At 68.7% G+C, this 112,218-nt stretch carries 105 protein-coding genes, 1 tRNA gene and 7 pseudogenes (2 of these 113 cut by a window edge); 76 read left to right on the plus strand and 37 right to left on the minus strand.

What is annotated here, in order from left to right; translation table 11 throughout:
* Positions 1-936, plus strand: partial view of a single-stranded-DNA-specific exonuclease RecJ gene (recJ, locus tag ACOFKX_RS00515; protein ID WP_419825144.1) — the 3' portion only. Its footprint begins 840 nt before the window's first position; 936 of the gene's 1,776 nt are visible here — the last part of the coding sequence; its start codon lies off the left edge, out of view; it ends in the stop codon at positions 934-936.
* 43 nt (positions 937-979) lie between these two features.
* Positions 980-1,055, plus strand: a tRNA-Glu gene (locus ACOFKX_RS00520).
* Positions 1,056-1,066: 11 nt separating this feature from the next.
* Here ACOFKX_RS00520 and ACOFKX_RS00525 read toward each other — a convergent pair.
* The 8 genes from ACOFKX_RS00525 to ACOFKX_RS00560 all read right to left on the minus strand — a co-directional run bounded on the left by ACOFKX_RS00525 (position 1,067) and on the right by ACOFKX_RS00560 (position 6,832).
* Positions 1,067-2,188 (minus strand): tyrosine-type recombinase/integrase, encoded by a 1,122-nt coding sequence (locus tag ACOFKX_RS00525; protein WP_419825145.1) that lies wholly within the window; start codon positions 2,186-2,188, stop codon positions 1,067-1,069.
* A complete protein-coding gene (locus ACOFKX_RS00530) occupies positions 2,185-2,364 on the minus strand; it encodes a hypothetical protein (protein WP_419825146.1) in 180 nt (59 codons plus the stop codon). Before ACOFKX_RS00530 ends, ACOFKX_RS00525 begins: the two co-directional genes overlap by 4 nt.
* Complete coding sequence (locus ACOFKX_RS00535; protein WP_419825147.1) at positions 2,361-3,536, minus strand: phage portal protein; 1,176 nt, start codon at positions 3,534-3,536, stop codon at positions 2,361-2,363. The genes ACOFKX_RS00530 and ACOFKX_RS00535 overlap by 4 nt, the downstream gene beginning before the upstream one ends.
* Positions 3,533-4,045: an HK97 family phage prohead protease gene (locus ACOFKX_RS00540; RefSeq protein WP_419825148.1), complete on the minus strand. Its 513-nt coding sequence runs from the start codon at positions 4,043-4,045 to the stop codon at positions 3,533-3,535. Before ACOFKX_RS00540 ends, ACOFKX_RS00535 begins: the two co-directional genes overlap by 4 nt.
* Positions 4,042-5,355 (minus strand): phage major capsid protein, encoded by a 1,314-nt coding sequence (locus ACOFKX_RS00545; RefSeq protein ID WP_419825149.1) that lies wholly within the window; start codon positions 5,353-5,355, stop codon positions 4,042-4,044. The genes ACOFKX_RS00540 and ACOFKX_RS00545 overlap by 4 nt, the downstream gene beginning before the upstream one ends.
* 2 nt (positions 5,356-5,357) lie before the next feature.
* Positions 5,358-5,999 (minus strand): hypothetical protein, encoded by a 642-nt coding sequence (locus ACOFKX_RS00550; protein ID WP_419825150.1) that lies wholly within the window; start codon positions 5,997-5,999, stop codon positions 5,358-5,360.
* Between the two features lie 64 nt (positions 6,000-6,063).
* Positions 6,064-6,399 carry a hypothetical protein gene (locus tag ACOFKX_RS00555; RefSeq protein ID WP_419825151.1) on the minus strand — a complete coding sequence of 112 codons (336 nt, stop codon included), beginning with the start codon at positions 6,397-6,399 and terminating at the stop codon, positions 6,064-6,066.
* A gap of 1 nt (position 6,400) precedes the next feature.
* Positions 6,401-6,832, minus strand: a complete 432-nt coding sequence (locus ACOFKX_RS00560; RefSeq protein ID WP_419825152.1) for a hypothetical protein — start codon at positions 6,830-6,832, stop codon at positions 6,401-6,403.
* 200 nt (positions 6,833-7,032) lie between these two features.
* Between ACOFKX_RS00560 and ACOFKX_RS00565 the strand changes: the two genes are divergently transcribed.
* Both ACOFKX_RS00565 and ACOFKX_RS00570 read left to right on the plus strand, forming a co-directional pair.
* On the plus strand, positions 7,033-7,518 hold the full coding sequence (locus ACOFKX_RS00565) for a hypothetical protein (protein WP_419825153.1): 486 nt from the start codon (positions 7,033-7,035) through the stop codon (positions 7,516-7,518).
* A gap of 20 nt (positions 7,519-7,538) precedes the next feature.
* Entirely contained in the window at positions 7,539-7,769 is a 231-nt protein-coding gene (locus ACOFKX_RS00570) for a hypothetical protein (RefSeq protein WP_419825154.1), read from the plus strand.
* Here the strand turns inward: ACOFKX_RS00570 and ACOFKX_RS00575 are convergent.
* The 5 genes from ACOFKX_RS00575 to ACOFKX_RS00595 are packed head-to-tail and all read right to left on the minus strand — an operon-like array spanning position 7,766 to position 11,538.
* Complete coding sequence (locus ACOFKX_RS00575) at positions 7,766-9,352, minus strand: terminase large subunit (RefSeq protein ID WP_419825155.1); 1,587 nt, start codon at positions 9,350-9,352, stop codon at positions 7,766-7,768. The genes ACOFKX_RS00570 and ACOFKX_RS00575 overlap by 4 nt on opposite strands.
* Positions 9,345-9,974 carry a hypothetical protein gene (locus tag ACOFKX_RS00580; RefSeq protein ID WP_419825156.1) on the minus strand — a complete coding sequence of 210 codons (630 nt, stop codon included), beginning with the start codon at positions 9,972-9,974 and terminating at the stop codon, positions 9,345-9,347. The genes ACOFKX_RS00575 and ACOFKX_RS00580 overlap by 8 nt, the downstream gene beginning before the upstream one ends.
* Positions 9,967-10,119, minus strand: coding sequence for a hypothetical protein (locus ACOFKX_RS00585; RefSeq protein ID WP_419825157.1), 153 nt, complete (start codon positions 10,117-10,119; stop codon positions 9,967-9,969). Before ACOFKX_RS00585 ends, ACOFKX_RS00580 begins: the two co-directional genes overlap by 8 nt.
* Complete coding sequence (locus ACOFKX_RS00590) at positions 10,119-10,778, minus strand: hypothetical protein (RefSeq protein WP_419825158.1); 660 nt, start codon at positions 10,776-10,778, stop codon at positions 10,119-10,121. The genes ACOFKX_RS00585 and ACOFKX_RS00590 overlap by 1 nt, the downstream gene beginning before the upstream one ends.
* Positions 10,738-11,538 (minus strand): helix-turn-helix domain-containing protein, encoded by an 801-nt coding sequence (locus tag ACOFKX_RS00595; protein ID WP_419825159.1) that lies wholly within the window; start codon positions 11,536-11,538, stop codon positions 10,738-10,740. The genes ACOFKX_RS00590 and ACOFKX_RS00595 overlap by 41 nt, the downstream gene beginning before the upstream one ends.
* 394 nt (positions 11,539-11,932) lie before the next feature.
* On the opposite strand from ACOFKX_RS00595, the gene ACOFKX_RS00600 reads away from it, so the two are divergent.
* Positions 11,933-12,121 carry a DUF6538 domain-containing protein gene (locus ACOFKX_RS00600; RefSeq protein WP_419825265.1) on the plus strand — a complete coding sequence of 63 codons (189 nt, stop codon included), beginning with the start codon at positions 11,933-11,935 and terminating at the stop codon, positions 12,119-12,121.
* A gap of 629 nt (positions 12,122-12,750) precedes the next feature.
* Here ACOFKX_RS00600 and ACOFKX_RS00605 read toward each other — a convergent pair.
* Positions 12,751-13,683, minus strand: coding sequence for a LysR family transcriptional regulator (locus tag ACOFKX_RS00605; protein ID WP_419825160.1), 933 nt, complete (start codon positions 13,681-13,683; stop codon positions 12,751-12,753).
* Positions 13,684-13,781: 98 nt separating this feature from the next.
* Here ACOFKX_RS00605 and ACOFKX_RS00610 point away from each other — a divergent pair, with 98 nt between their 5' ends.
* From ACOFKX_RS00610 to ACOFKX_RS00630, 5 genes and pseudogenes are all read left to right on the plus strand, one after another.
* Complete coding sequence (locus tag ACOFKX_RS00610) at positions 13,782-14,438, plus strand: DsbA family protein (protein ID WP_419825161.1); 657 nt, start codon at positions 13,782-13,784, stop codon at positions 14,436-14,438.
* Positions 14,439-14,511: 73 nt separating this feature from the next.
* Positions 14,512-15,057: an NAD(P)-dependent oxidoreductase gene (locus tag ACOFKX_RS00615; protein WP_419825162.1), complete on the plus strand. Its 546-nt coding sequence runs from the start codon at positions 14,512-14,514 to the stop codon at positions 15,055-15,057.
* Positions 15,058-15,068: 11 nt separating this feature from the next.
* Positions 15,069-15,269: pseudogene (locus ACOFKX_RS00620) on the plus strand (MFS transporter); the annotation flags it as partial.
* 259 nt (positions 15,270-15,528) lie between these two features.
* A protein-coding gene (locus ACOFKX_RS00625) for an IS630 family transposase (protein WP_419825163.1) occupies positions 15,529-16,474 on the plus strand; the annotation gives its coding sequence in 2 pieces (ribosomal slippage) (positions 15,529-15,866 and positions 15,865-16,474; 948 coding nt in all).
* Positions 16,475-16,580: 106 nt separating this feature from the next.
* Positions 16,581-17,527 (plus strand): IS630 family transposase gene (locus tag ACOFKX_RS00630; RefSeq protein ID WP_419825164.1). Its coding sequence is split into 2 segments (ribosomal slippage): positions 16,581-16,917 and positions 16,917-17,527, totalling 948 coding nucleotides; the frame shifts between segments, so codons are not numbered across the junction.
* A 142-nt stretch (positions 17,528-17,669) separates the two neighbouring features.
* Here the strand turns inward: ACOFKX_RS00630 and ACOFKX_RS00635 are convergent.
* The gene (locus ACOFKX_RS00635) at positions 17,670-18,311 is read right to left on the minus strand and encodes a DUF1109 domain-containing protein (protein WP_419825165.1); all 642 of its coding nucleotides are present in this window, start codon (positions 18,309-18,311) and stop codon (positions 17,670-17,672) included.
* On the minus strand, positions 18,308-18,844 hold the full coding sequence (locus tag ACOFKX_RS00640) for a sigma-70 family RNA polymerase sigma factor (RefSeq protein ID WP_419825166.1): 537 nt from the start codon (positions 18,842-18,844) through the stop codon (positions 18,308-18,310). The genes ACOFKX_RS00635 and ACOFKX_RS00640 overlap by 4 nt, the downstream gene beginning before the upstream one ends.
* Positions 18,845-18,939: 95 nt before the next feature.
* Here ACOFKX_RS00640 and ACOFKX_RS00645 point away from each other — a divergent pair, with 95 nt between their 5' ends.
* From ACOFKX_RS00645 to ACOFKX_RS00685, 9 genes are all read left to right on the plus strand, one after another.
* Positions 18,940-19,662 (plus strand): DUF1223 domain-containing protein, encoded by a 723-nt coding sequence (locus ACOFKX_RS00645; RefSeq protein ID WP_419825167.1) that lies wholly within the window; start codon positions 18,940-18,942, stop codon positions 19,660-19,662.
* Between the two features lie 71 nt (positions 19,663-19,733).
* Positions 19,734-20,009: a hypothetical protein gene (locus tag ACOFKX_RS00650; protein ID WP_419825168.1), complete on the plus strand. Its 276-nt coding sequence runs from the start codon at positions 19,734-19,736 to the stop codon at positions 20,007-20,009.
* Between the two features lie 61 nt (positions 20,010-20,070).
* The gene (locus tag ACOFKX_RS00655; protein ID WP_419825169.1) at positions 20,071-20,892 is read left to right on the plus strand and encodes a cytochrome b/b6 domain-containing protein; all 822 of its coding nucleotides are present in this window, start codon (positions 20,071-20,073) and stop codon (positions 20,890-20,892) included.
* On the plus strand, positions 20,889-21,650 hold the full coding sequence (locus tag ACOFKX_RS00660; protein WP_419825170.1) for a molybdopterin-dependent oxidoreductase: 762 nt from the start codon (positions 20,889-20,891) through the stop codon (positions 21,648-21,650). The genes ACOFKX_RS00655 and ACOFKX_RS00660 overlap by 4 nt, the downstream gene beginning before the upstream one ends.
* Before the next feature lie 388 nt (positions 21,651-22,038).
* Positions 22,039-22,437 carry a DoxX family protein gene (locus ACOFKX_RS00665; RefSeq protein WP_419825171.1) on the plus strand — a complete coding sequence of 133 codons (399 nt, stop codon included), beginning with the start codon at positions 22,039-22,041 and terminating at the stop codon, positions 22,435-22,437.
* 45 nt (positions 22,438-22,482) lie between these two features.
* Positions 22,483-23,376, plus strand: coding sequence for a hemolysin family protein (locus tag ACOFKX_RS00670; protein ID WP_419825172.1), 894 nt, complete (start codon positions 22,483-22,485; stop codon positions 23,374-23,376).
* A 52-nt stretch (positions 23,377-23,428) separates the two neighbouring features.
* Positions 23,429-24,766, plus strand: coding sequence for a PQQ-dependent sugar dehydrogenase (locus ACOFKX_RS00675; RefSeq protein ID WP_419825173.1), 1,338 nt, complete (start codon positions 23,429-23,431; stop codon positions 24,764-24,766).
* Positions 24,767-24,838: 72 nt separating this feature from the next.
* Positions 24,839-25,168 (plus strand): hypothetical protein, encoded by a 330-nt coding sequence (locus tag ACOFKX_RS00680; RefSeq protein ID WP_419825174.1) that lies wholly within the window; start codon positions 24,839-24,841, stop codon positions 25,166-25,168.
* 108 nt (positions 25,169-25,276) lie between these two features.
* Positions 25,277-25,531, plus strand: a complete 255-nt coding sequence (locus ACOFKX_RS00685; protein ID WP_419825175.1) for a hypothetical protein — start codon at positions 25,277-25,279, stop codon at positions 25,529-25,531.
* Between the two features lie 19 nt (positions 25,532-25,550).
* Here the strand turns inward: ACOFKX_RS00685 and ACOFKX_RS00690 are convergent, their stop codons facing one another.
* From ACOFKX_RS00690 to ACOFKX_RS00700, 3 genes are all read right to left on the minus strand, one after another.
* The gene (locus ACOFKX_RS00690; RefSeq protein WP_419825266.1) at positions 25,551-26,858 is read right to left on the minus strand and encodes an ATP-binding protein; all 1,308 of its coding nucleotides are present in this window, start codon (positions 26,856-26,858) and stop codon (positions 25,551-25,553) included.
* A gap of 133 nt (positions 26,859-26,991) precedes the next feature.
* Positions 26,992-27,660: a response regulator transcription factor gene (locus ACOFKX_RS00695; protein WP_419825177.1), complete on the minus strand. Its 669-nt coding sequence runs from the start codon at positions 27,658-27,660 to the stop codon at positions 26,992-26,994.
* Between the two features lie 92 nt (positions 27,661-27,752).
* Positions 27,753-28,064, minus strand: coding sequence for a hypothetical protein (locus tag ACOFKX_RS00700; protein WP_419825178.1), 312 nt, complete (start codon positions 28,062-28,064; stop codon positions 27,753-27,755).
* A 91-nt stretch (positions 28,065-28,155) separates the two neighbouring features.
* Here ACOFKX_RS00700 and ACOFKX_RS00705 point away from each other — a divergent pair, with 91 nt between their 5' ends.
* The 6 genes and pseudogenes from ACOFKX_RS00705 (at position 28,156) to ACOFKX_RS00730 (ending at position 33,290) form a co-directional block, all read left to right on the plus strand.
* Positions 28,156-29,934 (plus strand): ABC-F family ATP-binding cassette domain-containing protein, encoded by a 1,779-nt coding sequence (locus tag ACOFKX_RS00705; RefSeq protein WP_419825179.1) that lies wholly within the window; start codon positions 28,156-28,158, stop codon positions 29,932-29,934.
* Positions 29,935-30,286: 352 nt separating this feature from the next.
* Positions 30,287-31,315: pseudogene (locus ACOFKX_RS00710) on the plus strand (IS110 family transposase).
* Between the two features lie 63 nt (positions 31,316-31,378).
* Positions 31,379-31,903, plus strand: a complete 525-nt coding sequence (locus ACOFKX_RS00715; protein ID WP_419825180.1) for a hypothetical protein — start codon at positions 31,379-31,381, stop codon at positions 31,901-31,903.
* A complete protein-coding gene (locus ACOFKX_RS00720) occupies positions 31,794-32,234 on the plus strand; it encodes a TonB-dependent receptor domain-containing protein (protein WP_419825181.1) in 441 nt (146 codons plus the stop codon). The genes ACOFKX_RS00715 and ACOFKX_RS00720 overlap by 110 nt, the downstream gene beginning before the upstream one ends.
* A 44-nt stretch (positions 32,235-32,278) precedes the next feature.
* Positions 32,279-32,536 (plus strand): hypothetical protein, encoded by a 258-nt coding sequence (locus tag ACOFKX_RS00725; RefSeq protein WP_419825183.1) that lies wholly within the window; start codon positions 32,279-32,281, stop codon positions 32,534-32,536.
* Between the two features lie 133 nt (positions 32,537-32,669).
* Positions 32,670-33,290 (plus strand): PepSY-associated TM helix domain-containing protein, encoded by a 621-nt coding sequence (locus ACOFKX_RS00730; protein WP_419825184.1) that lies wholly within the window; start codon positions 32,670-32,672, stop codon positions 33,288-33,290.
* A 234-nt stretch (positions 33,291-33,524) separates the two neighbouring features.
* Here ACOFKX_RS00730 and ACOFKX_RS00735 read toward each other — a convergent pair whose 3' ends face one another.
* Positions 33,525-34,439 carry a LysR substrate-binding domain-containing protein gene (locus ACOFKX_RS00735; RefSeq protein ID WP_419825185.1) on the minus strand — a complete coding sequence of 305 codons (915 nt, stop codon included), beginning with the start codon at positions 34,437-34,439 and terminating at the stop codon, positions 33,525-33,527.
* Positions 34,440-34,539: 100 nt separating this feature from the next.
* Between ACOFKX_RS00735 and ACOFKX_RS00740 the strand changes: the two genes are divergently transcribed.
* The 14 genes and pseudogenes from ACOFKX_RS00740 (at position 34,540) to ACOFKX_RS00805 (ending at position 45,158) form a co-directional block, all read left to right on the plus strand.
* Positions 34,540-35,238, plus strand: a complete 699-nt coding sequence (locus ACOFKX_RS00740; RefSeq protein WP_419825186.1) for a pirin family protein — start codon at positions 34,540-34,542, stop codon at positions 35,236-35,238.
* Positions 35,239-35,286: 48 nt separating this feature from the next.
* A complete protein-coding gene (locus ACOFKX_RS00745; RefSeq protein WP_419825187.1) occupies positions 35,287-36,114 on the plus strand; it encodes an alpha/beta fold hydrolase in 828 nt (275 codons plus the stop codon).
* Between the two features lie 75 nt (positions 36,115-36,189).
* Positions 36,190-36,780 (plus strand): NADPH-dependent FMN reductase, encoded by a 591-nt coding sequence (locus tag ACOFKX_RS00750; protein ID WP_419825188.1) that lies wholly within the window; start codon positions 36,190-36,192, stop codon positions 36,778-36,780.
* 14 nt (positions 36,781-36,794) lie between these two features.
* Complete coding sequence (locus ACOFKX_RS00755; protein WP_419825189.1) at positions 36,795-37,385, plus strand: TMEM175 family protein; 591 nt, start codon at positions 36,795-36,797, stop codon at positions 37,383-37,385.
* Positions 37,375-38,040: pseudogene (locus ACOFKX_RS00760) on the plus strand (SDR family NAD(P)-dependent oxidoreductase); the annotation flags it as partial. The gene ACOFKX_RS00755 and the pseudogene ACOFKX_RS00760, both read left to right, overlap by 11 nt.
* 85 nt (positions 38,041-38,125) lie before the next feature.
* Complete coding sequence (locus ACOFKX_RS00765; RefSeq protein WP_419825267.1) at positions 38,126-38,233, plus strand: hypothetical protein; 108 nt, start codon at positions 38,126-38,128, stop codon at positions 38,231-38,233.
* 556 nt (positions 38,234-38,789) lie between these two features.
* A complete protein-coding gene (locus ACOFKX_RS00770) occupies positions 38,790-38,978 on the plus strand; it encodes a UPF0149 family protein (RefSeq protein WP_419825190.1) in 189 nt (62 codons plus the stop codon).
* 151 nt (positions 38,979-39,129) lie between these two features.
* Positions 39,130-39,219, plus strand: a complete 90-nt coding sequence (locus tag ACOFKX_RS00775; protein ID WP_419825268.1) for an SEC-C metal-binding domain-containing protein — start codon at positions 39,130-39,132, stop codon at positions 39,217-39,219.
* 180 nt (positions 39,220-39,399) lie between these two features.
* Complete coding sequence (locus tag ACOFKX_RS00780) at positions 39,400-40,332, plus strand: glycosyltransferase family 2 protein (RefSeq protein ID WP_419825191.1); 933 nt, start codon at positions 39,400-39,402, stop codon at positions 40,330-40,332.
* Positions 40,329-41,150: a hypothetical protein gene (locus tag ACOFKX_RS00785; protein WP_419825193.1), complete on the plus strand. Its 822-nt coding sequence runs from the start codon at positions 40,329-40,331 to the stop codon at positions 41,148-41,150. Before ACOFKX_RS00780 ends, ACOFKX_RS00785 begins: the two co-directional genes overlap by 4 nt.
* 185 nt (positions 41,151-41,335) lie before the next feature.
* Positions 41,336-42,028 carry an MFS transporter gene (locus tag ACOFKX_RS00790; RefSeq protein ID WP_419825194.1) on the plus strand — a complete coding sequence of 231 codons (693 nt, stop codon included), beginning with the start codon at positions 41,336-41,338 and terminating at the stop codon, positions 42,026-42,028.
* A gap of 69 nt (positions 42,029-42,097) precedes the next feature.
* Positions 42,098-42,565 carry a hypothetical protein gene (locus ACOFKX_RS00795; protein WP_419825196.1) on the plus strand — a complete coding sequence of 156 codons (468 nt, stop codon included), beginning with the start codon at positions 42,098-42,100 and terminating at the stop codon, positions 42,563-42,565.
* A gap of 355 nt (positions 42,566-42,920) precedes the next feature.
* Positions 42,921-43,962 (plus strand): annotated as a pseudogene (locus ACOFKX_RS00800) (IS630 family transposase).
* A 320-nt stretch (positions 43,963-44,282) separates the two neighbouring features.
* A pseudogene (locus ACOFKX_RS00805) lies at positions 44,283-45,158 on the plus strand (SDR family NAD(P)-dependent oxidoreductase).
* 42 nt (positions 45,159-45,200) lie between these two features.
* On the opposite strand, the pseudogene ACOFKX_RS00810 reads toward ACOFKX_RS00805, so the two are convergent.
* Positions 45,201-45,314 (minus strand): annotated as a pseudogene (locus ACOFKX_RS00810) (IS5/IS1182 family transposase); the annotation flags it as partial.
* A gap of 627 nt (positions 45,315-45,941) precedes the next feature.
* Between ACOFKX_RS00810 and ACOFKX_RS00815 the strand changes: the two are divergent.
* The 5 genes and pseudogenes from ACOFKX_RS00815 (at position 45,942) to ACOFKX_RS00835 (ending at position 49,558) form a co-directional block, all read left to right on the plus strand.
* Complete coding sequence (locus ACOFKX_RS00815) at positions 45,942-46,604, plus strand: NADPH-dependent F420 reductase (protein WP_419825197.1); 663 nt, start codon at positions 45,942-45,944, stop codon at positions 46,602-46,604.
* Positions 46,605-46,699: 95 nt separating this feature from the next.
* The gene (locus tag ACOFKX_RS00820) at positions 46,700-47,041 is read left to right on the plus strand and encodes a hypothetical protein (protein ID WP_419825198.1); all 342 of its coding nucleotides are present in this window, start codon (positions 46,700-46,702) and stop codon (positions 47,039-47,041) included.
* Between the two features lie 440 nt (positions 47,042-47,481).
* Positions 47,482-48,211 (plus strand): annotated as a pseudogene (locus ACOFKX_RS00825) (Mu transposase domain-containing protein); the annotation flags it as partial.
* Between the two features lie 430 nt (positions 48,212-48,641).
* Positions 48,642-49,403 (plus strand): cation:proton antiporter, encoded by a 762-nt coding sequence (locus ACOFKX_RS00830; RefSeq protein WP_419825199.1) that lies wholly within the window; start codon positions 48,642-48,644, stop codon positions 49,401-49,403.
* Positions 49,367-49,558, plus strand: a complete 192-nt coding sequence (locus tag ACOFKX_RS00835; protein ID WP_419825200.1) for a hypothetical protein — start codon at positions 49,367-49,369, stop codon at positions 49,556-49,558. The genes ACOFKX_RS00830 and ACOFKX_RS00835 overlap by 37 nt, the downstream gene beginning before the upstream one ends.
* 76 nt (positions 49,559-49,634) lie before the next feature.
* On the opposite strand, the gene ACOFKX_RS00840 is transcribed toward ACOFKX_RS00835, so the two are convergent.
* On the minus strand, positions 49,635-51,284 hold the full coding sequence (locus ACOFKX_RS00840; RefSeq protein WP_419825202.1) for a ShlB/FhaC/HecB family hemolysin secretion/activation protein: 1,650 nt from the start codon (positions 51,282-51,284) through the stop codon (positions 49,635-49,637).
* Between the two features lie 259 nt (positions 51,285-51,543).
* On the opposite strand from ACOFKX_RS00840, the gene ACOFKX_RS00845 reads away from it, so the two are divergent.
* Positions 51,544-53,304: a FecR domain-containing protein gene (locus ACOFKX_RS00845; protein WP_419825204.1), complete on the plus strand. Its 1,761-nt coding sequence runs from the start codon at positions 51,544-51,546 to the stop codon at positions 53,302-53,304.
* Positions 53,305-53,322: 18 nt separating this feature from the next.
* Complete coding sequence (locus tag ACOFKX_RS00850) at positions 53,323-55,623, plus strand: EAL domain-containing protein (protein ID WP_419825205.1); 2,301 nt, start codon at positions 53,323-53,325, stop codon at positions 55,621-55,623.
* A gap of 372 nt (positions 55,624-55,995) precedes the next feature.
* Here the strand turns inward: ACOFKX_RS00850 and ACOFKX_RS00855 are convergent, their stop codons facing one another.
* Positions 55,996-56,190, minus strand: a complete 195-nt coding sequence (locus tag ACOFKX_RS00855) for an EAL domain-containing protein (protein WP_419825206.1) — start codon at positions 56,188-56,190, stop codon at positions 55,996-55,998.
* Positions 56,191-56,460: 270 nt separating this feature from the next.
* On the opposite strand from ACOFKX_RS00855, the gene ACOFKX_RS00860 reads away from it, so the two are divergent.
* The 8 genes from ACOFKX_RS00860 (at position 56,461) to ACOFKX_RS00895 (ending at position 66,043) form a co-directional block, all read left to right on the plus strand.
* Entirely contained in the window at positions 56,461-57,243 is a 783-nt protein-coding gene (locus ACOFKX_RS00860; protein WP_419825207.1) for a spermidine synthase, read from the plus strand.
* 510 nt (positions 57,244-57,753) lie between these two features.
* Positions 57,754-58,479 carry a tryptophan 2,3-dioxygenase gene (locus ACOFKX_RS00865; protein WP_419825269.1) on the plus strand — a complete coding sequence of 242 codons (726 nt, stop codon included), beginning with the start codon at positions 57,754-57,756 and terminating at the stop codon, positions 58,477-58,479.
* 8 nt (positions 58,480-58,487) lie between these two features.
* Positions 58,488-59,120 carry an arylformamidase gene (gene kynB / locus ACOFKX_RS00870; RefSeq protein ID WP_419825208.1) on the plus strand — a complete coding sequence of 211 codons (633 nt, stop codon included), beginning with the start codon at positions 58,488-58,490 and terminating at the stop codon, positions 59,118-59,120.
* Positions 59,117-60,355, plus strand: a complete 1,239-nt coding sequence (kynU, locus tag ACOFKX_RS00875) for a kynureninase (RefSeq protein WP_419825209.1) — start codon at positions 59,117-59,119, stop codon at positions 60,353-60,355. Before kynB ends, kynU begins: the two co-directional genes overlap by 4 nt.
* A 353-nt stretch (positions 60,356-60,708) precedes the next feature.
* A complete protein-coding gene (locus ACOFKX_RS00880; protein WP_419825210.1) occupies positions 60,709-61,893 on the plus strand; it encodes a phosphoserine transaminase in 1,185 nt (394 codons plus the stop codon).
* A gap of 114 nt (positions 61,894-62,007) precedes the next feature.
* Positions 62,008-63,582, plus strand: a complete 1,575-nt coding sequence (gene serA, locus ACOFKX_RS00885; protein ID WP_419825211.1) for a phosphoglycerate dehydrogenase — start codon at positions 62,008-62,010, stop codon at positions 63,580-63,582.
* Between the two features lie 40 nt (positions 63,583-63,622).
* Positions 63,623-64,738 carry an ATP phosphoribosyltransferase regulatory subunit gene (locus ACOFKX_RS00890; RefSeq protein ID WP_419825212.1) on the plus strand — a complete coding sequence of 372 codons (1,116 nt, stop codon included), beginning with the start codon at positions 63,623-63,625 and terminating at the stop codon, positions 64,736-64,738.
* 15 nt (positions 64,739-64,753) lie between these two features.
* Positions 64,754-66,043, plus strand: coding sequence for an adenylosuccinate synthase (locus ACOFKX_RS00895; protein WP_419825213.1), 1,290 nt, complete (start codon positions 64,754-64,756; stop codon positions 66,041-66,043).
* A gap of 795 nt (positions 66,044-66,838) precedes the next feature.
* Here the strand turns inward: ACOFKX_RS00895 and aroC are convergent.
* From aroC to ACOFKX_RS00915, 4 genes are read right to left on the minus strand one after another with little or no spacing between them, the layout of a single operon-like run.
* Positions 66,839-67,909 carry a chorismate synthase gene (aroC, locus tag ACOFKX_RS00900; protein WP_419825214.1) on the minus strand — a complete coding sequence of 357 codons (1,071 nt, stop codon included), beginning with the start codon at positions 67,907-67,909 and terminating at the stop codon, positions 66,839-66,841.
* 10 nt (positions 67,910-67,919) lie between these two features.
* Positions 67,920-68,723 carry an enoyl-ACP reductase FabI gene (gene fabI, locus ACOFKX_RS00905; protein ID WP_419825215.1) on the minus strand — a complete coding sequence of 268 codons (804 nt, stop codon included), beginning with the start codon at positions 68,721-68,723 and terminating at the stop codon, positions 67,920-67,922.
* 16 nt (positions 68,724-68,739) lie between these two features.
* Positions 68,740-69,621 carry a YihY/virulence factor BrkB family protein gene (locus tag ACOFKX_RS00910; protein WP_419825216.1) on the minus strand — a complete coding sequence of 294 codons (882 nt, stop codon included), beginning with the start codon at positions 69,619-69,621 and terminating at the stop codon, positions 68,740-68,742.
* Positions 69,614-70,606: a DnaJ C-terminal domain-containing protein gene (locus ACOFKX_RS00915; RefSeq protein WP_419825217.1), complete on the minus strand. Its 993-nt coding sequence runs from the start codon at positions 70,604-70,606 to the stop codon at positions 69,614-69,616. The genes ACOFKX_RS00910 and ACOFKX_RS00915 overlap by 8 nt, the downstream gene beginning before the upstream one ends.
* Positions 70,607-70,651: 45 nt before the next feature.
* Here ACOFKX_RS00915 and pdxH point away from each other — a divergent pair, with 45 nt between their 5' ends.
* Genes pdxH through ACOFKX_RS00930 form a run of 3 tightly spaced genes read left to right on the plus strand, consistent with a single transcriptional unit; the run spans position 70,652 to position 72,301 of the window.
* On the plus strand, positions 70,652-71,290 hold the full coding sequence (pdxH, locus tag ACOFKX_RS00920; protein WP_419825218.1) for a pyridoxamine 5'-phosphate oxidase: 639 nt from the start codon (positions 70,652-70,654) through the stop codon (positions 71,288-71,290).
* A gap of 7 nt (positions 71,291-71,297) precedes the next feature.
* Complete coding sequence (locus ACOFKX_RS00925) at positions 71,298-72,098, plus strand: PhzF family phenazine biosynthesis protein (protein WP_419825219.1); 801 nt, start codon at positions 71,298-71,300, stop codon at positions 72,096-72,098.
* Positions 72,099-72,142: 44 nt separating this feature from the next.
* A complete protein-coding gene (locus ACOFKX_RS00930) occupies positions 72,143-72,301 on the plus strand; it encodes a hypothetical protein (RefSeq protein WP_419825220.1) in 159 nt (52 codons plus the stop codon).
* Positions 72,302-72,305: 4 nt separating this feature from the next.
* Here the strand turns inward: ACOFKX_RS00930 and mnmA are convergent, their stop codons facing one another.
* Positions 72,306-73,460: a tRNA 2-thiouridine(34) synthase MnmA gene (gene mnmA / locus ACOFKX_RS00935; RefSeq protein ID WP_419825221.1), complete on the minus strand. Its 1,155-nt coding sequence runs from the start codon at positions 73,458-73,460 to the stop codon at positions 72,306-72,308.
* Positions 73,461-73,525: 65 nt separating this feature from the next.
* On the opposite strand from mnmA, the gene ACOFKX_RS00940 reads away from it, so the two are divergent.
* The 3 genes from ACOFKX_RS00940 (at position 73,526) to ACOFKX_RS00950 (ending at position 74,542) form a co-directional block, all read left to right on the plus strand.
* Positions 73,526-73,759, plus strand: coding sequence for a hypothetical protein (locus ACOFKX_RS00940; protein WP_419825222.1), 234 nt, complete (start codon positions 73,526-73,528; stop codon positions 73,757-73,759).
* Between the two features lie 105 nt (positions 73,760-73,864).
* Positions 73,865-74,164, plus strand: coding sequence for a DUF1153 domain-containing protein (locus ACOFKX_RS00945; protein ID WP_419825223.1), 300 nt, complete (start codon positions 73,865-73,867; stop codon positions 74,162-74,164).
* Positions 74,165-74,284: 120 nt separating this feature from the next.
* Positions 74,285-74,542, plus strand: coding sequence for a GlsB/YeaQ/YmgE family stress response membrane protein (locus ACOFKX_RS00950; RefSeq protein WP_419825224.1), 258 nt, complete (start codon positions 74,285-74,287; stop codon positions 74,540-74,542).
* A gap of 61 nt (positions 74,543-74,603) precedes the next feature.
* Here ACOFKX_RS00950 and ACOFKX_RS00955 read toward each other — a convergent pair whose 3' ends face one another.
* Positions 74,604-75,314, minus strand: coding sequence for an SIMPL domain-containing protein (locus ACOFKX_RS00955; protein WP_419825225.1), 711 nt, complete (start codon positions 75,312-75,314; stop codon positions 74,604-74,606).
* Positions 75,315-75,467: 153 nt separating this feature from the next.
* On the opposite strand from ACOFKX_RS00955, the gene ACOFKX_RS00960 reads away from it, so the two are divergent.
* From ACOFKX_RS00960 to ACOFKX_RS00970, 3 genes are all read left to right on the plus strand, one after another.
* Positions 75,468-76,637, plus strand: a complete 1,170-nt coding sequence (locus ACOFKX_RS00960; protein ID WP_419825226.1) for an efflux RND transporter periplasmic adaptor subunit — start codon at positions 75,468-75,470, stop codon at positions 76,635-76,637.
* A gap of 11 nt (positions 76,638-76,648) precedes the next feature.
* Entirely contained in the window at positions 76,649-79,732 is a 3,084-nt protein-coding gene (locus tag ACOFKX_RS00965) for an efflux RND transporter permease subunit (RefSeq protein ID WP_419825227.1), read from the plus strand.
* Between the two features lie 76 nt (positions 79,733-79,808).
* On the plus strand, positions 79,809-81,026 hold the full coding sequence (locus ACOFKX_RS00970; protein ID WP_419825228.1) for a DUF445 domain-containing protein: 1,218 nt from the start codon (positions 79,809-79,811) through the stop codon (positions 81,024-81,026).
* A gap of 2 nt (positions 81,027-81,028) precedes the next feature.
* On the opposite strand, the gene ACOFKX_RS00975 is transcribed toward ACOFKX_RS00970, so the two are convergent.
* From ACOFKX_RS00975 to groES, 3 genes are all read right to left on the minus strand, one after another.
* On the minus strand, positions 81,029-82,051 hold the full coding sequence (locus ACOFKX_RS00975; RefSeq protein ID WP_419825229.1) for a glycosyltransferase family 61 protein: 1,023 nt from the start codon (positions 82,049-82,051) through the stop codon (positions 81,029-81,031).
* A gap of 104 nt (positions 82,052-82,155) precedes the next feature.
* Positions 82,156-83,802, minus strand: coding sequence for a chaperonin GroEL (groL, locus tag ACOFKX_RS00980; RefSeq protein WP_419825230.1), 1,647 nt, complete (start codon positions 83,800-83,802; stop codon positions 82,156-82,158).
* A 44-nt stretch (positions 83,803-83,846) separates the two neighbouring features.
* Positions 83,847-84,134: a co-chaperone GroES gene (gene groES / locus ACOFKX_RS00985; RefSeq protein ID WP_419825231.1), complete on the minus strand. Its 288-nt coding sequence runs from the start codon at positions 84,132-84,134 to the stop codon at positions 83,847-83,849.
* A gap of 237 nt (positions 84,135-84,371) precedes the next feature.
* Here groES and sppA point away from each other — a divergent pair, with 237 nt between their 5' ends.
* Both sppA and ACOFKX_RS00995 read left to right on the plus strand, forming a co-directional pair.
* Positions 84,372-86,243 carry a signal peptide peptidase SppA gene (gene sppA / locus ACOFKX_RS00990; protein ID WP_419825232.1) on the plus strand — a complete coding sequence of 624 codons (1,872 nt, stop codon included), beginning with the start codon at positions 84,372-84,374 and terminating at the stop codon, positions 86,241-86,243.
* A gap of 119 nt (positions 86,244-86,362) precedes the next feature.
* Positions 86,363-87,787, plus strand: coding sequence for a dihydrolipoyl dehydrogenase (locus ACOFKX_RS00995; RefSeq protein WP_419825233.1), 1,425 nt, complete (start codon positions 86,363-86,365; stop codon positions 87,785-87,787).
* On the opposite strand, the gene ACOFKX_RS01000 is transcribed toward ACOFKX_RS00995, so the two are convergent.
* Positions 87,688-89,580, minus strand: coding sequence for a hypothetical protein (locus ACOFKX_RS01000; RefSeq protein ID WP_419825234.1), 1,893 nt, complete (start codon positions 89,578-89,580; stop codon positions 87,688-87,690). The genes ACOFKX_RS00995 and ACOFKX_RS01000 overlap by 100 nt on opposite strands.
* Before the next feature lie 2 nt (positions 89,581-89,582).
* The gene (locus tag ACOFKX_RS01005; protein ID WP_419825235.1) at positions 89,583-91,142 is read right to left on the minus strand and encodes an NAD(P)/FAD-dependent oxidoreductase; all 1,560 of its coding nucleotides are present in this window, start codon (positions 91,140-91,142) and stop codon (positions 89,583-89,585) included.
* A 152-nt stretch (positions 91,143-91,294) separates the two neighbouring features.
* On the opposite strand from ACOFKX_RS01005, the gene ACOFKX_RS01010 reads away from it, so the two are divergent.
* Entirely contained in the window at positions 91,295-91,636 is a 342-nt protein-coding gene (locus tag ACOFKX_RS01010) for a hypothetical protein (RefSeq protein WP_419825236.1), read from the plus strand.
* Here the strand turns inward: ACOFKX_RS01010 and treF are convergent.
* Positions 91,621-93,210 (minus strand): alpha,alpha-trehalase TreF, encoded by a 1,590-nt coding sequence (gene treF, locus ACOFKX_RS01015; protein WP_419825237.1) that lies wholly within the window; start codon positions 93,208-93,210, stop codon positions 91,621-91,623. The two genes, ACOFKX_RS01010 and treF, sit on opposite strands and share 16 nt — an antisense overlap.
* Positions 93,211-93,290: 80 nt before the next feature.
* Here treF and ACOFKX_RS01020 point away from each other — a divergent pair, with 80 nt between their 5' ends.
* From ACOFKX_RS01020 to ACOFKX_RS01035, 4 genes are all read left to right on the plus strand, one after another.
* Positions 93,291-94,673, plus strand: coding sequence for an MATE family efflux transporter (locus tag ACOFKX_RS01020; protein ID WP_419825238.1), 1,383 nt, complete (start codon positions 93,291-93,293; stop codon positions 94,671-94,673).
* A gap of 77 nt (positions 94,674-94,750) precedes the next feature.
* Positions 94,751-96,256, plus strand: a complete 1,506-nt coding sequence (locus ACOFKX_RS01025) for a glycosyltransferase family 9 protein (protein WP_419825239.1) — start codon at positions 94,751-94,753, stop codon at positions 96,254-96,256.
* Entirely contained in the window at positions 96,253-96,777 is a 525-nt protein-coding gene (locus ACOFKX_RS01030; RefSeq protein WP_419825240.1) for a glycosyltransferase family 9 protein, read from the plus strand. Before ACOFKX_RS01025 ends, ACOFKX_RS01030 begins: the two co-directional genes overlap by 4 nt.
* Positions 96,774-97,127, plus strand: coding sequence for a hypothetical protein (locus ACOFKX_RS01035; protein ID WP_419825241.1), 354 nt, complete (start codon positions 96,774-96,776; stop codon positions 97,125-97,127). Before ACOFKX_RS01030 ends, ACOFKX_RS01035 begins: the two co-directional genes overlap by 4 nt.
* Before the next feature lie 15 nt (positions 97,128-97,142).
* On the opposite strand, the gene ACOFKX_RS01040 is transcribed toward ACOFKX_RS01035, so the two are convergent.
* Entirely contained in the window at positions 97,143-101,351 is a 4,209-nt protein-coding gene (locus ACOFKX_RS01040) for a glycosyltransferase (protein ID WP_419825242.1), read from the minus strand.
* Positions 101,352-101,449: 98 nt separating this feature from the next.
* Here ACOFKX_RS01040 and ACOFKX_RS01045 point away from each other — a divergent pair, with 98 nt between their 5' ends.
* The 6 genes from ACOFKX_RS01045 (at position 101,450) to ACOFKX_RS01070 (ending at position 111,389) form a co-directional block, all read left to right on the plus strand.
* On the plus strand, positions 101,450-104,032 hold the full coding sequence (locus ACOFKX_RS01045) for a hypothetical protein (protein WP_419825243.1): 2,583 nt from the start codon (positions 101,450-101,452) through the stop codon (positions 104,030-104,032).
* A 123-nt stretch (positions 104,033-104,155) separates the two neighbouring features.
* Positions 104,156-105,796 (plus strand): TolC family outer membrane protein, encoded by a 1,641-nt coding sequence (locus tag ACOFKX_RS01050; protein WP_419825244.1) that lies wholly within the window; start codon positions 104,156-104,158, stop codon positions 105,794-105,796.
* A gap of 34 nt (positions 105,797-105,830) precedes the next feature.
* Complete coding sequence (locus tag ACOFKX_RS01055; protein WP_419825245.1) at positions 105,831-107,555, plus strand: type I secretion system permease/ATPase; 1,725 nt, start codon at positions 105,831-105,833, stop codon at positions 107,553-107,555.
* Entirely contained in the window at positions 107,552-108,955 is a 1,404-nt protein-coding gene (locus ACOFKX_RS01060; protein ID WP_419825246.1) for an HlyD family type I secretion periplasmic adaptor subunit, read from the plus strand. Before ACOFKX_RS01055 ends, ACOFKX_RS01060 begins: the two co-directional genes overlap by 4 nt.
* 4 nt (positions 108,956-108,959) lie before the next feature.
* On the plus strand, positions 108,960-109,733 hold the full coding sequence (locus ACOFKX_RS01065) for a sulfotransferase domain-containing protein (protein WP_419825247.1): 774 nt from the start codon (positions 108,960-108,962) through the stop codon (positions 109,731-109,733).
* Positions 109,734-109,982: 249 nt separating this feature from the next.
* Positions 109,983-111,389, plus strand: coding sequence for a beta strand repeat-containing protein (locus tag ACOFKX_RS01070; RefSeq protein WP_419825248.1), 1,407 nt, complete (start codon positions 109,983-109,985; stop codon positions 111,387-111,389).
* A 101-nt stretch (positions 111,390-111,490) separates the two neighbouring features.
* Here ACOFKX_RS01070 and ACOFKX_RS01075 read toward each other — a convergent pair whose 3' ends face one another.
* Positions 111,491-112,218, minus strand: the 3' portion of a protein-coding gene (locus ACOFKX_RS01075; protein WP_419825249.1) for a glycosyltransferase. It continues 514 nt past the right edge of the window; the window shows 728 of its 1,242 coding nt (coding positions 515-1,242); its start codon lies beyond the right edge, outside the window; the stop codon is at positions 111,491-111,493.

Here is a 112,218-nt window from a genome sequence, read left to right on the forward strand (position 1 = left end):
GCGGCGCTCGTCGCCGCCTCGCGGCTCAAGCGCGCGCCGAGCTGCACCGATCTCGGCTTTGCGCTCGGCCCGCGCATCAACGCCGGCGGCCGCGTCGGCCGCGCCGATCTCGGCGTGCGGTTGCTCACCACCGACGATCCCGGCGAGGCCGCCGCCATCGCCGGCGAACTCGATCGCCTCAACGAGGAGCGTCGCACCATCGAGCAAGCGGTGCGCGACGAGGCGATCGCCGCCGCCGGCGCCCAGGCCAGCCGCGCGGTGGCGGTCGTGGCGGGCGCCGGCTGGCACGCCGGTGTCATCGGCATCGTCGCGAGCCGGCTCAAGGAGGCGCTCGGCCGGCCCGCGATCGTCATCGCGATCGGAGACGACGGCACCGCCAAGGGCTCCGGCCGCTCTGTACCGGGTGTGGACCTCGGCGCCGCCGTGCTCGCCGCACGCGAGGCGGGGTTTCTGATAGCGGGCGGTGGCCACGCGATGGCGGCGGGGCTGACGGTCGCGGCGGACGGGATCGACGCGCTCGCCGACTTCCTGCACGATCGCCTCGGCAGCGACGTCGCGCGAGCCGGCGAGGGCCGCGCGCTGCTCGTCGACGCGGTGGTCGGCCCGGCCGGCGTCACGCCGTCGCTCGTCGACGCGCTGGAGGCGGGCGGACCCTATGGCGCGGGTTGGCCGAGCCCGCGCGTCGCGGCCGGGCGTGTCCGCATCATCCGCGCCGACATCGTCGGCCAGGGCCATGTTCGCGTGATCGTCGCCGGTGAGGACGGCCGATCGCTGAAGGCGATGGCATTCGGACATGGCGACACTCCGCTCGGCCACGCGCTGCTCGGCGCCCCGCCGCACCGCCGCCTGTGGCTCGCCGGCCGTGCGCGTCGCGACGATTGGGGCCAGCGCCCCGCCGCCGAACTCCACCTCGACGACGCCGCCTGGGCGGACTGACGCGCTTGCCAAGCCGCCTCCGCTCCCCTAGCGCGAGACCGCCGGCCCCTTCGTCTAGCGGTCTAGGACGTCGCCCTTTCACGGCGAAAACACGGGTTCGATTCCCGTAGGGGTCACCACCTGCATCGGATTAGCTCTCCTTTTCCGGTGTTTGCGCCGGACGATTGGCTAACTCGTCTGCACGGTTAGCCAAATCCGCATTGGACAGGCGGCCGATGGCCGCGCTGGCGAGCCGCCTCTGATCGGCGCCGGCCGTGTAGGTTGTTACCTCCGCGTCTGCCTTCCAGCCGCCCACGGACTTGATCGATTGTTGGCTTTCGCCGCTCTCCGCCAGGCGGCGCGCCATGGCTTTGCGGAGGCCGTGCGCCGTGCACTGCGGCAGGCCGGCCTCATCGCACCATTCGCGCATCTTGTTGCCGAAGCCCGCGCGGCTGAATGGCTTCCCGTACTCGGTCACGAGGAACGTCTTGAAGCCCACGCGCTGCATGGCGCCGATCGCCTCCAGGAGCTGCGGCGCCGCCGGTAGCCAGAGGTCTGTCCCGGTCTTACCCTGCCGGTAGTTGATCTGCCCGTTCTTTAGCTGCTCCGGGCCGAGCAGCCGAGCGTCTCCGCGTCGCTGTCCCGTCCACAGCATGATCTCCAGCGCGAGGCGAGCGCGCGTGCCGAGCGGGTGCCGCGCCTGATACTTGGCAATGTCTTCTTCGGACCACGAGTAGAAGCCGGTCGTCTTCGGTGCGTGAACGCGCTCCGCATCGTCCACCGGATTGTCGGCGATCCAGTCGAGCCGCTTAGCGTAGGAGAACAGGCGGCGAAGCTGCTTGCGCAAGCTCTGCGCGGCAAAAGGGCCTCCCACGGCCCGGCCGTCCTTCACAGTCTTCTTCGCCCGCTCGGCCAGGATCGCTTCGATATGATCCCACCGGAAGTTGGTCACGAGGTCGTCGGCAAACGGGTGCCGGAAGCTCTCGATCAGGAGCCGGCGGCGGCGCTGATCGTCCAAGCCGCCGCGATTGAAATTGGTCGAGCCGTAATACCGCGACACGAGGTCCGCGACCGATCGCGGAATGCAGCGCCCCTCCCCGGCCCGGATCGGTGCGCCAGCCTCGCACGCGGCCAGCTCTTCCTTGAAGCCGGCCGTGTCGGGAGGATTGCGGAAGTAGTAGGTCGCAAAGCCAGTTTTCCGCCAGCGCCAGCGCAGCTTGCCGTGGCGATCGGTGAAGCTGGAGACGTTCGGGTGGCGGCGCTTGCGCGTCATCGCGTCAACAGCCTGTCAAGCGGGTTTGCCGTACCGGCCACCGGCGCGTCGCCGAACACGAGGCGGATAGCACCGTCTGGGCCGATCACGCACTCGCTCGGCTTCAAGCCGGCCTTCACCGCTGCGCGAAGCGCGCGGGTGGCATCGGCCTGCTTGAAGCGAGCAGCTTGCGTCACGCGGACGGCACCTCCGGCTCGCCGGTGCCGCGCGGGTTGTAGCCCTCGATCTCGCGCACCTCGTCGGTGTCGAGCACGCCCGTGTCGATCGCGATCTTATGGCTGGCCCAGCGCGTCTCCGGGTCGGATCGGAGCAGCGACGACATGTCGAACTCCACCTCGTACCGGCTGCCGTAGCCGAACAAGCCGCGGTTCAGCTCGGCCTCCAGCCGGCGGACGCGGGGCGTCAGGGTGAACTGCCCGAACCAGCGGGCGGCCTCTCGGCTGTTCGTGAAGGTGCCGTGCGACAGGTCGCCGATCATGGGCGGCGGCACGCCGTAGACGCGGGCGATCTCCTCCACCGCGAAGCGACGGCTGTTCAGCAGCTCGGCATCCTCCGGGCTCACCTGCATGGCCGTCCACGTCAGCCCGCCGTCGAGGATCAGCGCCTTGCCGGCATTGGCCGCGCCCCGGTGCCGCTCCTCGAAGCTCTGGCGGAGACTGCCGCGCTGTTGCTCCGTCATGTTGCCGGGATGGCTGATGACGCCGCTCGGCTGCGCACCGCGATCGAGGAAGGATCGGGCGAAGGTCTGTTGCGAGGTCGCGGTGCGGAGTACGTCTCGCGCGCGGGACAGGCGCGAGCGCCCGATCAGCCCGTCGTCGCTCCGGTCCTTCAGGTGGATCACGTCGTCGCCGAGCAGGCGGCGCTTGATCGTGCCAGCGCCGGGCAAGGTCGGCTGGTACACGTCGAAGGCGACGCGGCCGCTCGGGAGGAGCTGCATCGCCACCCACGGCCACGGGATGAACCGCAAGCCGGTGATAGTGGCGCCGTCGTCTCGGACGATCTCCAACAGCGCGTTGCCGTGAAGCTCGACGCTTGCGACGGCGCTCTCGATCAGCGCCCCCCATACCTGATCGGGGTTCGGGCCGTAGCGGACGAGGCGCGAAAGCCAGTGGCCGGCCACCTCGATCCGCTCGGCGCCCTGCCGGCGGTAGACCAGCACCGGGAAGGCCGCGATGTTGGACGAGATGACGTTCACGCACGCGAGCGCCACCGCCAGGTTCTCGGCTTCCACGAGGCTGACGGCGGCGCTCTCAGGCGCGGCGCCGATCGACGCCATGGTGACGGGGTGCGCGGAGCCGGACCAGCTATTCGGCTCGGCGGAGCGGCGGAAGATGGTCGGGAGCCTCACCGGTAGGTCTCCAGGCGAAGGCGCAGCATGTCGAGCGATGCTGCGGCCGCGATCCGCGCCTCCACCGTCGTCGAGGTGTAGGCCGGGTGCGAGGTGATGACGCTGATCTCGTGGAGATGGATCGCCCGCAGCTCGCGGTGCGTGCCGCGCCACTCGTCCCCGCCCTTGGGCGTCGTGAAGCCGAAGCTCATTCCGCCGGCGTCGCCCCTCTCCACCAGCGCCAGCACGTCGCGGGCGGCGGTGGTGTCGGGAAGGTCGATCTCGAAGCTGACGCCTCGCGCTTCCTCCACCAGGCGCAGCGTGCCCGAGCGGGTACGGCCGAGCACCTTGCCGGCGTCGTGATCGACCAGCGCGAGAATGTCGCGGCCGGCGAGTGAGGCGGTGACGGCACCGGCCCGGATGGACTCGGTGCCGCCGTTGATCCGCGTCTCCACGTCATAGGGGATCGCCAGCCCGCGAAGCGTGCGCCCCTCGGCCTGGACGCCCCCCATGGCGCGCCGCTCGATCACGGCTTGATGCCCACGATCTTCGCGAGCGCCGCCGGGCGGGGCACCGCGACGTCGGCTCGCAACCAGCCGACGAAGCCCACCTGCCCGTATTCGGCGAAGCGCTCGTTCAGCACCGTGATCTGCAACTCGGTGCGGATGCCGACCAGCACCTGCGAGAAGTCGCCCATGAAGGCGCTCGTCGCGTTGGTCGCGGTGCCCTGCGTCTGGTTCACCGGCACGCCATTGGTGGCGAGGATCGGCACGTCCTTCAGCAGCGGCGGCGGTTGGAGCGGCTGCCCGGTGCTGTCCACCAGGCCCGCGATCACGCGGTTGGAGCGCGGGTTCAGCACGATCGCGGTGATCGCATCCTCGTTCGCCGACTGGAGCGCCAGCGCCGCGTCGAGGAAGGGCGAGTAGCCGGTGAGCTGGCCGCCGTTCGCTCCCATGTTGACGACCTGGAGGCCGGGCGTGTTCGCCAGCCCCAACGGCTGATTGTTCGCGCCGGAGCCGAAGAAGATGGCATCGTCGAGGCCGCGAGCGAAGCCCCGCGCCATGGCGTTGCGCAGGCCGGCATCCATGTTCGGCGCATCTTCCAGCAGCTCGCGGGAGATGACGAACCGCACCGCCAGGCTCTTGGCGGTGAGCGACATGCTGCCGAACACGGGCTCGCTCTCGGCGATCAGCGCATTTTCCGCGCGCCACGACGGCACCGGATCGGACAGGCTCTTGGCGTAGAGGAGCTGCGGCGCCGGCATCGGCACGGTGAGCGCGCCTGCCGCGAACGCGGTGTTCTTGATGCGGGCGAAGTCGATCACCTCCGCCGCGAGCCGCGCGGGAACCATGGCGCCGCCCGTCGAGATGCTGCCCTCTGCCAAGGCCCGGCGCTCCAAGTCCGTCTTTGGGCCGTTCAGCAGGGCGCGCATGAAGCCGCCCAGCCCGATCTCGCTACCGGCGGTGCGCTCGTTCGGCAGGAAGTCGGCGATCCGCTGCTCGCGGGTCAGGACGGGCACCACCTCGCCAGTCGGGGTGCGCCAGCCTTCGATGCCCTCGGCGGAGGTGTGCGAGGTCGCGTGCGCGAACACGCGATACTCGATCCCGTCTTCGGTCTCGCGATCGTTCAGCGTCCGGCCGCGTGCCTCGCTGTCCTCGCGGGCCTGCCGCTCCAGGATCGTCTCGTTGGCTTGGAGCCGGTCCAGCTCGGCGAAGCCCTCGTTCACGGTGGTGCGCTGCTCGTCCGTCAGCAGGCCGTCCGCGCCGCCGGGCGCGGCGATGATCGCCGACGTGGCGGAGCGGAGCTCGGCCTTGCGCTGGCGCAACTGGTGCAGGTTCATGCTCAATCGTCCTCATGCTGGCCGGGGGCCGAAGCCCCCGGCGCGGTGACAGTCGACGGCCTCTCGGCGTTGACAGGGGCATCCTCGTCCTGGTGGTCGGCCATGAGCCGGTCAGCGCAGGCGAGGAAAATGCGGCGCGCGAGCTGCGACGTGGGGATGCAGACGCATGGGAAATGGGGCGGGCCGCCCGGCTCCTCGTCGGAGAACAGGCCGGGGTGGTAGGTGTAGAACGCGCCGGTCGTTGGCTCCTGCCACACACCCTGCGTGCGCCAGCGGCGCTCGCCGCCCAAATGGTCGGGCGCTCGGTGCGCCCAATGCCACACCTCGAAGAACGTCCCGTCCTCGTCGGTAATTTCGCGCTTCTCGCCGGCGAAATACTCGTTGACGCCAGTGGCAGCGACGGCCGCCGCTTCCGGGCTCAACTCAAGGTGCTCGGTGCAGAACCGCATGACATGCAGGCGCGAAATGCCGGCGATGCTGAAAAAGCGACGGCGCCGCTCTTGGTCGCCGTCGTCTCCCTCCAGCTTGAAGGCGCCGCGCTTCAGCCAGTTGTTGATTGCGGTCATAGGCACGCCGGCGATCTCCGCCGCCTCGCGCTGCGAGAATTGCGGCTCAAAGACATTGATCGGGTTGTCGCCGTTCATGCTTCCTTCCTACGCCACATTCCGGCGAATGCAAGTGAAAGCATTCACTGGAATGCGGAAGGTGCTACGGCCACCGCCACCCGGTCGCCGTCCGCACCAGTCCCATCTCCCCCGCGCGTCGATCGCGCTCGGCCTTGCGGTCGATCATCGGCCCGGTCGTCTGATCGACGCCGTAGAGCGGCACCGGGAGCTGGCGCCCATGCTCCTCTCGCGAGCCCCAGCCGCTCCGGCCGCCAAGCCGGACGAAGCCGCAGCCGTCGTCGCCGGCCTCGCATTGGTCGTGCTCCGGCTCCAGGTCGGTGAGCGGCGCGTCGTCGGCGTCCAGCATCTCGATCAGCAGGTCGATACGGTCCGCGATTGCGGCGCGGATTGCGGGCGCCAGCCGTGCGTGCGTGCCCATGTCAGCAGCCCTCCGCGCGAAGGCGGTCGAGCGCCAAGCCCAGGTAATGCGCCTCGCCAACGGTCGGCTTGCTCGTCTTGAACAGCGCGAACGCCTGCAAAGCGGCGGGCCGCTCGCCGATGACGGCCGGGGCCAGCGCTGCCGCTACCTTCTGCCGAGCGCCGTCGTCGAGCGCCGCGAGAATCGCCTGCAACAGCCGCGTCGCGACCGTATCCTCGATCGACAGCAGCAACTTGGCCTGCTCGTCCATTCGACGGTCGTGAGGATGGAGATACTTGCCCGGCCACTCGCCGGACTGGCGCGCGGCTATCGCGGAGCGCCGCTGCTCGGCGAAGCGGGCATTGTCGACCTTGCGACGTGCCGCAGTGGGTAGGCGAACGATGTTGGTAGGTGTGCGCGCCGGCGCGCCCGTGATAACGGGTGCAGTAGCCATGATCGTCTCCACGTAAGACGGTTGCGGTCAGAGCCGGGGCAGGGCAGCAACCTTGCCTCGGCTCGTTATTCCGGGTATCCCATTAACCATGTCAGCGTCAATAGCGGATACCCCGAAAGGTAGGCGTGGCCGCCCCTCGACCGGCGGCAGGCGCGAGGGCGTGATGGTCCGGTTTGAGGCCGATCAGCTCGCGACACTCGATGCTTGGATCGCGCGGCAAGAACCGTCTCCATCAAGGCCAGAAGCTATCCGGACGCTTATCGCTGGGGCACTGGTTTGAACCTTCAGACGCGGGCACGCCAATGTTGATCCTGCTCGGCGCAGCCGCACTTTCGGCCGTCGTACCCACTGGTTCGCCAACGCTTCAGACCTATGAACGCGCCGTAGCACCGTTCTATCAAAAGCAAGCAGTCGCAGGTTTTCTGGTCACGTGCGGTATCAGGTCAGATGCTTGGTATGGGACAGTGGTCAACACCTTGAACACTGCGCTGCTAAATGACGTAAAACTGCAATCAATTAAGAGTCGCCTTAGCAGGGAAGAACATGCCCAAGCGCTACACTACTTTGCCGAAGTAGGCGCTGCGGAGTACCGCTTTCAAGGCGGACTAAATCAACAGGCTTGTCAGCAGGCGGCAAACGCTTCGTTTTTGCCTTACTATGATCGACTAGCGGCTGGTGTCATGTAATCCGTTCTTGGAGATGGCTGATGAAGGTCATTCTTGAGTTTCCGACAGTTGATGGAATACCGACTGACTTCGAGGCGCTGCCGGAAGTCGGCGAGACAATCATCTCCGGCGGGGTATTAGGAGAAGCCAAATCCTATAAAGTCGTGGCTCGTCTTTACGCCTATAGCCAGCTTTCACAGACAATGTGCCCAGTCTTGAAGTTGGTTGAAGAGCAAAGCACAGACGAATGGATTGCAAGCTTTACGGGCTAAACCCACTCCAGCCCCGCCCCCCGGTACATCTTCGGCCCCTCATCCGTCGCCGCCATCCCGCACGCCATGATGGCGGCGACGATGCCGTCGATCCGGTCGATCGACTTGGCCTTGCTCGGCTTGCGGTTGCCCGCCGCGTCCGCCTCGATGATGACGTTGCCCGCCTGCCATTTCAGGATCGGCGAGCCGTTGTGCAGCATCCGCCGCTCCAGCACCGCGCGTTCGAAGGCGTCCACTGCCGCCGCGTAGGTCCGGAAGCCGGGCACGAACTCCACCAGCGGCAGCTCGATCCCCTCGTCCGCGAGCAGCTTCGCTAGATCCTCGAACCGCCAGCGATCGAAGGCGATCGTCTGCACGTCGTAGAGCTGGCGAATGTCCGCCAGGCGCCGCGCGATTGAGACGCGATCGGTGGCCCGGCCATTGGTCTTCTCGATCCAGCCGGCGTCCGCCCAGCGGTCATAGGGCACCCGGTCCCGCTCCACGCGCTCGCCGATCGTGTCCGCCGGCACGAAGTGCCAGACGAGCAGCTTACCGCTATCCGGGAACCACAGCGCCAGCGCGGTGAGGTCGCGCGTGCTCGACAGGTCCAGCCCGCCGTAGCACCGCTCCCCCTCCAGCTCGGCCACGTCGAATGGCTCGGCGTTCGCCTCCCAGTCCGCCGGGTTGAGGAACCGCCCCTCCGCCGCGACGCGCTGGTTGAGGTTGAGCAGCCGGAACGCGGGCTCGAACGATGGCGAGCGCGCCGCCATCGCCGCCGCGTCCACGAAGTCCGTCTCGTTCAGGAAGGCGCCCAGCGCTGGGTTGGCAGCCGCCCAGGCATCGCGATCGTCGAGCGCGCAGTCCGCCGGCGCGCTGTGGAGCTGCGTGTAGACCGTGGGCGACGGCTCTGCGTCCAGCATCTCGGACCAGAAATGGAAGTCGTCGGCGGCTTGCGTGCTGATCGTCACGCCAAGCGCGTGCGCCCGCTTCGCCATGCCGGTCCGCAGGTTGTCCCACAGCTCGCGCGAGCGCCATTGCGCCACCTCGTCCGCGATCCAGAATGACGGCGCCAGGCCGTGCGCCTTCCGGGCGTCGCTGGTGAGCGCCGTCCAGGTCGAGCGATCCGCCTCCACCTCGATCGATTTGTGCCAGTCGCGCACGTTCACGGCCGCCGCCATCCACGGCGTCGCCTCCACGTAGTTGCGGACCATCCGGTACAGCACGCCCGCCTGCTCGCGATCGAGCGCGGCCGCGTAGCACTCCCCGTGGGGCTCCCGCATTGGCCCGAGCAGGTGCGCCAGCGACAGGCCCGCGAGCAGCGCCGACTTGCCGTTGCCGCGTGCCACCGACAGCGCCGCGAGGCGCACCATGCGCTCCCCCTCCGTCTCCGCGTACACGCCGCGCACGAAGCGCTCTTGGAACTCCAGCAGCTCCATCTTCTCGCCGGCGCGCAGCCCCGAGACAATCGGCAGCGTGCCGAGGAAGGCGAGCACCTGATCGGCCGCCGGCATCCCGCGCTTCGCCCACGGGTGGTGGACCTTGTTCGAGCCGGGGCGCCGCCCGGCCGCGCGCATCCGGCCCGCGCCGGGGCCGCGCTTACCCATTGCGACGGGTCCGATCCGCACGGCCGTTTGTTGAATGAAGCAACCTATGTGTATCGCATCCGGAGATCGGCCCATGAACGCTCGTGATCGTGCCAGCGCTACTCCGATCATCAGGTCCGACTGTGAAGTCGCTGGCCACCGGCTCAGGATGCTCTTTCCGGTTTCCGCGACTGAAGATTTCAGCGTCCTTCTGGCTCAGATCGACCTCGCCGACGACAGGCTGCACGAGCGTCGCACCGCGCCTGTCGTCGGCAACTAATTGAGCGTTTGGGTACGGGGTCGGTCCTACGCCGCCAGCCCTGAGCGATTTCTCGTGCCACGGATGCTCCGGATCGAGCGGGTTGCCGTCCGCGTCGCACCCCCGACGGGGCTTGCTGGATCGCACCGCGCCCGCTTCCACGCCCCGCGCCGTCTTCGCGCCGTGGCATGGCGCGCACATGCTGGTCAGCTCGTGCAGGCCCGGGAAGGCCGCGCCGCCCGCGCTGATCGGCGTGTCATGGTCGACGGTGTTGGCGAGCGTCAGCAACCCGGCCGCGTCGCACGGCTCGCACATGGGGTTTGCCGCCAGCTTCGCCTTGCGGAGGCGCTGCCATGTCGCGGTGTTGTAGGGCCAGTCAGCCATGATCGCGCTCCAGGCGCTTGGCGAGCTGGCGCAAGCCGCGCTCGATCTCGCTGCGGTTCTCGAAGAACCGCTCCGGGTTGCCCCAATCGGGGCGGAGCGCGCCGACGCGATGCGTCAGCCGCTCAAGCTGCTCTGCGGCGCCCATCACGGTTCCTCCACCGCAGGGCGCGCCTGCCAAGCATCATAGGCATCGCGGCCCATCATCTCGCGATAGTCGGATTCGGTCGGCTTGCGCGGGGTGCCGTAGTGGCGCGCTTTCATGTCAGGCGGCATCGGAGCATCGCCGGGTTCGGCGGCGCCGGCGGGATCGGGTTCGCCCTTGGCGAGCTGGAAGGCGCTGCCGTCTAGGTGGTAGCGCGTCAGCAAGCCGAGCTTGCGCATGAGCCGATTGGCGTCGCGCACGTCGGTTCGGGCGAGGCGATCGTCTGGGCGCGGCGGAGGCGGCGCGCACGGCCGAAGCTGGAGCGAGCCGTCTAGCACAACCCAAGCGACACCCTGCCGGGCGTGTGGGTCCGCCGCCATCTCGGCGTTCCGCTTCGCCGCGACGTGCTCCATCCAGTTGAAGCCCGCTGGTGCAGCGGTGCGCGGCCCGCCGTCGCGAGCTTCCAGCGCCTCGCGCATCAGGCGGATGAGGTCGGCTGCGGTCGGCAGGAACGGCGAGGTGCGGACCCACTCGACGACGGCGCGGCGGAGGATCAGCGGAGGCGCGTCGGCCAAGTCTTCCGCCAGCAGCCCCACCCGAGCCTTGAAGCCTTCGGGATCGTCACCGCAGGTATGCTGGAAGCGGACCTTCAGCTCCGCCACAATCTCGTGGATCGCCCTCGGAACCGTCTTCCGGGCGCGCGTGGGCGGCGGCGAGCATGTCGGCCGCGTATCCGCGCCGAGGTCTTGCCATGCGGTCAGGTCGCGACTGCCCCCCGGCCGAAGCGTGGTGGTCTCGTGGTGATAGTCCATTGCGGTGATCCTTGATCGGGAAGAGGCCTGTCCAGCCCTTGAGGGTCGACTGATCGAGCACCTCCCCAGGCGGATGGCCGTCGTCCGCGAGCTTCTTCAGCCCCTCGATCGCGAGTTGCAGGGCACGGGCCGTCGTCTTCGTGCCCTTGGTGCGGCGCATCTCCAGCCAGCCGTTCCAAGCGTCGGCAGGAACCCACTCGGGAACGTCGATCGCTACCGGCGTCCGCGCGCGTTTCTTCGGAGAAGACGAAGTCTTCGTAGAAGTGGTGGTTCTTGGTAGTTTGCTTGACACTGTGTCAGGGGTCGACCGACACTGTGTCAGGCCTGACGCCTTGTCAGGGGTGACACCATGGCAAGGGTGAACGGTGTAGACCGTACCGACGCCGGGCTTGATCTTGCGCGTGATGTGGCCGGCGCTCTCCAACGCGACCAGCGCACGATGGACGTGGCGCTCGCTCAAGCCGGTATCGCCGGCGATGCGCGGGATGCCGGGGTTGCACGAGGCAGTCGCGCTGTCGGCGCGCAGCGCCAGCACGAGAAGCACATGCTTCTCGGCCGGGGTCGCGAGCTGGAGCGCCATCGCCGCGTGTTGGAGGCCGAAGGTCGTCATGCGCGGAACCGCAGCGACAGGATCGGGCGGCGGTTGCCCGCCATGCCGTTTGTGCTATCCTCGATCTGCCCGCCTGCCCGGTGAGCAATGTTGGCGCTCGATCCGGTTGCAGCCGGATCGAGCGCTTTGCATTTCAGCCCAGGCGGAGCGCCAGAAAGGTTAGCCAACGCATTCGGGTCGCCTCGCGAAGTTGAGGCGGGAAGCGGGCTGGTTCGCCAATCTAAGTCGTTGATCGAGCCAGCTTGTTGCGAGCCCGTAGGGGTCACCAGGCACGCCCAAGTGACGGAATAGGCGGGTTTTCACGTCTCTCCACCCGCGATGTGTACAGAACATGGGTAGGGGGAAGCGTTAAGAAGACCAGCATGACGACGCCGTTCAGAACCCGCGCGACGGGATCCTTCTCTTCCGGCGCGAGGTGCCCGAGAAACTGTGCGCCGCCTTCGGCGGCAAGCCCCAGGTCAAGGTCTCGCTCGGCACCCGCGACCCTGTCGAGGCCAAGGCTGCGTTCGCGCGCGAGAACGCGGCGTTGGGAGGAGCGGCTGGCGGGCGCCAAGCTGCGCTGAGCCCGTCATTGGGCTTCTAAGAATATACAGCTTCTTGGCCCCATCGAGCGGAAGAACTATTTTGCGACCTCAGTAAGTCAATGATCGCGCACCTAAGGCAGGGTCGCGTGACAGCAACCAGTCGTCTGCGTCATCGGAATTTGTAAATATTCACGTTCGTGCTAATCTATGCAGGCAATCCATCTGCCGCTTCAGCAGCTGGGATCCGACGATGATCGTCAGCCTGTCAGTTGGCTTATAAACGCAGCCAACGGTTTTGGCGATCTCATCGGTTGGCGCAAGCGTTTTCACCGATGCGTTACGATTGTCCACCGAAACGAACGCTTCGCTCGTGCAAGCGAACCTTGCCAATCGCATCTGTCGATTAGTCTAAGTAGCCTCTCGCCTCGTCCAGAGACTAGGATACAGAACATCTCGCTCGAACGACTCTGGTGAGCGGCTCGGCATAAAGCTCGACCTTTGTGTCCTGAAGGAAGTAACCTACACCGAACCATATAATGGGCAGTAATGTCAGGAGCCGATCAGGTGTTGACGTGAAGCTGCGTTAATGCCGATCCAACACGCGTATCCCTGCAAGGGCTCGACGTTGCGCGATGCTGGGGCGTGCGCACTCCTCTATCGTGCGACTGCTTCCGAACGCCTTCGATATTCAATCTGCCGTCGTCAGCGCCGCGAAATAGCGCAGCAGTGCATCGGCGGCGACGCGGGCCTTGGCCACCCCGCCCCCGCTTCTGGGCATGACCATCGTCACGGGCACCGAGGGAGGTCGCCAGTCGGGCAACAGGCGGACGAGCCTGCCCTGTTCAAGCGCCGGGCGGGCATCGGGGTAGAAAAGCGACGCCAACCCCATTCCTTCCTCGCAGAGCTGGTGGAGGGCGACCTGGCTCGTGGTGCCGATGCGGATCGCCAACGGCACGCGCTCCTGCCGTCCCTTGCCATTTGTGAGGTGGAGCATTGTCCCGGGGCCGCGCTCGCCGTCCTCACTGACCGCCTCGTCGTCCTCCCCCTCCATCGCCAGCCAGTCATGCTCCGGCAGGTCAGCCGGCGTCGCTGGAGCGCCGCGCCGGCCAAGATAGGCGGGCGATGCGCAGAGAATGCCCTCGAAATCGCAGAGCTTGCGACCGATCCAATTCGTGTCCGGAAGCCCGCCGACCCGCACCGCCAGATCGACCCGGGCGTCGATCAGGTCGACCAGCTTGTCGTCAAGGATCAGCTTCAGCCGCAGGCAAGGCCAGTCGGCGAGCACCGGCGCGAGCGCGGGGGAGATGTGCGCCGCGAACCCGATCGGCGCCGCGACCCGGAGTTCGCCGGTCGGGGCATCGCGCGCCTGCTCCAGCGAGGCGGCCGCCCCGTTGCGCGCCTCAAGCAGGCGCTTGCAATAGGGCAGGCAACGTTCACCCGCCTCCGTCAGCGTCAGCTTGCGCGTCGAGCGATGCAACAGCACGACGCCGGTCCGCGCCTCCAGCGCGCGGATGGTCTGGCTGACCGCGGACGGCGTCATCCGGAGCCGCCGGGCGGCGGCGCTCATCGAGCCGGCCGAGACGGTCTCGGCGAAGACCGCATAGTGGCGAAGATCCTCCATCGATAAACTCCGCTTCAGGGAGTTAGCTGGAATGGCCCGCTAATCCGCCGAGCGTGAAGCCCCTATCTCCGATCCTGTCCAGGAATAAGGAGGCAGCGATGCCCGGCCCCTTGTTGCACTACATCTACGACCCGCTCTGCGGCTGGTGCTACGCGGCGACGCCGATGGTGGACGCGGCCGCGGCGGCCGGCATCGTCCTGTCGCTTCACGGCGGCGGGCTGTGGGATGCCCCGACCAGGCTTGCTCGCGACAAGCTGGCCTACATCCGCCAGAGCGACGCGCGTATCGGCGCGCTCACCGGCCAGTGGTTTGGCGACGAGTATCTGAACGGCCTGCTCGGTGACGACGCCACCGTGTTCTGGTCGCAGCCGACGATCGCGGCGGTGCTGGCGGCGGGCGAGGTCGAGCCGGGCGCGGAGCGCCGGATGCTGCACGCGATCCAAAAGGCGCATTACCTCGCGGGCCTGCGCGTGGTCGAACCGGACGTTCTCGTCGGCGTCGCCGCCGATATCGGCTTGGACCGAGCGGCGTTCCCGGCAGCATTCGCGCCCGACGCCGCGGCGGAACATATCAACCACACTCGCGGCTTCATGACGCGATCGGGCCTGCGCGGCTTCCCCGGCTTCGTGCTGGAGAACGGAGCCGAGTTGGTCCGGGTGCCGCACGAAGATTTCTACGCCCGGCCCGACGCGTTCGTCCAGGCGCTCGCCGGCCTGTCATCCACCCTGTCCCCCCAAGAGGAGTTCATCGCATGAGGATCGCCCTGATCGGCGCCACCGGCTTTGTCGGCGCCAAGCTGCTCGCGGAAACCCTGGCCGCGGCCATGAGGTGACCGCCATTGTCACTGACCCGTCCGGGCTGCCGTCGGCCGCGACGCTGCGCGCCTCGCAGGCCGATGCGACGGACGCCGACGCGCTCGCGCAGGCGGTAACCGGCCATGACCTTGTCATCAGCGCCTTCAACCCCGGCCGCGACCCCGACGGCACGGGCACGCAGGCTATCATCGACGGGGTCAGGCGGTCGGGCGTCGATCGCCTGCTGACGGTCGGCGGTGCCGGCACGTTGGAGATCGCGCCCGGCAAACGAGTGATCGACCAGCCCGATTTTCCGGCCGAGTGGAAGGCGGGCGCGCTCAGGACCGCGGCCTTCCTTGACCAGTTGCGCGCCGAGACCGAGCTCGACTGGGTGTTCATCAGCCCGGCCGCGCATCTGGAGCCGGGTGAGCGCACCGGGCGCTACCGCGTCGGCGGCGACCGACTGATGATCGACGAGTCAGGCGACAGCCGCATCTCGCTGCAGGACTATGCCGTCGCGATGCTCGACGAGGCCGAGCGTCCCGCGCACCATCGCGCGCGCTTCTCGGTCGCCTACTGAAGCGCCGGCTCGTGACGTCTCCCGCCAGAAGCCCGCGTCGCAGCGACATCGTTCACGCAGGCCTGGCGCTCGGCGGCTTCGCGATCGGCACGACCGAGTTCGCGACGATGAGCATTCTGCCGCTGTTCGCCCGCGACCTCCACGTTGACCTGCCGACCGGCGGGCGGGCGATCAGCGCTTATGCGATCGGGGTGGTCGTCGGCGCGCCGCTCTCGCCGATGGCGGCGCTTTACGTTGGCTTCCCTAATGGTGCGGTTCATCGCTCAACCTGTCCGTGGTCAGGGGATCCTTCGGCTCGGTGAGCCGGTGTTTGATGCCGTTCTTTCGCAGAGCATGGCGAACATGTACGTGTGGGATCGTGCGATCGGTCCGTCGGCTTAGAGCGGTTTTCGGGCGAGCTGGATCGGCAGGGATTCACACGGCGGCGGTTTTCTGATTCACGATCCCTGCTGGCGCAGGAGGCCGGCATGGATGGGCCGAGCCTTGTCGCCTGATCTTAGGGACCGGGTGGTTGCTGCCGTTGAGGGCGGAGTGTCGTGCCGGCAGGCGGCCGAGCGGTTCGGCGTCAGCGCGGCGAGCGCGATCCGCTGGCGGCAGCTTGCGCTCCAGCACGGCACGCCGGCCGCCAAGCCGCAGGGTGGAGATCGCCGCACGGCGAAAATCGAGGACCATGCAGCCTTCATTCTGAACGCAACTGGCCAGCAACCTAATGCGACGCTGGCGGCGTTGCGGATCATGCTGGCGGAGCGCGGCGTGAGCACCAGCATCGCCACGCTGAGGCGCTTCTTCGCCCAGCACGGGATCACGCGCAAAAAAGACCGGTCATGCGACGGAGCAGGACCGTCCCGACGTCCTGAAGCGCTGCGAGGAATGGTTCGAGGGTCAGCTCGAACTCAATCCCGAGCGGCTGGTGTTCATCGACGAAACCTGGGCATCCACAAACATGGCACGCCGCTATGGACGCTGTCGCCGTGGCGAGCGCCTGCGCGCTGGCGTCCCGTTCGGTCACTGGAAGACGACCACCTTCACAGCCGGCCTGCGCCGCACCGGCATGGTTGCGCCCTGGGTGCTGGACAGGCCCATGAACGCCGACGCGTTCCTCACGTACGTCACTCGCGTCCTTGTACCCGAACTTGCCCGTGGCGACGTGGTCATCATGGACAACCTGTCAAGCCACAAGGCGCCAGCCGTGCGCGCCGCCATTGAGAGCGTCGGTGCCAGGCTCCTGTTCCTCCCGCCTTACAGCCCCGACTTCAACCCCATCGAGCAGGCGTTCTCCAAGCTGAAGGCACATCTGCGCAAGGTCGCCGAGCGAACCATCCACGGCCTGTGGGACGCCATCGGCCGCATCCTCGTTCTCTATCCGTCCCAGGAATGCGCCAACTACTTCGCTGCCTGCAACTACGATGCAGACTGATCGAAAACCGCTCTACAGCGGTTTTCGAGCGGGCTGAATCGGCTGGGATTCACACGGCTAGGATTTTCTCATTCATGATCCATGCTGGCGGAGGAGGCTGGCATGGATGGGTCGAGCCTTATCGCGTGATCTTCGGGATCGTGTCGTTGCTGCCGTTGAAGGTGGGATGTCGTGCCGGCGAGCGGCCGAGCGGTTCGGCGTCAGCGCGGCGAGCGCGATACGGTGGCGGCAGCTGGCGGTGCGTCATGGCGTGCCGGCGGCCAAGCCGCAGGGCGGAGATCGTCGAACGGCGAAGATCGAGGAGCATGCGTCCTTCATCCTGGACGCAATCGAGCAGCAGCCCGATCCGACCTTGGCGGAGTTGCGCGAGATGCTGGTGGCGCGTGGCGTGAGCGTCAGCATCGCCACGCTGTGGCGCTTCTTCGCCCGGCACGGGATCACGCGCAAAAAAAGACCGGCCACGCGAGCGAGCAGGACCGTCCCGAAATCCTGAAGCAGCGCGGGAAATGGTTCGACGGCCAACTCGACCTGGACCCCGAGCGGCTGGTGTTCATCGACGAGACCTGGGCCAGCACCAACATGGCGCGGCGCCATGGCCGCTGCCAGCGGGGCGAGCGCCTGCGCGCCGACATCCCGTTCGGTCACTGGAAGACAACCACCTTCGTCGCCGGCCTGCGCCGCACGGGCATGGTTGCGCCCTGGGTACTCGACGCACCCATGAACGCCGACGCTTTCCTCACCTACGTCACCCGTGTCCTCGTGCCTGAACTCGGACCCGGCGACGTGGTCATCATGGATAACCTGTCGAGCCACAAGGCGCCGGCCGTGCGCGACGCCATCGAGAGCGTCGGCGCCAGGCTGCTCTTCCTCCCGCCCTACAGCCCCGACTTTAATCCGATCGAGCAGGCCTTCTCCAAGCTGAAGGCGCACCTGCGAAAGGCAGCCGAGCGCACCATCCACGGCCTCTGGAACGCCATCGGCCGCATCCTCGACCTCTACTCGCCACAGGAACGCGCCAACTACTTCGCTGCCTGCAACTACGATGCAGACTGATCGAAAACCGCTCTAGCGCGGCGGGAATCTGAACTGAATGCCATTTTCTCGCCAGATATCGGCCGATGCCGTAAAGACGGAAGGTCGCCGGAGAACATCGTCCGCAGCAAGCCAGCGGCAGCGTCCGCCCGAAGTGCCTAGTCTACCAGCGCAGCAACCGAGGCCCGAGCAGCGCCCCCACGCTCGCGGCGAGGCCGATGCCGAGCGTATACCAGGTCAGCACGAATATGGCCGACACCTCCGGGCAGTGCAAGCAGTAGAGCGTCGCTGCCCATGCGCCCGCAGCGAAACCGGCGGCGGCGCCGGCCGCGCGGAGCCGGGTAGGTGCCAGTCGGCGGAAGGACCATAACAGGCCGACGAAGATTGGTGCTGCCAGCAGCAGCACCAGCCAAGGGCAGATCCTCCACGTATGTCCGAGCCACATCGCCAGCCAGTCGCCGGCGGGAACATGCGCCATCTCGATCGCCCCCACGATCGCTAGCAGCGCGAACGGGAGGGCGACTGGCCAGAAGCGGGCGAGCCGCACCGGCTCGGGCCGCGCCAGCCGCAAAGTCATCGCCACCGCGCCGATCCCGAGCGAGATCGTGTAGGCCCACTTCATCCAGAAGGCGAAGCCGCGCATGGCGACGCCGAGATCGGATCGGACGCCGAGCCCGAGTGCGACGAGGATCATTGTCACCGCGCCGCCGGCGAGGATGCCGACGCCGAGACGACGGGCAGGCCCGTGACGCGGCACCGGCGGGACGTCGGCGGCAAGCCGCTCGATAAGAGTGTCCGTCTTCATCGGCGCTCGCCCATGATTCGTGCAGCCAGCGTTTTCAGCCCACGGTGAACGGAGACCTTGACGTCGGACTCGCCGATGCCGGCGGCCTCCGCCGCCTCGAAGGTGCTGAACCCGTTGAGGCGGGTGCGGCGGATCGCGGCGGCCTGCTTGTGCGGCAGCCCGTCGAGCAGCCTCTCGACGTCGATGCTCGCGTTGCTCGCCTCTTCGAAGCTCTCGACGGACGGCACCTCGCCGGAGTCCTCGACGGCGTAGTGGCGACGGGTGCGACGCAGATGATCGATCATCTTATAGCGCGCGATCGAGAACAGCCACGCCGTGAACGGCCGGTCGCGGTCGTAGCTGGCGCGGCGGGTGTGAACGGCGATCAATGTTTCCTGCACCAAATCCTCTAGTTCCGCGCCATCGCCCAGGCGGCGACGGTAGAACCCGCGCAGCAGCGGTACGAGCGATCTCAGCAACGCGGCATGCGACGCCGCGTCCCCGTCGAGGCCGCCCGCCATCCAAGTCCTGAGCTGATCCTCGCTTGTCGGCATCCGAACTCCGGACCTACCTTCGTCGCCGGTCGAATAATGAGACGACACCTGCGACCGACTTGTAACCGAAACAAGAGCCGGTACGAATAGCCAGTATGACCAAACTGATCCTCCTGGCTGCGGCCGCAGCGTTCCCGCTCTTTGGTGCCTATGCGCTGACGGCCAATGCGACCGTCGCCGGCTCAACCCCAGCGAACGTTCACCCGACCGTCGTCGAGCTTTTCCAGAGCCAGGGCTGCTCGTCCTGCCCGCCGGCCAACGCGAATCTCAACGCGATCGCCGATCGGCCCGACGTGCTCGCGCTGTCGTTCGCGGTCACCTACTGGGACCAGCTCGGCTGGAAGGACACGTTCGGCTCGCCGCGCTGGACCGCGCGTCAGTGGGACTATGCCCGTCGCGCGGGCCGGCCGCAGGTCGCTACGCCGCAGGTGATCGTCAACGGCGATACGACGATCGTGGGCAGCAACCGGGCGCAGCTCGATGCCGTGATCGCTCGGGCCGGCTCGCCACGTGGCGGGCCTGATCTCACCGTCGATCACGGCGCGCTGAAGCTCGCCGCCGGCGCGCATGCCGCGCCCTCGACCGTGTGGCTGGTCCGCTACGACCCTCGCGTTCGCAATGTGCCGATCCGCGCCGGCGAGAACGGCGGCAGGACGCTGCCTCATCGCAACATCGTCCGCGATCTGACGAGGCTGGGGACCTGGAACGGCGCCGCGGCCACCTTCCGTCTCACGCCGCACGCTGAGCAGGGGCTCGCATCGGCTGTTCTCGTGCAGCAAGGCTCCGGCGGCCCGATCATCGCCGCGCGCCGCATCTGACCGCACCCGCCGCCGGGCGCCGCGGCGGACCGTTTCATTCAGGCGCCAGCATCATTCAAGGAGACTATATCATGCGTGCAGTCACAATGCTCGGCCTCTGCGCCCTGTCGCTTTCCGCCGCCGCGCCTGCGTTCGCGCAGGATGCGATGGCATCGCACGACCAGATGTCAGCCCACGATCACATGGCGTCGGGCGGCATGAAGATGTCGGCCGCGGACACGCGCAAGATGAAGAGCTGCAACGCCATGTCGCACGATACCATGATGAAGAATGCCGGCTGTGCGAAGATCATGAAGGTGCACCCGGAGATGATGAAGCACGACGAGATGATGAAGTCTGGGCACTAAGCAAGGCCGGAGGCGCGCGCCATGCGCGTGCCTCCAAACTCTCGATGATAGGGGTCGATCGATGTCGTCCGCGTCCACGGATCATGCGCCGGCAAGCGGCGAGCTGATCTACCGTCAACGTCGCCCGGTGCGGATCTGGCACTGGATCAATGCACTGGCGATGATCGTCATGCTGATGAGCGGGCTGATGATCTTCAACGCCCACCCGCAGCTCTACTGGGGCCAGTACGGCGCCAACCACGAGGTACCCTGGCTGGAGATCGGGGCCGCCAACAACAACGGCTTCCTCCGGCTTGGCCCGGTGACCCTGCCGACCACAGGCTTGCTGGGTCTCGTACACGGGCAAGCGCGTGCGTTTCCCCCGCTCGTGACGATCCCGTCGAGCTACGATCTCGCAGGCGCGCGGCAGTGGCATTTCTTCTTCGCCTGGCTCCTCGTCGTGCCGGGCCTACTGTTCTGGCTGTGGAGCTTCGCCACGCGCCACGCTCAGCGCGACCTCGCGCCGACGCCCGACGAGCTCCGGCCGCGCAACCTGTGGCAGGACATCAAAAATCATGCCCTGTTGCGCTTCCACACCGGTGAGGCGGCGCGGCGCTACAACGTGCTCCAGAAGCTGAGCTATGTCGGCGTCATCTTCGGATTAATCCCGGCTATGGTGCTCACCGGATTGACGATGTCGCCGGGCATCGATGCGGCATGGCCATGGCTGCTCGACCTGTTCGGCGGCCGCCAGTCGGCGCGCTCGATCCACTTCATCTGCGCAGCGCTGCTGTTTGGGTTCATCCTCGTCCACCTCCTGATGGTGGTGCTCGCGGGCCCGCTCAACGAACTGCGCTCGATCGTCACCGGCTGGTACCGGCTGCCCGAGGAGCGCGCGAAATGAGCGCGCTCACGCGGCGCGGCCTGATCGGCTCGCTTGGCGTCGGCGCGGGCGGCCTGCTGCTCTCGGGCTGCGACCGGATCGCGGCCGCACCCAAGGTGCAGGAGGTGCTCGGCCTCGGCGAGGGACTGACGATGCGCGCGCAGCGGCTGGTGACCGACCGCACCGCGCTCGCGCGCGAGTACAAGGCGTCCGACATGTCGCCCGTGTTCCGCACCAACGGCAACACGATGCCGGCCAGCGACGCCTATCAGGCGCATGTCAGGAACGGCTTCGCCGACTGGCGGCTGGCGGTCGACGGCCTCGTGCGGCGGCCCCAGGCGCTCTCGCTCGCGCAGATCAGGGCGATGCCCGCGCGGACCCAGATCACCCGGCACGACTGCGTCGAGGGCTGGAGCGCGATCGGCAAGTGGCATGGCCTGCCGCTGAAGCTGGCGCTGGACGCGGCGGGCGTTCTGCCCTCGGCGCGCTACGTTGTGTTCCACTGCGCCGACGACTTCGGTGGCGATCCCTATTATGAGAGCGTCGATCTCGTCGACGCCTATCATCCGCAGACAATCCTCGCCTGGGGCATGAACGACCAGCCGCTCGGTGTCGGCCACGGCGCGCCGCTCAGACTCCGGCTGGAGCGCCAGCTCGGCTACAAGCAGGCCAAGTACGTCATGCGGGTGGAGGCGGTCGACAGCCTCGGCCGGATCGGCGGCGGCAAGGGCGGCTATTGGGAAGACTCGGCCAATTACCAATGGTATGCGGGAATCTGATGCCCGACGCCGCTCGTCCCGGCGCGCTCATTGTCCCGACTCAAGTCGCTCGATCACCATTCGCATCTTCAGCGAGGGCGTGCGGCGGCTCGGATACCGAAACCGCCGCCGGTGACGGCTACGACCCACCGCCGCCCGAGCATCTGCTTGACCGACAGAATAAGGTTTATCTCAGGAGCGGTGGCAGGCTCGCCCACGAGATCGGCCACCGGAGTTCCGCCGGCTAACCGAGCGGCAAGGCTCCTCTGCAACCGTTCGACCGCCGCCGTCGGGTCGATCGACCGACGCCCACCGGTCACGTCGCGGCGAGACGTACTCGCCTCCCGCGGCCCGCAGAAGCAACGTCGCGCGCGCTTGTCGGCGAGAGCCCGGCGTGGCAGGCGGGAGCATGGACGCGAGCCGAAGCGCCGTCGCGCGCTGGACGATCATCCCCTTCTATCTCTTTGCGGGGGCCGTCCACCTGACGAACCCCGGCTTCTTCGTCCCCGTCGTGCCCGGCTGGGTACCCTCCCCGCGCACCGTCGTGCTCGCCACCGGCGCGTGCGAGGTCGCCGGCGCGATCGGCCTTGCGGTGCCGCGCATCCGCGCCTTTGCGGGCATCATGCTCGCGCTTTATGCCGTGGGCGTCTATCCCGCGAACATCCAGCATGCGGTGCGCGACCTCTCGACTGGCTCCGGGCTCGGCTGGTGGTACCATGCTCCGCGCCTGTTCGCGCAGCCGCTGATCGTCTGGTGGGCGCTGCTTGCCGGCCGCGTCGTCGGGCGCCCTCGACTCCGCGCCGCCTAGGCCGTTACATTCGGTCGACGGTTAGAAGGACGATGTCGCGAACCCATGCCCGAGGATTCCAGTAGAAGCCCCCATGCCGGCGGGGGGATGTGGTCCGGCCTGAGGCACCTGCTGTTCGGCGATGATGCCGAGCCGACGTTGCGCGATCAGATTTTCGACGCGATCGAGGAGCACGCCGGCGAGCCCACCGACGCGCGCGATCTCTCGCCGGCCGAGCGCGTCATGCTCTCCAACCTGCTCGAGTTCGGCGAGCGCACGGTCCGCGACGTGGCGGTGCCGCGCGGCGACATCGTTGCGGTCGACGAGGCGGCGCCGTTCGAGGCGCTGGTTGCGCTGTTCGCCGAGGCCGGCCACTCGCGCCTGCCCGTCTTCCGAGAGACGCTCGACACCGTTGTCGGCATGATCCACATCAAGGACGTGTTCGCCATCCTCGCCGGCACCGCGCCGCGCCCGGACGCGATCGCGGCGCTCGTTCGCGAGCCGCGCTACGTACCGACGGCGATGGGGGTGATCGACCTGCTGGCCGAGATGCGCGCGACGCAGACGCACCTTGCCATCGTCGTCGACGAATATTCGGGCACCGAGGGGCTCGTCACGATCGAGGATCTCGTCGAGGAGATCGTCGGCGACATCGAGGACGAGCATGACGAGGCGCCCGCCGAGCTGCTCGTGCCGCTGGACGACGGCTTGTGGGACGCCGACGCGCGCGCCGAACTGGACGACGTCGCTGAGACGATCGATCCGCGCCTCGCCGAGACTCAGGAGCCGGTCGATACGCTCGGCGGGCTGGCGGCGCTGATCGCCGAGCGTATCCCGCGCGTGGGCGACGTGCTCGTCCACGACAGCGGCTGGCGGCTGGAGGTGACGGACGGGGACCAGCGCCGCGTCACCCGGCTGCGCCTGCACCCCCCCGTCGCGGAACCCGTCGACGGTGGCTGAGGTTCTCCGGATGCCTGGGTCGGGGCACGCGACCCGCCACGAGGATCGTCCGATGCGCCATGTCCACCGTCCGCTCGCGGCGGCGCTCCTGCTGAGCGCGACCGCCTGCGGCAGCCACGCCAAGCTGGACGTTGCGGCGGGCCAGGGACTCAACCCGGTGCTGCCTGCTGAAGTCCACAGCCCGCTGCCGACCGTCAAGATCGCGGACAATATCGGCTGGGGCACGGGCCAGGCACCGACGCCGGCCGCCGGACTCCAGGTCGTCGCCTTCGCGCGCGGGCTCGATCACCCGCGCTGGCTGCTCGTGCTTCCGAATGGCGACACGCTCGTCGCCGAGACCAACGCGCCGCCCAAGCCCGACGACACTTCGGGCATCAAGGGCTTCTTCGAGCGCATCGCGCTCAAGAAGGCCGGCGGCGCTTCGCCCTCCCCCAACCGGATCACGTTGCTGCGCGATACGGACGGCGACGGCGTGTCCGATCAGCGCAGCGTCTTCCTGCAGGGCCTCAACAGCCCGTTCGGCATGGCGCTCGTGGGCGGTACGCTCTACGTTGCCGACACCGATGCTCTGCTCGCCTTCCCTTACGAAACCGGCGCGACCAGGATCGCGGCGCCGCCGCGCAAGGTGACCGACCTGCCGGGCGGTCGCATCAACCATCACTGGACCAAGAACGTGATCGCCTCGCCGGACGGCTCCAGGCTCTACGTGACGGTCGGCTCGAACTCGAACGTCGACGAGAAGGGCATCGCCGTCGAGCAGGCGCGCGCCGCGATCTGGGAAGTCGACCCAAGAACGGGCGCGCACCGCATCTTTGCGGGCGGGCTGCGCAACCCCAACGGCATGGTGTTCGAGCCGAGGTCGGGCGCGCTGTGGACGGTCGTCAACGAGCGCGACGAACTCGGGTCGGATCTCGTGCCCGACTACCTGACCTCGGTGCGGCCGGGCGGCTTCTACGGCTGGCCGTGGCGCTACTATGGCAGCCGCGTCGACGCGCGCGTGAAGGACCCGGCGCCGCCGGAGGCCGCACGCAGCATCAGCCCCGACTACGCACTTGGCCCGCACACGGCATCGCTGGGGCTCGCCTCGGCTGCCGGCGCCAAGCTCGGCGGCGGCTTCTCGAACGGCGTGTTCGTGGGCCAGCATGGTTCCTGGAACCGAAATCCGCCATCGGGCTACAAGGTGATCTTCGTGCCGTTCGCGAACGGCCGCCCGACAGGCGCCAAGCCGATCGACGTGCTGGGCGGCTTTCTGGGCGATGGCGGGAAAGCGCACGGGCGGCCTGTGGGAGTCGCGGTTGATCGTGGCGGCGGGCTGCTGGTCGCGGACGATGCCGGCAACGCGGTGTGGCGAGTCACGGCGGCAGCTACTGTCAAGGTTGCCACCCGCTGAATGGCGGGCTCAGAAGTGGTTCATTCGCGGGACGTTAAGCAAGGCTGTCGTCGCTTCTTCAGGAGACAGGCAATGCGTCATTCCCGTCTGGTCCCGCTCGCCGCCGCGGCTACGCTGGCGGGTGCTACACTCGTCGCCACGGCGCCTGCCGAGGCCCGGACTTTCGTCTCAGTCGGTATCGGCACGCCCGGCTTCGGCTATGGCTACCCTGCTTACGGCTACTATCCCGCTTACGGTTACCCAGCCTATGGCTACTATCCTGCTTATTACGGCCCTCGCTTCGTCGGTGGCGGTTACTGGGGCGGCCCGCGTTATCGCTACGGCGGTTATGGCTATCGAGGTGGTTATGGTTATCGGGGCGGTTACGGCTACCGGGGCTATGGTCATCGCGGCTGGCGTTGAACATCTCCGGATAGGCGCGGTTGCCGACGCGTGAACGGCGGCCTCAGCGGCGGTTCACCGCTTCCTCGCTACTTCGGGCGAATCGGGGAAGGACAGAGGAGTGAAGCCATGAGGATCGTCTCGATCGCTGCCGCCGCCATGATGGGCCTGTCGGCATTGGCTGCGGCGGCGCCCGCCGCCGCCGAAGGCCGGCACGGCTACGATCATGGCCGCCACGACGGCGGCTTGCGTTACGACGGCTACTACCGCCACGACGGCTATGGCCGCCCTGGCTATCATCCCCGTGCTTGGCGTCACCGCGATGCGCGCTGGCATCATGCAGAATGGCGGCGTCACCACGGCTATCACGGTCGTCACTGGTAAGCGTACCTCGCCGCGGCGGTCACGCCGCGGCGGGGAGCGTCAGGCGGACGAGCAGCCCGCCCAAGTCCTCGCTCTCGTCCAGCGTCACCGCGCCGCCGTAGAGTTCGGCGACATCGCGCACGATCGCGAGGCCGAGGCCGGTGCCGGGCTTGCCCGTATCGAGCCGTGCCCCACGCCCGAAGATCGCGACGCGCTCCGCCTCCGGGATGCCGTGACCGTCGTCCTCGACCAGCAGCTCGACTGCGTCGGCCACCCTGGTGAGCGTGGCGAAGACGCGGCCACCGCCATATTTGGCGGCGTTCTCGATGAGGTTGCCGATCATCTCGTCGAGATCCTGGCGCTCGACGCGGGCGATCGCGCGCCGGTCGCCGTCGAGATCGATCACGGCGTCCGAGTACAGCACCTCCACCGCCTTCGCCACCGCCTCGAGCGATGGCCACATCTCCGCCCGGCTCTGCGCCGATCCGCGTCGGCCTAGTGCGCGGGCGCGCGCGAGGTGATGATCGACCTGCCGCCGCATCGTGCGCGCCTCGCGCATCACCGTCTCCGGCAGCGTCGCCGAGTGCGCGTTGACCTCGTTCATGATGACGGTGAGCGGCGTCTTCAGTGCGTGCGCCAGGTTGCCGGCATGGGTTCGCGCCTCCTCCGCCTGCTTCTCGTTGAAGGAGAGCAGGTCGTTCAGCTCCTCGACCATTGGCCGGATCTCCAGCGGTACCGCGACGTCCACGCGCGTATCGTGGCCCGAACGGACGGCGGCGATGGCGAGCCGCACGCGCCGGAGCGGCCACAGACCGTAGATCGTCTGCAGCGCGGACAGCACCATCAGCCCCAGGCCCAGCATTGCGAAGCTGCGGATCAGCGTGCGCCGCAGCACCGCGACCTGCGCGTTCAGAACGTCGCGCGAGGCGGCGACCTGAAATCGCCACCTCACCGGCGAACCCGGCAGTCGCACGTCCTGCTCGACCACGCGCAGAGGCTCGTCCCTGAACTGATGGCTGTCATAGGCGCGTACCCGGGGCGCCGGTCGGCCGAGGTCCACGCTCAGCGTCTGGTCCCACAGCGACCGCGACGGGAAAGGTTCGTGGCCCTTGCCCGAGACCTGCCAATAGAGCCCCGAATAGGGTTCGAGGAAGCGCTGGTCGGCAAGCGGGCGGGTGAAGCGCACCTCGCTATCGGAACCGACATCGGCCTGAACGATCATCGCGGTGAGGATATAATCGAGCTGGCTGTCAAAGTTGGCGGTGATCGAGCGCGTCAGCACGCGGTCCATCGCGAAACCGCCGCCCGCCAGCAGCACCACGATCCAGAATGCCGCGATGCCGATCATGCGTCGATTGAGCGAGCCCGTGCTCGGCCCGCGCATCGACCACTGCATTCCGCGCGGCCGCACGAAGGCGAGGATGCGCAGCACGTTCAGCACCGACACCCACCACGCCTCCTGCGCGCGGGCGGTGCCCCTTTCAGGCGACGGCGGGCTCGTCAAGGCTGTAGCCCAGGCCCCGGATCGTGGTAATGATGTCGGTGCCGAGCTTCTTCCTGATCCTCGTCACGAACACCTCGATCGTGTTCGAGTCGCGGTCGAAATCCTGATCGTAGATGTGCTCGATCAGCTCGGTGCGGCTCACCACCTTGCCCTTGTGGTGCATGAGGTAGGAGAGCAGCTTATACTCCTGCGCGGTGAGCTTCACCGGCTCGCCAGCGCGCGTGACCTTGCCCGACCGGGTATCAAGCCGCACGTCGCCGGCGGTAAGCTCGGAGGAGGCGTTGCCAGAGGCGCGGCGGATCAGCGCGCGCAGCCTCGCGATGAGCTCCTCGGTCTGGAACGGCTTGGCGAGATAGTCGTCGGCGCCGGCATCCAGCCCCGCCACCTTGTCCGACCAGCTATCCCGTGCGGTGAGCACGAGCACGGGCATGTCGCGGCCGTCCTTGCGCCAGCGATCGAGCACGGTCAGCCCGTCCACCTCAGGGAGGCCGAGATCGAGGATAATCGCGTCGTAGCTCTCGGTGAGCCCGAGATAGTGGCCATCCTCGCCATCGGTGGCGAGATCGACGGCATAGCCTGCGCCCTCCAGCGTGGCGCGGAGCTGACGTCCTAGGGTGGGCTCGTCCTCGACGACCAGTATGCGCATGTCCGTCCGTCTCCGTGGCCTCGCCGTCCCATGTGGCGCGGCGATCCTGAACGGGCAAGCAACGATCGGGTTGCGGCGCGACCAGCCGAGCCTCAGTGCCCCGACCGACCGACCTCGCGTCCGGTGCGACCGTCGACGTCGACCCAGCTCACCGATCCGTCGCGCAGGAACTTGAGCCGGTAATTGCCGGCGTTGGCGTCGTAGTCGGATCCCAGATAATCATAGCCCGGCATCCCCTGGCGCCATTGCTGCTGGATGTCGCGCAGCGGCCGGGCGCCCATCCGCATCGCTTCTCGCGCGCGATCCTGATCGGGCGGGCGACGCTGCGCGTCGGCCGGGATCGACCACAGGGCGGCGATCGCCAGCCATGACAGTACGCACCTCACGAACACGACCGCTGCCATGCGGCAAAGCCATTGAACAGGCCGTGAATGGGCGCCGATGCTGGTTCCGGCATGGTGTTGCGCCCCGGCACCGGCGTGGCTAGCGAGCGCCATGGCCGCACCCGTCCTCGCCTTCGAAGATCTCGGGCTCGTACAGGGCACCGGATGGCTGTTCCGCCACCTCGACCTGCGCGTCCAGCCGCGCGACCGGCTGGCGCTAATCGGCCGCAACGGTGCCGGCAAGACGACGCTGCTCAAGTTGCTCGCCGGCTTAATCGAGGCGGACGAGGGCCGTCGCACGATCGTGCCGGGGACGCGCGTGGTGCTGCTGGAGCAGGAGCCCGACCTTGCCGGGCACCAGACGCTCGGCGAATGGGCGCTGGCGGGCGCCGACGCGCCGGCGCGGCACGAGGTAGCTGCGATCGCCGACCAGATCGGGCTGGATCTCGCCCGCCCCTGCGCCACCGCCAGCGGCGGCGAGAGGCGGCGCGCCGCGATCGCGCGGGCGCTGGCGCAGGATCCGCAGGTGCTGCTGCTCGACGAGCCTACTAACCATCTCGATCTCGCCGCGATCGAGTGGCTGGAGGGGTGGCTTTCCCGCTTCGCCGGGGCCTTCGTCGTCATCAGCCACGATCGCGCCTTCCTCACGCGACTGACGCGCAGCACGCTGTGGCTGGATCGCGGCGGCATCCGGCGCGCGGAGGTCGGCTATGGCGGCTTCGAGGCCTGGACCGAGCAAGTCCATGCCGAGGAGGCGCGCAACGCCGAACGGCTCGACGCCAAGCTCAAGCTGGAGGAGCATTGGCTGCAGCGCGGCGTCACCGCGCGGCGGCGGCGCAACCAGGGCCGGCTCGCCAAGCTCGTCGAGATGCGCGCGACGCGGGCGGCGATGATCGGCGTGCAGGGCACCGCGAAGCTGGCGATCGGCACCGACGAGGTGCGCTCCAAGACCGTGATCGAGGCCAGGACCGTCGGCAAGAGCTACGGCGAGCGCGCCGTCATCCGCGACTTCACGCTGCGCATCCAGCGCGGCGACCGCATCGGCATCGTCGGCGCGAACGGCGCGGGCAAGACGACGCTGCTCCGCCTGCTCACCGGCGAGATCGCACCCGACGTCGGCGAGGTGAAGCTCGCCAAGACGCTCAACGGCATCGTCATCGACCAGCAGCGCCGCCTGCTGGAGAGCGGACGCACGGTGCGCGACGTGCTCGCCGGCGGCGGCGACTGGATCGACGTGCTCGGCGTCAAGAAGCATGTCGCGGGCTATCTGAAGGAGTTCCTGTTCGATCCCGCCATCGCGGAGGCGCACGTCGATGCGCTGTCGGGCGGCGAACGGTCGCGGCTGCTGCTCGCGCGCGAGTTCGCGCGTGCGTCCAACCTGCTGGTGCTCGACGAGCCGACCAACGACCTCGACCTGGAGACGCTGGACCTCCTCCAGGAGGTGATCGCCGACTATGACGGCACCGTCCTCATCGTCAGCCACGATCGCGACTTCCTGGATCGCACGGTGACGGTGACGCTGGGCCTCGACGGATCGGGCACCGTCGACATCGTCGCCGGCGGCTACGAGGACTGGGCGAGGCGACGGCGCGAGCGGTCCGAGACGAAGCGGCCGTCCGCCGCCAAGGCGGATGCGCCTGCACCGCCAAAGCCGCGCGCGAAGCTCACCTACAAGGACCAGCGCGACCTCGATCGCCTGCCGGCCGAGATCGAGCGGCTGGAGGGCGAGATCGCGCGCGGCGAGGCGACGCTCGCCGATCCGGACCTGTTCGCGCGCGATCCCAGGCGCTTCGACGCCACTATGGCCGCGATCGCCGCCGCCCGCGAGGCGAAGGACGCCGCCGAGACGCGCTGGCTGGAGCTTGCCGAGCTGGCCGAGGGGCTGGCCTAGGCGCGGAGCTGCCGGTCCGATATCCGGGAAGTGCCGGAAGGCGGACTCGCACGGTTCCCGCCCTCCCCCTGTAGAAAAAGCGACGGAACACCCGCGCGCGAAAGTGACGAAGTGAACGCGTATGACGACCTCGTCGGGGCACCGCGCGAGACCTGCTGAGGAAAGATTCGGGAGCGAGCCTAGAGCGTCCTTCCCAACTCGTATCTAACAATCGTAGGGCGGCAGCTTACGACCCGCAACCCGACGTTCGCGGTCCCGAAGGGGAAGCCCAACTTCAGCCATTATGGATGGCCCGCCCCTTTTCCTCGGCATCGGGTACGATGCCGGTGTCTGAAGAGGAAGGAGCGAACCGATGTCTATTGCGATCCTTGGCGTCGAACTGGGCAAGAACTCGTGCAGCATTGTAGGGGTGGATGCGACCGGTGCGGTTGTCACGCGCCGGTCGATGCGCAGGCAGACACTTATCAATTACGTATTGAAGCTTCCGGCCTGCATTGTCGCTATGGAGGCTTGCTATGGTGCTCATCATCTCGGCCGCTTGTTCGTAGCTCGAGGGCACGAGGTCCGGCTTATGTCGCCGGAGTACGTGCGTCCCTACGTGAAGGCACAAAAGAACGACGACCGTGACGCCGAAGAGATCGCCGAGGCCGCCTCGCGGCCGACGATGCGCTTCGTCGACCTCAAGAGCGAGGAGCAATTGGACATACAGACCCTGCACCGGCTGCGGTCGCGCCTGGTCGCGGAACGCACGAACCTGATCAACCAGCTGCGCGCATCCTACTGGAGCGCGGCGTGATCTTCCCCGCCGGACGGCGCAAGTTCGAGCTGGGGCTAGACGAGTTGCTTGCCGAGCACGGCGGGACGGTATCCCCCCGTATCCGCCAACTGGCCGCCGACCTGCGCGACGAATGGCGGACGCTGGACACCAGGATCGAGGCACTCAACGGCGAGTTCGTCGACCTAGTGCGCTGCGATGATGCAGCCCGACGACTGACGTCGATCCCCGGCGTGGGTGTGTTGAACGCCTCCGCCTTGGTCGCGGCAGTCGGCAACGCCAGTGGCTTCGACAAGGCGCGGGATTTTGGTGCCTGGCTCGGCCTCATTCCCCGGCAGCACACGACCGGTGGTAAACCCCGCCTGCTCGGCATCTCCAAGCGCGGTAATACTTACCTGCGGACCCTGCTCATTCATGGTGCGCGAGCAGCTGCCGTCGCTCTCGGAAGCCGATACGCCGTTGGGAAGATGGTTGAAGGCGATGCTCGGGCGAGGCGTTCACCGCAACGCGGTTGTCGTAGCGCTGGCCAACAAGCTGGCGCGGATCGCCTGGGCAACCTTACGCAACGGCACCACCTTCGAGCGCAGCTACCCCGCCGCGGCGTGATCAAATCGGCAACGCGCTGAGCGGCGTGTAGCCCACGGTGTTTGCAGCGGTACGCTGCTCGCGATGGACGCGGTGAGCTTCGTCGGGCTGTTCTACAACTTCCTCGACAGCCAGAGCTACCTGTTCAACAAGACCCCGGACGGCCGTAACGGGCTCGGCGCGACGATCCAGACGGTGCTCGGCAACCAGCGCAACCTGGGGGTGCGCGCCCGCGAGGAGCTGAGCCTGACGCCTATCCTCCAGCTCGTCGCCGGCTTCGGAGCGGAGCGGTCGATCATCGAGGTACGCCAGACCAATTACACCTACCCGGTGGGCGCGAGCCCGACGCTGACGCTGATCCCGGCGCTGCGTCGCTTCAACAACGTCGCGCCCGAAGCCTCGCTGGTGTGGCAGGCCGACCCGACCGTGCGCCTCCATGCCCGGGTCTGCACCGCCTACGGCGTCCCGCACCGGCCAGCTTTTTGTGACGCCGGCGAGGGTGCCGGGGAACGACGCGGACCTGAAGACGCAGAAGAACACCGGCGTCGAGATTGGGGCCGAGCTGGCGATCGGCCGGACGCTCACAGCCGAGCTGACCGGCTACTATGACCGGTTCCGCAACGAGCAGGTTACGCAATCGGCCGGCATCGGCCTTCTGTCGTCCGCCACCAACGTTCCCAGCTCGGTCCACCGCGGAGTCGAGCTGGCGGCTGAGTGGCGGCCCGACCTGCTCACCGGCGGCTATCTCCAGGTGAACTACAGCTATAACGACCAGCATTATACCCGCTACGTCGAGCGGCTGACCTCGGGCGCGGTGTCGGCCGCCTTCGACCGCAACGGCAACCACATTCTCAGCGTGATCCCACCTTCGTCAACGCCCGGGCGGGCTACGGCCGGCGGTCGGGGCCGCTCGCGGGCCTCGGCGGCTTTGCCGAGCTAACCTACCGGCAACATTACTGGATCGACAACGCCAACCTGCTGCGGGTGCCCGGCTACGGGCAGGTCAATCTCAATGTCCCCTATGACCCGCTGGCAGGCTTCGGTTGGTGGTCCCGACTATCCTTCGTCGCCTCCGTCGAGAACCTGACCAACAGGACCTGTATCGGCTCGGCCTCGATCATCGCGGACAGCCTGGCGGCCAACGGCTCGCTCAACCCGGCCTTGGCGCTGCGGAACGTAACCGGCTTGCTCTACGCCGGGCAGCCCCGCACCGTCATCGTCGGCATCAAGGGATGTTTCTGATGGAACGCGCAATAGGAAGCTTCGCCCGCCGGGCCGCCGACACCTACGCGGCCGTGTGGCGCTGACACTTCTATGCCGGGCTGTTCTGCACTCCGTTCGTGATCTGGTTGGCGCTCACCGGCACTATCTATCTGTGGCGGCCGCAGATCGAGCCTGGCTCGACCGACCCTTTGACCATTTAGCGACCAGCGGCCCGGTCGCCTCTCCCGATGCCCAGGTCGCAGCCGCGTTCCGGGCGGTGCCGGGCGGGACGCTGCACAAGTACGTCATGCCGGAGGGACCTGAAGCCGCGGTTCGCATCCTCGTCGCCGCGGCCGGCGAGGACCGCCGCGTCTATGTCGACCCGCACTCGCTGGACGTCCTCAAGGTCGTGGCGGAGGAGAAGCGGTCGATGCGGCTGATCTTTCACCTCCACGGCGAGTTGCTCGCCGGGGCGGTGGGCAGCTACCTGGTGGAGATCGCCGCCTGCTGGGCGATCGCGATGCTGCTCGCCGGCCTGCTCTATCCGGGGTTCCGGCTCCGGGGACGGGCGTTGTGGCGCCACCTGCACGCTAGCGCCGGCATCTGGGTGTCGGTGTTCGCGCTGGGGTTGATCCTTACCGGCCTGCTCTGGGCGAAGGGCTGGGGCAGCTACCTGACCGAGGTGCGCCAGCTTACGGGCACGTCGCATGCGCCGGTCGACTGGACTATAGGTGGGAAGACACCGAAGGTTAACGCCATGCTCGGCGATCATGCCGGCATGGCGGGATGGTGATGCCGTCCCCGCCGATCCGCGCTGGTGAGCTCGCGCGCGTGATCGCCACCGTGCCCGCTCGGCGTGGCTGCGCTGGTGCTTATCTCGCCGCCCATGCGGACAGGCGCGCCCTGGTCTGTGGCGTCGGACGCCGCCGACCGGCCGCTTCGGAGCGATTTTAAAGTCGATGGCGCGGGTGGCAGGATGCTCAGCCGCACCGACTTCGTCTGTTCATGTGCATCAAACGGCATCGCGTCAGCCGCAGCCCCACGGCGCACTCGCCAACTCGCGCGCGAGGTGATCGACGAGGACCTGAACCCGGAGCGGTCGCAGCGGGCTTGGGGGCATGACGAGGTGAAGCCCCAACGGCGTCACCGTCCATTCCGGCATCGCGACCGCCAGCTTACGGTCGCGCAGTTCACGCCAGACCAGGAACTCGGGTTGGATCGCAAGCCCCTGTCCCGCCACGAGCGCCGGGTTCAGCAGATCGGCATTGTCGGTCCACACGCGCACCAGCGGCTCGATCGTCTCGTCGCCGAACGTCGGATGCGTGAAGCGCCACATCCTGGATGCACCGCCGGTATAGGCCAGTGCGCAATGACGGCTCAGCTCGGCCGGATGCGTGGGCATCCCATGGCGGTCGAGATACTCGGGAGAACCCACCAGCAGCAGCCGGACCGTGCAGAGCCGGCGCGACAGCAGCGAGGAGTCATTCAGGCTCGCGATCCTAAGCGCCAGGTCGAACCCCTCCGCCACCAGATCGACCTTGCGGTCGCTGAGCGCGAAATCGACGACGATCTCGGGATAAGCCTTGAGAAAGGCCGGCAGCGTCGCGCCGAGATAGGCGATCCCGAACGATAGTGGTGCGCTGATCCGCACGCGGCCGCGGGGCACCTTGGATTGCTCGCCAGCCTCGTCCTCGACCGCCTCGCCCTCGCTCAGGATACGCGAAGCCCGCTCCAGCGCGGCTCGCCCGGCGTCGGTCAGCGCGATGCGCCGCGACGTGCGCGCGATCAGCGTCAGGCCGAGGCGCGCCTCCAGTCGCGCGATCGCCTTCGAGACGGTGGGATCGGACATGCCCATGTCGCGGGCGGCGCGCGAAAAGGAGGCATACTCGGCGACCTTGGCGAAGATCGCCCAGGCTTCGAGGTCGGGAAGACGTTTCACCATTTCCGGCAAGGATGAGATGCCAAGCTTGCCGTTTCGTCAAGCCCGATCGTGACGCACATTCATGTCATCGGAGCAGCAAGGCTCCCCAGGAGACCGAACCATGATCGACCGTCGTCCCCTCAGCAGCCTCGGTGGCGCTAACCACGGATGGCTCGATGCCAAGCATCACTTCTCATTCGCGAGCTACTACGATCCGGCTCGGATGGGCTGGGGCGGCATCCGCGTCTGGAACGACGACACGATCGCCCCTGGCACCGGCTTCCCCCCGCATCCGCACAACGACATGGAGATCGTCACCTACGTCCGCGAGGGTGCCATCACGCATCAGGACAGCCTGGGCAATATCGGTCGCACCGAAGCCGGCGACGTGCAGGTGATGAGCGCGGGATCGGGCGTCCGCCACTCGGAGTACAACAAGGAGCCGGGCACCACCCGCATCTTCCAGATCTGGATCGAGCCCAAGACGCGCGGTGAGGCGCCGTCATGGGGTGCCAAGCCCTTTCCCAAGGGAGAGCGCTCAGGGCAGTTCGTGACGCTAGCGAGCGGCTTTGCCAACGATGACGACGCGCTGCCGATCCGCACCGACGCCCGCATCGTCGCCGCCACGCTGAAGGCTGGCGAGACAGCCGAGTACCCGCTCGGCGCTGATCGTCACGGCTACCTTGTGCCGGCGATCGGCACGGTCGAGGTCAACGGTACCCGCCTGGAGGCCCGCGACGGCGCCGCCATCGCCGACGAGGCGGTGCTGCGCGTCACCGCGATCGAGGATGCCGAGATCGTCCTCGTCGACGCCGCCTGATCCACCCTTTCGTACCGCGTACACCTCCTAGCTCCAAGGAGACCTGCCATGCCGTTCATCACCACCGCCGACTCGACCGAGATCTTCTACAAGGACTGGGGCAGCAAGGACGCGCCCGTCGTCATGTTCCATCACGGCTGGCCGCTCAGCTCGGACGACTGGGACGCGCAGATGATGTTCTTCGTTCAGAAGGGCTACCGCGTCGTCGCGCATGATCGCCGCGGCCATGGGCGCTCCACGCAGTCGGCCGGCGGCCATGACATGGACACCTACGTCGCCGACGTGATCGCGCTGACCGACGCGCTCGACCTTAAGGATGTGGTCCACGTCGGCCACTCGACCGGCGGTGGCGAGGTCGCCCGCTATGTCGCCCGCGCCAAGCCCGGCCGAGTCAAGAAGGCGGTACTGGTGAGCGCGGTCGCGCCGATCATGGTCAAGACTGCCACCAATCCGGACGGCGTGCCGATGGACGTGTTCGACATGGTGCGCGAGCAGACCGCCACCAACCGCTCGCAATTCTTCTACGACTTCACCCTCCCCTTCTTCGGCTACAACCGCGAGGGGGCCGAGGTGAAGGAAGCAGTGCGCCTCAACTGGTGGCGGCAGGGCATGACGGGTAGCGCGCTCGCCCACACGCTCGGCATCAAGGCCTTCTCCGAAACCGACTTCACCGACGATCTGAAGGCAATCGACGTGCCGACGCTGGTGCTGCACGGCGAGGACGATCAGGTCGTGCCGTTCGCCACCACCGGCAAGATTTCTGCCGAGATCGTGAAGGGCGCCAGGCTCATCTCCTATCCCGGCTTCCCCCATGGCATGCCGGTCACCAACGCCGAGCGGATCAACGCCGACCTGCTGGCCTTCATCGAAGACTGACCCACGACGAAGCGCGGGGCGGTTGCCCGCCCCGTGCTTTCGCATGACACTCAGGCATCACAGGGAGGTGTCGCGATGGGCGACCGGGTTCTGATCTTCTACGGCTCCTACCGCTCCGACCGGCAGGGCATCCGCCTTGCCGAGTGGCTGGTCCGCGCCTTCGCCGAGCGTGGCGCGTCGGCCGAGCTGATCGACGCCAAGGTGCTCGATCTTTCCATGCTCGATCGCATGTACAAGGAGCATCCCAAGGGCGAGGCGCCGCCCGCGATGGAGGCGCTCGCGGAGAAGATCAGGACGGCCGACGCCTTCGTGTTCGTGACGGGCGAATATAATTGGGGCGTGCAGCCCGGCCTCAAGAACCTCACCGACCACTACCTCGAGGAGTGGTACTGGCGACCCGCAGCGATCGTCAGCTACTCGGCCGGTCGCTTCGCCGGCGCGCGCGCCGGGCTCGCCTGGCACGGCATCCTGTCCGAGATGGGCATGGTGGTGGTGTCGAGCACGATCGCGGTGGGTGCGATCGGCCACGCCTTCGATGCGACCGGAGAGCCGGCAGGCGACGGCGGCGCCGCCCTCATCGGCGCCTTCCCGCGCTTTGCCGACGATCTCGCTTGGTGGACGGAAGCTGCCTGCGCGCAGCGCGAGCGCCGCGCCCCGCCCTACTGATACGGAGACAACCCATGCTCCCCCACATCGGCTCCGAACGACTGATCGCGCTCACCGACGGCGTGGTCGCGGTCATCATCACGATCATGGTGCTGGAACTGAAGCCGCCTCACGGGGCTGACCTGACCAGCCTGCGCGAGCTCGGCCCGACCTTCCTCAGCTTCGCGCTGAGCTTCGTCTACGTCGCCATCTACTGGAACAACCATCATCACTTCTTCCGGCTTGTGCCACATGTCGGCGGCGCGATCATGTGGGCGAACCTCAACCTGCTATTCTGGCTGTCGCTGATCCCGTTCGCCACCGCCTGGATGGACGAGCATGGCGGCGCGGCCGTGCCGGTTGCGGCCTACGGCGCGGTGCTGCTGCTGTGCGCGGTGAGCTGGCGGATCATGCAGGCGGCGATCGTCCGCACTCAAGGGACCAGCTCCCCGCTTCGCGCGGCGATCCGTCGCGATGTAAAGGGCAACGCCTCGGTCGTGATCTACGCCGCGGCGATCGCGCTGGCGTTCGTCGCGCCTATCCTGGCCTATATCTGCTATGCTGCCGTTGCCGCATGGTGGTTGATCCCGGATCGCAGGGTCGAGGCGGCTCTCCATGGGGATTGAAAGCGCTCAAGATCCAGAAAACGACATTCTAAAGATACTCAGTCGCTCGCCGAAAGCGTCCGCCCATTCAGCGCGAACCGACATCCGAATTGTCCAATACGATCTTATAAGACTTTCACCATCGCTCCTGGCGCTCTGCCTTACAGCCGAGCCAGCAAGGGAGCTGAGCCACGTTCGAGGATGCCTTCGCGATCGTCACGGAGTGGGGAGTCGGGGATCGGCGCGGCGGGCGGAGCTGACAAGGTCGCCTTCGTCCGGGCCGACGAAGGCGACGAAGCGGGTGGACGCGCTGTTCGCGCACGCCGAGGCGACGTTCGGGACCGTGACGCTGCTGGTCAACTCGGCTTGGCTCAACATGACGGGCGTCAACCCCGTCGACCTGGAGCTGGCGCAGTTCGAGCGCGTCGTCCGCTCGGACCTGACTGATCTTTTCCTCACCTATCGCCGGATGGTTCGCGCGCTCGAAGGCAAGGGGATGAAGGCCCGCATCGTCAACATTTCCTCGATCCACGAGCGCGCTCCACGGCCGGGTGGCGTGGACTACGACTCCGCCAAGGGCGGTCTCTCCCAGCTGACCGCCACGCTGGCGCTCGAACTCGCGCCCAAGGGCATCGCGGTGAACGGCGTCGCGCCCGGCATGATCCTAACGCCCATGAACCAGTCCGCGCTCGACAACCCGGCCGAGCTCAAGACCAGGGAGGCGGCGATCCCCCTAGGGCCGCGCCGGCAGGCCCGAGGAGGTGGCGGCGCTGGTCGACTTCCTGCTCTCGCCGGCGGCGGACTACATCACCGGCACGACGGTGACGATCGACGGCGCGCTGTCGCTCACCGTCGCGCAGGGCGCCTAACGATGGCGACGTACGCGGTCGAGCAGATCGACGTCGTGACGATAAGCGACGGCTCGCCGCTCGCCGGCATGGACCTGATGAGCCCCTTCGTTTGGAAGGAGGGCGACACCTGGCGCATCATGATCCGCGGCGTGCCCGATCCGCTCGGGCCCGCCGATCCCACCGGCGTCATCGCCACCGGCACGAGCCGAGACGGGCTCGTCTTCGCGATCGATCCCGAGCTCGCGATCACGCCGGACAGCTTCGCCACCGCCGACGATGCCGGCGGCCGCGAGGACCCGACCGTCCTGGTAACTGGCGACGGCGAGTATCTCGTCTTCTACACCGGCGTCGATGCGGCGCGCAGCCAAGGCTGCATGTTGCTCGCCAAGGGCCGGCAGCTCACCGATCTTGCCGCAAACCGCGTGATCCTGAAGGCGCCGCCGGGCGAGGGCAACATCAAGGAGGCAACGCTTGCGCAGGCCGCGGCGGGCGACTGACGGCCGTTCTACGAGTATACCACAGGCGGCGCCTCGCGGATCGGCGTGGCTCCGGCCCTTCGCCCGAGAGGCCGTGGATGGTGCTCGACGATCCGTTCACCGTCCTCGACGACGCACTCGCGGACCTTCCACTCGACAAGCCGATGCTGCTCACAGAATTGGACGGCTTCCTCACCCGCCTGCTCGTCAGCCCGGAGCTCATCATGCCGGGCGAGTGGCTGCGACCGTCTGGGGTTCCGAGGACACGGCCACGCGTCTCTCGATGATCCCGCTGACGTCCAGTGATTCGCCGATGCCGTTATGGCTCGTTACAACCGGCTCTCGCTGCTGAGCGCTGCACGATCATGCGCCTACTGCTATCTCAACCAGCGTCTCACGGCTTCATGCTTGACGATCGCGTCATGGCAAACATCCTCGATGGTCCCGAGCGCACGATCGCCGAAGGTCGGCAGGAATGAACCTTGCTCCTGCGGCTCAGGAGAAAAGTTTAAACGCTGCTGCTGTTAGCGCGTACTGCCCGGTGGCTCCGTTGCGGGCGCCGACCCATCTTGCGGCCGTTCAGCAGGCCCGATCCCTGGCCTGGAACCAGCCCCTCATCCAGGTTTCGCGTTCCCGCTTGACGCTAAAGCTAGCAAACAACAGTTATCGTCATGCCTGAGGAGCAGCACTCGTGAGATCGTCTACATCATGAGAAAGGTGCTGGTCGCGACGATGTGCAACGAGGGCCCTTACATTCTCGAGTGGGTCGCCTATCATCGGCTGATCGGCTTCGGCGAGATCGTGGTGTGCACCAACGATTGCGCCGACGGTTCGCCGGAGCTTCTCGACGTCCTCACCGAACTTGGATTGCTCCGTCACCTTCGCTGTCAAAGTCAGGCGGACGGTAAGGCGCAGCTGTATGCCTACAAGCAGGCGGAGGCGCTGCTATCGAGTGATTGGCCGGGTGTCCTGATGGTGCTCGACGCCGACGAGTTCCTCAACATCCATGTCGGCGACGGCGGCGTCGCCGACCTGCTCGCCGCGGTGCCGGAAGCGACCGCTTTCCTCATCAACTGGCGCATTTTCGGCTCATCCGGACACAAGCGTTGGTCGCCCGAGCCGGTCCTGCGGCGCTTCACCTGCGCTGCCGAGCGGCAGAACGGCGTCAACTGGTCGTACAAGACACTGTTCCGGCTGCCGGACGCCTATCACTGCCCGTTGCTGCCGCACGGTCCCGGCTATGCCCGCGTTGAGCGGGCCGATCAGCTACAACCCGTCGACGGTGGCGGCAGGCCGCTACCTGAGCGCTATGTGCGGTCCGAGGGGTTTCTGCAAAGCGAGCCGGGTCAGGTAACGTGGGCGCTGGCGCAGGTGAACCACTACAACACCCGCTCTTGGGAGGACTACCTGGTCAAGCACCGGCGCGGTGGCGGACTGGGTCTCGACCGTTGGGACCGCTCCGGCAGTTGGGCCAACTTCGATCGCAATGAAGAGGAGGACGTCAGCATTCAGCGCCACCTCCCCGCGCTGGAGGCGGCGCTCGACGAGATGCTCACCGACGAGGCGATCCGCGCGGCGCACGACCGCTGCTGTGCTCTTTACGGAAAGCACGTCGCCGGGGTCGGTGCCATGTCCTCATGAAGGAGCCCTTCTTCTTTGGCATTCCACTGATCGCGCGTGCCGTGGCCGGCGACTGGCCGATCGTGGAGCATCTGCTCGGCCTCACCCTTCGCTCCGTCTTGGCGCAGAGTGACAGCGACGTGCGTGTCCTGCTCGCCGCTCACGACGTGCCCGAAGTGTGGCTGGCAGTAATCGGTGACCCCCGTTTCACTTTCCTGCCGGCGGATTGGGTTCCGGAGCCGCCCACGGGTGCGAACGACGACGGCGGGCGCAAGAAGTGGCTGATCAAGCAACAGGTCCGGGACGAGGGCGGCGGCCTGTTGATGTACCTGGACGCCGACAATTGGGTCGCCAGCGATCTGGTGCGCTGCGCCCGCGCAGCGATCGGCCCCGAGACTTTCGGCGCCGTCATCTCCGCAGGACATGCGATCGACTACCAGAGTGGCCGCACCCTGCCGTTCCCGATCGGCGGCGGCTTCGATGAGCAGTTTCATCAGCTGTGTGGATCGAGCACGGTCGCGCGTGTCATGCCGGAGGCGGAAGACTTGATCCGTTCGGACCCACATGCCGCGCTCGGCTCGCATCACGAATGGCTGCAAGCCGCTGCCCGACACGGGGTTGCGTTGGCCCTGCTCGACACAGTCGACGCCTATCTGATCGGCACCGGCACGAACCACTCGGAACGCGAAAGCCCTGTCGCGTGGTGGCGTCGGAAGATCACGGACGAGGTTCGCCGGCGCGGCCAGCCCTTGACGGCGTCGCTGGTTCGACGCTTCGGCCTGGACGCTGATATGCTGAGTGTCACCGCAGGCGGCCGCGCGACGTTGCTTCGAGAGTGACTCGCTACTCGATCTATAAATCGACGCTCAGCCGCGCCTGAGCACTTCCAGGAAGCGGACGCTCGTACATTTTGCTTTGTGGTGAGGATAAGCGCCGAGCGGAAGCATTATTAACGTACGGCGGTGCGGTCGCTTGAACACGAAGGTGGGCGCTCACGCTGTGGTCGAGCCGCCATCAGGCGTCCGTGAACACCTGGCTGGGGCTGGGCGGCGGCGTGGTCCTGCTCGTGGCGTTCGTGCTGCACGAGCGGCGGCTCGAGGGCCGGGCGATGATGCCGCTTGCGCTTTTCGCCTCGCGATCGTTCGTCGGGCTAACGCTGCTCACCTTCCTGCTGTACGGCGCGCTCGGTGGCCTGCTCGTGCTGCTGCCTTACCTGCTGATCGTAGGCGGCGGGTACAGCCCGGCGCAGGCGGGTTTTGCGCTGCTACCCTTCTCGATCGTGATCGGCACGGCCTCGCGGCTGACCGGCCGGTTGACCGCGCTCGTCGGCGCGCGCTGGCCGCTGACACTGGGGCCGATCATCACCGGGCTCGGCTTCGCGCTGCTGACGCGGGCGGACCCGCAGGCGGGCTACTGGACCGGCGTGCTGCCGGGGATCGCGGTGATCGCGCTGGGCATGGCGGGCGCGGTGGCGCCGCTCACCACTACCGTGCTGTCGTCGGTTGACGACCGCCACACCGGCACTGCCTCGGGCTTCAACAGCGCGATCGCTCGAACCGGTGGCCTCGTCGCCACCGCGCTGGCGAGCGCGGTCATGGTCGAGCATGGGACCGAGCTCGCCGGCGCCTTCCACGCCGCCGCCCTGCTGGCAGCCTGTCTGGCGGTGGCGGCGGGGCTAACGGCGTTCGCGACGCTGCCGCGGCGGGACGGCGGCTAGGATCAGGCCGCCGCCGGGCCCGAATCCACCGACTACCTGCGTCGCCGGAGATCGCGCATAGTGTCCGTCATGGTGGATCGTCTGATCGGCGCGGCCGGCGCCCTCGTCATCGCCGTGGTAGCGGCCGACATCTTCCGCTCGCTGCTCGTGCCGCGCGCCAACACGCGGTTGCTCCGAGTCGGGCCGGTGCTGGGCAGCGCGCTGTTCGCCGGTTGGCAGGCGATGGCCGGCCGCATCCGCGGGCATCATCTCCGCCAGACAGTCCGCGCCAGCCTCGCGCCGCTGATCCTGGTGCTCACGCTCGTGGTTTGGGCGGCGCTGCTCATCCTCGGGTTTGGGATGCTGTTCTGGGCCGACCGCACGAGCTTCCGCCCCAGCCTCGCGACATTCGGCGATGCGGCTTACGCGGCGGGCTCTGCCTTCTCGACGCTCGGGATCGTCGGCACGGTGTCGGGCGACCTCACCCGCCTCGCAGTGCTGACCTGCTCGGTCGCAGGGCCGCCGAAATCGGCGGCTCCCCAGCCGGCCGACGCATAGTCATCGAGGACCGGCACCTGCTGCAGCGTCGGCTTCTCCCAGTCCCGTGGACCGCCCAGTAGCGACTCCTTCACGCCGAATACGAGGCGAGCAGCCGCCGGTCTTCTTCGCGCAGATGCTTGGGCGAGCCAAGCTTGATTACTGCTGAATGTAGGCCTCGCTACGGCCCAGCAGGCGCGACAGCGCCGCAAGGTCCTCACGGTGCTCGTCAATGAGCCGCTGGAGCGTCACACGAGGGGTCGATTTGCGCGAGCATCATAGGATCGTACCAAGTCTCTTGAGGTGCTGACTCACAGCGGAGATTCCTAAGCCGCGGCCGGTATGGTTCAAGATCGCGGGCTGAGGGAGGTTCGCGGTGGCGGCGGCGGTGCAGTTGCGGTCGGACTATGACGGGGCGGCGTTGCGCAAGCTGGCTCGGACGAGCCGCGATGCGAAGCAGGTACGGGCTGCTGGCGCTTGCGGCGATCTACGAGCGCGAGAGCCGCAGCGAGGCGGCGCGGGTCGGCGGTGTCACGCTTCAGATCGTGCGGGACTGGGTGGTGCGGTTCAACGCCGAGGGTCCGTCCGGGCTCATCGACCGCAAGCCGCCGGGCTGCCGCCCGATGCTCAGCGCCGACCAGCGCCGTGCCTTGGCGGAGATGGTCGAGGCAGGTCCGATCCCGGCGGTGCATGGCGTGGTGCGCTGGCGCCTGATCGACCTGGCACAGTGGGTGTGGGATGAGTTCGCGCTGTCGATCAGCAAGCAGACGCTGAGCCGCGAGCTGCGCGCGCTCGGCTACCGCAAGCTGTCGGCACGGCCGCGCCACCAAGCTCAGGATGCAGACATCATCCCCGTTTTTTAAAAGACTTCCCAGCCAAGCTGGCGGCGATCCGCGCGCGGCTGCCCTACGGCACGGCCGTAGAGCTGTGGTGGCAGGACGAGGCACGCGTCGGCCAGAAGAACGGCATCGCGCGGCGATGGGCGAGACGCGGCACGCGGCCGGCGGCGGCGTAAGATCAGCGCACCGCGTCCGCCTACATCTACGGTGCGATCTACCCCGCCGAGGGCAAGGGGGCGGCACTCGTCCTGCCCCGCTGCAACACTGAGGGCATGACGCTCCACCTCGCCGAGATCTCTACAGCGGTGGCCTCCGGCGCTCACGCCGTGCTGCTGCTTGACCAGGCCGGCTGGCATGGCGCGCGCAACCTCGTCGTGCCCGACAACATCGCCCTCATGCCGCTGCCGCCGCGCTCGCCCGAGCTCAACCCCGTCGAGAACGTCTGGCAGTTCATGCGCGACAACTGGCTCTCAAACCGTGTTCGGCTCCTACGCCGACATCCTCGACCATTGCTGCCATGCCTGGAACAAGTTGATCGACCAGCCCTGGCGCACCATGGCCCTCGGCCTGCGCCGCTGAGCTCATGCGTCATGACCTCAGAGACTTGGTATTAGGAAACCTGTGCGCGGGTGGGTGTAGATGGCGGTCAGCGAAGCTGGTTCTATGGCGTCTCTGATGGTGGAGGCGCAGATATCTCGTCGGACGGGGTATCGGCGACGTCGTGCGGCCACCCGTCGCCGACCCCGGGAAGCACGGAGGCGCACAGCGCCACCGGTTGAAGCGATCCGCCGCGTGCTTCACTGGCCCCTCCCCTTGATCTCGTCAAAGAACCGCCCACGAACATCACCGCCGCCTCACCTGCACAGCCGACACAATGTGCGTCACCGAAGCTTGCGCTCATCACCGGAGCCCCCTCCGCCATAGGCCGCGCGTTCGCCCGTCGCCTGGCGCGCGAGAGATATGAGCTGATCGTCGTGGCTCGCCGTGAAGATCGGCTTGCCGAGCTCGCGGCCGAGTTCCCCGACGTTTCAATCCGCCCTGTGACAGCCGATCTCGGCACCCACGCCGGCGTCACCCCAGTCGCCGGCCTGTGCGCGCGCGAGCCGCTGACGCTGCTGGTCAACAATGCCGGCGTCGCACATTAAATGTCATTTGCCGAGCTTCCCACCGACATGGCGAGCGAACTGCTCCACGTGAAGGTGGTCGCGCCGACCATGCTGGCGCGCGCGGCCGTGCCCGGGATGATCGCCCGAGCCAGAGGGACGATCATCAACGTAGCGGGCATGCTGGCGTTCGGCGCGCCCGCGCCGCTCGGACGAGCGCTCGGCCGGGCCACCTACGTCAGCGTACTGGCGCATCTGGTGGCGCTGTCCGAGGAACTGAAGGAAGTCGGGCTTCAGGTTCAGACGCTCTGTCCCGGCATTGTCGCGACCGAGTTCCACGAACGGCAGGGCATGGACCTCAGCGCGACCCCCCGCATGTCCGCCGAGGATGTCGTCACCGCCAGCTTGCGCGGCTTGACACTCGGCGAGGTCGTCTGCGCCCCGGGCGTGAGCAGGCTGCCCTGCTCGGCGCGGTGTTCAACGCCGACCTTGCGGCGTTCCACGCCCAGTCGCCACAGCTTGCAGACCGCTATCGTGCGACCTGAACGATGCGGGCGCACAGTCTATGACCCGCCAAAGCCCGGCGTGTCGAGCGCGAGGAGATTCCATTGGCCGGCGAGCCGACCCATTGCCCCCGCCACATTTCGCCCGAGCTGGCGTCCGATGCAGTGACACCACGACCGGTGCGTCCGCCTCAATGCGCCGGACGTGGAATCTGAACCAGTCGACGTCGTAGCCGCGGTCACCCAGCAGCCATTGCGCCTTCGGAATGTCGTCCAGCAGCGCTGCCGCACCGATGTAGTCGCTGATCAGCCCGGCGGTCATGAACCGCGGCTTCCTCGGCCAGCAACTTGCGGACGCCGGCGGTGTCGGTCGCGAAGTAACCAGGGTTACGGTAGCCGCGCAGGATCACCTTGCTCACCGATCCGTCGGGCAGCTCGGTGTCGAGAAACCATTGCGAGCGCCAGTTATTGTGCTTGTTCTTGTAAATGATGGGGCCGCCGAGGGCCTGTTCCGCCCATTTCGAGCCCCCGCTGTTCATCGCGCACCATGAAATCGCTTCTCCGTTCTTGCGGCGTCGCGTAAGCTGCCCTTCTCGCTTCCTACTTCATTGCGCGATGAACCATACCGTACTCTGTCTACAAAGCGCTATCGAGCCGGCTGAACGCGCATGGCGATGCCGGCGGGCGCCAATCTGCCAAGCTGGCACAATGGTTGTCGTCCATGACTATCTCAGGCCTTTGCCCTCTCGCCGAACAGGTCGTTGACGTACGCGCGCCCGATACGCTACACGCTCCTGGTATAGTATCCGGTAGGACGATTGGAGCTTGATGGTCAACCATCGGCACCGTTCCGATGGCACCGGAAGTTGATTTCTCATCTGACAACGTCCGTCGGTGGAGCAGAGGCATACGCTGACCGGCTCGCGCAAGCCGTGTCAAACCAGGCAACTTAATGAGGAAGACGCAGGTGAAGATCGGATTTATCGGCGCCGGATATGTCGCGAAGGCATTGGCGACCCTCGCCAAGGAGCAGGGTCACGAAGTCATGATTTCCAACAGTCGCAAACCGGCGACGCTGTTCGCGACGATTTACACGCTTGGTGTGTCCGGCGGCACCGCGGAGGAAGCCGCGCGTTTCGGCGATATCGTCGTGCTCGCAACCCCGATCACTGCGGCGGGAGAAATCCCCGTAGAGCCGCTGGAGGGCAAGATCGTCCTGGATGCGCAGAATTACTACCCGTTGCGCGACGGCCGCATCGAGACTTTTGATCGGAACGAGACCACGACGAGTGAACTGGTCGCGCGGCATCTGCCGAAATCGCGATTGGTCAAGGCGTTCAGCGCGATCACGGCGGCCGATATGACGGCTGACGCGCTTCCGACAGGCAGCGGGGATCGGCGCGCTTTGCCGATCGCGGGCGATGATGAAGACGCCAAGAAGGTAGTGACGGAGATCCACGACGCTTTCGGCTTCGACGTCGTCGATGCGGGCCCGCTCTCCGAAGGGTGGCGCTTCGAGCCAGAAACTCCGACCTATTGCATCCGTATGGGCGCGGAACAGCTCAAGGCGGGCCTCGCCGCAACCGAGCGGCTCGATGTGGGTAAACGGCAATAATCTAGCAGGCACGACATGGTCGGTCGGCGTTCGGCGGCGGAGGGTGTTGCCCGTGCCGCCAATCCCGTCTGCGCGATCAATCGAGCGCAGCGGGGATGATCGGCGAGAACCTCCTTATCGTCGCCGGTGCCTCGCTACCGACCTTAGGCGGCCCGATCGGGGTTGGTGATCGTCCCGCGTTCGACGGCAACGAAATCGGAAGCATCGCGATCGAGCAACCTGATAAATTCCTTGAGCGAGATCGGCCCGGCCGAGGTTCCGGCGGACGCGCTCAAAAGATCATTGCTGAGACCGACCGGACCCGCCCTGATCGTCACCTTGCCGGCTTCTTCACCCATCCGGCGAGTTCATGTCTGCTCCAACAAATCCCGGCTCCGAGGCGGCGCCGTGGGCGTTCATTGATGAGTTTCATGAACGAGAAAATGTTCCCGGATTGACGACATAGCTATCAGCGATGAGCGTCTTGCCCTACTCAGAGCCGGTCTCCAACCTGATGCGCGACGAGCGATGCGGCGGACGAGCAGCTTAGCTGAAGCAGCGTAGAGAAAGGCTGTTGCGGATCGGGTGGTTCGACGAGCTTCGTCGAAGCATCGATTGCGGTCGGGCTCCGCGAAGGTGCGCCCGACGACCCGGCGCCGCGGGTGGACGACGGACCGGGCTGACCGGCGAACGCGCGGACGACCGCCATGATGACGGAAGGCGCCATCACGACGCGGGGCTGGCATGAACGCTCGGCATAGGCGAGCTCCTGGAACGGGTGACGGTCGGACGACAGCTTGGACAGGGGACCAACGCCGTCGGTCCTGCACATCAGCAGGGCGGACCGGGAGCTCGGATGTTCGGCCGGCGGCGTCGACGCGCTCTCGCCCTTCGCCTTACCTGCCGGAACCGTAGCTTCTTCCAACCCCGGCTGCGGTTCGCCGGCCTGGACGAGCTGAACGGATGGCTGGAGCGGAGTGCCGGCGCTGGACGGAGCTGCACCATCATCCCGAGTGCAAGGAGCTGACCGTCCCGCAGGCAGGGGAGGCGGAGCGTTTGGCGTTGCAGACAATGCTGGCGCCGTTCGACGGCTTCCACGAGACGCCGCGCATGCGGTGACCGGCACCTGCCTGATCAGCTTCGACAGCAACCGCTACTTGGTCATGGCCAAGCGGGCGCGGCGCGCGGTGCAGGCGCGCGCCTATGCCGACCGGATCGTTGTCCGCCGCTTCTTCGGCCGCGATCGGATGATCCTCGATGCCTGGTACCTGACGATACTGGCCAGGACGCCGGGCGCGCTTAGGGACGGCGCGCCGCTCCAAGACTGGGAGCTGCCGCCAGCGCTCGCCCGGCCGCGGCGCAAGCTGGGGAGCGGCGACGAGGCTGCCCGACGGTTCGTGCGCGTGCTGTCGGCGGTGCCCACCGATAGCCTGGGCGTGGTCGAGGATACGACTCGCGAGGCTCTCGATAACGGCGCCGCCAGCTACGACGTGATCCTCAACAACCTGGCACGCCGGGGCGAGCCGCCGCGGCCGCCGACGATCGTCACGTCGGAAGCGCAGATGCTGGCGCATCCACCGATCGCCGACTGCGCCCGTTACGACCTGCTGCGCGATGTCCGTGCAGCCTTCTGCTGTTCGTCGCCTGCACGCTGGCGATCGTCACGCGGCGCATCGGCCTGCCCTACTCGACCGGCTAAGGGTGGCCGGCATTGACCTCAGCCTTGCGGGCTACCGCAGCGGCATTGCGCCGACGCCCAAGCTGATTTTTACCGTGCTGCCGCCGCCGCTGGTGTTTGGAGCGGCTACCACCTGAAAGGGCACCGCTTTCGCAACGAGGCGCCCTTGTTGCTGAGCCTGGCGTTCGGCGGCACGCTGCTGTCGACAGGCGTGGTGGCGGCAGGGATGCACTGGGCGATCGGCGGGGCTGTTCGGCGCTCTGATCGCCGCCACCGATCCTTGTCCGTCGTCGCCATGATGAAGGAGCAAGACGCGGAACACCCCGGCTACGCTTCGTCATTGAAAAACGGAGAGCCTGCTCAACGACGGCAGCGCCGCCGTGCTGTTCGCGCTGGTCGTCCCCGCCATCGCCGGCGCGCGCACCGATGCCGGGACGATCGCACAGGCTTTCGTGACCACCGTCGCCGGTGGTATCCTGTGCGGGATCACGGTCGGGCGCGCTGCTACCGATCGCCGGGCGATCGGACGACCATCTCGTCGAGCTCACGCCGACGGCGCTCGCCGCCTACGGCTCGTTCCTGAACGCGGAGTAGATCGGCGTCTCGGGCATGCTGGCGACGGGGATGCTGGTGGGCAACTACGGCCGCGCGCGCTCGCTTACCGAACGCGGCGGCGAGACGCTGGTGCGCTTCTGGGACTTCGCGGCTTCCTCGCCAACTCGGTCGTCTTCCTGCTGACCGGCAGCCGCGATGCCAAGCAGTCGCTCGCCGCCTTCCTGTGGCCGACGGCAGTGGCGACCGCGCTGGTACTCGCCGGGCGCGCCGTCGCCATCTTTCCGGTCGGCCGCCTGATTGCGCGTTATCGCGCGGCGATCGATTGGCTTACGAGCACTGTCCCGTTCCAGGGCGGCCTGCGCGGCGCGTTCGCACTGGCCACGCCGGCCAGCCTGCCCGAGCACGACGCGCTGGTCAGCGTCGCTCTCGCGACGGTGGCATTCTCGATCTTCGTGCATGGCGCGACGATGCCGATGCAGCTCCGGCGCGCACGGCGGACGAGGCGGAGACATGAAGCGCTGCCGATGGCTCTACGCTGCTCACGCGCCGGATGCGGTTCCGCGCCGCGCTGTCCTGCCTGCTCTTGATCGCCTTGGCACTGACGAGCGCGCTCGTCGGCCACGCCACCTCTTACGATTTTGCCACCAAGATCGGCGCTCAGGCAGTCGACAACATCCTCGATCTGCCGGCGTCGTCGATTGTCGACGTCACCACCTTCTCGCTTACCAATATTGCAGGATGACGATCATAGTCCCATGTGGCTCGAACAGTCAGTTCTCGTCCGAAATGACGGCCGTATATAGCGGCACCACTGGATTTCACAGGAACATCGATAGCCGCAGTGACACGCGCGGAGATTTGTTACTCGTGTCGACACGATCTGCATTGATCGGCAGACCCACCTCCAAGCCCCCGTCGAACTGCCCACGGCCGAGTCGTACCCCACCGCCGGCCGAGGCCAGGCTGCCGCCGCCGATCCCGCGTTGCAGGTTGTGGACAGTGCCGCCATCCGCAAACGCATAGAGCTGGAGGCGCGGCAGCGGGGAGCCGGCATGATCGCCAAGGTTCAACTGTAATTCCGCCGAACCGAGCACGCCCTCATCGCCAGTCCGCTCGCTGTAATCGTAGGCGCGGCCGAACAAAGGTCCGCCAAGGCTGATCTCGGCAGTCGCGAGCAACGGACGCGAGGCGGCCTGACCGGCGGCCGCGAGTTCGATTGACAAAGGCCCGGCAATTGGCCGCCTCCAATCGCCCTCGAAGCTCGCAGTCACGAAGCGAGCGCTTCCGTCGGCGCGTGAGGCGAACGGATCACCGTCGCGCGTCGTGTCGCCGATCGGCAGCCCCCAGGAGACAGTGAGGCCGCCGCGGAAGCTACCGCCGGCGATCCGATCCTGCGTCCTGAGCGTGCCGGACAGTATCGACAGCGTGTCGTCACGGAAGCGGCGCCCGCGCAGCCGCTGGACGTTCTCCAGCGCCTTCAAGTCGACATCGAGCCATAGGCTCGCTTGCCGGGACCGTTCGAGCACGACGCTCGTCCCGATCCCGCCGCCATAGGTGCGCCCGGTGAGGTCCAGCGCGCGAAGGTAGCCGCCGGCATGAGTGGTGCCGTAGAAGGCGGATGCGTCGAGCACGGCCCCCGCTCGGCCGATCGGCCAAGCGTAGCGCCCGCTCACGAACTCGAACTCGCGCGGATCATGGGGTGTCTGCGATGCGAGAATGCCCAGCTCGTCGCCCGCCGAGGCTACCCCGCGTAGGCTGGCAAGTTCTGTTGTGCGCCACGGGCCGATCTCGTCCGTGCCGCGATTATCGCCCTGCGCGAACAGGCTCACGCGATCGGTGGCGAGCGTGACGAGCAGGATGCCGAAGCCGTTCTCGCGCGCGTATCGGGTGTTCACCACCGTGATGCCGGGAAGATCGCCGACGAGCATCAGTGTGGTTTCCAGCTCGCGCTTGGTCATGCCGCGATGCGTGACGAGGCGGGAGAGTACCCGATCAGCCTGCTGATTAGGCGTGCCGAGCGAGCGTACCGCGTCAATGCGCCCCTCGTCCAACGTAATGACCAGCGCGCCGCTATCGAGCGGCTGCGGCTGGATTGACGCAGTGGCGAGCACCAGCCCGCTCGCGCGCGCTACCGCTGCGACAGCTCCCGCCAAGTCGCGAAGATCCTCAGGGGAGAGCGCGCGGCCAGCGTAGGGCGCGGTCACGCGATCAAGCATGCCGGGGGGCAGATGCTCTGCGCCGTCGACGACGATCCTCGCAGGTCGGATGGTACCGACCAACGCCACTCTGGCCGCAGGCGGCGTCGCGGTTCGCACAGGCGTGGGAGCGGTCACCGGCTCCGAACGCGGGACCGGCAGGCTGCGCGTGACGAGCGCCGGATCAGCGCGATCGGGCAGCACCTGAATGGCCTGCGCGCTTGCCGCCGTCACCAGCAGGCCAGTGCCCACGCCCAGAACCAACGCACGCATCTTCACGATCTCCGCCCCGATGCGGTGGGAAGTACGGACTCTATGGTTGAAGAAAGGTTGCGGGTGTTCGTGAAGCGTTCACCATATCGATGAAGCGCTGCGCAACGTCGTTCCGCGTACCGATGCACCCGACCGCCTGTCCGGGCGCTCTTGGGGACCATCGATGCGCGCGCACTGGTTGGGGTTGACCGCACTTCTCTGCTCTTCCACCGGCATCGCCCGCGTTCCCGCCTGGCGGCTGAGCGAGGCGGTGGGATCGGTGACGGTGGTGCGGGCGGGCGTGTCGCAGATCGCGATCCGCGACGCGGTGGTGGCGCCGGGGGACCTCGTGCGAACCGGTCCCAAAGCGCGCGCCGTGCTGGTACGCGGCCAGGAGTATGTGCTGGTTGCACCGGGATCGCAGGTCCGCCTGCCGGCCAACGAGCAGAAGGGCATGATCGCCCAGGTGGTGCAGGACACCGGCGACGTCATCTTCATGATACGCAAGATGGCGACGCCGCACTTCGCCGTGCAGACGCCATATCTCGCTGCCGTGGTGAAGGGCACGACCTTCAGCGTCGGTGTCTCCTCCACGGGCGCGACGGTGAGAGTGCTGGAGGGCGCGGTCGACGTCGGCACGGTGGATGGCGGCGCGCACGAGATCGTGCGGCCGGGCAGCTCGGCGGCGATTGGCGCGGATCGGCTGACGGCCATGCGCGTGATGACGAGCGGGGTGGAGCATGTCATCCGCTCCCCGGGGGACAACGGCGCGGTAACGGTACCCGCGCCGGCCACGAAGGCGCATACCGGGGCAGCGCCGAAGGCGGGCGTGGCGGCGGCGATCGTGGAAGCACCCGTCTCGCTGGCAGCCGTGACCGCTGGCCTGGTGACGGACTACGCCGTTGGGATCACGTCCGCCTCGCCCAAAGTGGCCGCCGCTGCGCCCGTGGCACTAGCCTCCAACATCGGCACGGCCTCGGCGCAGACGCCGCAAGGCACCGTCGCGATCGCCCGCGAGAGCCAGCAGGAGGCGGTCGTGGCGGTACGCGCCGCTATGGCGCAGCAACAGGCCGCGGAGGTCGCGCAGGAGAAGGCGGCGGAAGCGGCACGGCAGGCGACGGAACAAGCGGCGGCGGCGAAGGCTGCGGCGGACCAGCAGGCGGTAGCGAGCACGGCGGCCGCCGCGGCGGCGCAGGCCGAAGCCGACGCCCAGCAGCGAGCCGCCGACCAGACAGCGGCGAAGGCTGCGGCCGACGCTGCGGCGCAGCAGGCCCAGGCCGCGCAGCAGGCAGCGGCCAAGCAGGCGTCGGATCAGGCGGCAGCCCAAGCCGCGGCCGCGCAGGCGGCGGCGCAGCAGCAGGCGGCAGCGCAGGCGCAAGCCCAGGCGGAGGCGGCAGCCGACACGGCAGCACAGCAGGCGGCGGCGCAGCAGGCCGAGGCCGACGCGGCGGCAAAGGCGGCGGCACAGGCCGGGGCTCAAGCCCAGGCGAGCGGCGATGCCGCGCAGCAGGCGGCCGCCCAGCTAGCCGCGCAGGAGGCAGCGACGCAGCAGGCCGCCGCGCAGACCGCGGCCCAGCAGGCCGCGCAGCAGGCGAAGGCGGCGTCCGATGCCGCCGCGGCGCAAAGTGGCACACAGCAACTCGCGGCGGATGCCGCTGCCCGCCTTCAGCAGATCGCGGACGCGGCGCGTGTGGCGGCGGACGCGGCCCAACAGGCGCTCGCCGATGCTGCCGCTCGAGCCCAGCAGGCGCAAGCCGCGCAACAGGCGGCGGCACAGCAGGCAGCGACGCAGCAGGCGGCGCAGGCCGCCGCGCAGCAGGCCGCGAAAGCAGCGGACGATCAGAAGAAGGCGTCCAACGACGCCGACAAAGCGGCGAAGGACGCCCAGAAGGCCGCCGATCAAGCTGCCAAGGCTGCGGCGGATGCACAGAAGCAGGCCCAGTTCAATTCCGGCAAGGCGCTGCCTGATCAGGCGTCGAACGTCGTAAAGTCGGTGCTGGGGGTGGCGAGCGGAGCGATCACGGGCGGGAAGGGTTCGTGACCATCGTCGACCAAGCCCGTGCCGGCTGACCACGTCTTGACCGGCCGATCACGAAACTGGCCGATCGTCGCGCTCGCGGCGGCGGTCGGCATCCTGTTCGCCGTTACCAGCATCGGGATCGGGATCGAGCGTGGCCTCGTCACTTGGCGCGACGGGCTCCACCCCCGCGCCGCGAGCGGCCGCGTCGCGCTTGTCGAGATCGATGCGCGCTCGCTCGCCGCACTCAACCGTTGGCCATGGCCGCGTGGCCTCTATGGCCAGGCGATCGCCGCGCTCAACCGCGTCGGCGCGCGTACCATCGCCTTCGACGTCGATCTCTCCTCCTGGTCCGATCGCGCGTCGGACGAGGCGCTGGCGCACGCGATTGCGGCATCCTCGGCGACGGTGGTTCTGCCTACCTTTCGGCAGGCGGCCTCGCAGACGAGCAGCACCGCTGTCGAGAATCTGCCGATAGCTCCGCTGCGGCACGACGCGATGCTCGCGGCGGTGAACATCCAGGCCGACCCTGACAGCCTGGTGCGCAGCTACCCCTACGCGGTCACCACGTCAGGCTCTCCGCGGCCGTCGGTAGGCGCGCTGCTCGCCGACGCACCGGGCCGAAGCGGCGACAGCTACGCCATCGATGGCGCGATCGACCCCGACACCATCACTCGCGTGAGTTTCGTCGACCTGCTGCGTGAGACGCCGCGCGCGCGGGTGCTTCGCGGACGCAACGTGCTGATCGGCGCCACCGCGATCGAACTAGGGGATCGCTACCCCATGCCCGGGCACGGCGTGATGCCCGGACCGTTGATCCATCTCATGGCGGCCGAGACGCTGATCCAGCACTCCATACCCGCCAATCATGGGCCGGTTCCGGCGTTGGTGCTCATGCTCGTGATCTTGGGGTTCGCACTTCGTCGCAGTGCTCGCTCTCGCGGCGCCTGCTTCGCCGCCGGGCTTGCCGTGATCTTCCTGCTTCCACTCGCGAGCGAGATGCTGAGGCTCGGCACCCTTGATGTCGTGCCCGCGCTCGCCGCGCTTGCCGCCGGGTGGGTCTTCTCCACGCTGCTTCGCGCCGTTTCAGCGGTGCGCAGAGCCCGCTACGTTGATCTGGAAAGCGGTTTGCCCAATCTCCACGCGTTCACCGCGCGCCTGGCGGCAGGCGGAGCCGGCGAGATCGTCGTGTACCGGCTCGCACAGGCGAGCGATCTCGTCGCGGTGCTCGGGCATGACGGCTTTGGCGAGCTTATCGGGCGGGTCGCCGCGCGGCTGACGCCCACGAGCAAGGAGGTCTTCCGCGTCGAAGAGAGCGCGATCGCGTGGCTGCTTGCTGGCGATGATGCCGATGCCGCGATCGAGGGCGCGGCCGCCCTCCTGCGCCACCCCTTCCCGGCCGGCGATCGAGCGATCGACCTCGAGGGTGGTTTCGGCATCGCGTATGCGGCGACAGGCCAGGATGCGGTCGGGCAGGCCGCCGCAGCCGCGGACGCGGCCATCGCCACCGGCCGATGCTGGTGTCGGCACAGCGAGGATGCCCGGCGCGAGCAGGATTGGCGTCTACGGATAGCCGGTGAGATTGACGCCGCCATGGCCGCCGGCGACATCTGGGTCGCCTACCAGCCCAAGCTGGATCTCGCGACATACGAGATCCGGGCCGCCGAGGCTCTGGTACGATGGCGTCACCCCGAACGCGGCGCGATCGCGCCCGACGACTTCATCCCCGTGCTGGAGGAAAGTGGGCGCATCGCCGACCTGACGCTCCACGTCGTTCGTCGCGTGCTATCCGATCACCGCGCCTGGGCGGCTGCGGGATACCGGTTCGGCGTCGCCGTCAACCTCTCCGCCCGCCTACCCGCCGATGCCGAGTTCTTGCGGCGGCTGGAGGAGATCCTTGCCGGCCATGCGGAAGCCCTTCCATACCTGACGCTGGAGGTGACCGAATCCGCTACCATGACCGATCCGGCAGCGGCGGAGGCGGCGCTCGAGCGGCTTGCGGTACTTGGTGTAGCGCTCTCGATCGACGATTACGGAAGCGGCCTTTCAACGTTGAGCTACCTCAAGCGCCTGCCCGCACGCGAGATCAAGATCGACAAGTCGTTCGTGCAAGGACTGGAAAGCAGCCGCAGCGATCAGGCGATGGTACGTTCCACGATCGACCTCGCCCACGAGCTTGGCTTCAAGGTGGTCGCAGAGGGCGTGGAGAACGCAGACGTGCTCGGTCTGCTCAGGAGCTACGCGTGCGACACCGCGCAAGGTTGGCACATTGGTCGGCCGATGCCGGCGGCCGAGTTCCTCGAAGCCGCGGGACCGCTCCTCTGCGATACAATGGCTGCGTGAAACTGCAGACCACGAACGGACGCCACCCCATCGGACCGGCGCCGGCGAGGTTGGGCTCATGAGCTACCGGGCCCGTCTGACGCCTCCCAGGTTACCATTGACTTCAAGCGCCATGACGCTTCTCGGCCGAGCCCTTCGACGACGCTCCGGAAGAGCGCCCTGCCGCTACTAACCTACTCAAGCCGCTTGCACTCTCTTGCAGGCCTGGCGTCCGAAGTCCCCACCGGCATCGGCTTCCCGTAATACCAGCCCTGCGCCTCGGCGTAGCCCCTCGCACGAAGTCAGTCCGCCTGCGTCTCCGTTCAACTCGTTCGGCTACCACCGATAGATCGACGGCGCGCCCGACGTGAGAACGGTCGCGATGAGTAGAGATCAATCGATGGTAGCCTTAATCTGGGACAAATTCCTGATCAGGCTGAGTGTGGCGTACCCGGTGCCGAAGTCGTCCAGCGCGATACCGCCGCCGCGCTTACGCAATGACTCAAGGGTCTGCGTCACCCCGTGGATGTGTTTCACGGCGACTGTCTTGGTGAGCTCAAGCCCGGTCAGATGCGCGGATAAACTCATCCATAAACCGACGCTCCGTCGTACTCGCCATCATACACCTCCTGGCTCCACAGAGCCTATCATCGGTGTCCGTCGATCCGCGGGAAGATCATTGATTTTTCTAGCTTCCACTTGCCAGCGGCGGCCGGTTGTGAGCAGGTACACATGATCGCGCCGCGAACGCCATCCTGGCTGCCATCGTGCGCTCGCTTGATCAGGAACAGAAATGGGCCAGCTGCGCACCGTCGACAGGCGGCACCGCCGCGTCACCAAGTGTCAGGCACGCGAAGCGTGGCCGATGCGTCGCCACCGGGCTTCCTGACGATGTCGGCCAATGTCGTTCGCGCGCCGGCGAGGAACGCCCGTATTAACGGGACCAGCGCTACCGCGCCCGTCAAGATCATCGAAAGCGCGCCGATACCCGGCGGAGGCACGCTGCAACTCGCCCGCTGCGGCGGCGAGTTCTCGATCCAGTTCTGCACGGACGAGCTCATGGGCAGCCACGACCACATCTCTGAGGAAGCGCTCGCCACGATGGCGTGCGAGCGGCTGGGCGGCAGCGGTGACCGCATTCTCATTGGCGGACTCGGGATGGGCTTCACCCTTCGCGCCGCGCTGTCCGCCTGGCCGGCATCGACCAGGATCGTCGTCGCCGAACTCGTGCCCGAGATCGTCGCCTGGGCGAACGGCCCGCTGGCGCACCTACACGGAGACAGCCTTTCCGATCCGCGGGTGGCAATCGAACTCGCGGACGTTCATGACGTGATCGCTGCCACGGATGCCGCCTTTGATGCCATCCTGCTCGACGTCGACAACGGTCCCGACGGCTTCATGCGTGCCGAGAACGACCGTATCTATTGTGCTTGGGGGCTGGCGTCCGCCTACGCCGCACTTAGGCCGAACGGTGTGCTCGCCGTGTGGTCGGCCTATCCAGACGCCGACTTCCAATCCAGACTGGAAGATGTCGGCTTCAGGGTGGAAGAAGTCGACATCTCTGCGTTCGAGGGCAGTGTGAGCGAGCGACATCATATCTGGCTTGCCGAAAAGCGCCGCACTTTATCCAGGCGGCGCTAAACCGAAAAGTCGAAAACGCTTGGTAGGCGGGCGAGTGTTCCCCCCGCCTGGCTGTTCGGGGCGGCGGCCTAGGGATAGGTTTGTCGATGACCAGCCGAACGACGACCGTCGGCGCGTAGATGCCGATCTGACGTACGAACGGTGAACGCGCCGCCTCGTCCTGCCCGTCCGAAGCGGCTGGACGTTGCCCGGGGCACCGATACGCCACTTCTGCGCGACCGACGAGGTCGTGACGGCGACCCCGGCCGGCCCTCCCGGCTTGTGCCTAGCGGCACCGGAGCGGGGTCCGCCGCGGCCTCGGCCGCGTTGCTGGTCCGCTCGGGGCTCACGGCCCCCCCCCCCCCCGCCGCAGCCGGCGAGGGCGAACAGCGCCGCAAGCGGCAGCACTCTGCGATCGTGGTACATTGTTTTTCTGATGGCGGCGCGTCAGCTCTTGAAGCGGGGCCTCGGCGGAGGCGCGGCAGAAGGTCGGCCGAGCACGCCGTTGCGGCCGGTCGACACGCGGATCGCCTGCTTATTGATGGGCTCGATCTCGCGGCCATCATCATCCATCAAGCCTCCGAGTTGTGGATCAAGCTCTGCCTGCATGAACTTGAGGCGGCGCGGACTGCAATCATCGATGACCGTTTACCAGTGGCGTTCAAGATGATGTCTCGCGTCGCCCGCGTGCAGCAGCAGCTGATCCAGAGCTGGGAGACGCTCGCCACCATCACGCCCGCCGACTACACCGCGATGCGCGACCAGCTGGGCGGGAGCTCGGGTTTCCAGTCAGTCCAGTACCGACTGCTCGAGTACATAATGGGCAACAAGAATACCGGCATGCTCGCCGCGCACCAGGGCTCACCCGATGCCCAGGGGGCATTGACCGAAGCGCTCTGGCGGACCAGCCTCTATGATGAGGCTTTGCGCTTACTCGCCCGCCGCGGCTTCGCGATCCCCGCCGACCAGCTGGAGCGCGACTGGCGGCATCCTTATGTCGCTTCGACCGAGGTCGAGACCGCTTGGCGACAGGTCTATGCCGATGCGAATACGCATTGGGATTTGTATGAGCTGGCGGAAAAGCTGGTTGACCTTGAATACCGCGTCCAGATTTGGCGATTCGGGCACCTGAAGACGATCGAGCGAATCATCGGTTTCAAGCGCGGCACCGGCGGCACGGCCGGCGTCCCCTATCTCGCCAAGGTCATCGACCAGGTGTTCTTCCCCGAGCTGCTGACCGTCCGCACAACGCTGTGAGCCTGCCAATGACCACCGTGAGAGACATTTCGCAGACGCTGTCCGCCGCCCTGCCCGTCTGGCCGGGCGACACGCGCTTTCAAGCAGAGCGTACCTGGACCTATGGACCGGATTGCCCGGTCAACGTCGCCGCCTTTCGCCTGTCCACCCATAGCGGCACGCACGCAGACGCGCCCTTGCATTACGACCCGGACGGCGCCGCGATCGCCGAGGTTGATCTCTCGGCCTATGTCGGGCGGGCGCGCGTGGTCGACGCGCGCTGGTGCGGCGGCGTGGTCACGACCGCGGTCGTCGAGGCGGCGCTGGCGGAGCCAGTTGCACGGCTGTTGTTTCGCACCGTGAGTCGCTTTCCGCACGATTGCTGGAGCTCATCGTTCACGGTGCTCGCGCCCGACGCGGTCCGCCTGATGGGGGCGCGCGGGGTGATGCTGGTCGGTATCGACACGCCCTCAGTCGATCCGCAGGATTCGAGAACGCTAGATGCCCACCGCGCGGTATGCGAGGCGGACATGCGCATCCTCGAAGGGCTGGTGCTCGACGATGTCGCGGCGGGCGACTACGAACTCATCGCGTTGCCGCTCAAGCTCGCCGGGCTCGACGCCTCGCCGGTGCGCGCCGTCCTGCGGGATCTGGCGAGATGAGCGGGACCGACATCGCTGCTGTGGCGGCGCTCGACGCGGCAGACTCGCTCGCCCCGATGCGACAGCGCTTCGTCCTGCCTGAAGGGCTGGTCTACCTCGACGGCAACTCGCTCGGCGCGCTGCCGGTGGGAACCGCCGCCCGCCTGCGCGAGGTCGTCGAGGACCAGTGGGGCAAGAGCCTGATCGGCGGCTGGAACATGCACGGCTGGGTGGCCGCATCGCGGCGTGTCGGCGCGCGCATCGCGCCACTGATCGGCGCTCCGGACGATTGCGTCGTCGTCGCGGATTCGACCTCGGTCAACCTCTACAAGCTGATCGTGGCGGCGCTGAAAGCGAAGCCTGAGCGCCGCGTCGTCGTGTCCGAGCCCGGCAACTTCCCGACCGACCTCTATATGGCCGCGGGCGCCGCCTGGACAATGTCCGGCATCGAGGTGAGGACCGCGCCGGCGGACCGGATCGTCGAGGCTATCGAAGACGACGTCGCGCTCGTGCTGCTCACCCACGTCCACTATAAGACCGGCCGCAAACACGACATGGCCGGGATCACGCGCGCCGCGCACGACAGGGGCGCGCTGGTGCTGTGGGACCTCAGCCACAGCGCCGGTGCCGTGGCCGTCGACCTTGAGGGCTGCGACGCCGACCTGGCGGTCGGCTGTGGCTACAAATACCTGAACGGCGGCCCCGGCGCTCCGGCCTTTCTCTATGTCGCACAGCGGCACCACGCGTCGCTGCGCTCGCCGCTGTCGGGCTGGTTCGGCCACGCCGCGCCGTTCGCCTTCCGCGACGATTACGCGCCGTCGCCCGACATTAGCCGCTTCCTCTGCGGAACGCCGCCGATCCTCGGCATAGCGGCGCTCGACGAAGGCGTGTCGGTATTCGCGGACGTGGACCGGGATCGGCTCTGGGACAAGTCGCAGGCGCTCTGCTCTCTTTTCATCAAGCTGATGGACGAGCGCTGCGCGGTTTTCGGGTTCGAGCTTGTGACCGCGCGGGATCCGACCGCACGCGGAAGTCATGTATCCTACGCCCACCGCAACGCCCATCCGATCTGCCAGGCGCTGATCGCGAACGGCGTGGTCGGCGACTTCCGCGCTCCCGACGTCCTGCGGCTCGGCTTCACGCCGCTCTACACCCGCTTTGCCGATGTGTGGGCGGCGGTGGAGACGATCGAGCGGATCATGGCGCAGGGCGAGTGGGACCGGCCCGAACACCACGTCCGCGCGGCCGTTACTTGACCGTCCGGTCGCCGGGAAAGAGCGGGGAGCCAGAAGTGGCGTTCTATAACGTCGCCGGGGACCTGATCGGCCGCAACCTGCCGCACCGGGCGGCGAAGGTGGCGTTGATCGACGACCGCGGTACCTGCACCTACGCCGAGCTGTCCGATCGGGTCGACCGGCAGCGATGCAGGCCTAAACCCTCGCGCTCGCCCGCCCCCGCTAACCACTGCTCGCAGGCCGTTCTCACACAGCCTCCACCAACTTTCGCCATCACGTCACCCGCCGTTGACCCGCCCGCCCGCTCCCCCTAGAGCCCGCGGCGGGCCACGCCGTCCCAACGCGGCGCGTGCTCTCTGTGAGGAGAGTCAGACATGACCGATACCGGGCGTGCCGACGCCACCCCTGCGTCCGAGACCAAGCCCTCCGCCAAGCCGGAGCGGCCGCAATTCTCCTCCGGCCCCTGCGCGAAGCCGCCGGGCTGGGAAGCCTCCAAGCTCGCCACCGCCGTGCTCGGCCGATCGCACCGATCGAAGCTCGGCAAGTCGCGGCTGCAGCACGCGATCGATCTCACGCGCCACATCCTCCACGTGCCCGACGATTACCGCATCGGCATCGTGCCGGGCTCGGACACCGGCGGGGTGGAGATGGCAATGTGGTCGCTGCTCGGGCAGCGCCCCGTCTCCGTGCTGGCGTGGGAAAGCTTCGGCGAGGGCTGGGTGACGGACGCCGTCAAGCAGCTCAAGATCGATCCCACGGTAGTCAAGGCGCCCTATGGCGAGCTGCCGGACCTCGCAGGCGTCGATCAGGACGGCGACGTGGTGTTCACCTGGAACGGCACCACGTCGGGCGTGAAGGTCCCGGACGGCGATTGGATCAGGGACGATCGCGCCGGGCTGATGATCTGCGACGCGACGTCGGCCTGCTTCGCGCAGGACGTGCCGATCGCCAAGCTCGATGTCGTCACCTTCTCCTGGCAGAAGGCGCTGGGCGGCGAGGCGGCGCACGGCGTCATTATCCTCAGCCCCCGCGCCGTCGAGCGGCTGGAAAGCTATGTGCCGGCCTGGCCGCTGCCCAAGATCTTCCGGCTCACCGCCAAGGGCAAGCTGATCGAGGGCATCTTCAAGGGCGAGACGATCAACACGCCGTCGATGCTGGCGGTGGAGGATTATATCTACGCGCTGGAGTGGGCGCTGACGGCGGGCGGGCTCACCGCGCTCGTCAAGCGCGCCGATGAGAATGCCGCGGCGCTCGACGCGCTGGTGGCGGGGCGGGACTGGCTCGACCATCTCGTCGCCGATCCGGCGATCCGCTCCAACACCTCGGTCTGCCTCAAGTTCGCGGGCGAGGCGGCGCAGGGCCTCGACGACGAGGCGCTGACTGCGATCGAGAAGAAGATCGTCTCGCTGCTCGAGTTCGAGCAGGCGGGCTACGATCTCGGCTCCTATCGCGATGCGCCGCCGGGCCTGCGCATCTGGTGCGGGCCGACCGTGGAGACCGCCGATATCGAGGCGCTCGGGCCGTGGCTCGACTGGGCCTTCGCGCAGGCGCGCGCCTGAACGCTCCTTCTCCGTTCGCCCTGAGCTTGTCGAAGGGCCGTTCTTCTCTCCACCCGTTCAGCGAGGGCAGGGCTTCGACAAGCCCGGCCCGAATGGTTTCTCATGGAGACTTCCATGCCCAAGGTACTGATTTCCGACAAGATGGACCCGCGCGCGGCGGAGATCTTCCGCGAGCGTGGCGTCGAGGTGGACGAGATCACCGGCAAGACCAAGGACGAGCTGATCGCGATGATCGGCACGTATGACGGCCTCGCCATCCGCTCCTCCACCAAGGTGACGAAGGAGGTGCTGGAGGCGGCGACGAACCTCAAGGTGGTCGGCCGCGCCGGCATCGGCGTCGACAATGTCGATATCCCCGCAGCGAGCGCCAAGGGCGTGGTGGTGATGAACACGCCGTTCGGCAACTCGATCACCACCGCCGAACATGCCGTCGCGCTGATGTTCGCGCTCGCCCGCCAGCTTCCCGAGGCCGACGCCTCCACCCAGGCGGGCAAGTGGGAGAAGAACCGCTTCATGGGGGTGGAGCTCACCTCCAAGACGCTGGGGCTGATCGGCGCGGGCAATATCGGCTCAATCGTCGCGGATCGCGCGCTCGGCCTGCGCATGAAGGTGATCGCCTACGATCCCTTCCTCACCCCGGAGCGAGCTATGGAAATCGGGGTGGAAAAGGTGGAACTGGACGAACTTCTGCGCCGCGCGGATTTCATCACGCTCCACACCCCGCTCACCGAGCAGACGCGCAACATCCTGTCTGCCGAGAACCTGGCCAAGACCAGGAAGGGCGTGCGCATCGTCAATTGCGCGCGCGGCGGCCTCGTCGACGAGGCGGCGGTGAAGATTGGGCTGGACTCAGGGCACATTGCCGGCGCTGCGCTCGACGTGTTCGTCGAGGAACCGGCCAAGGCGTCGCCGCTGTTCGGCACGCCCGGCTTTGTCTCGACGCCGCACCTCGGTGCGTCGACCACCGAGGCGCAGGTCAACGTCGCGATCCAAGTCGCCGAGCAGATGGCCGACTTCCTCGTCTCGGGCGGCGTCACCAACGCGCTCAACATGCCGTCGCTGTCCGCCGAGGAAGCGCCACGGCTGAAGCCCTACATGACACTCGCGGATCGACTGGGCGGGCTCGTCGGTCAGCTTACCACGGGCGCGATCACGCGCGTCTCCGTCCACACCGAAGGCACCGCCGCCGAGCTCAACGCCAAGCCGATCACAGCGGCGGTGCTCGCCGGCTTCCTGCGCTCGCAGGTGGCGACGGTGAACATGGTCAACGCGCCCCTGATCGCGAAGGATCGCGGACTGGAAGTGCGCGAGGTCCGCACCGCACGCGAGGGCGAGTACCATACGCTGCTGCGCGTCTCGGTGCGGACAACGGACGGCGAGCGATCGGTGGCCGGCACGCTGTTCGGCGAGGCGGCACGCCTCGTCGAGATCTTCGACGTGAAGGTGGAGGCCGATCTCGCCGGCCCGATGCTCTACATCGTCAACGAGGACGCGCCGGGCTTTATCGGTCGGCTCGGCACGGCGCTCGGCGAGGCGGGCGTCAATATCGGCACCTTCCATCTCGGCCGTCGCGCGGCCGGCGGCGAGGCGGTGGTGCTGCTGTCGGTCGACACGCCCGTCGACGAGGCGCTGCTCACCCGGGTCCGCGCGCTGCCGGGGGTCCGTACCGCGAAGGCGCTGACCTTCTGAGCGGCTGGCGGTTCGCGTGGGGCTCGTTAAAGGGCGAGGCGTGACGTCCCCTGCCCTCCTCCCCGAAGGCCTGCGCGACCGCCTGCCGCCCGAGGCCGAGGCGCTCGGCCGCGTGCGCGGCGCGGTGCTCTGGGTGGCGGAGGGCAATGGCTATGCCCGCGTCGAGCCGCCGCTCGCCGAGTTCGAGGCGACGCTCGCCAAGGGCTTGAAGGCGGCGCGCGCCACCGACCTGCTGCGCTTCGTCGATCCGATCTCGCAGCGCACGCTCGCGCTCCGCCCCGACATCACCGCCCAGGTGGGACGCATTGCCGCTACGCGCCTCGCGCACCGTCCGCGCCCGCTGCGCCTCTGCTACGCCGGACAGGTGCTCAAGGTCCGCGGCACGCAGCTTCGCCCCGAGCGCGAGATGTGCCAGGCCGGCTGCGAGATCGTCGGCACCGACGCGGTGCCTGCCGTGATCGAGACGATCCGCGTCGCGATCGACGCGCTCGGCAACGCCGGAGCGCGCGACTTCACGGTCGATCTCACGCTGCCCGACCTTGTGCCGCTGCTCGCCGCCGGGCCTCTGCCGCTCCCCGGAGAGATCGTCGACCAGGTGATCGAGGAGCTCGATCGCAAGGATGCCGGCGCGCTCGCCGCGCTCGGCGCCGACGCCTACCTGCCGCTCATCGAGGCGGCGGGCCCCGTCGGCCCGGCGCTCACGCGGCTCGCCGCGCTCGACAGCGGCGGCGAGCTCGCCTCGCGTCTGAGGGGCGTGCGCGCGATCGTCGCGGCGGTGGGCGACCGCGCCGCCGTCACGCTCGATCCCACCGAACGGCACGGCTTCGAGTATCAGAGCTGGATCGGCTTCTCCATCTTCACGAGCGGCGTCTCGGGCGAGATCGGGCGCGGCGGCAGCTACACCATCTGCCATCCCGACGGACGCGAGGAGCCGGCAGTCGGTTTCTCGCTCTACCTCGATCCGCTGGTCGACGCTGGGCTGGCGCCGCCATCACGCGCGCGCGTGTTCATGCCGCTCGGCCACGATCCGGCCGACGGCGCGGAGCTCCGCGCGCAGGGCTATGCCACCGTCGCCGCGCTCGGCGACGGCGACGAAGCGACGGCGCTCGGCTGCGCACACGTCTGGGCGGACGGCAGCCTCCGCCCGATCGCTTAGGAACAGGGAGCCGCCATGGCCAACGTCACCGTCGTCGGCGCCCAGTGGGGCGACGAGGGAAAGGGCAAGATCGTCGACTGGCTGGCGAGCAAGGCGGAAGTCGTGGTGCGCTTCCAGGGCGGTCACAATGCCGGCCACACGCTCGTCGTCGGCGGCACCACCTACAAGCTGTCGCTGCTGCCCTCCGGCATCGTGCGCGGCACGCTGTCCGTCATCGGCAACGGCGTCGTGCTCGACCCGTGGCACCTGCGCGACGAGATCGCCAAGCTGACCGCGCAGGGCGTCGCAATCACGCCGAGCACGCTGCGCATCGCCGAGACCTGCCCGCTGATCCTGCCCTTCCATCGCGACCTCGATGGGCTGCGCGAGGACGCTTCCGGCGCGGGCAAGATCGGTACGACGCGACGCGGCATCGGGCCGGCCTATGAGGATAAGGTGGGCAGGCGCGCGATCCGCGTGTGCGATCTCGCCCACCTCGACAGCCTAGGGCCGCAGATCGATCGCCTGACCGCCCATCACGACGCGCTGCGCGCGGGCTTCGGCGAGCCGCCGATCGATCGCGAGAGGCTGATGCGCGACCTGGCCGGGATCGCGCCGATCGTGCTGCCCTACGCCGCGCCTGTCTGGCGCGATCTCGACGAGGCCAAGCAGCAGGGCCGGCGCATCCTGTTCGAGGGCGCGCAGGGCGTGCTGCTCGATGTCGATCACGGCACCTATCCCTTCGTCACCTCGTCCAACACGATCGCGGGCACGGCGGCGGGTGGTTCGGGGCTCGGCCCATCGGCGGCGGGGTACGTGCTCGGCATCGTCAAGGCCTACACCACGCGGGTCGGCTCCGGCCCGTTTCCCACCGAGCTCGACGACGAGATCGGGGAGCGGCTGGGCACGCGCGGCCACGAGTTCGGCACGGTGACGGGGCGCAAGCGCCGCTGCGGCTGGTTCGACGCCGTGCTGGTGCGGCAGGCGGCGGCGGTGTCCGGCATAACCGGCATCGCGCTCACCAAGCTCGACGTGCTCGACGGCTTCGACCGGCTGATGATTTGCACCGGCTATCGGATTGGAGGACGCGTGGTTGGATATCTGCCGCCGCACGCCCGCGACCAAGCCGAGGCCGAGCCCGTCTACGAGGAGATCGAGGGTTGGGGCGCCTCGACCCAGGGCGCCCGCAGTTGGGCGGACCTTCCCGCTGCCGCCATCAAGTATATTCGGCGTATCGAGGAGTTGATCCGCTGCCCGGTTGCGCTCGTTTCGACCAGCCCCGAGCGGGACGACACCATTCTCGTGCGCGATCCCTTCGCGGATTAAGAAAACGGCCGGCGGTTTCCCGCCGGCCCCTAACCTCATTCCCTCGCGGAGTGTCAGCCGCGGAGTGTCAGCCGCCGGAGCTGGTCCCGCCACCCGAGGAGGTCCCGCCCGAAGACGTTCCGCCGGAGCTCATTCCGCCGGAGCTCATCCCGCCGGAACTCATCCCGCCGGAACTCATCCCGCCGGAACTCATGCTGCCCGACGACGTGCCGCCGGAACTCATGCTACCGCCCGACGACGTTCCACCTGAGGACATCGATCCCGAAGACATGTCCGACGCACCGCTGCCGCCGCTGCTGGACATGCTGCCCGAGCTGCCGGTCGATCCGCTCCGCGAGCGGCGTGAGGACTTGCCCCGCGTGCCTGATCTCGTAGAGGACATCGACGAGTCGGTACCGCTGCTCATTCCGCCCGACGACATGCCGGACTGGCTCGACATCCCGCCCGAAGACATTCCCGACTGCCCCGACGCGCTACCGGACGCCGATGAAGGCGAGGAGGCGCCCGACGAGGTCGCGCTTCCGCTCGTTCCACCCGACATCTGCGCGAGCGCGGCGGAACCCATCAGCGCCGCACCCGAAATGGCGGCGATCATTACTTTACGCATATCTATCTCCTGTCGTTCTCGATCTCAAACCGGTAACCCACGGTCAGTCGACACCGGCGAACCAAGACCGCGCGGCGGCCGTAACCGATGCGCAGAGGGCGACCAGCCGGTCTTCTTCACCCTCTCGCCTCACTCAACGCACGACACAGCGCTTCTATCCGTCGCCCAGCTACGTTCGACCAGCCTGCTTACACGCACTGGGCGCGGTGGAGCATCTTCTGATCGGCCAGCACCAACGCCACCATGGCCTCGACGACGGGCGCCGCACGGATGGCAACGCAGGGATCGTGGCGGCCTCGCGTGGCGATCGTCGTCGCGGCGCCCTGGCGGTCGACCGTGTCCATCGGAGTGAGGATCGAGGAGGTCGGCTTCAGCGCGCAGCGCACCACGACCGGCTGCCCGGTCGCGATGCCACCGGCGATGCCGCCGGCATGATTGCTCGCGAAGTCCGGCCGCCCATTCGCTCCCGGCCGCATCGGATCGCCATTCTCCTCGCCCGACAGGCGCGCGGCCGCAAAGCCGTCGCCGATCTCGACGCCCTTGACCGCGTTGATCGACATCAGCGCGGCCGCAAGCTCGGCATCGAGCTTAGCGTAGATCGGCGCGCCCCAGCCCGCCGGTACGTCCTCCGCCACGCACTCGACGACCGCACCTACAGAGGAGCCCGCCTTGCGCGCGCTGTCGACGATCGCCGCCCAGCGCGTCGCTGCGGCGGCGTCGGGGCAGAAGAAGGGGTTCCGGTCTACCTCGGCGTCCTCGAAGGCGACCCGGTCGATCGGATCCCCGCCGAGCTCGACCAAATAGCCCCGGACGCGAACTTCGGGGATCACCGCCCGCGCGACCGCGCCCGCCGCCACCCGCGCGGCCGTCTCGCGCGCCGAGGAGCGTCCGCCGCCGCGAGGATCGCGCAAGCCGTACTTGGCGTCATAGGCATAGTCGGCGTGGCCGGGGCGGTAAGCCTGCGCGACGTCCGCATAATCCTTCGATCGAGCGTCGACATTCTCGATCATCAGGCTGATCGGCGTGCCCGTCGTCCGGCCCTCGAACGTGCCGGACAGTATACGGACACGATCAGGCTCGCGGCGCTGCGTGGTGAAGCGCGAGGTGCCGGGCCGACGCCGGTCAAGCCAAGGCTGGATATCCTCCTCGGTCAGCGCCAGCCCCGGTGGACAGCCATCTACGACCGCGCCGAGCGCAGGCCCGTGGCTCTCTCCCCAGGTGGTGAAGCGAAAAACGTGGCCGAAGCTGTTGAGGCTCACGCAGGTGCGCTCACGTCAGCGCGATGTCGGGCGCGTCCTCGGCCTTCATGCCGATCACGTTGTAACCGGCGTCGACATGGTGGACCTCGCCCGTCACCCCGCTGGCGAGATCCGAGAGGAGGTAGAGCCCCGCTCCACCGACATCCTCGATCGTCACGTTGCGGCGCAACGGCGAGTTCAACTCGTTCCACTTCATGATGTAGCGGAAGTCGCCGATCCCGGACGCCGCAAGCGTCTTGATCGGGCCGGCGGACACGGCGTTGACGCGGATGCGCTCGGGGCCGAGATCCATCGCCAGATACTTGACGCTCGTTTCCAGCGCGGCCTTGGCGACACCCATGACGTTATAGTGCGGCACCACCTTCTCGGCGCCGTAATAGCTCAAGGTCAGCAACGATCCGCCCCCGGGCATCATCGCGCGCGCGCGCTTGGCGACCGCGACGAAGCTGTAGGCCGAGACGTTCATGGTCAGCAGGAAATTGTCGAGGCTAGTGTCGACGAACTTGCCGCGAAGCTCATTCTTGTCGGAGAAGCCGATCGCGTGGACGACGAAGTCGATCGTCGGCCAGCGCGCCGCAAGTGTCCCGAACGCCCCGTCGAGGCCCACCATGTCCGACACGTCGCAATCGATGAGGAAGTCCGATCCCAGTTCGGCGGCGAGCGGGCGCACGCGCTTGGCCAGCGCCTCGCCCTGGTAGCTGAAGGCAAGGTCGGCGCCTTGCGCGCGCAATGCCTTGGCGATCCCCCACGCGAGCGAGCGATCGTTCGCGAGACCCATGACGAGCCCGCGCTTGCCCTCCATCAAACCCGCCATGCCGCCTCCTCGCACCTCAACCGGCGCTGTCCCTTACGCCCGTTTCGATCGGTCTGGCCAGCGCGGCGTTGAGATGCGCGCCCGTCACCAGCCCCAGCCCGACCAGCCAGAAGAAGAACAGCGTTACGATCACGCTCGCGAGACTACCGTAGGTGAGCCCGTAGTTCAGCCGTCCGAGCACCAGCGGCAGCACGGCGGTGGTCGCCAGCCACCAGCACGCGGTGAGCAGCGCGCCCGGCCAGCGCGGGGACCCGTTCAGCCGGTAGCGGCTGGGCGTCAGTGTCAGGAACAGGATGTAGAGAGCGCCGAACAGCACGAAGCCTGGCAGCACGCGCGAGATGCCTATCCAGCCGACCAGCTCCTGCGCGACGGGGATGAAGCGGTCGATCACGTTCTCCGCCGCCGTCAGCGCCGCCTGCACCGCGAACGCGATGAACATGGCCAGCACGGCGGCGAGGATGGTCAGCCCCGACCACAGCCGGTACTTCCAGAAGGCGGCGGTGTAGCCGGTGGCGTAGGCACGACGCAGGATATCGCGGATGGTCTCGATGAAGCTGCCCACCGTCCACAGCCCAACGGCCGCGCCTAGCCACAGCAGCGGCCCGGTGCGCGCGGCGAGCACGGCGGACACGATCGGGCGCAGCATGTCGCGGATGCTACGGGGCATCAGGTGCAGCATCTGCTCGATCGCGGCGGCGCCCTCGCCAGACTGGCCGAACAGCTGGGCGAGCGCCGTCACGATGATGAAGAAGGGGAACAGCGACAGCATCGATAGGTAGGCGATGTTGCCCGCGTGGATGAAGCCGTCGGTGTAGACACCCAGCAGCACGCGCCTGGCGATCGGCCATAGCCGCCGCTCCGCATAGGCGCGGGTACGCGCCGTCCGCGTGTCAGACACCCAGGGCGGCCCGTGGATTGCGATCCCGGTCGCTCGTCCAGCCTTCCAGGAATGCTTCCAGAGCGGCATCCGACGCGGGCAGGTCCACCATCAGCGTGACGAGCTGGTCGCCGCGCCCGCCGCCCTGACGGTGGAAGCCCTTGCCGCCGAGCCTGAGCGTGCGTCCCGACGAGGAGCCCTTGGGGATGGTGACCATGACCGCGCCGTCGACGGTCGGCACCTTCACCTTGCCGCCCAGCACCGCTTCGTCGAGCCGCATCGGAAGCTCCAGCCGCACGTCGTCGCCGTCGCGCGTGAAGAAGCGGTGGGGCTGCACCTCGATGGTGACGATCGCGTCGCCAGGGCCGACGGGGCCCGCCTCGCCCTGGCCCGCCAGCCGACGCTGCGTGCCGGTCTCGACGCCGGCGGGGAGCTTGAGTTCGATCGTCTTGCCCGATCCCAGCGTCACGCGCTGCGGGCGCAACGCCGCGGCATCCTCGAACGGCACCGCCAGTCGATAGGCGACGTCGGCGCCCTTCGCCTGCGGTTGGCGCCCACGCCGGCCGAAGCCGCCGAACGGCCCGCCGCCGCCGGCACCGCCGCCACTTTGCGGGGCAGCGCCGCCGCGCGAGAACAGGTTGTCGAAGATGTCGCCAAAATCGCCTTCCTCGAACTTGAAGCCGCCCGCCCCGCCCGGCCCCGCGCCGGGGTGGAAGCCGCGCCCGGCACCGAACGGATTGCCGCCGCCGCCCGCGCCGCCGCCGAAGCCGAACGGCGCGGCGGGATTGCCGTCGCCGTCGATCTCGCCGCGATCATATTGCGCGCGCTTGTCCTTGTCGGAGAGCAGGTCGTAGGCGGCGGTGACGGCGGAGAAATGCTCCGCCGCCTTGGGATTGTCCTTGTTGCGATCGGGGTGCAGCTCCTTGGCGAGCTTGCGATAGCCCTTCTTGATCGCCGCCTCGTCGGCGTCGCGCGCGACACCCAGTATCTGGTAAGGATCAGCCATGTCTGCCCTCTAGCGCGGCCGCGCGGCCGGCCAACTGTTGCTAATATGCAACAAAGATGGTGTCGGTGCCGGGTCGCGCAAGGGTACGCGCCTGCCTATAGCCAGCGCATGACGGACGATCCCCACGCGCTGTTCGACGCCTGGCTGCGCGAGGCCGAGGCCGGCGAGCCCAACGATCCCAACGCCATGTGCCTCGCCACCATTGATGCCGCGGGCCGCCCCTCCGCGCGGATGGTGTTGCTGAAGGGGCATGATCGCGGGTTTCTATTCTACACCAATCTCGGCAGCCGCAAGGCGGACGACCTCGGTGCCAACGCGCAAGCGGCGCTGCTCTTCCATTGGAAGTCGCTCCGCCGGCAGGTAAGGATCGAGGGCGATGTCGAGCGCGTGAGCGACGCGGAGGCCGACACCTATTTCGCCTCGCGCAGCCGCGCCTCGCAGCTCGGCGCCGTCGCCTCCGACCAATCGCGCCGGCTCGCCAGTCGCGAGGCCTTCCTCGCGCGCTACGACGAGGAGGAGCGCCGGTGGGCCGACCGCGAGGTCGAACGGCCCGCGGATTGGGGCGGCTACCGCGTCGTGCCGCGCGCCTTCGAGTTCTGGCAGGACCGCGCGCATCGCCTGCACGAACGCCGCGTCTTCGCGCGCGCCGGAGACGGCTGGACCGAGGGCCTGCTCTACCCGTGAGGACCGCATGACCAGGCTGCCCTTCTTCCAGGTCGACGCCTTCGCGGACCGGCCGTTCACCGGCAATCCGGCGGCGGTGATGCCGCTCGACGCGTGGCTGCCCGACGAGTTGCTGCAGGCGATCGCGGCCGAGAACAATCTCGCCGAGACGGCCTTCCTGGTGCCCTCCGTCGAGGCTGGCATCGATCGCGAGCTGCGCTGGTTCACGCCGACGGTGGAGGTCGCGATGTGCGGCCACGCGACGCTGGCGAGCGGGCACGTCCTCCTCTCCGCCGATCCGCGTCGGGAGACGGTGCGCTTCGCCACGCGTCAGGCCGGCGTGCTGGAGGTGTCGCGCGCCGAGCGCGGCGGCTACGCGCTGTCGCTGCCTGCGTGGGTGGCGGAGGCGAAGGCGCTCGACGCGATCGTCGCAGCGCTCGGCGTCGACGGCGTGGTCGAGACGCTTTGGCATCAGCAGCGCTACGGCGTCGTGGTGCTAAAGGACGAGGCGGCGGTGCGCGCGGTGACGCCGGACTTCCGCGCGTTGGGACGCGAGGGCGACACGCTGACCATCGTCACCGCGCCGGGCAACGAGACCGACATCGTCAGCCGCGCGTTCGCACCAGGCGCCGGGATCGACGAGGATCCCGTGACCGGCTCGGCCCACGCCGTCGTAGTGCCCTACTGGGCGCAGCGGCTCGGCCTCGACGCCTTCACCGCCTCTCAGGCTTCCGCGCGCGGCGGCCGGCTCACATGCCGGCTCGACGGCGACCGCGTCGTGCTCGGCGGACGCTGCGTCACCGTGATCGAGGGCGCCTTCGCGATCTGAACCGGGCCGGCATGCGAACGTTCGGAACGGGAAAGGAGAGCGATATGGCCGACGACCTGGACGAGCGGAGCGAGGAGCTCGGCAAGAAGATCGAGACGATGAAGCGGGAGCGCGACACGCCGACCCCCGAGGAGCTGCGCGAGCGCGCGTCCGCGCGGCACGCCACCGAGGAGGGCACCGCGCTCAACAGCGGCAAGGCCTGAGGCGTCAGGCGGCGGCGGGCTCCAGCGCGGCCTCGGTCGCCTCGATCCAGCCGCCGCCGAGCACGCGTTCGCCCGCGTACAGCACCGCCGCCTGGCCCGGCGAGACGCCATATTCGGGCGTGGCGAAGACCAGCTGGTCGCCTTCCAGCCGCGCAGGCACGGGCTTCGCCGCCGAGCGGACCTTGGCCGCGAGCGGCCCGTCCAAAGGCCCGAGCCGGTTGAGCGCCGACAGACGCGCCCCCCGGACCGCCAGCACGCTTCGCGGGCCCACGACGACGCGCGCCGCGTCGGCCTCGATGCGGACGACATAGAGCGGCTCGGGCGCGCCGCCGATCTCCAGACCCCGACGCTGGCCGACAGTGAAACCGACGATGCCGCGGTGGCGGCCGAGCACTCGCCCGTGAAGCGACACGATCTCGCCCGGCCGGTCCGCTTCCGGGCGCAATCGGCGCACGGTCGCGGCATAATCGCGATCGGGCACGAAGCAGATGTCCTGGCTGTCCGGCTTGGCCGCCACGCCGAGCCCAAGCGAGGCGGCGATCTCGCGCACCCGCGCCTTCTCCATGCCGCCGAGCGGGAAGCGTAGGTAGTCGAGTTGTCGCGGCGTCGTCGCGAACAGGAAATAGCTCTGGTCGCGCGCCGGGTCGATCGCGCGATGCAGCTCCGCGCCCGAAGCCCCGATGACGCGGCGGACGTAATGGCCGGTTGCGAGGCAGTCGGCGCCGAGTTCGCGCGCCAAGCGGAGCAGGTCGGTGAACTTCACGCCCTCGTTGCAGCGCACGCACGGTATGGGCGTGCGGCCGGCCAGATAATCATCGGCGAAACGGTCGATCACGGTAGCACGGAAGGCGCTCTCGTGATCGAAGACGTAGTGCGCGATGCCGAGCCGATCGCACACCACGCGCGCGTCGCGGATGTCGCGGCCGGCACAGCAGCTTCCCGCCCGCCCGGCGGCCGCCCCATGATCGTAGAGCTGGAGCGTCACACCGATCGTCTCGGCGCCGCTCGCCGCCGCCAGTGCCGCCACGACCGAGCTATCGACCCCGCCGGACATGGCGACGACGATGCGCCGCGCGGCCCTCGGCGCCGGGAGTTGGAAGTCGCCGTCTATCACCCAGCCGCCATAGGCGATGCAGGGGTGGCGGCAAAGGTTACGCATCGTCGTTTACCCAGGATTAGCATTTCCGGCGGCATTCTGGCCTTCCACATCGGAGACGGCCGTTCATGCATTCCAGCCGAATCGTCGCAGCCGACGCCAGCCGAAAGGCGCCGGACCACGCGCTGATCGCCGCCGCAGCCGCCATTCGCCAGGCGCGCACCCGCACCGCGCGCGCGGCGGCGGCGCTGGACCGCGCGGGCGCGAAGCACGAGCCGGCGTCGAACCTCGTCGCAGCGATGCGCGCCCCGACCGCGGCGCGTGGCGGCAGCTTCCATGCCGGCGTCGCGCGGGAAGGGTGAAGAGCGCCTTTACCTTGGCGTTTTAGCGTTCCTTCAAGACGCGTCCGCTAAACGACCCTCAGACGGGGAGCGCCGTTGGCCGCAAGGCCCAGTTCGAGGGTGTCCATGATCGAGGTCCAGAAGATTCGTCCGGCGCAGGTGATCGGCCCCTTGGGCGAGCCGCTGACGATCGACAGCCTGCCGCCCGTCGACACCCATCGATGGGTCGTCCGCCGCAAGGCGGAGGTCGTCGCCGCCGTCAACGGCGGCCTGCTCACCGTCGACGAGGCCTGCGACCGCTACCGGCTCAGCCTGGAGGAGTTCGCCTCCTGGCAGCGCGCGGTCGATCGGTCGGGCATGCGCGGCCTGCGCGTCACTCGCATCCAGAAGTATCGCGCCGAGTTCGACCGACAGCACCGCTACTAATCACACCGCTATCTCCGCCTCCCAATACGGCGGGCGATCGCGACAGGAACGTAATGACCTCCTCGCGCGTATCCACCGCCCTGCCGCCGCCGATGGCGACGCGCGATTTGGGAGGACGTCATGGGTATCATCGTGTGGTTGATCGTGGGCGGTATCGTCGGTTGGCTGGCGAGCATCATCATGCGCACCGATGCGCAGCAGGGCATCATCCTGAACATTGTCGTGGGCATCGTCGGCGCGTTCATCGGCGGCCTGATCTTCGGTCGCGGCGAGATCAATAATGGCGGGCTGACGCTGGAGACGTTCCTCGTCTCGCTCCTCGGCGCAGTGGTCCTGCTCGCGATCGTCAACCTGGTTCGGCGCGGCACGGTCCGCTGACCGCCCCGCCTATGTGACCCGAAGGGCCGTCCGGTCGATCGACCGGGCGGCCCTTCTCATCTCAGCGTAGCTCGAAGGTGACGTTCAGCGTCACGCCGATCTTCTCCTCGCCGGGCGCGAGCATGGTCGGCGCCTTCTCGGCGCGCGCCATCATCATCATCGGGCGGGGCGGCGTCGGATCATAGCCTCCACCCTCAGAGATCGCGACGATCCGCGCCACCGAGAGCCCCGCGGCCTTCGCGTATAGATTGGCGCGGGCGCGTGCCGCAGCCAGCGCCTGCCCGCGCGCCTCATCGAGCGCGGTGTCAGGGTGCTCGACCGCGAAGTCCGGTCCGGAAATCTGATTGACTCCCTGCCCGACGAGCGCGTCGAGCACAGCCCCGGCCCGGCCGATGTCGCGGAGCGTAACGGCGAGCTGGTTGGACGCCTGATAGCCGGTAATCGCCGGCGGCTGACCGTCGGCATAGCGATATTGCGGCTGAAGCGAGAGGCTGGCGGTGCGAACGTCGCGGTCCGCGACGCCCGCGCGGCGCAGCGCGGTCGCGGCCGCCGCCATCCGCCTCGCATTCTCGGCCATGGCGGCAGCGGCGGTCGGCGCCTGCGTCACGACGCCAGCGGTGACGGTGGCGATGTCGGGCGCACGCCTGACCTCTCCCTCCGCCACGAGGTCGAGCCGTGTCCCCGCGATCGGTACGGTAGCGATGTCGGCGGCGACCGCCGGCACGCCCATGGACGACGTGGCGAGCAGCGCCGCCGCAACGATATGCCTCATGATCGACACTCCCTTAATTGCCTCGGTCCGCACGCCTGTTCGTCCCTGGCGGATAACGACACGCTGAACACGGGCGGAGCGCTTGATGCGAGTGATCTATTCATATAACACACTAGTCGGATCGGCGGGCACGCCGGTGACGATGGGTGGCGCATGAACCTGGAACAGGGCGGTTGGCGAGGAGAGCCGGTCGCTGACATCTCGGATGGGACGCGGCGCCGCCGCCGCAGGATGGTACTGATCGCCGGCGGGCTGCTGATCCTCGCGGCGCTGATCGGCGTGCTGCTCGCGCGTCGCGGCAAAGCCGACAGCGCGGTCGCGGTGCCGGTCGTGCCGGCGGTCACCGTCGTCGTGCCGGGCCGCACCGCCGTCGCCGACATCATTACCGCGACGGGCGTGCTCTCCGCCAAGCGCGACATGCCGGTGGGCGTCGCAGGCGAGGGCGGCATGGTCTCGCGCGTGCTGGTCGACGCGGGCGCGAGGGTGCGACCGGGGCAGACGCTCGCCACCATCGATCCCGCCGTCCAGGCTGCGCAAACCAGCCAGGTGCGCGCGCAGATCGCCGCCGCGCAAGCCGACGCCAAGCTCGCGCAGAGTCAGCTCGATCGCGCGCAGGCGCTGGTCGGCCGCGGGTTCATTAGCAAGGCCGACATCGATACGCGAACCGCCACCCGCGATGCGGCGCGCGCGCGGGTCGAGCTCGCGCAGGCGCAGTATCGGGAGCAGATCGCACGACTCGGCCGGCTCGACATCCGCTCGCCCGCCGGTGGGGTGGTGCTCGCACGCGCGGTGGAGCCCGGCCAGATTGTGAGCTCGGGCTCCCCCGCCCTCTTCCGCATCGCCATGGACGGCCAAGTCGAGGTGCGCGCGCGGCTCGCCGAGCAGGATCTCGCCCATGTCCGCGTCGGCATGCCGGTGACGGTGACGCCGGTGGGATCGGACCAGAGCTTCACCGGACGCGTCTGGCAAATCTCGCCGATCATCGATCCGACCACCCGCCAAGGCGAGGCGCGGGTCGCCCTGCCCTTTTCTCCCGCGCTCCGACCCGGCGGCTTCGCCAGCGCGCGCTTCTCGTCCGACAACGCCGACAAGCCGGTGCTGCCCGAGTCAGCGGTGATGAGCGACCAGCACGGCACAAACTATGTCTACGTGGTCGGACGCGACGATCGCGTCGCCCGCCGCGATGTGCGCGTCGGAGACGTCTCGGACGCGGGCATCGCCGTACTGTCGGGCCTGGACGGCAATGAACGCGTGGTGTTCTCGGCCGGCGCGTTCCTCAACCCCGGCGACAAGATCGCGCCGCACCTGCGCGCGCGCGGCTGAGGGGCGCCGCAATGCGCAACATCTCCAGCCTCTCGATCCGCAATCCGGTGCCGGCGCTGGTGCTATTCGCAATGCTGACGCTCGCCGGCCTGATCGCATTCATGCGGCTGGACGTGAACGCGAGCCCCGACATCACCTTCCCCGGCGTCGACGTGGTCGTGACGCAGCCCGGTGCCGCGCCCACCGAGCTCGAGACGCAGGTGACGCAGCGCGTCGAGGCGGCGATCCGCGGCCTCACCAACGTCGACGAGATCGACTCTACCGTCACCGAGGGCTCGTCCGAGACCTTCGTGCAGTTCACCATCGGCACGCCCGTCGATCGCGCCATGAACGACGTGCGCGACGCGGTGTCGCGCATCCGTTCCAACCTGCCAGAAGGCATCCTCGAGCCGCAGGTGAGCCGGGTCGACATCAACGGCGATCCGATCGCCTTCATGTCGGTGGAAGCGGTCGACATGACGCTGCCGCAGCTCTCCTGGTACGTCGACAACACCATATCGCGCCGGCTGCTCGCCATTCCTGGCATGGCGGCGGTGGAACGCGTCGGCGGTGTCGATCGCGAGATCCGCGTGGTGCTCGATCCCGCGCGGATGCAAGCGCAGGGCATCACCGCATCCCAGGTCAACGCCGAGCTGCGCGGCCTCAACCTCAACGCCGCCGGCGGCCGCGCCGAGATCGCGGGCGCCGAACAGTCGGTCCGCGTGTTGGGCAACGCCACCGACGCCTACGCGCTTGGCGAGAAGCAGATTCAGCTCGCGTCGGGGCGGACGATCAAGCTCTCCGACATCGCGGCCGTTCGCGACGCCTTCGCCGAGCAGCGCAAGATCGGCAAGATGAACGGGCGGCAGGTGCTCGCCTTCGACCTGGAAATCGCCAAGGGCTTCTCGGACCTCAAGGTATACGACGCCTCGATGGCCGCGCTGAAGGAGCTGGCGGCCAAGGATCCGCGCATCCATTTCACCCAGCTCTACACCAGCGTCGACTACACCCGCACCCAGTATAAGTCCGCGATCCACGCGATGATCGAAGGCGCGGTGCTCGCCGTCGTGGTGGTATTCTTCTTCCTGCGCGATTGGCGGGCGACCGCCATCTCCGCGCTCGCCATCCCGCTGTCGGCGATCCCCACCTTCTGGGCGATGCAGCTGCTGGGCTTCACGCTCAACGCCATGACGCTGCTGGCGCTGAGCCTCGTGGCCGGGGTGCTGGTCGACGACGCGATCGTCGAGATCGAGAATATCGTGCGCCACATGCGGATGGGCAAATCCGCCTATCAAGCCGCGATCGACGCTGCCGACGAGATCGGCCTCGCCGTCATGGCCACGACCATGGCGATCGTGGCGGTGTTCCTGCCCGTCGGGCTGATGCCGGGCATCTCGGGGCAGTTCTTCAAGAATTTCGGGCTGACCGTGGTCGCCGCCGTACTGCTCAGCCTGATGGTTGCGCGGCTGGTCACGCCGATGGTTGCCGCCTATTTCCTGGAGCCGCACGGCGAGGTGGTGAAGCCAGATGGCTGGCTGATGCGACGCTACATGGCGGCGCTGCGCTGGTCGCTCGTCCATCGCTGGAAGACGCTAGGTATCGGCGGCATCGCCTTCCTGCTCACGATCCTCGCCTTCGCAACGCTGCCTTTCCAGTTCAACCCGCCGCAGGATCAGGATTTCAGCCAGCTTCGTCTCCAGCTCGTGCCCGGTGCGACGCTCGCGCAGACGGAAGCCAAGGTGGACGAGGCGGCCGCCATCGTCCGCCGACAGCCCGACGTCGCCGCCGCGATGGAGATCATCAACGTCGGCACCGGCAAGATATTCATCACGCTCAAGCACGACCGCAAGCGCACCAGCACCGACTTCGAGCGCGCGCTGGCGCCGGAACTCAGCCGCGTCGCGGACGCGCGGGTGAACTTCCAGTCGCAGTCGGGCGGCGGCGGGCGCGACATGTCGATCCTGCTCGCCAGCGACGATCCCGCCAAGCTGCAGGGCGCCGCCAACGCGCTCGTCCAGCAAATGCGCTCGCTCAAGGAAATCCACGAACCTCGGGTCGAGGGCGACCTGCCGCGCCCCGAGATCCTCGTCCGTCCGCGCTTCGATCTTGCCGCCGACATGGGCGTCTCCACGCAGGCGCTGTCCACCGCTATCCGCATTGCGACGTTGGGCGACATCGACCAGAACGTCGCGAAGTTCTCGCTGTCCGACCGGCAGATCCCGATCCGCGTCGTCATCAACGAGAATAGCCGCCGCGACATAGACACCATCCGCAACCTGCCGGTGCCCACCGCCAGTGGCGGCTCTGTGCCGCTCTCGGTCGTGGCGGACGTCGGCTTCGGCGAGGGACCCTCGCAGATCAAGCGCTTCAACCAGCAACGCCGTCTGCTGATCTCGGCCGATCTCTCGCCGGGCCAGGTGAGCAGCCAGGCGATGGATAAGATCGGCCAGCTTCCCGCCTACAAGCACCTTCCCGAAGGGGTGGAGCGACCCCCATTTGGTGAGGCCAAGTGGCAGCAGGAGGCGGTGAGGAGCTTCATCACTGCTGTCGCGTCGGGCGTGATGCTCGTCTTCGCGGTGCTGGTACTGCTTTATAAGCGTATCATGCCGCCGTTCGTGAACATGGGGTCTCTCTTGCTGGCGCCGCTCGGCGGTGCGCTGGCGCTCCATCTCGCGGGAATGGCGGTGTCGCTGCCGGTGCTGATCGGCTTGCTGATGCTGCTCGGTATCGTCGCCAAGAACTCGATCCTGCTCGTGGATTTCGCGATCGAGGAGATGGCGCGCGGCGTACCCAAACACCACGCGATCCTGGAGGCGGGGCACAAGCGCGCGCAACCGATCGTGATGACCACCATCGCGATGGTGGCCGGGATGATGCCGATCGCGCTGAGCCTGACCGGCGACGGCAGCTTCCGGGCGCCGATGGCGGTGACGGTGATCGGCGGGCTCACGCTCTCCACGCTGCTGACGCTGGTGATCGTGCCCGCAGCCTTCAGCCTGGCCGACGGCATCGAGCGGCGGCTGGCGCCGCGCCTCGCCGGTTTGTTCACGACGGGTGGGCGGGACGGCGGCACGCGGCAGCCGTCCCGTGGCGGGATCACGCAAGCCGCCGAATGAACCTTCGCGTTCGTCGCGGCTTCACCAGCCGATGAGGTCCCCGGCCGCTCTTTTCGCCTCCGATGGTGCCGCCGCGATGCGACGCTTCGCCACCGGGCTGCTAGTGGGGATGGCGGCGCTGTTCCTGCTCGTGCGTGCGCTCGCGCCGTCCGCGGGCGCCTGGGGCTTCGTGCGCGCCTTCGCCGAGTCCGCGATGGTCGGCGGCTTGGCCGACTGGTTCGCGGTGACGGCGCTGTTCCGCCACCCGCTGGGCTTGCCGATCCCGCACACCGCGATCATCCCGCGCAACAAGGACAGGATCGGCGATACGCTCGCCGCCTTCCTGCGCCAGAACTTCCTGACGCCCACCGTGATCGCGCGCCGGATGCGGCGGCTCGATCTCGCCGGCGCCGCCGGTCGCTTCCTGACGACACCGAGCGGCCCCGGCGCCGATCGCGGCCGGCTACGCGCGGGCGCCTCGCGGCTGATCGCGGATCTTGTGGCGGCCGCCGACGGCGAGCGGCTGGGCGCGATGGTGAGGCAATGGGGTGCGCAGCGGCTGGCGGCGCTCGACGTCTCTCCGATCCTCGGCGGCGCGCTGTCCGCGGCGATCGGGCGCGACCGCCACGTCGCGCTGCTCGACGCGGCGATCGACTGGACGGCGCGCACGCTCACCGCCAACGAGACGCTACTGCGCGGTCTGGTCAGCGAGAGATCGGGCGCGATCCTGCGCTGGACGGGCCTGGATCGGACGCTCGCCGACAAGATCGTAGCCGCCGTCTACAAGCTGATGGCCGAACTTGCCGCTGATCCCGACCATCCGCTGCGTGCGAAGGCGGCGGATGCGCTGATCGAACTCGCGCAACGATTGCGCGACGATCCCGAGATGCGGGTGCGAGTGAACGCCATCAAGGACGAGATCGTCGCGAGTCCGGCGGTCGGCGCTTGGCTCGAAGGGCTATGGGAACAGGCGCGCGCCGCGCTGCTCAAGAACGCGCGCGACCCGCAGGCGGCGATGGCGGGCAGGCTCGGCGAACTCCTCGCTCAACTCGGCCTCACTCTCCAGACCAGGCCCGAGCTCGCGCGGCGCCTCAACCAGTTCGCGCGTCGAGCCGTCGTCGGCACCGCCGCCAGTTATGGCGACGGCATCGTGCGGCTGGTGTCGGACACAGTGCGGAGCTGGGACGCGGGCACGATCACCGGAAGGCTGGAGCAGGCGGTCGGCCGGGACCTGCAATATATCCGCGTCAACGGCACGCTGGTCGGTGGGCTCGTGGGGCTGACGCTGCACGGCATCGATGTGCTGCTGCCCTGATCCTACCGATCAGCCGAGCGCCTCGAGCAGCAGCGGATGTCCGCACGCCAACTCGTATCATGATGGTGTCCAGCCGCGGCGCCACTCGGATTGACGATAGCCCTGTAACGCAGTCGCTTCGCCTGCGCGATCGCGAGGAAGCAGCGGTTGAGATAGTTCTCCTGAAACAACTCGATCACCGCCGGCCCATCGACGCCATCGTCGACGAAGGCGAGGTTGGCGAGCGCCGCGCCATGTGGGGCGACGATCAGTTCCGCCTCGCAGAACAGCGCTATCTGCGCTGCGACCGGCAGACTGCCCGCGGTGACGATCTCGAAGCCCGCCGTGCCGAGTGCCTCGCAGAGCATCTGCTCGTTGTCCATTCGGCGTCGCGTGCCCGCGTCCTGTCGCGAGACGTAGACGCGCCGGCCGCGATCGCGCGCGTGGCCCGCCGCGCGATCGCGTAATGCGGCGAGAGCCGCGGGATGTGGGGCGGCGCTGATCCCGGCGTCGATCTGGCTCGCGAGCAACCCGGCATCGAGAAGGATCGCCTCATCCGAGGCGACCGTCACCTGCGGGTTGTCGATGGCCAGTGTGGCGAGGAGATGGCGCATCCACAGCTCGCTCCGCTGCGGCAGCAGCAACGGTATCATCGGATCGCGCGACAGGCCGCGATGCAGCAATACCGTCGCGGCGGTCTCGAACACCGCATGATAGTAGTTGCCGTGGCCCGCACCTGCCGCGACGAGCACGGGCGTGCCCGAGTCGGAAAGGATGCGTGCCACGGGTTCGAAGGCATCGCGGAAGCGGAAGTTCGGCAGCGTGTGAACGGAGCCTCGGTGCAGGCCGCCCGTCTCCGTCACAACGGCGAAATGACGGCCACCGACAAGCATCGGCTGCGGCGGGTGGAAGAGGATAGGCTGCGCGTCGTATCCGGCGCGAGCCCGTTGGAGGAAGCGCTCGATTCGCTCATCGCGCGTGACGGCCGCGGAGATTAGGATCCGCGGATCCCATCGCTCGACCGACGCCGCCTCGATGCCTAGCATGACCTCGGCTAGTCCAAGCGGGTTCCGAGCGCAATCGCGTAGAAAAGGGCCGGGGGATCGCTCCCCCGGCCCGTCCCTGTGCCGTTCGGCCGAGTGGGTAGGACTTAGAAGTCCATGCCGCCCATGCCGCCCATGCCGCCGCCGCCGGGCATCGGCATCGCCGGCTTGTCGTCGGGCAGCTCGGCGACGGTGGCTTCCGTCGTGATGAGCAGGCCCGCCACCGACGCGGCGTTCTGCAGCGCGGTGCGCACGACCTTGGTCGGGTCGATCACGCCGGCCGCCACGAGATTCTCATAGGTGTCCGTCGCCGCGTTGAAGCCGAGCGAGGTGTCGGTGCCGTCGAGCAGCTTGCCCGAGACCACCGCGCCGTCGTGGCCTGCATTGGCCGCGATCTGGCGGACGAGCGCCGTCAGCGACTTGCGGACGATGTCCACGCCGCGCGTCTGGTCGTCATTCGCACCCTTCAGGCCCTCGAGCGCCTTGGTGGCGTAGAGGAGCGCGGTGCCGCCGCCGGGGACGATACCCTCTTCCACGGCCGCGCGGGTCGCATGAAGCGCGTCGTCGACGCGATCCTTGCGCTCCTTCACCTCGACCTCGGTCGCGCCGCCGACCTTGATCACCGCGACGCCGCCCGCGAGCTTCGCGAGGCGCTCCTGGAGCTTCTCGCGATCATAGTCGCTGGTGGTGTTCTCGATCTGCTGGCGGATCGCCTCGACGCGCCCCTTGATCGCGCCCTCGTCACCGGCACCATCGACGATCGTGGTGTTGTCCTTGTCGATGGTGACGCGCTTAGCGGTGCCGAGCATGCCGACCGTGACGGACTCGAGCTTGATGCCGAGATCCTCGGAGATCATCTCGCCCTTGGTCAGGATCGCGATGTCCTCGAGCATCGCCTTGCGGCGATCGCCGAAGCCCGGCGCCTTGACGGCCGCGACCTTGAGGCCGCCGCGCAGCTTGTTGACGACGAGCGTGGCGAGCGCCTCACCCTCAATGTCCTCGGCAATGATGAGCAGCGGACGGCCCGACTGCACCACCGCCTCCAGGATCGGCAGCATCGCCTGGAGGTTGGACAGCTTCTTCTCGTGGATCAGGATGTACGGATCGGTAAGCTCGACCGACATCTTCTCCGGGTTGGTGATGAAGTAAGGCGAGAGGTAGCCGCGATCGAACTGCATGCCCTCGACGACATCGAGCTCGAACTCGAGGCCCTTGGCCTCCTCGACGGTGATGACGCCTTCCTTGCCCACCTTCTCCATGGCCTCGGCGATCTTCTCACCGACCTCCCGGTCGCCATTGGCGGAGATGATGCCGACCTGCGCGATGTCGTTGGAACCCGACACCGGCTTGGAGCGCGCCTTCACGTCCTCGACGACCTTAACGACGGCGAGGTCGATGCCGCGCTTCAGGTCCATCGGGTTCATGCCGGCCGCAACCGAGCGCATGCCCTCGCGGACGATCGCCTGGGCGAGCACGGTGGCGGTGGTGGTGCCGTCGCCGGCGATGTCGTTGGTCTTCGAGGCCACTTCGCGCACCATCTGGGCGCCCATGTTCTCGAACTTGTCCTTGAGCTCGATCTCCTTGGCGACGGTGACGCCGTCCTTGGTGATGCGGGGAGCCCCGAACGACTTGTCGATGACGACGTTGCGGCCCTTGGGGCCAAGCGTGACCTTCACCGCGTCGGCGAGGATGTCGACGCCGCGCAGGATGCGCTCACGGGCGTCGCGGGAGAACTTTACGTCCTTCGCAGCCATTTGATTGTCCTTTCAGAGAGATTGTTCGGAAGAGCGGAAAAGGATCAGCCGATGATCCCCAGGATGTCGCTCTCCTTCATGATGAGGAGATCCTCGCCCGAGATCTTGACCTCGGTGCCCGACCACTTGCCGAACAGGATGCGGTCGCCAGCCTTGACGTCGAGCGGGGAGACCTTGCCGGTCTCGTCCTTGGCGCCGGCGCCGGCGGCGACGATCTCGCCCTCCTGCGGCTTTTCCTTGGCGGTATCGGGGATGATGATCCCACCGGCGGTCTTTTCGTCGGCCTCGATGCGGCGCACGAGCACGCGGTCGTGCAGCGGACGGAAGTTCATGTAGAGTCACCCTTTCCTATGCGACGGCGCCCGCAGCCGACAAGGCGACGGGCGGGCGTGAAAGCGTCCTGGCACTCCTCAATTGCGAGTGCCAGCCAAGCGCATATGGCGGCGGCGAGAGCATCGTCAAGCAGGCGGGGCCAAGTATTTCTGCGACCATTGCGATATGCGGGACGGGCCGATTGCCAGCACCCGCCCCCTCCTCTAGCGCCATCGCGGTGACGGTAAGGTGACGCGATGCGCTTCGTGCGGGCTTTTTGGCGGTTCCTCGTCGGCGTCAAGGATCTGCTCGCGCTGATCCTGCTGCTGATCCTGTTCGGGGGGTTGTTCGTCGCGTTGGCCGCGGGCGGATCCGCTTCGATCCCGGCGGGCGGCGCCCTGGTGCTGGACCTGAAGGGAAGCCTCGTCGAGCAGCCCGCCGACGCCCGCGCGCTCGACGTGTTCGGCGGCGGATCGGCGCCCAACCAGTACAGGCTGCGCGACATGATCCGCGCGGTCGACGCGGCGGCGACCGATGGTCGGGTCAAAGCGGTGACGCTGGAACTCGACGGCTTCACCGGCGGCGGCCAGGCGGGGATTTCCGAACTCGGCAGCGCGCTCGATCGGGTACGCGCCAGAGGCAAGCCGGTGTTCGCCCGCGCCATCGGCTACGACGACGCCTCCTACCTGCTCGCCGCCCACGCGAGCGAGATCTGGCTCGATCCGATGGGCGCGGTGCTGACGCCGGGCCCGGGCGGAACGCAGCTCTACTACAAGGGGCTGCTCGATAAGCTGGGCGTCGAGGCGCACGTCTATCGCGTCGGCAAGTTCAAGTCGGCGGTCGAACCGTTCGTGCGCACCGACGCCTCGCCCGAGGCGCGCGCCGCCGAAGAGGCGCTGATCGGCGCCCTGTGGACGCGGTGGCAGGAGGAGGTCGCGGTCGCCCGTCCCAAGGCGCGGTTCGCGGACTATCTGCGCCCGCTCGTCGCCGGCCGCACCCCGAACGGCACGCTTGCCGAGGCGGCGCTCTCCGCCGGGCTCGTCGACAGGCTGGGCGACAAGCTTACCTTCGGGCGGCGCGTGGCGGGCATCGTCGGCCCGGACCGGAAGGGCGGCCCGGGCAGCTACCGCAGCATCGCGCTCGACGGCTGGATCGACGCCAACCCGGCGCCGACCTCCGGCGCGGCGATCGGCGTCGTGACGGTGGCGGGCGACATCGTCGACGGCAAGGCGGCGGCCGGAACGGCGGGCGGCGACAGCATCGCCGACGCGCTCGACCGCAGCCTGGCGCGCGACGACCTGAAGGCGCTCGTGGTGCGCATCGATTCGCCCGGCGGATCGGCGACGGCGTCCGATCGTATCCGCTCGGCGATCCTCGCCGCCAAGGCGAAAGGCCTGCCGGTGATCGTCTCGATGGGGTCGGTGGCGGCGTCGGGCGGCTACTGGGTGTCGACCGCGGGCGACGCGGTGTTCGCCGAGCCTTCGACGATCACCGGCTCGATAGGCGTCTTCGGCATCATCCCCACCTTCCAGAAGTCGCTCGCTAAGATTGGGCTCTCGACCGACGGCGTGCGCGCGACGCCGCTGTCCGGTCAGCCCGATCCGCTGTCCGGCACCACGCCGGAGGTGGACGCGCTCATCCAGGCCGGCGTCTCGCAGACCTATGCACGCTTCCTGGTGCTAGTCTCGCAGGCGCGTCACCTGCCGCTGCTGCGCGTCGACGCGATCGGCCAGGGCCGCGTCTGGGACGGCGGACGAGCACGGGCGCTGGGTCTCGTCGATCGCTTCGGCGGCCTCTCCGACGCGATCGCCGAGGCCGCGCGGCGCGCGAAACTCGATCCGGCCAAGATCCACCCCGTGTTCGTCGAGCGGCCCTCGTCGCTGAGGCTGCGGCTGCTCAAGCGACTCACCAGCGGCGACGACGACACCGACGCGACGCTCGCGCGCGATCCCTTCGCGCGGCTGCACGCCAGCCCGGAAGCGGCCTTGGCAAGCGTGCTCGGCGATGTTCGGCGGATCGTGGCGGGGCCCGCGATTCAGGCGCGCTGCCTCGCCTGCGGAGCCGCCGAGCCCCCCTCCCCGTCGGATGCCGCCGCCGCACGCCGGCTGCTCGCCGCCGGCGGGCTGTGAGCGCGCGGCTAAGCTCCTAGGTTTACGCGCGCCCAATTACCCCTGGCCGGCCCGGAACGACACTAGCCAACACAGGTTACGAGCGGGCGGCTCCGGCCGTCCATTCGGCCGGAGTGACCATGCCCGATCTTACCTGCCGGGACCTGCAATGCGACGTCGCGATCATCGGGGCGGGCACCGCCGGCCTCGCCGCCGAGCGCAGCGCGCGCAAGGCGGGCGCCGCCACGCTGCTGATCGACCCGGCGTTCAACGGCACCACCTGCGCGCGGGTCGGCTGCATGCCGTCCAAGCTGTTGATCGCGGCGGGCGAGGCCGCGCACGCGGTGCGCGAGGCGGGCCGCTTCGGCGTGCGGGTGCCTGCGCCGGACATCGATGGCGCGGCGGTCATGGCGCGCGTCCGCGCGCTACGCGACGATTTCGTCCGCGCCACCGTTGAAGGCCTCGACGACCTGCCTGACGGCATCATGGTCAAAGCCCGCGCGCGGTTTACCGGCCTGACGACGCTCGCGCTCGATGACGGCCGGACGGTGGCCGCCAAGGCAGTGGTGATCGCCACCGGCGCGACGCCTTCCATCCCCCCCGCCTACGATGCGGTGAGGGATCGCGTGCTCACCCACGAGACCGTGTTCGAGCTTGCCGACCTGCCGCGATCGCTCGCGGTCGTCGGCGCCGGGCCACTGGGGCTCGAACTCGCGCAGGCGATGGCGCGGCTCGGTGTCGACGTGACCGTGTTCGACGAAGGAAGCTCGGTCGGCGGCATCAAGGACGAGGCGGTCGCGGCCGAGATGCGCAGGATCCTCGGCGCCGAGTTCGCTTGGCGCCTCGACACCGAACTGGAAGCCTCGCCTGCCGAAAACGGTGTGCGCCTGGCGTGGCGCGGTGAGCAGGCGGGCGAGGCGGTGTTCGAGCAGGTGCTGGTCGCCGCCGGCCGGCCGCCGGCCCTCGAAGGGCTGGACCTCGGAACTGCCGGGCTGGAGCTCGACGATCACGGCACACCGATCTTCGACCGCGCGACGATGCGGTGCGGCGGCAGCGCGGTGTTCGTCGCGGGCGATGCCGACGCCGATCGGCCGGTGCTGCATGAGGCCTCCAGCGAAGGCGCGATCGCGGGGCGCAATGCCGCCTTGCACCCCGATACGTCGCCCGCGCGCCGCACGGTTCCCTTCGCGATCATGTTCACCGACCCGTCGGTGGCGATCGTCGGCGATGCCGTCGCCGAAGGCGCGATCGTCGGCACCTCCTCCTACGCCGATCAAGGCCGCGCCCGCATGATGGGCACCAACCGTGGCCTTGCCCGGCTGCTCGCCGACCCCGCCGAGGGGCGCATCGTCGGCGCGACGATCGCGGCGCCGGGCGGCGAGCATCTCGGGCACCTACTCGCCTGGGCGATCGAGCAGGGGCTGACCGCCACCAAGCTGCTCGACCTGCCGATCTACCACCCGACTTACGAGGAGGGGCTGAAGACGGCTCTCCGCGAGATCTGCGCGGGCACCGGCACGGAGCCGCCCGCCGATCGCGACGAGGGCAATCCGGCGGGCGGCTGAGCGGGCCGTACCCGCCACAGCATCAGCCCCGCGCCCGGCAGCGTCACACGATTCAGCCAGCCTGGCGCGCGGCCCGCCAGCAGGTGCGCCGCGAAACCGCGCGGCGCCTCCTTGCGGTAGACGGAGAACTCGCCGAGTTCGGGACAGACGAGCACGTAGCCGATGCCGCGCTGCCGCACGATCCGCTCCGCGACCGCGTCGCTGCCGGTCATCGCGGACAGCTCCTGTGCGATCGCGGCGTGGCTGCGATGATGCCCGGTCGCCAGCACCGCGTGAGGCGTGTTGAGGAGAAGCGCCGGCCCGTAATCGATCGGCGCCAGGAAGTAGCCCGGCGGCAGTGCGGCGAGCGCGCGGTAGGCTGCGGGCGTCTTGCAATCGCTGGGCGCCGGCTTGTCGGCGGCCGCCGGCTTCGCGAGCAGCAGAGCGGCGAGGATGGCGGCCGCCCACGGACTCAAGGCAAGGATCGCGGCGACGCTGCCGAGCACGCGAACCGGCGCCGACCCGCTGCGCCGGACGAGACGCACCGCGAGCGTCATCGCGCGCGCCGCGGGCGCCAGCGCCATCGCATTTGACAAAGAACCCGCGCGCATCACGAGGATGCCGACCGCCGTCGCCGCGAGCAGCATCACCGTATAGACGAGCCACGCCTCCCGCTCCGCCCCGCGCGTGCCTCGGGCCGCGACCCCGGCGCAGGCGAGGCCGACGATCGGAAAGCCGGTCGCGCAGATCGCCATCATCAGGCCCGCGTGCCACACCGGCAGGCCCTCGCCGACTTGGGCTAGCCAGAGCCGCTTCTCCAGCGGACCGAGCGCCGCGAAGGGATCGAGCCCGCAATGCGGTGGCACCGCGCGCAGGGCGATGCCGGCTGCGAGCGCGATCCCCACAAATCCCGCCGCGCGGGTGAGCCAGGACCGGGCCGGCGCGCGCGTCCACGCCGCCGTGCCGATCGCCACGACCGCGAGCGCCAGCAGGTGCGGCCAGGACACCGCGTCGCAATAGACCGCGCGCCAGGCGGACGGCTGGTGGAGGAGCGCGAACAACGCCGCCTCGAACCCCGCCAGCACCACCGCGAACTGGACGATCCGCGCGCGCGCCGTTGCGTCCGGCGCGACGATCCATCGCGCGGCGACGACGCCGCCGAGCGCGGCTGCGAGGGGCAGTTGTTCGAGCGAGATCTGCAAGGCGACGGCCATCGCCGCGCCAGCGATCGCACCGCCGCGACGCCACGGCGCAACGGTCGCGGCGAGCGCCAGGAGGGAGCAGGCGATCTCCCAGCCGTGGTGATCCACGCGCAACGGCTGGATCTGCACCGTCAACCCCAGCACCGTCGGCGCCAGGGCGGCGGCAAGCAGCGCCGCCGGTACGCCCGCGAGCCTGCGCGTCATGAAGGCGATGGTCACGACCACCGCCAGCAGCGTCAGCATCGGCACGGCGAGCGCGGCACCGAACTCCGCAGGGCCAGGGCCGACCAGCGGGCGCAGCAGCAGCTCGAACGCCGCGATCGGCGCGTCGACGATCCGCGACCAGTGCATCGGGCCGCCGAACGGCGGGTTCACGCGATGCTGGCTCACGTCCCAGAAGGATTGCCCCGCCAGCCAGTCGCGCACCTCGACGAGGCGCAGCTCGTCGTCGGGGTCGGGGTAGGCACGCACGGACAGCCCGTGCGCGTGCAGCGCGAGCAGCAGCGGGATCGACGCCAGCCAGATGGCGAGCACGGCAAGTACGAAGCGGCGCGTCGTCCACTCCCAGCCGCCCGACCGGGCCGTCGGGGCGGTGATGGGCTGGTGCAGCACGGTCAGGCCGCGCGGCGCGCGGGCTGCTGCTCGGCGAGGCGCTCGGGCACGGCGCGGGTGGAGGCGAGCGCGGCGCGGATGCCGGTCTCGTCGCCTTCGCGGCCGGCCTCGTGATACTCGGCGTCCTCGTTCACCGCCCAGACGTCGTACAGCCGCTCGCCGGCGACGATGTTGCGGACGGTGAGCATCGCCGTCATCATCGCGTGATCCTGGTTGTTGTAGCGGTGCATCCCGTTGCGGCCGACGAGGTGGAGCGTGGGATAGCGCTCCTCCAGCTCGCGGCGCAGCGCGTCGACATTGTCGCGGTAGGCGGCGTCGTAGACGGGGTAGGCCTTCTCCTGCCGCACCACCGCGCCGCCCTCGACGGCCGCCGGGTCGCAGAGGCCGAGCGCCGCCATCTCGCCCGTGGCGAGCGCGACGAGATCGTCGTCGGGCATCGCCCACAGCCCGTCGCCCTCGAAGCAGAAATATTCGAGCCCGACGCAGGCCAGCTCCGGATCGGGCACCATCTCGGGCGACCAAGAGCGGAAGTTCTGGATGCGGCCGACCTTCACCTTGGGATCGTGAATGTAGATCCAGTTGTCCGGGAAAAGGTCCGCCGAGCGGATCTTCAGCGCAACCGTCAGGAAGTCGCGGTACTTCAGGTCAAAGCCCGCGCCAGCGTTGGCGGGCAGCGGGTAGATACGCGCGGCGAGCTCGCGCATCGGCGCCGATGAGATCACGTCGCGCGCCCGGATGACCGTGAGCGCGCCGTCCTCGTTGTACGCGGCGATGTGCCAGCATTGGTCGCCCGGATGCCAGGACAGCGCCTGCAGCGAATGGCCCATCATCACGACATTGCCGGCCGCCTCCACCTTGTCGCGCGCCGCCTCCCACATCATGCCGGGGCCGCGGCGCGGATAGCGGAAGGTCTCGAGCAGCGTCTTGGCGCCCATGCCGTCATTGGGCTTCCTGTTGAGGCCGAGCGAGCGCTTGAGCCCGTCGAGCACCGCGCCGCCGAGGCTCAACCCCTTGATGCGCTGCGCCGCCCAGTCGGCGGAGATCTCGTCGCAGGGCATCCCCCACACCTTCTCGGTGTAGGTCTTGAAGAAGATGCCGAACAGCTTCGCACCGAACTGGTTGACCGTCCAATCCTGAAAGGATCGCGCATCGTTGTTGGGGAGGAGCTTGGCCTTTGCGAAAGACGCCATGCACATCGTCGAGCGCCACAGGCCGAGATTGCCCAGCGCCTCGAAGGCGCGCAGCGGGTAGCTGTAGAACTTGCCCTCATAGTAGATGCGGCTCATCCGCGGCCGCTCGATGAAGTCGTCGGGCAGGATCTCGTTCCAGAGATCCACCACCTGCTTCGACTTCGAGAAGAAGCGGTGGCCGCCGATATCGAAACGGAAGCCGTCATGCTCAACGGTGCGGCTGATGCCGCCGACGTAGCGCGGATCCTTCTCGATCACGGTGACGGTGCGGCCCTCCTTGGAGAGGAGATAGGCCGCCGTCAGCCCCGCCGGCCCCGCGCCGACAATCCCGACATCCACGATCCCGCGCATCGCCGTCCCGCCGTCCGTCATCGCTCGATCCTCACTCCCCAACGGTGAAGCAGGTGCGCGATCAGCCTCTAAGGAGTGGTTAACGAGAGGTATCCGCGCGGCGTCTAAGCCGATGGCCGGGCATCGTGCCTGCTGCTATCGCGCCGACCGGTGGAGGCCGGCTCATGATATCCGTGGCGTTGCTGTTATCGGCCGTGACGGCGCCGGTCGCGCCGCTCTCGACGACGATGCCCTACGAGGCGCTCGTCCGATGCGTGCGCGATCGGCTCGCGCCTGCGGGCCGGGTGACGGCGATCAACACCGCCGCCGGCACGTTGCTCGATTTCGCGTTCGACACCGTTGGCTCCGACGGCAAGGTCGCCTCCGCCCGGCTCAGCTTCACCATCGAGGATCACGGCACCGAACGCTCGCTCGCCGTGACCGCACCGAGCCCCGCCGACGCGGGCCTCGCCCAGCAATACCAGAAACAGGTCGGCGTCCGCTGCGCCGCACCCGCCGCTCAGGGTGCGCCATAATCGGCGATCAGCCGGGCGGCGACGCCGTTCGTCCAGCCGAAGCCCTGCTGGTTGGGATACTCGCCGCCCCCGCCCCTGCCCCGCCGCTCGACGTCGTACTTCTCGACGAGCACGCCGCGCGCGCGATAGTCCGCGGCGACGGTGGCGAGCCAGCGGCTCGCGATCGTGCGGGCGAGCGCGTCCTCGCCGCTGCGGCGGAGGCCGGCGATCGCGATCCACTGGAGCGGCGCCCAGCCGTTCGGCGCGTCCCACTGCTGCCCCGTGCGGATCGCGGTGGTGCGCAGCCCGCCCGGCGCGAGCAGCCGGCGGCGCACGGTCTCGGCCGTCGCGGCGGCCTGCGCCGGTGTCGCGACGCCTGCAAACAGCGGGAACAGTGAGGCGGCGGTGAGCCCCGGCGTCGGCCGTCCGCTCCGCCACTCGACGTCGGCGAAGGCACGCTCGCGCGGGCGCCACATAAGCCGGCGGATCGCCGCGCCGCGCCGCTCCGCTCGCCGGCCATATTCGCGCACGCAGGCAGTATCGGCGAGGCGCAGGCAGCCGGCGGCGATCGCCAACTCCTGCCCGTAGAGCAGGCTGTTGAGGTCGACGGGGGCGATCGTCGTCACCCGGATGTCGCCGAGTATCCGGCCGCCTCCGAGCCAGCGCGACGAGTAATCCCACCCGCTCTCCGCACCGGCGCGCAGCTCGCGCCAGACTTCGCGCACGGGGCGGCCGGCGGTTCGCGCGGTGGCCACGTCCTCGGCGTAGCTCTCGTCGCGCGGCGTGTCGCGCGCGTCCCAGTAGCGGTTGAGGAGGCTGCCGTCGGGCGTGCGGACGACGTGGAGCAGCGCGCCGCCCGCCGCCACCTGATCCTCGCCCAGCATCCAGTAATCATGCTCGGCGCGCAGCGCCGCCAGCCGCCGCCGAAACACGGCTGCATCGCGCGAGCATGAGAGGCCGAGCATCAGGAAGAAGGCGGGCGGCTGCGAGCGGCTGAGATAATAGCTGCGCGTGCCGTTCGGAATGTGGCCGTAGCGCTCGATAAGCGAGGCGAAATCGTCGATCATCGCCTCGACGAGATCGTCGCGGCCCTGCGCGGCGAGCCCCAGCATCGTGAAATAGCTGTCCCAGTAGTAAAGTTCGCGGAAACGACCGCCGGGCACCACGTAAGGGGACGGCAGCGGCAGCGCCGATCCGCCCGCCGGCACTTCCGCCGCCGGGCGCGTGAGCACGGGCCACAGCGAGCCGATATGCCGCGCGAGCGGAACCGCGATCGCGCCGGCGGGCGGGCGCGGTGGCAATGGAACCGTCGGCAGCGTGAAGTTGGCGGCGACGAAGGCGGCGAGCGCGGCGCGATCCGCAGGGGGCCGCCGCCGGTAGTCGGAGACGATCGCACCGGGGTCGCGGCGCGGCACAGCGTCGGCGAAGCTCTTGCTGTCGGGCAACAGCCGCGCCTGCTCGACGGCGCGATAAAGCGGTCCGTAGATGTCGGCGGGCGTAGCCACCGCGATCCCGGCGGGGGGCAGGCGCGGCGCCGGCGTCGCCGCGACGATCGCGATCGCGGCGAGGAGCAGGCGCGGGACTCGGCGGGGCATCGCGCCGAGCTTGAGCGTTCCGGACGCGCTTGGCGAGGGCGGGGTTGCGGCGTCCCGGCACGCAGTCCACTGGCGCCACCATGGCGGCCCGGGCGGACGAGCGGTGGTTCTGGAGGGAGGCGCGCGCCACGATCGCGCTCGCCTGGCCGCTGGTGCTGACGAACCTCGCGCAGGCGCTTATCCAGGCGACCGACGTGGTGCTGCTCGGCTGGGCGGGGCCGCAGGCGCTTGCGGCGGCGACGCTCGGCGCCAATCTCGTCTACGCCTGCGTGATCCTCGGTAGCGGGCTGATGACGGCCTCGTCGCCGATGATCGCGCGCGAGGTCGGGCGCCGCGCTTCCTCGGTGCGCGACGTGCGACGCACCGTGCGCCAGTCGATGTGGTCGGCGGTGGTGCTGGTGCTGCCGCTGTGGGCGCTGCTGTGGTGGGCCGAGCCGGTGCTGATCGCCTTCGGGCAGGATCGCACGCTCGCCCATGGGGCGGTGTCGCTGGTCCACCCGATGATGCTCGGCATGCTGCCGCTGTTCTTCTACTATGTGCTGCGATCGTTCGTGGCGGCGCTGCGGCGGCCGGGCTGGGCTCTGCTCGTCGGCGCCTCCGCTGTCGTCACGAACGCCGTCATCAACTATGGGCTGATCTTCGGCCATTACGGGCTGCCGCGGCTCGGCATACGCGGTGCCGGCATCGGCAGCGCCCTCTCCAACCTGCTGATGTTCGTAGGCTTGGCGGCGGTCATCCACCTCCACCCTCGCCTCCGCCGCTACCGGTTGCTCGGGCGCTGGTGGCGGGCCGACTGGCAACGCTTCCGCGAGGTGTGGCGGCTCGGGCTGCCGATCGCGCTCACGCTCGGCCTTGAGGTGACGGTGTTCAATGCCGCCGTGTTCCTGATGGGGCTGATCGGCACGCCCGAACTCGCCGCCCACGCGGTTGCCATCCAGATCGCCGCCTTGTGCTTCATGGCGCCGCTCGGCCTCGCGCAGGCGGCTACGGTGCGCGTCGGCACCGCCTATGGGCGCGGCGACCGCACCGCCATCGCGCGCGCGGGCTGGTCGGCGTTCGTCATCATGCTGGCGGTGATGGGCTGCACCGCCACGCTGCTGCTGGCGGCGGCGCGACCGCTCGTCGGCCTGTTCCTCGATCTGCGCGATCCGACGCAGGCGCATGTCGTGGCGCTCGCCGTCTCCTTCCTGTCGGTGGCGGCGCTGTTCCAGCTCGTCGACGGCGCGCAGGCGGTCGGCGCGGGGATGCTTCGCGGCCTGCACGACACCGCCGTGCCGATGCTGTTCGCGGGGCTCGGCTACTGGGTGGCGGGGTTCGGCACCGCGATCGGTCTGGCCTTCGGGCTTGGCTGGGGAGGCCTGGGCGTGTGGATCGGGCTCGCCACCGGGCTTGCCGTCGTCTCGGCGCTCATGCTCGCGCGCTGGACGCGACGCGAGGCGCTCGGCCTTCTGCCTGGCGGCTGACGGCGGCGCGACTGGACCCGCTTGGGCCAGCGCGCTATTCGTTACGTTATGGTGACGGAGGCTGGACAGGACGCGACGTGAACTACGCCGCCCCGCCCACCCGGTTGTCGCTCGCCCGCCGGTTCCATCCCATCGATGCACTGCGCGACGGGCCGCTCGCCCCGTTCTTCGGCGAGCCGATGCTCGATGTGCGGGACCTGGCAGGGGCCGACGAGGCCTCCTACGCCACCGTGCTCGCCGCCTGGCGGCTCCAAGACGAGGCGGACTATCGTGCCGCGCTGCAAGGCTGGTTCGATTGCGTGGCGCCGGGCGGCCACCTGATCGTCGTGGTGCCGCACGCCTTTCTCTACGAGCGCCAGCTGACCCTGCCCTCGCGCTGGCACCACGACCAGCGCCGCCTCTACACGCCCCGATCGCTTCTGGAGGAACTAGAGGAGGCGTTGGAGCCCAACCGTTACCGCGTGCGCTTTTTGGGCGATCTCGACTCCGGCTATGATTATGCGGCGGGTCGCGACGATCCCCCGGTCGGCCGCGCCGACGTCGCGCTCGCGATCGAGCGCATCGTGCCGCCGGCCTGGGAACTCAGCACCGGCACGCAGCCGGCCATCGCGCGCGGCGACGCGCCCGATTACACGTTCGAGCCGGTGCGCACCCGCGTCGAGACGGCGATGCGCCGCCTGATCGGCCGCATCCTGATCCTGAAGCTCGATCATGTCGGCGACTTCGCGATTGCGACACCCGCGTTGGCGCGCGCACGCCGCCGTTTCCCGGACGCGCGCATCACGCTCGTGGTCGGCACCTGGAATGTCGACGCGGCGCGCGCGCTCGGCGTCGCCGACGAGGTGATCGGCTTCGATGCCTTCCCGCGCAATTCCAGCGAGGAGTCGGCCGACGTCAACGCCACCGTCGGCCGTTTCCGCGACCTGATCGTGGAGGATTACGATCTCGCGGTCGACATGCGCACCGACAAGGACACACGCGAGCTACTGAAACGCGTGCGCGCGCCGTTGAAGGCCGGGATCGGCACGCACGGCGAGTTCCCCTTCCTCGATATCTTCCTGCCGCTCGACTTCAACCGAAACGAGCCGCAGACCGCGCGCGAGGATCGCCTCAGCCACCACGACTTCGCCTCGCAGGGATCGGTCAAGCGCTGGGACTACCGGCTGGTCAGCGACAAGGATCGCGTCGAGCGCGGCCACGCGCTGATCTGGGGGCCTTACTGGCAGCTCCGCCCAGGCCGCTACATCTTCGAGCCGTGGCTGGAGCTGGAGGACAATATCCACGGCGGCCTGATCGAGCTCGACGTTGCGCTGGAGGAGAGGCGCCGCGTGGCGCTGCCCTGCGCGCAGCCGGGCCGCTACCGGCTGGAGTTCGAGGTGGAGGAGCCGCATTCGCGGTTCGAGTTCCGCATCCACACGGTCGCCGACCTGCCGTCGATCAGCTTCAGCTTCTTCGGCGGCCGGCTGATCCGGCAGGGCGGCGGCAGCCTGCTCCACCAGTCCGAATATGGCGCGCTGCTGCTGGAATTGGTGACGATGCGGCTGGAGCGGACCGGCCTGCTCGAGGAGGTATCGCTGCCGTGAGCGACATCGTCGTGGCGCCCTTCTCCAACAGCGACATGCGCGACTGGCCGGTCGCGCACTATGGCGAGTGCGTGCGGCTGCTGCTCGCGCGCTGGCCGAGTGGCGGCACCATCCACGTCGTCGGCACCGCCAACCAGAAGCTCGCGGCCTGCGGCGTCGTCCGCCAGGCGCCGACCGCGCGCGTCGTCAACCAGTGCGGGCGGTGGAGCTGGGACCGCGTGCTCGGCGAGATCGAGCGGGCGGCCTGCGTCATCGTCAACAATTCGGGCATCGCCCATATCGCGGCGGGGCTCGGCGCACCCACGGTCTGCGTGTTCGGCGGCGCGCACGATCGCAGCGAGTGGCGGCCGCTAGGCCCCAACGTCATCGTCGTCACCCGTGCGATCGGCTGCTCGCCCTGCCAGCTCGATCACGGCCAATCGAGCTGGTACGGCAAGGCTTGCCTCCGCCAGATCGAGCCCGTCACGGTCGTCGAAGCCGCCCTCGCGGCGATGGCGCGCGACCGGAGGGAGGCGGCGTGAGCGACGAGAGGCCCGACGACACGACCGGCTCGCTCCTTCAACGTCTGGAGAGCTTGGAGCGGCGGGTGGAGCTGGAGGCGGAGCGCACGCTCGTGCTGCAACGCAGCCTCGCCGACGTCACCGATCGGCTGGACGCGGCGCGCGGCGACGTCAAGGCGGCGAGGCAGGCGCTGGAGGAGCAGGCGCCCCGCATCCGCGACGCGCTCGATCGCACAGGCTGGCACGGCGACGAACTGATGCGCCTGCGCGCGGCGCTCGATCGGCTCGACCGCCAGCTCGCCCTGGACGCGGAGGAGAACCGGCGCGGTTTGGCCGGACTGCTGGAGCGGCTGACGAGCCAGGCCCGCTGACGCTCGACACCCGCGTCACACGTACCAGGCGTCGTCCTCGCGGATCGGCATCGCCTCGAAGCGATCGCGCGAGAGCAGCGGGTGCCAGGCGGGATCGGCGGCGATCCAGCCCGACCAGCGTGCGAGGAAGCGCGCGATCGTGTCGCCGCGCGGCGGCGCCTCCCCGCGCGACGCCTTCTCCGTGTGGATCATCTCGGCGTCCGGCGTGCAGACGATGCGGTAACCCAGCGCGCGCAGCCTGAGGCACAGGTCGGTATCGTTGAACTCGACCGCGAAGCGCTCGTCGAAGCCGCCGACGAGCTCCATGAGGCTACGCCGCGTCGCGAACACCGCCCCCGTCACCATCGACCATTCGCGGTGCACCGACGCCCAGTCGAAGTAACTGCCGCGTTCCCGCCTGTGGCCGACCCAGGCGTGCGCGACGCAGGTGCCGTGCGGCGCCAGGCCGGCATGTTGCAGGCTGCCGTCGTCGAACAGCAGCCGCGCGCCGACGCCGCCCACTTGCCCGTCGACCGCGAAGGTCTGCAAGCCGCGCAGCCAGCCCGGCGCCATGCCGTGGACGTCGTCGTTGAGGAAGACGATCTGCTCGGTCTGCGCCATCCGCCATAGCCGGTTCATCTTGGCGGCGTAGTTGAAGGGCTCGTCGGCCGCGCGCGGCGTGGCGACGCGGGTGAGCGCGAAGGGGTACGGCGCGCGCGCCCAGTCGGGCTCCTCTTCGCGATCGTCGCCGACGACGATACGCAGCTTGTCGGCCGGCCAGTTGGTCGCCCCCAGCGAGGCAAGCAGGCGCTCGATCGCCGGCACGTCCGTGCCGGGTACTGTGGCACGCCGCGTCGGGATCAGGATGGTGACCGGGGGCTCCGCGCCGGGTGCGAAGCGGCGGCGCAGCAGGAAACTGCCCAGCGCCGCGCCATCCGCTATGTCGAACGCCGCGAGACGGGGCTGCGTGCGCAACATCGCACGATAATCCTCCGGCATTGCCAAGACGCGCTCGCCGGGGTGGGCGAGCAGCACCTCAGGGATGCGCGCGATCGATCGGCCCGAGGCGTGCGCGCGGAACAGCAGGTCGGCCACCGCCGCCGTGCCGCGCGCGGCGTCGAGGCCGCCAAGCTCGCGCCACGCATCGGCGCGGACGAACAGCGGCGCGCCGACATAATCCTGCGCGGCCAAGAGCGTCGCGTCGAACTCGGGCTTGCGGCGGATCTGCTCGCGCGGTCGCTCCGTCCTCACCGCCACGTCGTCGGCGTAGAAGAGCTGGACGTCGAGCCGCGCCGCAACGGCGGCGAGCAGCCGCGTCGCCAGCAGCGGCGAGGCGAGGCTGCCGGCGGGCGCCAGCGCGATCCACTCCGCGTCGCCAGCGTCCGATGTGAAGTCGTCGGGAACGTCGCCGTCCGCCGCGAGCGCCATCAGGCGGACACGATCGTCGCCACTACCCCGCTCCAGCGGCACGCCGGCGACGAGGTTGAACGGCAGCGGCTCGAACGTGCGCGCGGCGAAACGCTCGGTCTCCAGCGCGGCGAAGCTCCGCGCGATCGCCGCCGCCACCGCCTCCGCCGACAACCGCTCGGCGACGCGCGCGCGCGCCGCCTCCCCCACCCGGTCGTCGCATGCCTCGACCGCATCGGCCGCCGCGACCAGCGCTGCCGAGAGCGCCGGCTCGTCGATCCGCGCCCAGCGGCCGCCGGCGGTGTAGTGGCCATAGTCGCGGTCCAGCACCCAGTCGTGCCAGCGCACCGGGTAGCCGGTCGTGGCGTCGAGGATGTCGGCGCTGCCGCCGAAATCGGTCGCGACCACCGGCTTGCCCGCCGCCATCGCCTCCGCGATCGTCAGCCCGAAGCCCTCCGACGCGTGCGGCGAGGCGTAGATGTCGGCGGCGGCGACGAGCGCGTCGAGGTCGTCCGCCAGCATCCGGTGATTGAGCAGCGCGACCTCGCGTTCGCCCGCGACGAACGCCGCGAACGCCTCGCCGTCCTCGCGCCGGTCGTATAGGTGCTTGACCTTGAGCGCGAGCGTCCAGCCCCGCTCCGCCAGCCCCGAGGCCGCGAAGGCGCGGACCAGCGCCGCCGGGTTCTTGCGGACGAGATAGCTCGATCCGTCGAACACGTAGAGGATGACACGGCGCGCGGGATTGAGCTCCAGCGCACCGAGGATGTCCGCGCGCGAACGGGCGGGCGCCGGCGGCAGCGGCACCACGTGCGGCACCACGTCCACCGGCGGCCCGTCCTGGCCGGAGAACAGCCGCGCGCAATAGCGGCTCGGCGCCCAGATGCGATCGACCGCGCCGAAGCGGTGCCACCAGGCGCCGGGGATGTGATCCATCTCCCACACCCAGTAGCCGATCCGCCGCCGCGCGCGGCCGATCTCGTCGAGCTGCTCCTCGTCGAGGAGGTGCCAGCTATCGGGGTTAAGGTGGACGACGGCGATGTCGGCGTCGCCCTCGAAGTCGCGCACGTCGACCGCCGGCGCGATCGGGCGGTGGATGTGGAAGCGCTTGCGCACCGGGTGGAGGTTCAGCCGCACGCCGGTGCGGCGCAGCGCCGCGATCAGCCCGCGCGAGGCGCTGCCGAGGCCGTTGTCGTAGTTCCACGGTCCGTAGAAGGCGACTTTGAGCGTGGCCGCGTCCGCCACGCGCGGCAGCGGGTGCGCGTAGAGGCGATCGTCGCCGTCGCGCGGAATAGGCTCGCGCCCATGCCCGACCACCGCCTCGATCAGCGGCACGTCGAAGCCGGCGCGCGCCAGCGTCGTGCGCCAGCCCTCGACGTTGACGTCGGGGAAGGCGCCGGCGAGCAGCAGCACCTTCACGAAAGGGAAGCCGCGATCGACGAGCTCGCGCCAGCCGCGCAGCATCGGGTTGAACGCGGCCTGCGCCGGGTAGAGGATGTCGAGCCTGAGCCCCGCGCCCTCGATCTCGCCGGCGAGCGGCACCTCATAGTCGCGGATCACCGCGTTCTTGTCCTCGGCGATCCGCACCTCGCGGAAGAAGCGCTGGAGCGAGAAGCTCGACAGCGCCGCCGGCTTGAGCGCCAGGAAATAGCTTTGCGCGTGCCAGCGATATTCCAGGCTGGCGGTCAGCGCCACCGCGTCGGCTACGGACGCGCGCACGTCGGCGATCAGCGGCGCGATCCGCGCGTCGGCCGCCACCACGCTGTCGTTGGCGAGGATCAGCGTGCCCGCGCTCCACAGCTCAGGGAGGAGATGCAGCGCGTGCGCCCAGGCAGCGAAGTCGTAGCCCACATTCTCGCGCACGATCACGCCGGCGGCCAGCGCCAGCAACTCGGACGGCAGGTCGAGCGGGCGCTCGGTCGCCGCGATCAGCAACACCTGCACGCCCTCGGCGATGAGCAGGCGGAGCGTGCGCGCGACGTGCGGCTTCAGCGCCCCGGTGGCGCTGTGCGTCACGTACAGCGCGATCTCCCCGCCCGCCTCGAAACGCAGCGGCTTGACGATCTCGACCCGCGCGTCCCACGCCCGGCGCCGTTCGTCGACGGCGCGCTCGCGCGGGCGGGTCTCGAAGGGCGATCCCTCCAGCTCGGCACCGTCGGACGCGCGGCGGGCGTGGACGCGGACCGGACGATCGAGATCCAGGAGCGCGCGGAACTCGTAGCCATCCTCGCGCCGCACGCCGGCATTCGCCCAGGCACGGCCGATCGCGCGGTCGTCCTCGTCGACGAAATCGATCCGCGCGCGATCGTCGTCGCCGCCGTCGGCCAGCCAGCCGTGGACGACCTCGCGATAGAGGTATTCGATGCGGCCGACGAAGGGCCGCGCCTCCTCGGCCGGCTCCGGTTCCGGCTCTGGCTGTTCCGGTTCCGGTTGTGGCTGCGGCTCCTCTGGCGCAGCCTGTGCGGCCTCCTCGCGCTCGACGGCCTCTATCTCTCGCCGCGCGTCGGCGTTGTCGTCGGTCGCCGCGCTGCGACGATAGAGCGCCAGTGCGCCGTCGGCATCGCCGAGTATCCTACGGCAATGCCCCCAATAGAGCAGGAGGTCGCCGTCGTCGGCTCGTAGCGTGGCGGCGGTGGCGTAGGCGCGATCGGCCTCGGCGGGCGTGCCCTGCTCGCGCAGCATGTGACCGAGCTGGACCCAGATCGCGAAATCGTCGGGATGCCGCACCAGCCAGCGGCGATAGCCGCTCGCCGCGTCCGCCCAGCGCCGCTCGTCCCGCGCGCGATCGGCGTCCTTCCGCGCGGCGCGCGCGTGGCTGTCGAGAAGGCGATCGCGGATCATGACGGGACCAGAATGACGAAAGGCGAGACGGTCGGGCTGTGTAGGGGCGTTGGCCCGTGCTAGGCAAGCCGGGCCCGCCCCGCCGATCCGATCCAGCCATGCGCCCCCTCCCCCCCGCTTTCGACGCCGATCACTACCGGCGCGCCAATCCCGCGCTCGCGTCGCTCGACGACGAGGCGGCGGCGCGGGACTATGCCGAGAGCGGCCGCACCGGCGGGCGGGTGGCGTCGCCCGCAGCGCTCCGCGAGGGCCTGACCGCGCTGATCGACACGGGTCGCCCGGCGCTGGAGATCGGACCGTTCTGCAATCCGCTGCTGACGGGCGAGCAGGTCCACTACAGCGACGTCCTCGACGCCGACGGGCTGCGCGCACGCGCCGCGGAGATCGGCATCGGCCCGGCGCGCTGCCCCGAGCGCATCCACCATGTCGGTGGCCTGGGAGACGTCGCCGAACGCTTCGACGCGGTGCTGTCCTCGCACGCGATCGAGCATCAGCCCGATCTCGTGCGCCACCTGGAGGATGTCGCCGCCCTGCTGGATCCGGGGGGGCGCTATTTCTTGATCGTGCCCGATCGCCGTTATTGCCTCGATCACTACCTGCCGGACAGCAGCCTGGCCGACATCCTCGCCGCCTATCAGGAGGAGCGGACCCGCCACCCTGCAGCGAGCGTGGTGGAACATGCGGCGCTCACCACTCACAACGATTGCGTCCGCCACTGGCGCGGTGATCACGGTGCGATCGATCCCGCCGAACAGGCACGTCGGGCGGGCCGAGCCCTCCACGAGTACCGCTCGGCCGAAGGTCGCTACGTCGACGTGCATAGCTGGCAGTTTACGCCGGCGAGCTTCGCGACTCTGATCGCCGCGCTCGGCGAGGCGGGGCTCTGCGCCTTCGAGGCGGAACGCGTGTACGACACGCCGCGCGACCGCAACGAGTTCTGCGCGGTGCTGCGGCTCGCCGGCCCCCGCCGCCGCTCGCCGAGGCGCGGGCGGAGCTCCGCGACCCGCGTGCTCCAGACGGCGGATCCGATCCGCTACGCTCCCATGCTGGCGCAGACCGGGCGCAACGTCGCGCAGTATTGCGACAGGCTAGGCCTGCGCTACGAAGCCTATGTCGGCGTCCGGCGGGGACGATGGAGTTGGCAGGCGACGTTCAACCGCATCCTGATGCTGCGCGACCTTCTCGACGCGGGGTTCACCGGCTGGGCGCTCTACCTCGATGCCGACGCCTATATTCGGGACTTCGACTTCGACCTTCCCGCCTTCCTGCGCGAACGGGGCGATCGCGCGGCGCTGTTCGCCGCCGCCGGCGTCGAGGTGGAGGCGTGGGATGTCAATGCCGGGGTCGCCTTCGTCAACTTCGGGCACCCGCTCGGCCGACTGCTCGTCGAGCGCTGGCACGCGCGCTTTCTGGCGATCCCCGACGCGTGGCTCGACGAGGCGTCGGACTGGACGCACCCGCACGATCAGGACCTGCTGCAGGCGATCCTGCGCGAGGACTCAACGCTAATCGACGCGATCGAGGTGCTGCCGCTCGATCTTATCAACTCCGCGCACGCGCGCTTCGTCCGCCAGCATGTCCGCGCCCATCACGGCTCGTTCGCGGAGCGGCTGCGCGAGATCGGGGCGGAGGCGCAAGCGGCGCTGGTCGCCGGGGGCGGCGAGCCGGCCGTCCCCCACGCCAACGGCCGCAGCCGCGAGCTCGGCCGGTTGCTCCACCCCGCCGAGGCCGCGCCGCCGCTTCGCATCGCGCCGGACGCCGCTCCCGATGTCGAACGCGCGGCCACGCTGGTCGAGGCTTGGCGTGCCGCGCCGCATCGCCACGCCACGCCGGACGAGGCGGCGTTCGCGCGGCTGCTCGACGCGGGCGATGCGAATGCCGTTGCCGCGGCGCTGGCGGCGCTCGGCCGCTCCCCCGTCGCGCATGGCCATCTCGGCGGCGCGCGCCAGCACCGGCGCTGCGAGCAGGATGCCGCCTTCGCCGCGCAGCGCGCGCTCCAGACCCGCGACGCGCTGTTCTCGCTGGCGGAGATCGTCGGCGCGCGGCCGGCGCAGGTGCCGGATGCCGGCCCGTGGGGCATCGCGGCCGAGCAAGATGCGGCGGCGCTGGCGCGGGCGATCGGGCGGACGCTCGGCTTCGCGTTGCGGCCGCCGCCCGCGATCGGCGCGCATCTCGGCATCGACGTCGACGGGGGTGCGATCCTCCACCTGCGGATGATCGAGGCGGCCCACACGGCGTGGCGGCTCGCCAGCCTGGGCGACCTCCTGGTCGACGGCGTCACCGAGATCGGCGGTGGCGTCGGGCTGAACGCGTGGTACGCACGGGAGAGTGGGCTTGCCTCCTACCGCATCGCCGCGCCACCCGTGCTCGCGATCGTTCAGGCCTATCTGCTCGGCACCGACGCCGCAGTTGGCGATTTCGCGGCGCCGGCCGGATTGCTGCTCGCGGACGAGATCCTGCTGCGGATGGACGAGGCGGAGGTCGAGGAACGGCTCGCCGCCGCACGGGCCGCCGGGGCGCGCGCGCTCTTCGCCATCGATCATGAAGGCTCGCGCGATGCCGCCGGCATTCCCGTCACCGTCTCAGCGAGGGTCGCGGCGGCGGGCGGGTGGCGCCGCGTCTCGCGCGCACGCCACGCGCTCCGCGCCGGCTACCTGGAGGAGCTGTTCATACCCGCTTGAGGTGAGCTGCGGCGACTGCGCGGTTGACACCGGACGTCTTGCGGCTAAGTCGTCGGGCCGACTGGCAGCGTGTGGCCAGGCCCGATGGCGTTGGTCGCCGGCGCCCATGGACAGATATCGGTCTTGATTGATGGCCTTCCCGCGCGTCGCGCGTTCCTGTTCCTGTCCGCCGTCGGCATGATGTTCCCGAGCACCGCTCCCGCGGAGAGCCTGGCGGACGCGGTGGCCATCGCCTACGCGCGCAATCCGTCGATCGAGCGCCAACGCTACGCGCTCGACGCGGTCAACGAAGGCTATGTCCAGGCGCGCGCGCAGTATGGCCCGACGCTGAGCGTACAGGGGAACGGCACCTACACGACGGGCCGGCAATATGGCGTCTCGGCGACAACGAAGACGGCATCGGCGGTCGCGTCGCTCAACCAGCCGCTCTACACCGCCGGTCGCCTCAAAGGGCAGCTCGACGCCGCCAAGAGCAACGTCGAGGCCGGCCGGCAGAACCTGCGCTCGGTCGAGCAGCAGCTCGTCCAGAACGTCGTCTCCGTCTACGCCGCCGTGCTGCGCGACGAGCAGCGGCTGGCGATCGCGCGCGAGAACGTCACCGTCCTGCAGGACCAGCTTCGCGAGAGCCGCGAGCGGTACGCTCGGGTGGGCCGCGGCCAGGGCGCCGGCGACGTCACGCTGACCGACGTCGGACAGGCCGATGCGCGGCTGGCGCAGGCGCTGATCACGCTCGCCGACTATGAGTCGACGCTGGCGATCACGCGGTCGCAATATCTCCAGGTCGTCGGCCAGAACCCGGGCACGCTGGAGCCGCTGCCCGAACTCGCCGGCCTGCCCGGCTCGATCGACGAGGCGTTCGCGTCCGCCGAGACGCGCAACCCGGATCTGCTCGCCGCCAAGTATAACGAGCAGGCGTCGGGTGCCGCCGCCGCCTCGGCGCGCGGCGCGCGCGGGCCGACGGTCGCGCTCTCGGCGCAGGCCATCTACCAAAACCGCTTCTTCCCCTTCGAGGATCAGCCAGGCGGCAAGCAGGTCGTCGCCGGCATCACCGTCACCCAGCCGCTGTTCGCCAGCGGCGCGATCCAGTCGCGCGTGCGCGAGGCGGACGCGCGCAACGGCGCCGATCAGGAAGCGGTGGAGGAGAACCGCCGTGCCGCGATCCAGGCGGTCTCGACGGCCTGGAACCAGCTCGCCGCCTCGCGCAACGCGCTGACCTCGGGCGAGCGGCAGGTCGCCTCCGCTCAGCTCGCCTATGCCGGAATGCACCGCGAGGAGCTGTACGGGCTGCGCTCGACGATCGACACGCTCAACGCCGAGCAGGAGCTCGTCTCCGCGCAGCTCGGCTACGTCCAGAACCGCTACAGCGAATACCTGTCGCGCGCGCAGCTCCTCGCCGCGATCGGCGACCTGCGCGCCGCCTCCGTCACCCGCGACCTCGACAGCTACGACGTCGACGCACGCTTCCGCGCCGTGCGCAACCGGGGGCGCACGCCGCTGGAACCGGTGGCGCGGCTGGTCGACCGGATCGGCTCCGCCTCGCCCCGCCGCCCGGTGGTGGCGGACCTGCGCGGCGAGGAGCGGCCGATGCCGAGCGACGCGGCGGCGCTGCCGCCGACGCCGAGCGCCGAGGACATGCAGCGCCGCCTCGTGCCGGTGACGCAGAGCCCGCTGGTGCCGGCCGCGAGCCTGCCTGGAGGGCTGCCTCCGGCGCCGGACCTGCCCCCGGCGCCGCCGCTCAATCCCGCGACCAGCGCCGGCCGATGATCGCTCTCCACCCGCTCGCATTCGAGGTCGCACGATGACGCGCCAGCTTCCCGCGCGCCCTGGCGATCGCGCCCAGTCGCCGCTGCGCCGTGCGCTGGCGCTCGGCTCGACGCCGCTCACCTTCGCGGCGCTGTTCAGCCTCGTCAGCAACCTCCTCTACCTGGCGCTGCCGATCTACACCAATCAGATCTACTCGCGCGTGCTGAGCAGCCAGTCGATGGCGACGCTGGTGGTGCTGACGCTGGCCGCCGCCTTCGTCTTCCTCGTCTCCAGCGTGATCGACCATTTCCGCGATCAGGTGCTCGTCGGGTTCGGCGTGGTGTTCGATCAGCAGGTGTCGAGCCACGTCTTCTCCGCCTTGTTCGACGCGGTGGTGCGGCGGCAGAGCACGCGTGCGCAGGCGCTGCGCGACCTCGACGTCGTGCGTCAGACGATCGGCGGGCCGGCGATCGGCGCCTTGTTCGACCTGCCGTGGATGCCGGTATTCATGCTGATCCTGTTCACGGTGGACCCGTGGATCGGGGTGGCCACGCTCCTCGGCGGCGTGGTCCTCGTCATCCTGGCAGTGATGCAGGATCGCGCCACCCACTCCGCGCTGAAGACAGCGAGCCGCGCCGCCGTGCAGAGCTACGGCTTCACCGACGCGGCGCTGCGCAACGGCGAGGTCGTGCGCGCGCTCGGCATGCTGCCGCGGCTCGGCAGCCAGTGGGCGGTGTTCCGCGCCCAGTCCCTGCAGGCGGGATCGGTGGCGGCGGAGCGTTCCTCCGTCTACGGCGCGGCGATCCGCTACGTGCGGATGCTGATCCAGCTCGTGGTCATCGCGCTCGGCGCGCTGCTGGTCGTGCGGCGCGACATCACCTCGGGGCTGCTGTTCGCCAACATGATCCTCGCCGCGCGCGCGCTGGCGCCGATCGAGCGTATCGTCGGATCGTGGAAGGGGCTGTTCGAGGCGACGCAGGCGTACAAGCGGCTTGAGACGGCGATCGCCGACTTCGAGCCGCCGACGCCCGTTACCCAGCTTCCCACGCCTGCCGGTCAGCTCAGCGTTGAGGAGGTTAATTTCGCGCCCGGCGGCTCGCTGTCGCTGGTACTGCTCGGCGTGTCGTTTCGCGTCGAGGCGGGCGAGATGGTCGGCATCATCGGGCCGTCGGGCGCGGGCAAGTCCTCGCTCGCGCGGCTGCTCGTCGGCATCTGGAAACCCAACAGCGGCGCCGTCCGCCTCGACGGGGCCGACGTCTACAGCTGGGATCGCGAGGATTTCGGCCGCCACGTCGCCTATCAGCCGCAGGATACCGAGCTGTTCGGCGGAACCGTTCGCGACAACATCGCGCGTTTCCGTGCCGACGCCGACGATGCCGACGTGGTCCGCGCGGCGATCGCGGCGGGCGCGCACGACCTGATCCTGCGGCTACCCGACGGTTACGATACGCAGCTCGGCGAGGGCGCCGCGATCCTGTCGGCGGGGCAGCGCCAGCGCGTCGGCCTCGCGCGCACGCTGTTCGGGGATCCCAAGCTGGTGGTGCTCGACGAACCCAACGCCAATCTGGACGCGGAGGGCGAGCAGGCGCTGCTGCGCGCGCTCGCCGGGCTGAAGCAACGGGGCACGACCGTGATCCTGATCTCGCACAAGCCCGCCGCCTTCATGCACGCCGACAAACTGCTCGTGCTGCAGGCCGGGCGCGTCACTAATTATGGCCCGCGCGATGAGGTGATGGCCCGGCTCGCGCCACGCCCGCCGGTCGCGGAGGTGAGGGCATGAGCCGGCTGGCGGGCGCCGCGCGCCGCTTCCTCTTTCCCACTTCGGTCGACGCTGCGACGGCTGACGCTGCCGCCTTCCGCCCCGCCGGCGACGCCGATCCGGATCGCATCGTCCGGCTGCGGCTGCGCCGGCCGATCCTGGCCGGCAGCATCATCGTGCTGGTGCTGGTGGTGGGGCTGCTCGTCTGGGCGACCTTCTTCTCGATCGCCGGCGCCGTTGTCGCGCCGGGCACGGTGCGCGTCGAGAGCAACCTCAAGCAGGTCAAGTATCGCGACGGCGGCATCGTCCGCAACATCGCCGTCCACGAGGGCGACCGCGTGCGGCGCGGTCAGGTACTGATGCGCTTCGATCGCGTGACGAGCCAGGCCACCGTCGATATCTACCAGTCGCAATACTATAGCACGCTCGCCCAGGTCGCCCGGTTGCAGGCCGAGGCGCAGAACGCCGCCGACCTCCGCCTGCCGCCGGAACTCGCCGCCGGGCAAAGCGACCCGGCCGTGGCGGCGCTGATTGCCGGCCAGCGCACGCTGTTCGCCGCGCGCATGACGCTCTATCGCAGTCAGGCCGAGGTGCTGCGCGCTCAGGCGAGCCAGATCTCCACGCAGATCGCGGGGATGCGCGCGCAGGCGAGCTCGATCGACGCGCAGTCCGGCCTGATCGACGACGAACTTGGCGGCGTCCGCGACCTCAACAAGCTCGGCTACGCGCCACGTTCGCGGCTGCTCGCGCTGGAGCGTAGCGCCGTCGCGCTGAAAGGCCAGCGCGGCAGCACCCAATCCGACATCGCCCGCGCCTCGCAGGGGATCGGCGATGTTCGCCTCCAGATCGCCCAGCTCGACGACAAGCGCGAGACCGACGCCGCCGATGGCCTGCGCGACGCGCAGGACAAGCTCGCCGACATCGTGCCCAAGCTGCGCGCCGCGCAGCAGAGCCTGGAGCAGACGCTGGTGCGCGCGCCCGTCGACGGCACCGTGCTTAACCTCACGCAGTTCACCGAGGGCGGCGTGGCGCAGCCGGGCGAGACGCTGATGCAGATCGTGCCGAGCGGCCAGCCGCTCGAGATCACCGCGATGGTTCGCCCAACCGACATCGCCGAGCTGCGCGTCGGGATGCCGGCGCGGGTGACGCTCACCGCCTACAACCCGCGCACGACGCCGCAGATCGACGGCCGGGTCGTGCTGGTCTCCGCCGATGCCACCACCGATCCCGAGAGCAAGACGTCCTTCTATGTCGTCCGCGTCAAGGTCGATCCGCGCGAGCTCGCCAAGGCGGGGCCGGACGTGAAGCTGACGCCCGGCATGCCCGCCACCGTCGCGATCGTCACCGGCAGCCGCACCGTGATGGACTATCTGCTCGGTCCGATGACGGAGGCGATGCGCACCGCGATGCGCGAGCGCTAGGCGCGTGCCGGCGGAGGCGCGCCTCGGCTTCCTGATCGCGGGCGTGCAGAAGGCGGGGACGAGCGCGCTCCACGCTTATTTGGGCGAGGTGCGCGATCTCCAGCTTCCGGCGGTGAAGGAGGCGCACTTCTTCGACGACGAGGAAGGCGTCGACTGGAGCGCGCCCGATCCCGCTCGGCTGCACGCCTTGTTCGCCGACGACGGGCGGCTGCGCGGCGAGGCGACCCCGATCACGCTCTACTGGCCGAACGCGCTGGAGCGCGCGCATGACTACAACCCGGCGATCAGGCTGGTGCTGTTGTTCCGCGACCCCGTCGAGCGCGCCTTCTCGCACTGGCGGATGGAGTGGTCCAGGCGCACGGAGACGCTGGACTTCGCGACCGCCATTCGGGAGGGCCGCGCGCGGATGGCCGGTGCCGCCCCCTACCCCGGCTTTCACCGCGTGTTCAGCTATGTCGAGCGCGGCTTCTACGGTCGCCAGCTCGCGCGCGCGCGGGCGCTGTTCCCGCGGGAACAGATCCTGTGCCTGCCGCACTGGCTGCTCGATCGACAGCCCGACGAGGCGGTGCGGCGCGTCTGCGCCTTCCTCGGCGTGGCACCGCCGGCGGCGCCGCTCGCCCCGCGCCGCGTCCGCGTCGCCCCCGACGTGGCCTACCCATCCAGCCTGACGCCGGCGGACGTGGCGCACCTGCATGACGCCTTCGCGGCCGAGACCCGGCGCTTCCACGATCTCGCCGGCGCGGAGGATTGGCGGTTCGGGCCTGGCCCTGGCGGGTGATGGGCGAGAAACGTAGCGCGAATACCGTGTGTTACCCGCCAGCCACAACGGAGTTAATCGTTCAGCGGCGGCAACCCTTTCCATGTTGCACGGTTCTCCAGGCTCGGCTAACCATTGTGCGGGCCTACTCGTCTGGCCACCACGCGGCGTTCCCGAACGCCGAAGGGTGTCACCGGGTGGTAACACCTCCGACCTCTAGAGGGGGGAGGGCATAGTGGTGCCTGATAGGTTCGATGGAGGGTTACTAAGATGGCTGGTTATGTTTTCGAGAATATGAGCGATCAGGACGCGGCGGCATTTGGCGATGGTGATACCCTGCTGTTTAGGTCGGCGACTGCCAACCAAGTGAACGTTCAGCCGTATTCCAACGGTTCGTCGGGTGCGAACGTAAACTCGGGCATCACGCTTAGCTTTGGCGGCATCTCGCATACGTTCAATGCGTCGATCTCGACTGCGTCGCAGATGGGCAACATCGTTTTCAACGATGCGTCGCATCTCGTTATCGGCACGCAGGCCGGCGCCGAAACCCTGACTCTGCAGGGGAATGTGGGTGCGACCGGCAGCGGAACGGCAGGCATGAACGTCGACCCGAACACGGTCTACGCCCTCGGTGGTGCTGACACCATCAACGCGTCGATGTCCGCAGCAGGCGTTTCGAACTACCTGAACGGTGGCTTCGGTGCCGACACGATCATGGGCGGCAACGCGAACAACCACATCTACGGCAACTCGCAGTTTTCGCAGGTTGGTGACGTCGATCCCGGCAACCGTACTCCGGATGCGGGTGACACGATCACTGTCGGCAGTGGCACCAACTACATTAACGGTAACGCGGGTACGGACACCATCACCGTTGGTAGCAATGCCACCGCTCCGACGACTTCGCCCGGCGGCAACACGACTCCGGGTACGGCGGCGAGCACCGGTGACAACCGCGTGTTCGGCGGCGCGGACGCGGATACCATCACCATTCGGGGCGCGGGCCTCAACCAGGTCAACGGCAACACCGGTAACGACACGATCACCGCTAGCACCGCGGTGGGCGACAATACGCTGCGCGGCGGCATGGGAGACGACAGCATCACGGCTGGCCATGGCCATGACGTGGTGATGGGCGATGTCGGCAACGACACGCTAATCGTCTCGGGCGAGACCACCGGCGCGACTGCCGGCACCGCGAGCAACACGCACATCACGCAGCTCACCGGCAGTCAGGGTTCCGATACGTTCGACTTCTCGGCGGCGGGCGCGGGCATTGCCTCCACCTTCGCGGGCAGCAGCACGAGCGGCGGCACGGCGGGTCAGACCTACTACCAGACGATCACCGACTTTTCGGTGGCCGACGCTGATCGTCTGTCCCTGACGACCACCACGCCGTCCGGCCAGACCCCGCAGGTCGCGCACTCGGCGACGGTGTTCACCAGTGTGCACGACGCGGAGATCTTCGCGCAGACGCAGCTGAACCCGCCGTCGGGCAACGCGGCGCAGGTCTCGGTGCTCAACGTCGGTTCGGCGAACAACGCCTACGTGTTCTACAACGACGCGAACGGTGGCGACCCGACCTCGGGCAACGATGCGGCCCAGGGCCTCGGCATCATCCACCTCACCGGTGTGGATGCCAACTCGATCTCGAACCCGAGCTTCCAGGGCTTCTGATCGCCTCGCCTCGGCGAGAATGAAGAAGGGCCGGTCCTGCGGGACCGGCCCTTTTTTATTTCACGCTTTCCAGCGTTTCGAGCCGGTGGCTCTACGGTGGTCTACGCTGAGATGACGTCGTCGATCAGCGAGAGCCAACCGGGAATGCCCACCGCGCTCGCATCATATCGCCGCACCACGGTGGCACGGGCACCCTCCCGAAGCTGCATGAACGAAGCCGGGTGACTCACGGCTTCGACAAGCCGCACGGACAAGCCCGCGACGTCGAAGAAGTCGACCAGCAGCCCGTTCTCGCCCGGCACGATCGCGTCGCGCACCGGCGCCGTATCCGATCCGACGATCAGGCACCCGCAGGCCATCGCCTCGATCAACGACCAGGACAGCACGAACGGATAGGTCAGGTAGACGTGCGCCGCCGACAGCGACAGCGCGGCGACCATGGTGGCATGCGGCACGCGGCCGAGGAAGTGAACGCGCGCGAGATCGATCCTGCCGCCCAGTTCACGCAGCATCGCGTCCTTCCACGTCGATCCGCCTGGAGCGGCGGCGCCATAGCCCTGTTCGGCATCGGTGCCGATCACGACGACGTGCGCATCGGGACGCTCCGCGAGCAGCGCGGGCAGCGCGCGCATGAAGATGTGGAAGCCGCGCAGCGGCTCCAGCGTGCGGCTGATGAAGGTGACGACCGGATCGCCCGCGACGAGGACCTTGCCATCGGGCAGCACCATGCGCGCCGCCGGCCGCCTCGACGCCGCCGCGATGTCGATGCCCTCATGATGCACGGTGATCCGCTCGCGCAGCGAGGCCGGAAAGGTCGACGCCTGAAAGG

Source organism: Sphingomonas sp. (assembly GCF_965200105.1).
Lineage (GTDB): Bacteria > Pseudomonadota > Alphaproteobacteria > Sphingomonadales > Sphingomonadaceae > Solisphingomonas.

What these genes read in the sequence shown, in the direction of transcription:
- ACOFKX_RS00665 (WP_419825171.1), top strand. Translation starts at nt 22,039, where the DNA reads ATGGACGCGAGCCGAAGCGCCGTCGCGCGCTGGACGATCATCCCCTTC.
- ACOFKX_RS01070 (WP_419825248.1), top strand. Translation starts at nt 109,983, where the DNA reads ATGGCTGGTTATGTTTTCGAGAATATGAGCGATCAGGACGCGGCGGCA.
- fabI (WP_419825215.1), bottom strand. Translation starts at nt 68,723, where the DNA reads ATGGCGGGTTTGATGGAGGGCAAGCGCGGGCTCGTCATGGGTCTCGCG.
- ACOFKX_RS00820 (WP_419825198.1), top strand. Translation starts at nt 46,700, where the DNA reads ATGATCGGCGAGAACCTCCTTATCGTCGCCGGTGCCTCGCTACCGACC.
- sppA (WP_419825232.1), top strand. Translation starts at nt 84,372, where the DNA reads ATGCGCTTCGTGCGGGCTTTTTGGCGGTTCCTCGTCGGCGTCAAGGAT.
- ACOFKX_RS01040 (WP_419825242.1), bottom strand. Translation starts at nt 101,351, where the DNA reads ATGATCCGCGATCGCCTTCTCGACAGCCACGCGCGCGCCGCGCGGAAG.
- ACOFKX_RS00955 (WP_419825225.1), bottom strand. Translation starts at nt 75,314, where the DNA reads ATGAGGCATATCGTTGCGGCGGCGCTGCTCGCCACGTCGTCCATGGGC.
- ACOFKX_RS00550 (WP_419825150.1), bottom strand. Translation starts at nt 5,999, where the DNA reads ATGAACGGCGACAACCCGATCAATGTCTTTGAGCCGCAATTCTCGCAG.
- ACOFKX_RS00815 (WP_419825197.1), top strand. Translation starts at nt 45,942, where the DNA reads ATGAGGAAGACGCAGGTGAAGATCGGATTTATCGGCGCCGGATATGTC.
- mnmA (WP_419825221.1), bottom strand. Translation starts at nt 73,460, where the DNA reads ATGCGTAACCTTTGCCGCCACCCCTGCATCGCCTATGGCGGCTGGGTG.
- ACOFKX_RS00585 (WP_419825157.1), bottom strand. Translation starts at nt 10,119, where the DNA reads ATGGGCGCCGCAGAGCAGCTTGAGCGGCTGACGCATCGCGTCGGCGCG.
- ACOFKX_RS00745 (WP_419825187.1), top strand. Translation starts at nt 35,287, where the DNA reads ATGCCGTTCATCACCACCGCCGACTCGACCGAGATCTTCTACAAGGAC.
- ACOFKX_RS00690 (WP_419825266.1), bottom strand. Translation starts at nt 26,858, where the DNA reads ATGATCGGCATCGCGGCATTCTGGATCGTGGTGCTGCTGGCGGGCGGC.
- ACOFKX_RS00660 (WP_419825170.1), top strand. Translation starts at nt 20,889, where the DNA reads ATGAGCGCGCTCACGCGGCGCGGCCTGATCGGCTCGCTTGGCGTCGGC.
- ACOFKX_RS00795 (WP_419825196.1), top strand. Translation starts at nt 42,098, where the DNA reads ATGGTGGATCGTCTGATCGGCGCGGCCGGCGCCCTCGTCATCGCCGTG.
- ACOFKX_RS00835 (WP_419825200.1), top strand. Translation starts at nt 49,367, where the DNA reads ATGCGGTTCCGCGCCGCGCTGTCCTGCCTGCTCTTGATCGCCTTGGCA.
- kynB (WP_419825208.1), top strand. Translation starts at nt 58,488, where the DNA reads ATGACCACCGTGAGAGACATTTCGCAGACGCTGTCCGCCGCCCTGCCC.
- ACOFKX_RS00970 (WP_419825228.1), top strand. Translation starts at nt 79,809, where the DNA reads ATGCGACGCTTCGCCACCGGGCTGCTAGTGGGGATGGCGGCGCTGTTC.
- ACOFKX_RS00545 (WP_419825149.1), bottom strand. Translation starts at nt 5,355, where the DNA reads ATGAACCTGCACCAGTTGCGCCAGCGCAAGGCCGAGCTCCGCTCCGCC.
- ACOFKX_RS00750 (WP_419825188.1), top strand. Translation starts at nt 36,190, where the DNA reads ATGGGCGACCGGGTTCTGATCTTCTACGGCTCCTACCGCTCCGACCGG.
- ACOFKX_RS01060 (WP_419825246.1), top strand. Translation starts at nt 107,552, where the DNA reads ATGAGCCGGCTGGCGGGCGCCGCGCGCCGCTTCCTCTTTCCCACTTCG.
- ACOFKX_RS00925 (WP_419825219.1), top strand. Translation starts at nt 71,298, where the DNA reads ATGACCAGGCTGCCCTTCTTCCAGGTCGACGCCTTCGCGGACCGGCCG.
- ACOFKX_RS00700 (WP_419825178.1), bottom strand. Translation starts at nt 28,064, where the DNA reads ATGGCAGCGGTCGTGTTCGTGAGGTGCGTACTGTCATGGCTGGCGATC.
- ACOFKX_RS00930 (WP_419825220.1), top strand. Translation starts at nt 72,143, where the DNA reads ATGGCCGACGACCTGGACGAGCGGAGCGAGGAGCTCGGCAAGAAGATC.
- ACOFKX_RS00705 (WP_419825179.1), top strand. Translation starts at nt 28,156, where the DNA reads ATGGCCGCACCCGTCCTCGCCTTCGAAGATCTCGGGCTCGTACAGGGC.
- kynU (WP_419825209.1), top strand. Translation starts at nt 59,117, where the DNA reads ATGAGCGGGACCGACATCGCTGCTGTGGCGGCGCTCGACGCGGCAGAC.
- ACOFKX_RS00965 (WP_419825227.1), top strand. Translation starts at nt 76,649, where the DNA reads ATGCGCAACATCTCCAGCCTCTCGATCCGCAATCCGGTGCCGGCGCTG.
- ACOFKX_RS00570 (WP_419825154.1), top strand. Translation starts at nt 7,539, where the DNA reads ATGAAGGTCATTCTTGAGTTTCCGACAGTTGATGGAATACCGACTGAC.
- ACOFKX_RS00755 (WP_419825189.1), top strand. Translation starts at nt 36,795, where the DNA reads ATGCTCCCCCACATCGGCTCCGAACGACTGATCGCGCTCACCGACGGC.
- ACOFKX_RS00695 (WP_419825177.1), bottom strand. Translation starts at nt 27,660, where the DNA reads ATGCGCATACTGGTCGTCGAGGACGAGCCCACCCTAGGACGTCAGCTC.
- ACOFKX_RS00525 (WP_419825145.1), bottom strand. Translation starts at nt 2,188, where the DNA reads ATGACGCGCAAGCGCCGCCACCCGAACGTCTCCAGCTTCACCGATCGC.
- ACOFKX_RS00995 (WP_419825233.1), top strand. Translation starts at nt 86,363, where the DNA reads ATGCCCGATCTTACCTGCCGGGACCTGCAATGCGACGTCGCGATCATC.
- ACOFKX_RS00610 (WP_419825161.1), top strand. Translation starts at nt 13,782, where the DNA reads ATGCCCGGCCCCTTGTTGCACTACATCTACGACCCGCTCTGCGGCTGG.
- ACOFKX_RS00680 (WP_419825174.1), top strand. Translation starts at nt 24,839, where the DNA reads ATGCGTCATTCCCGTCTGGTCCCGCTCGCCGCCGCGGCTACGCTGGCG.
- ACOFKX_RS01055 (WP_419825245.1), top strand. Translation starts at nt 105,831, where the DNA reads ATGACGCGCCAGCTTCCCGCGCGCCCTGGCGATCGCGCCCAGTCGCCG.
- ACOFKX_RS00940 (WP_419825222.1), top strand. Translation starts at nt 73,526, where the DNA reads ATGCATTCCAGCCGAATCGTCGCAGCCGACGCCAGCCGAAAGGCGCCG.
- ACOFKX_RS00655 (WP_419825169.1), top strand. Translation starts at nt 20,071, where the DNA reads ATGTCGTCCGCGTCCACGGATCATGCGCCGGCAAGCGGCGAGCTGATC.
- ACOFKX_RS00595 (WP_419825159.1), bottom strand. Translation starts at nt 11,538, where the DNA reads ATGACGACCTTCGGCCTCCAACACGCGGCGATGGCGCTCCAGCTCGCG.
- ACOFKX_RS00575 (WP_419825155.1), bottom strand. Translation starts at nt 9,352, where the DNA reads ATGGGTAAGCGCGGCCCCGGCGCGGGCCGGATGCGCGCGGCCGGGCGG.
- ACOFKX_RS00895 (WP_419825213.1), top strand. Translation starts at nt 64,754, where the DNA reads ATGGCCAACGTCACCGTCGTCGGCGCCCAGTGGGGCGACGAGGGAAAG.
- ACOFKX_RS00640 (WP_419825166.1), bottom strand. Translation starts at nt 18,844, where the DNA reads ATGCCGACAAGCGAGGATCAGCTCAGGACTTGGATGGCGGGCGGCCTC.
- ACOFKX_RS00735 (WP_419825185.1), bottom strand. Translation starts at nt 34,439, where the DNA reads ATGGTGAAACGTCTTCCCGACCTCGAAGCCTGGGCGATCTTCGCCAAG.
- ACOFKX_RS00785 (WP_419825193.1), top strand. Translation starts at nt 40,329, where the DNA reads ATGAAGGAGCCCTTCTTCTTTGGCATTCCACTGATCGCGCGTGCCGTG.
- ACOFKX_RS00975 (WP_419825229.1), bottom strand. Translation starts at nt 82,051, where the DNA reads ATGCTAGGCATCGAGGCGGCGTCGGTCGAGCGATGGGATCCGCGGATC.
- ACOFKX_RS00855 (WP_419825206.1), bottom strand. Translation starts at nt 56,190, where the DNA reads ATGAGTTTATCCGCGCATCTGACCGGGCTTGAGCTCACCAAGACAGTC.
- ACOFKX_RS00555 (WP_419825151.1), bottom strand. Translation starts at nt 6,399, where the DNA reads ATGGGCACGCACGCACGGCTGGCGCCCGCAATCCGCGCCGCAATCGCG.
- treF (WP_419825237.1), bottom strand. Translation starts at nt 93,210, where the DNA reads ATGCCCCGCCGAGTCCCGCGCCTGCTCCTCGCCGCGATCGCGATCGTC.
- ACOFKX_RS00775 (WP_419825268.1), top strand. Translation starts at nt 39,130, where the DNA reads ATGGTCCCGAGCGCACGATCGCCGAAGGTCGGCAGGAATGAACCTTGC.
- ACOFKX_RS00675 (WP_419825173.1), top strand. Translation starts at nt 23,429, where the DNA reads ATGCGCCATGTCCACCGTCCGCTCGCGGCGGCGCTCCTGCTGAGCGCG.
- ACOFKX_RS00650 (WP_419825168.1), top strand. Translation starts at nt 19,734, where the DNA reads ATGCGTGCAGTCACAATGCTCGGCCTCTGCGCCCTGTCGCTTTCCGCC.
- ACOFKX_RS01045 (WP_419825243.1), top strand. Translation starts at nt 101,450, where the DNA reads ATGCGCCCCCTCCCCCCCGCTTTCGACGCCGATCACTACCGGCGCGCC.
- ACOFKX_RS00715 (WP_419825180.1), top strand. Translation starts at nt 31,379, where the DNA reads ATGGACGCGGTGAGCTTCGTCGGGCTGTTCTACAACTTCCTCGACAGC.
- ACOFKX_RS00780 (WP_419825191.1), top strand. Translation starts at nt 39,400, where the DNA reads ATGAGAAAGGTGCTGGTCGCGACGATGTGCAACGAGGGCCCTTACATT.
- ACOFKX_RS00605 (WP_419825160.1), bottom strand. Translation starts at nt 13,683, where the DNA reads ATGGAGGATCTTCGCCACTATGCGGTCTTCGCCGAGACCGTCTCGGCC.
- ACOFKX_RS00580 (WP_419825156.1), bottom strand. Translation starts at nt 9,974, where the DNA reads ATGGCTGACTGGCCCTACAACACCGCGACATGGCAGCGCCTCCGCAAG.
- ACOFKX_RS00670 (WP_419825172.1), top strand. Translation starts at nt 22,483, where the DNA reads ATGCCCGAGGATTCCAGTAGAAGCCCCCATGCCGGCGGGGGGATGTGG.
- ACOFKX_RS00915 (WP_419825217.1), bottom strand. Translation starts at nt 70,606, where the DNA reads ATGGCTGATCCTTACCAGATACTGGGTGTCGCGCGCGACGCCGACGAG.
- ACOFKX_RS00960 (WP_419825226.1), top strand. Translation starts at nt 75,468, where the DNA reads ATGAACCTGGAACAGGGCGGTTGGCGAGGAGAGCCGGTCGCTGACATC.
- ACOFKX_RS00945 (WP_419825223.1), top strand. Translation starts at nt 73,865, where the DNA reads ATGATCGAGGTCCAGAAGATTCGTCCGGCGCAGGTGATCGGCCCCTTG.
- ACOFKX_RS00645 (WP_419825167.1), top strand. Translation starts at nt 18,940, where the DNA reads ATGACCAAACTGATCCTCCTGGCTGCGGCCGCAGCGTTCCCGCTCTTT.
- ACOFKX_RS00840 (WP_419825202.1), bottom strand. Translation starts at nt 51,284, where the DNA reads ATGCGTGCGTTGGTTCTGGGCGTGGGCACTGGCCTGCTGGTGACGGCG.
- groES (WP_419825231.1), bottom strand. Translation starts at nt 84,134, where the DNA reads ATGAACTTCCGTCCGCTGCACGACCGCGTGCTCGTGCGCCGCATCGAG.
- ACOFKX_RS01020 (WP_419825238.1), top strand. Translation starts at nt 93,291, where the DNA reads ATGGCGGCCCGGGCGGACGAGCGGTGGTTCTGGAGGGAGGCGCGCGCC.
- ACOFKX_RS00635 (WP_419825165.1), bottom strand. Translation starts at nt 18,311, where the DNA reads ATGAAGACGGACACTCTTATCGAGCGGCTTGCCGCCGACGTCCCGCCG.
- groL (WP_419825230.1), bottom strand. Translation starts at nt 83,802, where the DNA reads ATGGCTGCGAAGGACGTAAAGTTCTCCCGCGACGCCCGTGAGCGCATC.
- ACOFKX_RS00740 (WP_419825186.1), top strand. Translation starts at nt 34,540, where the DNA reads ATGATCGACCGTCGTCCCCTCAGCAGCCTCGGTGGCGCTAACCACGGA.
- ACOFKX_RS00560 (WP_419825152.1), bottom strand. Translation starts at nt 6,832, where the DNA reads ATGGCTACTGCACCCGTTATCACGGGCGCGCCGGCGCGCACACCTACC.
- ACOFKX_RS00950 (WP_419825224.1), top strand. Translation starts at nt 74,285, where the DNA reads ATGGGTATCATCGTGTGGTTGATCGTGGGCGGTATCGTCGGTTGGCTG.
- pdxH (WP_419825218.1), top strand. Translation starts at nt 70,652, where the DNA reads ATGCAACAAAGATGGTGTCGGTGCCGGGTCGCGCAAGGGTACGCGCCT.
- ACOFKX_RS00565 (WP_419825153.1), top strand. Translation starts at nt 7,033, where the DNA reads ATGCTTGGATCGCGCGGCAAGAACCGTCTCCATCAAGGCCAGAAGCTA.
- ACOFKX_RS01005 (WP_419825235.1), bottom strand. Translation starts at nt 91,142, where the DNA reads ATGACGGACGGCGGGACGGCGATGCGCGGGATCGTGGATGTCGGGATT.
- serA (WP_419825211.1), top strand. Translation starts at nt 62,008, where the DNA reads ATGCCCAAGGTACTGATTTCCGACAAGATGGACCCGCGCGCGGCGGAG.
- ACOFKX_RS00880 (WP_419825210.1), top strand. Translation starts at nt 60,709, where the DNA reads ATGACCGATACCGGGCGTGCCGACGCCACCCCTGCGTCCGAGACCAAG.
- ACOFKX_RS00770 (WP_419825190.1), top strand. Translation starts at nt 38,790, where the DNA reads ATGGTGCTCGACGATCCGTTCACCGTCCTCGACGACGCACTCGCGGAC.
- ACOFKX_RS00685 (WP_419825175.1), top strand. Translation starts at nt 25,277, where the DNA reads ATGAGGATCGTCTCGATCGCTGCCGCCGCCATGATGGGCCTGTCGGCA.